The sequence below is a fragment of the Corynebacterium sp. c7Ub_26 genome (assembly GCF_053760365.1).
The window spans coordinates 403,701-519,043 of sequence record NZ_JBSNBL010000001.1 but is presented as its reverse complement, the minus strand read 5'-3'; the positions used below and the strand labels follow the sequence as shown (position 1 = coordinate 519,043).

The following is a 115,343-nucleotide window of genomic DNA, read 5'->3' as shown; positions in this document are numbered from 1 at the left end:
CCCTCAGGGCCACGCACAGTGCGGGCATTAACGCGACTCCCCCATGCTTCAAGCTGATCGGCCGCCGCGGCACGGAAGGTATCCGCAGCACCCAAGAGCACGCTGTGGCCCATGGCCGTCAACACTCGTGCCAGCTTTCCGGCCGTCGTCGTCTTGCCCGTGCCATTCACACCAACAACGAGAATCACAGCCGGCTTGCCCTCATACGGCATCGCACGGATAGAACGATCCATCTCCGGGTGGCACGACTCGATCAAAGCCTGGCGGAGCAAAGCTCGCGCCTCCTGCTCTGACGAAACACCCTGAGAAGCGATTTTCTCCCGCAGGGAATCGACCACTTTCATAGTGGCCGCAGTACCCAGGTCCGCCATGACAAGTGTGTCTTCGACGTCTTCCCATGCATCCTCGTCAAGATCGCCGCCGCCGAGAATTCCTAAAACGCCTTTACCGATGGCGTTCTGAGAACGCGACAGCCGCCCGCGCAAACGGTGAATACGCCCGTCGACGGGCTCGGGAGTTTCTGCGGGCTCCTTCGGCTCAGCCTCAGCGACAGCCGCGGTGCCTTCATCGGTGGGTTCCGTGGACGACGGGCGTTCCTCGGTCTCGGTGCTCTGACGCGCAAGGTCAGCAGCGGCTTCCGCACCGACAGCAACCGACTGCGCTGCAGCAGCAGCCTCTTCAGCTTCGGTCTTCTCTTTCTCAGTGAGGTCGCTCTCCGAGAGCTCACTGCTATCCGACGCCGGTTCCTGTTGTGCCGACGAGTCCTCAGCTTCGGCGGTTTGCGCGGACGATGCCGCAACGACTGGTTCCGCGGAAGACTCTGTCTCTACCGGCTGTGCTGACGGCTCCGTCTTGTCGTCTTCAACGGCGTTCTCGCTGTCCGCCGACGCCTTCGTTTCTTGCGTTTCCTTTTCGGATTCCTGATCGGCTGCCTCAGTCTTGCCGGCCGTATCAGCTTCATCGGCCTTGCCAGCCGAATCGTCGACTGCTTCGTCGGCAGGAGGAACAACCGGCTCATCCTGCTCGCGATCAACGGTTTCCGGAGATTCCGTCACGCCAGCAACGTGATCATCAGGACTCTTCGGCGCCTCGTCGGCACGACTATCGTCGGCAGGCTCAGTTGATTGGGGTGCAGGTTTTTCTGCGTGAGCACTAGTTTCTGGCTCAGCAGCCTGTTTGCTCGTCGAGGAGCTATTTTCGGCAGAAACTGGTTCCGGTTCTTTTTTAGCCTGTTTTGTTTGCCCAAATTCACCGGCGACGACGTCGGCCTGTGACGGTTTGTGCCCCGTCGCAGGCCCAGCGGCGAAATTAAATCCGCCTTTTGGCTGGTAATTGCCCGAATCGGGACGCTTCTTCTCCTCGGTGTCACTCGCCTTACTTTCGAATGACACCGTGTTCTTTTTACGCCTATGCAGCCCAAAAATAATGAGGAGCGCAAGGAGCACCAGGACAACAACAACGCCGATAATGGTCCACAACACAACAGGAGACATAGTGGCCATTATGTCAGCAACCGTCGCACTGTGAAGAAGGAGCCACAGGATGTCGTACTATTTGCTGCCTATTTACTTCCTTTTGTGGCCGACAACACCCAGCACCATGGCATCGGCAGAGACGATATCCCCGGCGACGAGGTCCGGCAGCATCTCAGCGACACGGGCCCACCCTGCTACTGCTTGTGGGGACAAGGCGCCCATTTTGCCTGCACCGTGAGCTTCCAAACGCGCGGCCAAGGCAAAAACGAGAGAGGCGATGGGAGCCAACGCCCACCGGTTGTCGACGGATTCCGTGTCCACGCCCTCTAGGCGATCGAACCGGACGCGCGCAGCCGCGTACAACTGGCGATTGCTGTGTCGAATCCTCTTCAGCAGTTTCGCAGCCGTGACCATGAGGTCTTCTTCGCCCAGAAGCTGAGTTAGCTCCTCGCGGTGAGAGAAGGTTTCCAACACGGCCAACAAGCGGGAGTTATCCTCGCTAATCGGGCCTGGCATGATCCCAGCACTGTCCAAGAACTGCTGCAGAATGACCTTCTGCTGAGCCTCGGGCATGCGCGCGATGTGAACAGTCGTGGGGTCCAAGCACGCGTTGTCCAAACTCTGGTCACGCCCCGTGGTAAACGCCTCGACAGCGCGGTCCCCGACCAGGGAACGGAGTTTCTCCAACGCATTATTTCGCCCTTGAGCAGGAGTAACGTCGGGATCCGGAGCCAGGTCGCTTGCCGAATCCTTGCCGTCGCCATTGTCGCCGGCGTCGCCATCGGGTGACTCAGGTGATTCGGACGATTGTTCGGCAGCTTCCTCCGCAGCAACCATGGCCGCATCCCAGCGCTCAACCTCAGCTAAGGCCCCCAAGGCACCAATCCACGGAGCCGCCGATCCTTGAGAAGTCAACGACTCTGAATCAATCGCGGTGGGATCGAACGCCGAGCGCACCAGTCCGCTCGAGATCAACACACTTGGACGCTTCGACGCGTCGACAAGCGATTGGGCCAAGCCGACCAACGCAACACTCGGCTTAGACAGGAAGGCGTCACGGACCACTTCAGCACCGCGAGGCAATGAGGTGAACGCCCGCGAATCCGACATCCAGCCCGCTTGGAGGTCCCACAGCAAACTGAAGGTTTCGGCGCCGCCTTCGATTTCTTTCGATTCACCGGCCAAGAACGCGCTCAACGAATCGAGCCCGTGGCCCGTCGCATATCCTGGCTGATCCACCATGACAGCTTGAGGGCCTGGGCGTGCTGGCGCGCGCAAGTTTTCACTAACATCCGCGCAATACACCTGAACAACCAGGGGCCCGACGTTGCGAAGCTCCTCGGGCAAAGTCGCTTCACCTTCGACAACACGGGCACTCAAGGCGCGGCGCCACGGAGCCGTCGTCGGCCACATCCACAAACCCAGCGGACGGCCATCGGGCGAGCCCTTGACCACTGCAACCGACGTCTCATCCCCCGGGGCTTTATCCGCTGACACCACCACGGTGTCGTCTTTCAGCTCGATCTGCCATTCCGGCGTGGGAGCCAACGTCACAAGGCGAACCGATGTGCTCTTCCGCGTCTCTTCATCGACCCAGCTCAGTTCGATGCTTCCGCCAGACTGCGATGCCAGCGCAGAAGCAAAGTCCTTCAAGGGGATGCGCCAGGTCATGCCGTCCCACGTGAACATCTTCTTCGTGCGCACCGGGGAGCCGTGGTGATTCCTCGCGGTAATCACCGGTTTGTGGAGCTCACTGCCCGTGCGGACACGCAAGAACATCTCGCCGTTCAACTCGGAACCCGCGCACACCAGCGGCGTTGACCGCCAGCGGGCTTCCTCCCCCTTGAGGGGAACTTGGAAGCGCAGCCGAGGAGGCGTCACCACAATAGGAAGCAGATCGCCATCATCGGTGCTCACCGTCGCCGATCCACGCGCCGAATCCGCGCCGACCTCAACCGGGTTCGGTTCAATCGACGCCGGCTTTTCCGTCGCCAATTCGACTGACATCGGTGAGAGCCCGCCGGCAACCGGGATACGGAAACCGTGGTTGTCCTCAAGGGAGGTCACCAGGCCTTGAACGATCGCGTACCGGTGGCGGAAGGACTCATTCCGCGGACCACGCAAGCGAACGATGTATTCGCCCGTCCACGGCGATTCATACAAATCGGGGTCGAACACGTAGACGGCGCCACCATCGGCGGGCACCTCGACAGGTTCCGCAGGGGTGACTTCAACACCGGCCTGACCAGGGCCAGCGTAGGACGAAATCGATAGATACCAGACCTCATCGGCACCGGACAGCGTCGCCGGGAATTCCGCCAACAGACTTTCAGAATGAACAGGTAGCCCAGAGACCGACCGAACGTGTGAGCACAACTCGCCCTCGGTGAAAATCACCCTCTGCCGAGGATCAACACTGCGCAAGGCCGTGCCGGCAGGCTCCCCCGGGCGACGCACCTGGAAGGACGCGGCATCATTAACGTCGACGGTCCGCGCGATCCAGCCATTCCAGCCCCGAAGCTCCACTCCATCGTCAGCGGGTAAGGGCGTCTCACGGACAGGGTCGACGATTTCCGCGTCATCGGGCGAAACCACAATGAGGTCCGTATGGTGCAGCGATACCTTGCTCGTCACGTTGTGGCCGCGCATCGTGAACGCCAGGAACGGTTCAGAGAGCACAGGGATTGTCCACGAGACCCGACGAACAATTTCCTTGACGACGATTTCCCGGGCGGCTTTGCGCACTGGGACGTCGAGGATTTCAGAGAATCCTTCCGTGTCATTGTCGTAGCCGGTGCGGTACTCGACGACCTCACCGTCAATCGAGACGCGCCACCGCAGCTCAACGACGGTTTCGTCCAAGGGCATTTGTGGCAAACGAAGCACCACGCGCTCCCGGCTGACGTCGTAGACCAAGCGCGGTGACGTCTCCCACGACGCCGTCCCCACCGTCGATAAGCGGTCGACTGTGCCCGCGGGGCGTTCGCGTAATTCGTCGACAAGATCTTCAAGAATCAGTAGCGGGACGCGATAGGAGCCATCTTTGCCCACTCCCCATTCGGCCCACTGGTCGACCTCGTACGGGTGCTGGGCGGCCCACCGATAGAACTCGATGATGTCGTCGAATAAGCGGGTGGCGCGCTCGGGTGCCACTGTGCAGAGGGGCCCCAGCTGCCGCGTCGGCGATGTCTCGACAAAATGCTCAGTCAGCGACGCACCGGTGACGTTATCGGGGTCCTCGTCGATGAGCGCGATGGGGCTCGGAATCCACCCCGCCGGAATTGTTGCGTGCACTAAAAGCCGGCCCAACTCGCCATCGGAGCCCGACGCAGCAATGTCCATCGGATCGAGGCCCGCACGAGAGAGAATCTCGGCCACGTGGCCGTCGAAACACCCGTAAAACTGCTCGGCCAGATCGCGGTGTACGCCCAGGCCAGCCCAATACTCAGAATCGAAATTGCTTAAATCGGCGATGCGTCCAGCGCGACCCACCAACGTCGTCGCCACAATGGCCGGGCAAGCCTCCAGAACAGCGGAAAGCTCTGCTCCGGCAGAAATTTGACGAGTGACAAAACGACCCCAGAAACGGTCCAGGCGCTCTAACTCGTCGCCACTGAGGTTGACCTCGACGGCGAAATCAAGGTCTGACAGCTGCCGAGACAGCTCAAGCTCCGTCGTCGATGCCCAACCCAACAAGGGGTCAGCGGAATCTGCAATAAAACTCGTGGGGGCGTCAACGCCTGACAACTGAGTAATCCTTCCCAAGACGCAATTGTGGCTACACGATTATTCGACGTACACCGATCATGTGAGCTCACGACACTTCCGGTGAACCAGCTGCCGATCCGGCGGCTGAGCCAGCAGATGTGCCGGGAGCTGAACCAGCCACAGCAGGGTCGCTCACTGGCTGGGAGTGAGGGCTCATTCGTTGAGAGATTACACGTGTCATCCCGTCGCCGCGCATTGTCACGCCATACAGCACATTCGCAATGTCCATCGTCGGTTTCTGGTGTGTAATCACAATCAACTGTGAGTCTTCCCAGAGCTCTTCAAAGAGCGCGATCAACCGTCGGAGATTGACATCATCCAGGGCTGCTTCTACCTCATCCATGACGTAGAACGGGGATGGCCGCGCGCGGAAGATCGCTACCAATAAGGCTAGTGCTGTCAGGGACTTTTCACCCCCAGAAAGCAGCGATAGCCTCGTCACTCTCTTCCCTGGCGGCCGCGCGTGGACCTCAATACCGGTGGTCAAGATGTCATCGGGATCGGTCAGGGACAACCGACCTTCGCCGCCGGGGAACAGTGTCTCGAACACCCGGGGGAATTCGGCTTGGACATCCTCCCAGGCATCGGTAAAGAGCTGCAAAATGGTGGCGTCGACATCTTTAATCACACCGCGGAGGTCCTCGCGCGCCTGCTCAACATCCATGAGCTGGGTGGAAAGGAATGAATAGCGCTCCTCCAGCGCCTTATATTCTTCCAGCGCCAAAGGGTTAACTTTGCCGAGCTGTTTCAAGGCACGCTCCGCGGACGCCAGCCGTTTCTTTTCCGACGCGGGATCAAAGTCGGTCAGATCCTGGCTTGCCACAACGTCCTCGGGATTGAGACCAAGCTGCTCGACGATGTGCTTCTCAGCCTGTTCCACCCGCACCAACGCTGCTTCACGTTTAACATCCGCATCGTGCGTCGTTTTGAGCGCATGTTCGCGTTGCGTCGTGATGGCACTCAACGCGTCCCGGGCGCGCCCCCGCTGTGCCGTGGCTTCCGACATGCGCGCGTGGAGTGTGTCGCGCTCCTCGGCCGCCTTGTGGACTGCGGTGTCCACCCGTTTCGCCAGGCTTTCACACCACTGCGCGATGTGGGCTGCTCGTTGCCGTGCACGCCGACGAGCCCGCTGTGCTTCTTCGTGCCGACGTCGGTGGGCCCGCTCGTGCTCAGCTTGGCGGCGAAGCCTCTCCGCCTGGCCTTTGATCGCCGATGCGCGTTCCTCGGCGCTACGCAGCGCCAACCGGGCCTCGGTTTCCATCGCCCGCACTTGGGTCAGTTCCTCGTGGGCCTGATCCCGAGCGATTGCCGACGACTCCTCTGAGGAATCATCGGCGTCACTGATTTCCGCGTCGATGCGGGAGCGTCGATCAGCCAAGTCGGCCAGTTCGGCGTGGATATTGTCAATGCGCCCTTCGGCGTGGGCGCGGTTCTCCTGGACCTCGTGGAGTTCCTTCTTCAGGCGTTCGACGGCTGCTTCCGCAGTACTCACGCGCTCTTTGAGGTTCGATGCCACGGCGGTGAACTCGGTGTGCGCAGCACGGGCGGCACCCAAGGCGTCTCGTCGTTCCTGCACTGTCGTCTCTGCGCCGGCAATAGTGCCCGCGAGTTCCCTCGCCTTGGCCGTGTAGTCCGCCAATTCTTCTTGTGCCTGGTCGACGGAGGACTTGATGTCAAGGGTCGTGGCTTCACCGGAACCCCCGCTCATCCAACCAGGGCCGATGACGATACCGCTCTTCGTCACAGCACGCAGCCTGGCGTCATCGCGAACCAGCGCAACCCCCGCGGCCACCGACGGGACCGCAACGACGTCGACAAGCAGACCAGTCACCGCGTGGGTGAATTCACTATCCACCGACACTTTGTCTAAGAACCACTCGCAACCGGCGGGAAGGTCCGCATCCAACCGCCAGGTGGATTCCTGCGATTGGCCCATAATCCACGCCCGGCCAGCGTCGGCAGCGACGAGCGATTCGAGGGCTTCACCCACGCTTTCCGACGTATCCCCCGGCGCGGTGATGGCTTCAGCCGCCTCCCCCAGGGTCGAGGACAAGGCCGCTTCCCATCCCCGTTCGACGGTGACGGAGTCGACGAATGATCCCCACTCCACCGATGAATTCGTGCGGAGCCAGGCGACCCCGTTGGTGGGGCGAACCGTGGCTTCTAAGGTGTCGATGCGCGATTGAAGTGCAGAAATGGACCGTTCGTAGTTTCGATCGGTATCGCGGAGTTCGCGGAGGCGATCATCCGCGCTCGCGACATCGCGCTCGGCTTCACTAACCCGATCCAGTATCGCCCCCGCCTGGGAATCGTGGTCCTGCAGGGCGGCTTGGTCTGAATCAACATCACTTTTCGCCTGGGCTAGGGCCGGAACAACCGCATCCACGGCCTTCGTTGCGCGTTGAAGGTCGTCATTCGCAGCCTCCAACCGCTGGCGTGCGGAATCTTCCGCGGCATCTAAACGGGCGACGCCTTCCCGACGATCCGCAATAGCCCGCAGAGCAGCGAGGTGTTCTTTCTCAACCTGCTGGGCTTTCTCTTCCTTTTCATCAACCTGCTCGCGGATTGTCTCTAACCGCTCAGCTGCTTCTTCCACCGCAGCAGTGGTCTCTTCTTCGCGCTCTGCGGCCTCGCGGGCCCGCGCTTCCAGATCCTCTGGGTCCGGGCCGTGGTAGTCCTCGGATTGATCATCCGCCGAGGCCCGATCGGCGGCAATACGCCCGGTCGCCGTAACCCGCTCTGACAACGATGACAACCGGAACCACAGCTGCTGGGCCTCTTCACTCCGCGGCCCGAGCTCGGCAACGCGATGTTCCAGTTCATCGACGTGTTCGCGCAATTCCTCGAGCTTCTCGACGAGGGCTTCTTCTTTCTCCCGCGCCTCATTGGCCCGGCGCGTCAATTCGTCGGCGTCGTCCCGCGCGGTAACCAGCGAGTGCGCGGCGAGGTTGAGGCGAGCTTCGCGAAGGTCCGACTGCACTGTCGCGGCTTTTTGTGCCGCTTCCGCTTGCCTGGCCAGCGGTTTGAGTTGTCGTTCGTGTTCTGTGGTGAGGTCGCGCAGCCGGTCCACATTGGCCTGCATCGACACGAGCTTGCGCTGGGCTTTGTCTTTGCGGCGGCGATGCTTGAGGACGCCGGCTGCTTCTTCGATATATGCTCGCCGGTCCTCTGGTTTGGATTCCAAGATGGTGGACAGCCGCCCCTGCCCCACGATGACGTGCATCTCTCGGCCGATTCCCGAGTCAGAGAGCAGCTCTTGGATATCCATCAAGCGGGCTCTAGCACCATTTATTTCGTATTCGCCGCCCCCGTCGCGAAACACCCGTCGGGTAATGGAAACTTCCGAATAGTCGATCGGCAGAGCGCCGTCGGAATTGTCGATCGTGAGGGTGACTTCGGCACGACCAAGGGGTTTGCGTGCGCCTGTTCCGGCGAAGATGACGTCGTCCATGCTTCCGCCGCGCAAAGACTTGGCACCTTGCTCCCCCATGACCCATGCGAGGGCGTCGACAACGTTGGATTTTCCTGACCCATTCGGCCCGACGACCGCGCAGATTCCGGGTTCGAGTTTTAAGGTCGTCGACGAAGCAAAGGACTTGAATCCTTTAAGGGTCAGCGACTTCAGGTACATGCCAGTAAATCTATTCCGTTGATCAAATTAGCGGTTACCGAGTAATGGTTACCGAGTTTCGAACGTTTGGTACCCGCCCCGTGGTTCTTCCCACGACTCCACCACATTATCGACGGAACCGGGGCGATTGGTCGACGTGGGCTCTTCGCGCAACCGCGCCAAGAGCTCGGTGACGGGCGCCCGCTCACCTTCAGCGCACACGAGGACTCGGCCGTCGGAGTAGTTCGTCGCAGAGCCCACTAATCCGAGTTCGAGGGCTTGGCTTCGTGTCCACCAGCGGAATCCGACGCCTTGAACGTATCCATGAACCCACGCGGTCAGGCGAACGGGGTCATGTGACTGATCGGATTCAGCTGTAGTCATAAGCTTTGGTCCCTTCCCTACGAGCGTCTACTGCGCAGTATCCTACTCGGCTGCACCGGTTAATGGGCGGCCTGCGAATTCTCACTCGGCGCGGACAGAACCGTTAGCACTGCGCCGAATGACTTGCGGGGCGGGCGTTCCCGGACGACGCCCATAAACTTCCTGACCATCGCCACGGATGGTGAGGGGATCACTCCCGTCCCAGCACTCGATTCGGTCATGCCCGGGCAGATTCGGCAGATCGTCACGGTGGAAGACCGGCGACAATCCTTGGTTACGTTGTTGTCGGTAATTCTTGAGAAGCGCGATCGCAGCCCCGCCCAACGGGAGAATGGCGGTGAGGTTGATGGCCACCATAATGCCGGCGAACAGGTCCGCGAGCGCCCAGACGATGCCGACCTTGCCCAGCGATCCACCCAGCACACAGAGGCACACGAGGAACCGGTATGCGGTCATCACCTTGTTATTCCTGGTGAAGAACTCGATGTTGGATTCACCGTAGTAGTAGTTTCCGATGACCGACGAAAACGCGAGGAAGAAGATAATCACCGTCACCAGGTGGACTCCCCAGTGACCGACGGCGGCCGCAACAGAGTTCTGGGTCAACGATGTCGACTCAACGCCTTCACCAAAGGACGGGTTGTTGAGCAAAATGATGAACGCCGTGATCGAGCACACGATGATCGTGTCAAAGTACACGCCGAGGGTCTGAATAAGTCCCTGCTTGACCGGGTGACTAACCGACGCCGTCGCAGCAGCGTTCGGGATCGACCCCTCACCGGCCTCATTCGAAAACAAGCCACGACGAATGCCGTACATGAACGCCTGCCCGAAGGTTGCCCCAGCGACCTCGCGAATACCCAGGGCCGACGTCACGATCTCCGCAAACATGTGAGGAACCTGCTCGATATTCACCGCAACGACGATGAGACCGGTGACGATGTACAGCACGGCCATGATGGGAACCAGCCAGTTGGTGACCGACGCGATACGCTGCACGCCACCGAACACGATGAGTGCCGTCAGGATGGCCAGCGCGACGCCCAACAGCGCCTTCCACCACATCGCGTCGGAGCCCGTCGACTCGGTAATGGCGTCGACAATGGAGTTGGACTGAACCGCGTTATAGACAAATCCGTAAGTCACGGTAATGGCGACCACGAACACAGCGGCCAACCACTTAAGATTCAACCCCTTGGTGATGTAGTAGGCCGGGCCGCCTCGATAGGAATCGGTGTCCTTCACCTTGTACAGCTGCGCCAGTGTGGACTCGACAAATGCGGTGGCGCCACCGACTATCGCGACCAACCACATCCAGAACACAGCGCCGGGCCCACCGATGGTGATGGCCACTGCGACACCGGCGATATTGCCTGTCCCCACCCGCGATGCCGCCGAAATAGTAAACGCCTTGAACGCGGAGATTCCTTTTTTATCTTTCGAAATGTCACTGGGTTTTTCTGTCAGCGACCGAAACATTTCCGGAACCATACGGATCTGAACAACGACCGTACGGAAACAGAACCACACACCTGCCGCTAACAGCACCCACGTGATGACGGTCCATAACCCGTCACTCGAGCCAGTCACCGCGTTCTCAATAGCTGTCATAGTGAACTACCCTACGACCAACGACAGAAGATCCAGAATTTCTGATGGCCCGCTCGGCGCTATCGGCAAACATTTAACATGTTTGAAATAAATGGGCAGAGAATCTCCAGAGAATCTCCGTCACAAAGCGTCGTGGGCTTCGCGGGCCGCGTGGTGCTCCGCTTCTTTCTTGGTGTGCCCCTCCCCGTGGCCCCACACTTTGCCCTGCAAGGACACTGTCGAGGTGAAATGCGGATCGTGAGCCGGCCCCGAAATCGTCGTGTTGTATTCCGGCTCGCCTAAACCACGGCCAGCAATCTTCTCTAGCAGCTCCGTCTTCCAGTCCATATGCAGTCCGACGGTCGGCGCAGATTCAATCCTGGACTTAAACAAACGCAGAATAACGTCTTTCGCAGTCTGGAAACCGTGCTCCAGATAAATCGCACCCAGCATGGCCTCTGTGGTGTCAGCCAGAATGGAATTCTTGTCTTTGCCATTGGTCAGCTGCTCACCGCGGCCCAGCAGCACGTGGTCACCCAAGCCAATCTCTCGTGCCACATCGGCCAATGCGTACATATTGACAACGCCGGCCCGCATCTTAGAAATCTCCGACTCGGTGCGGTCGGGGTACTCCCGGTACAGGCGCTCCGCAACGGAGAGCCCTAGCACCGCGTCGCCGAGGAACTCGAGGCGCTCGTTATTCGGCAGCATCCCGTTTTCGTTAGCGAACGAACGGTGGGTCAGCGCCAGACGTAAAGCGTCGGCAGGAAGAGAGACTCCGAACCCATCGAGCAAAGGCTGATGATCAACATCGCCAAAGGCGGCGGCCCAGGCTTCTTCGCCCGTCAGCCGCTCGTGCTTCGAATTCTTTTGTTTAGACATCACGTAGATCTTTCAGCTTGTCCTGCAATCCTGCCCACCGCGGATCGACCGTCTCTGTCTCCCCGGACACCCCGTCGGGCTCGGGAGTTTGGGAGTCACACTCCTCACCGAACTCTTCGCATGTGGGCGAGAAAGGCAAGGACACTCCGGCTTCGTCGATCACGGCCTGGGTGAGATCCAACCGATTGTCCTTCACCATCGGGGTCGGATCATCGTCATCATCATCGTCGGAGTCCTCCGAGGTGATAAAACCCTCTGTCAGCGCCCATACCCCGTTGATGTGGAAGGACAGATGCGGGGTTAATGGTTTCAGGCACCGCACACACTCGGCTTCACCGGAGCCCGAAATCTCAGCATCAACCACAAGCCCCTCGCCGACATTGGTGACCGTTGCGTGCACACCCAGAGGGGTACCGACGCCAAACGCGATCATTTCTGGGCCGATGCGTACTGGCGATGGACCTTCGGTATCGATGGTCTCTACAGCGCCCGATTGCTGCGATACCGTTGAGACATCCAGGGACAGCGGGTTATGTGCCGTCGGTGTCACTGATTCTTTGCGGTCAGAATGTGAAATTCCCATAACACCGCCCATGGTAATGCACCGCGGACACTACGTCCTCCTGTACCAACTCGACTATCGCGTCGGCGAGCTAAAAGCGCACGACAACGCTGTTTTCGCTGAGTCTCAACAGTGGATGGTTTTAGTTCCGACGTGCGTCTCGGCCGCGGTAGTCGTCGCGAGGTTCACGGGAAGCGGACCGGGAGCGTCCGCCGGAGATCCCTGCGCCGCCACGCAAGGCAGCGCGATCCTTACCCACCGTGCGCAGCACTGAGGTCAAGGACTCCTCAAACTCGGCCAACTTCTGGTCGACGTACCGGTCGCAGTCGCTACGGAGCTTGTCCGAATCAGCATGGGCGGAATCGCGAACGCGCGTCGCTTCCTCATTCGCCATCCGTACGACTTCTGATTCGCTAACCAGGCGGGCCTGCTCTTTCAGGCCTTCGTTCACGCTACGGTCGTAGGATTCATTACCCGACGCGACCAAGCGCTCGGCCTCAGCAGCCGCGCGGCCTGTGACGTCGTCGTATTCACGCTGGGCGTCTTGGACAATGGAGTCCGCCTCGTCCTCGGCGTGGGCGACCATGCCATGTGCGCGATCTTCCGCGTCATTCATCATCGCGTCGCACTTTTCTTGTGCTTCGGCTACTAAACGCTGGGCTTCAGCCTCTGCATCAGCCACCATGGAGTGCGAGCGTTCAGTGGCTTCGTTAATGATGCCGTCGCGCTTATCCAGAACATCCTGCGCATCGTCCATCTCAGTCGGTATGGCGTTGCGGATTTCGTCTAAAAGATCCAGGACTTCCCGGCGGGGAACCATACAGTTACTAGTCATGGGTACGCCGTAGGCCTGATCGACCATTTGGAGTAGTTCGTCGATGCCTTCGAAAGTTCTGTACATAACCACTAGCTTGGCAGAATTTTCGTAGTTTTGCAGGAAGCCACGCCAACTAGCCGACGAGACCCTTTAACATTCCTGCTCATCACGAGGGCTTAGACGCGAATTACTCTGAGAATTTCTCTTGCATCGCCGCGATAACGTGATCAGGCATGAGCCCCGACACGTCGCCTCCGTAGCGGGCGACCTCTTTACATAGGGTCGACGAAATATGCCCGAACTTCGGCGTCGTCAACAAGAAAAGGGTATCGATGCCAGAGAGCGACCTGTTCATCTGTGCCATCGGCAGCTCATAGGCGTAATCCAGTGAGCTGCGCAAGCCTTTCACGAGGGCACTGATCTGGTGTTCCGTGGTGTAATCCACCAGCAGTTTGTTCCACGAATCAACATCGACGTTCGGCAGGTGCTCCACTGCTTTCCGGATCAGGTCACAGCGCTCCTCGACGGAGAAAAGGCCGTGCTTATTCGGGTTAAACGTCACCAGTACCGTGACCTGGTCAAACTGAGCAGCTGCCCGCTCGATAATGTCCACGTGTCCGTTGGTGATGGGATCAAATGACCCCGGGCAGACAACATGCATCCTTCCGTTCCTCTCTCTGGCGCTCCGCGTCCGTGCGCATCATTCTGTGCACATAATATCGAGCGCAATGCGGGCTAACGCTGGTTCTACTTAGAAGCTGGTTCTACTCCGAACGAGTAAAGGACGCCATATCCATACGCGCGGCACCATATGTCCGCTTCTTTAACTTCTGTCCGGTCGGCTCATATCCTTCTGGCCACTGTGTCTCAGGGCTGGCGGACGAACGCTCCACCACCACAGCAGCCCCGTCCCTCAGATGTGGAGCCAGCGCTACCAACATGTCGTGGACGGCCTCGTCGATCAGCGCATAAGGCGGATCGATCAGCACGATGTCGAAATAATTCTCCGGTGCGCCCGACAAATAACTGGATACTTTGAGTTGGACGACGTCGGCATCCACATCGCCGACGCGACGAATGTTGTCCTTGATGGTCTCGATGGCAGCCGAATCCGTATCGACGAAAACGACGCTATCTGCCCCGCGCGATGCTGCTTCCAAACCCAACGCGCCGGACCCCGCGAAAAGGTCAAGAACGCGGGCCCCGTCAAAACCGAACCGGACACTGAGCGAGGAGAACACTCCCTCTTTGGCCCGGTCAGATGTGGGACGTGTGCCTTCGGCGGGGGCTTTAATAGTCCGCCCGCGCGCGTATCCTGAAATAATTCGCATCTCAATTCCCCTCTTTATGCCTGGACTGCGCTGCCGTATGCGCCAGCGTATGTGTGGCCGTGTGTATTGCCGCGTGCGCTACTGCGTTGTACCGCCACGCAAGAACTTCTAACTAATCCGTTATGGCTACGATCCTGTCGCCACCGTCGACATTGGAAAAATCGTCACGATCAAGTGAACCTACCGTACCGGCGACGGGCGATACCACGGGAGCTTCTAGTTTCACAGCTTCGACAACTGCGAGGGTTTCTCCAGGCTCTACCCGCTGGCCCGGGGTGACGTGGTAGTGAACAACTCCCGCGAAAGGCGCACAAATGTCCATGCGGTTCACTTTACCGTCCATGTTGGACTGCCCTTTGTTCACCTCACCTGGGGGAAACTTACCCCGGGTAACTCACCCTTTGCCCAAGAACTCACGTTCAGTACTGCTATAGCCTTCACTAAGCCGTCGGGCGAGACCAGGATCCGTCTGCACGATGTGCTCAGCTTCGGTTTTCGCCGCCTCGATCAGCGGCTCGTCGTGGACGACGTCGAGAAGTCGAATATGAGTGGACCTGCCGGACTGATCAGCCCCGACGAGGTCGCCCTCGCTGCGGGTGGCTAGGTCTAATTCTGCGAGGGCAAAACCGTCGGTGGTGGCAGCAACCCCCTGGAGACGTCGGTATGAGTCACTATCTTCCGGCTGGGCGGTGTGGAAGAGGCACCATGATGCATGACTCCCCCGGCCGATCCGCCCACGGAGCTGGTGAAGCTGCGAGATGCCGAAGTTCTCGGCTTCGCGGATCAACATGAGCGTTGCGTTAGGAACATCAACGCCCACCTCGATCACGGTCGTCGAAATCAACACGTCACAGTCGCCGCGCGAAAACTTCCCCATGATGCGTTCTTTGTCGGGATTGGGCAGCTGCCCGTGAAGCATCCCCACCCGCAACCCGTGGAGAGGACCAACCGTCAGCTTCTCGTACATATCGTTCACGCCACCGTCGCCTTGGATCCGCGGGCACACGATGTAGGCCTGCCGGCCCGACTCTACTTCCTCTCGAATCCGCTGGTAAGCGCGGTCACGCCACCCCTTTTTCCACTCCGGAACGACGGAACTCTGGATAGGTTTCCTACCACCGGGAAGCTCAGTGATCGTCGAGACGTCGAGATCCCCAAAAGTGGTCATAGCGACGGTACGCGGAATGGGGGTGGCGGTCATCACCAGCTGATGCGGAGTGAGCGGCCCGTCTTCCGTGTCACGCCCCCGACCGCGCAGCCGGTCACGCTGCTCAACACCGAACCGATGTTGCTCATCGACGACGACCAACCCGAGGTTGAAGAATTCGACATTGTCGCTGAGTAGCGCATGGGTACCAACGACGATGTCCGTCTCCCCGGTCATGAGGGATAGGAGGGTCTCTTGGCGGGAGGACGTCGACATCGACCCTGTCACCAGCCGAATCGTGGCGGCAACGCCGGCATTAGCCATCATCGTCATCAGCGAGTGTGCGTGCTGCGCGGCCAACACCTCAGTGGGGGCTAAGAGCGCCGCCTGACATCCCGCGTCCACCGCCTGAAGCATGGCGATCAGAGCAACAATGGTTTTGCCCGACCCCACGTCGCCTTGGAGTAGTCGGCACATCGGTCTGGTGGCGGCAATATCGTCGCCAATCTCCTCCGTGACCGCGCGTTGCTGATCGGTCAGGTCGAAGGGCAGGCCGGCTAACAATTCGGCGCGGTATCCGTCCTCACGAGGAGCGCACTGCGGGGCGCGACGGTCCGCTGCAGCGTGGCGTCGTAAAGCAAGAATCAACTGCAATCCCAAGGCCTCGTTAAAAGCGAGGCGCTTGCGGGCCATGGCTTGATCTGCCCACGAAGAAGGCATGTGCATCGCGCGGATGGCGTGATCCAGCGACGGCAGGGGTTTGCCCTGCACAGTAGGCACGCGCGGCAGAGGGTCCGGGATGGGATCGCTATGGGTGAGGACGGTGGTAATCGCGTCCAACGCGGTCCACGAATCCACACGAACCGGGCGCTTCGAACCTGGTTTTGAGCGCTTCGCTGGACGTTTCGTTGATTGTTTGCCCGTCTTTGAACTGCCCGTATCACCATCAGTAGCCGACGCAGACCGCGATGATTCACTCTTCAGCGGATAGATAGGCAACAGCGGCAGCTTGGTGACCAGCGCCGCGGTGTCGCGATCAATAATGTTTCGGGAAGAGCTTCGTTTCGGCTGCTCATCGGCGGGTTGAGTGTCTAACGTCCACTCCTGCGCAAAATCAATCACCTTGTAGGCGGGATGAGCCAGTTGCAGCGCCCCTCGATACTCCGAGACGGTCCCCACAAAAATAGCCCGGGTTCCGACCACCAGGTCCCGCGCCGGGGCGAACGCGTTAAAAAACGTGGCGTTGATAGTTTGGGTGCCGTCGGTAATGACCACCGTGTACAGGCGCTTTCGGGTGCGGGTCGTGATCTTGTTTCCGCGGAGGATCTCCCCCACGAAAGTCACGGTGGTGCCCACGTCAACAGAGCCCATGTCCGACGTCGACCCGGGTTCGACATACCGACGCGGGAACCATTCCACGAGCTCGGCAACCGTCGATACCCCGACGGCGGCTAAATGCGAGCGCGTCGAGTCAGGAAGAGAATCGGGCAGGGGAACGACGAGTGGCTCCCATCCCATCATTGGGCGCACGTATGCCCCCTTCCTACTGCCGACGCTGGTCCGGCGTGCTCCGTTGGACGTCACCATTACTCCACACCGATCATGACAGCTGCACCGCACTTCGGGATCGTGAAGAACGAATACTCCGAGGTGTCCGACTGTGGAAGGGACTGCATTACCTGCGACCAATGATCGTCGCCAGAAATGACGGTGACGAGTTCGCCACCTTTCTCGAGTAACTCGGATACGGTTTTCCAAGCGCGGATAACCTCGGGCGGCGGTGGGAGTTCGGCGCTGGTGGACTCTCCGTCACTACGGTGACCCAAGTCGTCGTAGCTCAGCGTCATCGTTGTTGTTCCCCGGGCCGCGTCAACCATAGCCGCAGCATCCGCGTCGAGCGATTGTGACGGATCGTGAACCGCCATGGCAGCCAAACCCGCGCACAATGACGACGCCGGAACAACGACAACATTCGCGAGGCGCCCATCCACTTCGTTGGGGTCAACGATGCCGTTCGTGACGAGCACTACTTCATCAACAACTTCTTTCTCGATGGCCTCACACACAACCTCGTATTGATCCTGGTCAGCGACGTTTTCATCTGCTTCTATGACGACGGTGTCCGCCCCGGCCCGACCAAAGAAGGCGGCGGCATCCTCACTCGGCACCACGGCTAAGACGGACCGTAGCCGTGGCCGAGCAGTCTGCAAGGAGGACGGACGATCTGCAGAGACCTGATGCAGCGTCTCAACCGTGAGTTTAGACACGTCGCCGCGCTCATAAGCCCCAGAGATAACGTCGCCAGCCCGATTGGTGTGAATGTGGATGCGCGCGGAATGGTCCGTCAGCGCGCCCACAATCAGGCTATCGCCCAGGGGAACTAAGAACGTCCGCAGATCCTCGAGGTCCGTGTTCTCGATAAAAAACATGACTTCGAGCTGTGAAGCCGACGCATTCGGTGCTGAATTTCCAACACTGGAACTTCCGCCACCGATTTCATCATTCCCCGTGCCCGGCGCGGGAGTTCGCGAGGCGTTCACCCGGTCACTGGCCGACGAATCCGGGTGCAATTGCCCACTCCCCGTCGACAATTCACCATCGCTAGTCCACGAGTTTTTTCCACCAATGTGCGCCGGCGTGAAAGCGTTAATGTCAACGTCGTTAATGCCAACGTCGCTAAAGCCTCCATCCCAACTATCGCCATCTCGCGTGGTAAGAACGCGCTCCAGCTCTTCTAGCAAAACGACGAGACCTCGCCCGCCGGCATCAACAACACCGGCACGTCGTAAAACAGGAAGCTGCGACGGGGTGCGTTCAAGAGCTCGGCTGGCGGCGAGCCTAGCAGCATGTGCCACCGCACCCGCACTGTCGGTCGACTGAGCAGCCGACGTCGCTGCAGCAGCCGCGGACCGCAACACGGTGATAACTGTTCCCTCGACCGGGTTCACGATGGCAGCCTGCACGAAACGCAAACTATTCGATAACGCGTCACATACCGAAGTACCGTTCAAAGGCCCGGCTTGTGCAGACTCGGCGAGCCCTCGAAGCAGTTGAGAAAGAACAACACCTGAATTTCCGCGCGACCCCTTCGTCGCTCCAATAGCTAGGGCTATGGCCGCTTCGGACGTCGTTAAGCTTGCATCGGTAGTTAAGTCCGTACCGCTCTGAGCACCATTTCCAGCACGCGACCTGCTCTTTTTCATCTCCCGCTCGCGAAGAGCATGATCCAATGCCGACACGGCCGACGCCATCGTAAAAGCCATATTCGACCCAGTATCGGAATCCGGCACCGGGAAAACATTCAGGCGATTAATCTCTTCCTTCTGCCGAGCCAGGGTGTGAGCGCAGGCACGAGCCCACCGCTGAAGCGTGGTGGAGTCAATGGCGTCAGGCAGCGAATTCGTCATGGAAGTGCCCATTCGACGGGTTCCGCACCTTGGTTGACCAATAGCTCATTGGCCCGGCTAAACGGGCGTGAACCGAAGAATCCCCGGCTCGCCGATAGTGGCGATGGATGCGGGGAGCAGACGGTCGGGGTGTTCCCCAACCATTTCGCGGTATTCTGTGCGTCTCGTCCCCACAATATGGCGACCAGCGGGCGATCCCTTTCAGCCAGCGCTTTGATGGCGCACTCGGTTACTTCTTCCCATCCCTTGCCACGGTGCGATCCCGAATGGCCGGGTCGCACAGTGAGAACCCGGTTAAATAACGCAACACCATGTTCCGACCACGACGTTAGATCCCCAGTGGAAGGGGCCGGGCATCCGATATCCTCCTGTAATTCTCGGAAAATGTTCGCCAAACTGCGGGGAATCGGTGTGACATCCGGGTGAACCGAAAAGCTCAACCCCATCGGATGGCCAGGTGTCGGATATGGATCTTGTCCCACAATCAAGACCTTGACCTGGTCGAATGGGTAGGTGAATGCCCGCAACACGTCGGTCCCTGCTGGCAAGTATCCACGGCCGGCTGCGTTTTCCTCTCGCAAAAAATCGCCGAGCTCGTGGATCCGGTCGGTGACGGGATCCAGTGGCTCTTTCCAGCTGTCGTGGATCGGTAACGGTGTTTGCAGGGTCATGGTTCACACTTTAGCGACGCTGGCCCGGCGGGCTCCACACTCTTCGGTATTACTCTCTATCGGACGAGTCGCTGCCAAAAGACTCTTCCCCGAAAGGATCCCACCCTAATGTGAACGTCGGCGACTGACCGTCGATAGTTAACGGCTCGGCACCCTGTTTGTGGACGCGGCCGAGGAAGCGGAAGCCCGACGGGATGTCTGCCCCGGTGGTGGCGAGAAGAGCGTGGTCCTCACCGCCCTGGCATATCCATTCCATGGGGTCGCGGCCCAGCAAGCGAGCCGCTTCACGCACAGCCGGATCCGGCGCGATCGCGTCCTTATCGAGGTCAATCGTGACGTGACTGGCCCGAGCCATCGTCGAGAGGTCAACAACAAGCCCATCCGAGTTATCCGTCATCGCTGTGGCTCCGGTGGACCGTGCCACCGTGCCCCGCGCCCGAGCCAAAGAGGGGACGCGAAAAGCGTCCACCAGCGTCTGAAGGTGCTCTGAATCGGGAATGGCGTCGGGCGAACCAAAATGCTCAAGCAGCGCCCAACCCGCTGCCGAGTACCCCAACCGTCCACTAGCTATGAGCGTTTGCCCCGGATGAGCACCTGATAGCGACAAGGCCGGGGCGGGCCCTGCCAGCTCACCGATCGCGGTGATGCTAAGCGTCAACCGCTCGCTGGTCACCACATCTCCCCCAACCAGTTCCGCGGGCCACCGGCCGGCCTCGTCGGCAATGCCCTTGGCAATCCCGGTGAGAACGTCACTATCCAGCTCTGGTGGCGCAGCAACTCCTAAAAGCAGAGCGACCGGGCGCGCACCCATCGCTTCGATATCCGCGAAATTTTGCACCACAGCACGGCGGCCCACGTCGTAAGGCGTCGACCAATCACCCCGAAAATGCTGGCCCTCCACCAAAAGATCCGTGCTACACACCGTTTTCGACGCAAACGATGACGGAGAGAGGACGGCAGCGTCATCACCGTTCATGTCGGAAGGAGCGGCTGAGCGGATGGCGTCGATCACGCCCCGCTCACCAAGGCTATGTATAGGTTGTCCCATTACTCTCTCATCTCGGCGCGACTATCGACATGATGATAATTGATTCCGTAACAATCGGCCGTTGACGCTCCGAGACACACCGGGACACACCGAGCGCGCTCCGGGGCAGCTACAGAACCGCCACTGGCACCCGAGCAGCAATCTACCACCAGTACACTGAGAAATTATGTCTGATGACCAGCCGACTACAGACGAAATCCAACGACTCACCGGCCCGGGGACGATCATTTCCCTCGTCTTGGCCGTCGGGTTAGTCGTCGGTGTCATCATTGCTGCGCGAATTGCGTACGACCACGCCGAGCACCAGCCCGTCACTCTCAACACCATCGACGCACCGGGTGCGTCGTCGGCGGAATGCAGCAGTCTTATCGATAACCTCCCCGACCACCTCGGCTCGTATGATCGGGTATCGCTGGCAGACCCAGCCCCTGATGGTGCCGCTGTCTGGATCGATGGCGACAATCGCATAACGCTGCGCTGCGGGGTTCAGCCGCCCGATTCCTACACAGCATTATCGACGACGGAAGAACACGGCGAGGACGAATCCGGCGGCAAGTCGGAGGGTATTCGCTGGTTAGGCCTTGCCGACGCCCGCGGCGGCAATAAACCCGTCACGGATTCCGTGACCTGGTACACGCTCGGGCGCGCGCAAGAAGTTGCAGTCACTGGGCCCGAGGATGTGGCAGATGATTTAAGCGATCTTTCTGGGGCGCTTCACCACAACCCGGTGTCGGACGCGTCGGCAACCGCGCGTCCAGCTCAGACGCCGTTATCCACACTCCCCGTCACGGATGAGGCGGCTCGTGGCAAGCAATGTCGTAGTGTCCTCGACGCGCTCCCCGATCACTTCGGCACGTTACAACGTACGACAAAGGACGCGCTGGGGAACGATCTTCCCGACGGAATGGCAGCGTGGACGGCACCCCGGCGCGACCCGGTCGTCGTGAGGTGCGGAGTACAGCAGCCCGAGAGCTACCATGCTGGGGCTCAGCTCCAACAGATTAATGATGTTCCGTGGTTTAGCGACGGAACGCCCGGTAACCAGCCCGAGGCGGAGGATTCCTCGGAGGATTCGACGGACAGCTCAGCGCAGAACGCGCCCGAGAATGCTTCCACGTCGGCGACGGATAACACCTGGTACGCCCTGGGATGCAGCGATATCGTTGCTCTTTCGATGCCGGCGTCGTCGGGAAACAGCGTCATTACAACGCTATCCAACACAATCAGCAAGAATATGGAAAAATCCGGGGACTAAGCCAGGGGGCTAAGCCAGGGGGCTAACCTCCACCGGTTACGCACCGGGGTGGGCCACCATCGCGCGCTGGATAAGGAGATCCAAGAGGTCGGGGTAGTCAATCCCCATCGCACCGAACATTTGGGGGTACATCGAGATCGGCGTGAACCCAGGCATGGTGTTGATCTCGTTCAGCACCGGGCCACGGTCCGTCACGAAGAAATCAACGCGTGCCAGGCCTTCACAATCCAAGGCGTGGAAGGTTTCCACAGCGAGTTCGCGGATGTGGCGGATGGTGTCGTCGTCAAAGTGTGGTGGAATCTGGGCGGTGATGACGTTATCCAGGTACTTTGTGTCGAAACCGTAGAACCCTTCGTCGCCCGATTCGGTGTCCTCAAGTTGCGCGGGAAGGGAGGCCTCGACGGTGCCATCAGGCCGCTGGAGAACGCCGCACTCCACTTCCGTGCCCACAATCATGGACTCCACGATGACCTTGGAATCATGCTGACGCGCCAGATCGAGAGCGTCATCAAGTTCATCCCACTGATCAACCTTGGAAATACCGATGGAGGATCCGCCTCGAGCAGGCTTCACGAATACCGGCAGGCCCAGAAGATTCTTCTCTTCCTCAGTCAGTGACCGCGTCTCGCGGAGGACGACGTCACGGCCGATGGGGAGCCCTTCCGCGGCGGCCAGTTTCTTGGTGAACTCTTTGTCCATCGACGCGGCTGACGCCAAGACACCTGCACCGACGTACGGGACAGACGCCATGTCAAAGAGCCCCTGGACGGTACCGTCTTCACCGAAACGCCCGTGAAGAACAGGGAAGATGACGTCGACGTCCGCAAAGACCTGACCAACGTCGGGGCCATCCGCATAGACAAAACGTCCAGCGTGCTGCGGATCGAGTGATAACGACAAGCTGGTGCCGGCCTTCACTTCCGGCAGCTGCCGCTCACGAATGTATAGCTCTTTCGGATCCGAGGACCCCACTACCCAGCACCCATCTCTCGTGATACCAATCGGAACGACCTGGTAGCGGTCGGGGTCGAGGTGAGAAATCACGGCGCCCGCAGACACACACGAAATGGAATGCTCAGAACTACGCCCACCATAAACGACGGCGACGCGGATGCGACTGTGCTCGTTATGGCCGCTGTTCTCGTCGCGCTCCCCGCCAGCACCCGGACCTGATTGAGTAGAGGAAACCAGGGGCGATGCCGACTGCGATGTGATGTCCGCCGACGAGTCAGATGAAGGTTCAGATGTAGTCACGGGGACTAAGTGTAGCGGCACTACGTGATGTCGCGGTACTACTCCGCTTTGGTATCGCGCTCCATCAGGTTCATGATGCTCTCTTTCACGGTGGCGCCGTCGAAGCACACCGAGACCACAGCATCCGCGATGGGAACGTCGACACTATGGGCACGGGCCAGCGACTGAATTGCCCGGCACGCGTTGACGCCCTCTGCGACTTGACCGTGGCACGCTTCTTGCGCTTCCTCGAGGCTCATTCCCTGACTGAGGTGCTCGCCGAATGTTCTGTTCCGGGACAACGGCGAATTACAGGTTGCTACTAAATCGCCGAGCCCGGCCAACCCGGAGAATGTTGCAGGGTTCGCACCGAGAGCCGTCCCGAGACGCACTGTTTCAGCAAGTCCGCGCGTGATGATCGTCGCTGCGGTGTTGAAACCCAGGTTTTGGCCAGCGGCCATCCCCGCAGCTAGAGCAATCACATTCTTCGCTACTCCCCCGATCTCACAGCCAATGACATCCGTGTTGGTGTACGGCCGGAAATACGCCGTCGTACACGCTTCCTGAACCCGTTTGGCGCTGTCATGATCGGTGCAGGCCACCACCGTCGCCGCCGGCTGCTCGTCCGCTACCTCTTTAGCCAAATTAGGTCCAGACAGGACGGCGATCTTCTCCGACGGCCGCCCAGAAGCCTCCGCAATGACCTCACTCATCCGGCGCGCCGTGTCACGTTCAAGCCCCTTCGGCAGCGACACAATCAGCGCATCGTCGGGAAGGAAATCCCTCCAGCGGGTCAGGCTGTCCCGAACAGCATGGGACGGAGCCCCCAGCACAACAATGTCCGCATCCGTCAAGGCCACGCGGGGGTCACTCGTCGCAGTCACAGCATCCGGGATAACGACGCCCGGGAGGTAGCGCTGGTTGCGCCGCGCCGATTGGATCTCATCGGCCACCTCGTCGCGCCGAGCCCACAGTCTGACCGTGTTTCCAGCGTCGGCAAACACTTTCGCCATCGTGGTTCCCCACGATCCTGCCCCCATCACCGCTACTGCAACCATCGCGGACCATCCTTCCCTTCGTCGTGCGCACTCTATGTCATGCGCACTATCGTGTGGGTGCCGTGCCCTTCCCCACCGTGTGCGTCGGCTCGTCTTTTGGATCCAGCCTAACCGCCCCTATTCGGGCTCGCGCGGATTAACCTCTCACCATTGTTTGAGTTCCTCGCTTATCGTTGACATAGATTCACTCCACAGAATCCCCGGGAGGATACACATCACTATGTCGAAGAAACGTTCATCCCAGTCACACGACGCCGCTCTTGCCGACGCTCCTCTGCCCGGATCACAGGGAAGTGGCACAAACACGAAGCACCGGCCCGACGCAGAGGGACGCGTGCAGGGTATCGCCCGCCATCCCGCCAGGGAGCTGGGCAAAATCACGCTGGCCGCCGGTGCCGTCGTGTGGCGACGTCGGCAGGGAGCGGATTCTTCTACACCGACCGCTGATGAGTCGTCGGCAAGTACTGTGACCGTGGATGACATCGAGGTCCTCCTGATTCGCCGGCCGCGGTATGACGATTGGTCGCTAGCGAAGGGGAAGCTGGATCCCGGCGAGACACTCCCCATGACGGCTATTCGGGAGATCAAGGAGGAGACGGGTTACGACGTCACGCTGGGGAAGCTTCTGGGCCGGGTGACGTATCCGGTGAAGAGCAGGACCAAGGTGGTGTATTACTGGACGGCCGAGTGCGTTGGTGGTTCGTTTGAGGACAATGACGAAGTTGACCAGCTGGCATGGCTGCCGTTAGAGGAAGCGAAGAAGCGCACAACGTACAAGGTGGACTCGGAGATCCTTGAGAAGACGGCGCGCGAGATTGCTCTCTCCCCCACATCCCGGATCATTCTTATCCGCCATGCTCATGCTCATCCGCGCGAGGGGTGGGGCGGTAACGATAATCTCCGGCCCCTTGACCGGAAAGGCCGCCGTCAGGCCGACATGTTGCCCCGCGAATTGGCGGGGTTTGGAATCACCCGGTTGTATTCGGCAGATCCGATCCGCTGTCAGACCACGGCCGAGCCACTATCTCAGAGCTCGGGGCTGCACATTACTATCGACGAGCTGTTCGGCGACAACGGCTGGGACTCGCACACGGTCGACGCGAAACGACGGATTTCGGACATCATTACGCATGGCGGAGTGTCCGCGATCGTCAGCCAAGGCAAAGCGATCCCGGAGATCATTGCCTGGTTGTCGTCGGAAGGGGCCGTGTCCATCGACGACATACCGTGTAAGAAATCCAGCGCATGGGTGCTGACCTTTGTCGACGGGAAGCTATCCGGCGCGGACTATTTCGCCAGCCCGCTGCCGATTAAATAGGGCCGCTGGATGCCCTGGTAAATGGCGGCCCGCTGAGTGCCGGCCCCGGACGCTGGGCGCTAAATCGTCCTCGGCATGAACGGCGACCGCGACTTTTCGTATTGCGTAATGGCGTCTTCATTGCGCAGCGTAAGCGCAATGTCGTCGAGGCCCTCCATCAACCGCCACCGCGTGTGGTCATCGATATCAAAACCGAACACCGCATCGCCGACCGTGACTGTGCGTTCTTCGAGGTCGACGGTCATGGTACGGCCCGGTTGTTCATCCAGAAGCTTCCAGATCAACTCGATATCTTCTTCGGTCATTTGCGCGGCAACAAGCCCGTTCTTGCCTGCGTTGCCGCGGAAAATATCGGCAAACCGCGCCGATATAACAACGCGGAACCCATAATCCATCAGGGCCCAGGCCGCGTGTTCGCGGGAGGATCCGGTCCCAAAATCTGGCCCGGCAACAAGAATCGACCCGTTCTTATACGTGTCCTGGTTGAGGACAAAATCGGGGTCTTCCCGCCATCGCGCGAATAGTCCATCCTCAAATCCAGTCCGCGTGACCCGTTTCAGGTACACGGCGGGAATTATCTGATCTGTATCGACGTTGGAGCGCCGGAGTGGAACTCCCACCCCAGTGTGGCTAATGAATTGCTCCATAACCGACCCTTTCTGTGTGGCGTTGTTCGTGGTGTGTGCGTTTTCCTATGCGCGGTTTTCTGAAGCGCGCGTGCGCAGCGTTCTTCCCGCTACCCCGCTCTATGCACTCGTCGCGGTGCTCTGCGGTGACGCCGTCTCACTGTGTGCGCTACCTACTGGACTGAGATCTGCTGGCGACGCAAAACGACCTTGAACAGCAGTAGCTGCGGCCACATAGGGGCTCACGAGGTGCGTCCGTCCACCCCGCCCTTGGCGGCCTTCAAAGTTACGGTTCGACGTCGACGCACAACGTTGACCTGGCGAAAGCTGGTCAGGGTTCATCCCCAGGCACATCGAGCACCCGGGCAGACGCCACTCGGCACCAGCCTCGGTGAAAATGGCGTCCAGGCCTTCTTCTTCGGCTTGCTGCTTCACGCGCGCGGATCCTGGCACCACCAGCATGCGGACCCCGTCGGCAACTCTCCGTCCCTTCACGACGGAGGCTGCCGCGCGCATGTCTTCAATGCGGCCGTTCGTACACGATCCAACGAAAACAACGTCGATGGGAACGTCGCGCATCGACACCCCAGGGGTGAGATCCATATACTTCAGGGCTTTTTCACAAGCCGACGCTTCTTCTGCGTCGGTAAAGTCTTCCGGCCCCGGAACGGGTTCCCCGAGTGCAATGCCCTGGCCGGGGTTTGTTCCCCACGTGACGAAGGGCGTGATGTCGCTGGCATCGAGGGTAACGACGGTGTCGAATTCCGCGTCATCGTCGGTCCTCAACGATTTCCAATATTCGACGGCACCGTCCCAATCCTTCGGAGCGTGCGGACGGCCCTTGATGTAATTGAACGTCGTCTCGTCGGGAACGATCATTCCGGCCCTCGCGCCCGCTTCAATCGACATGTTGCACACCGTCATCCGGGCTTCCATCGACAGCTGGTGGATCGCTTCGCCGCGGTACTCAATGATGTGTCCTTGACCGCCGCCGGTTCCGATCTTCGCAATGACAGCCAAGATGATGTCCTTGCCCGTCGTTCCTTCAGGGAGGGTCCCGTCGACATTAACCGCCATTGTTTTGAATGGCTTGAGGGGCAAGGTCTGCGTGGCCATCACATGTTCTACTTCGGAAGTTCCGATGCCGAATGCGATCGCTCCGAAAGCTCCGTGGGTTGCGGTGTGCGAGTCCCCGCACACCACCGTCATCCCTGGCTGGGTCAGCCCCAATTGTGGCCCGACCACGTGAACAATGCCTTGTTCGCGGTTCCCCATTGGGAAGAGCTTGACGCCGAATTCTTCGGCGTTTTTCCGTAGCGTCGAGACCTGTGTGCGCGACGTGATGTCTTTGATTTCGGCAACGTCGCCGGTCTTGACCCCAATGGTGGGGACATTGTGATCCTCGGTGGCGATGGTGAGGTCAGGCCGGCGAACCGGGCGGCCCGCCATACGGAGACCGTCGAACGCCTGAGGCGAGGTCACTTCATGAACCAGGTGCAGGTCAATGTAGATGAGGTCAGGGTCCCCATTTTCCCCGCGTGAGACAATATGGTTTTCCCATACTTTCTCCGCCATCGTGCGCGGGCGGTCCTTGTGGTCGTCCTCAGCAGAGTCCGAGAGCGTCGTCGATGGGGTGCGAGTGGTAGAAGCTCCGGTGGTTGCGGAGGTTTTGTCTGCGGTGGAGTTCGTCATTCTCCAATCCTTCCGTCGTGTCGGCTGCCGTTCCGACGTCCGAGCGTCTCACTATGCAGAATGATAGTATCAAAATATGGGAAAATTAAGCGACTTTGACAACGAACTCGACGACAATCACGCGACCTTCAACCCCGATAGTGGGATCAAAGTTCTTGATCGATCCTTACTCATCCTGCGCACGGCGACAGCCCAACCCATGAATCTGAGCGAAATATGCTCCTCAACAGGGTTACCTCGCGCAACGGCACACCGATTACTGACAGCACTCCACGTTCACCGATTACTCGAACGAGACAAAGACGGCCGGTGGAGCGCCGGACCAGGGCTGTCTGAATTATCCCCGGCCAGCTCGGACCGAATTATCCAGGCCGGAATGACGGTCATGCGCAGTCTGATGGAAAAAACCAACGAATCCGTCCAGATTTATCGGCTCACGGGCAATGTTCGCACCTGCATCGCCTCGATCGAACCAGCCAGCGGGCTACAGAACACGGTTCCCGTCGGTGCGCGCATGTCGCTACTTCGCGGTTCAGCTGCGCGAGTGTTAATGGCCTGGGCACCGGAGGAATTGGTTCAGTCCATCATTCCCGACGCCGCCTTTACGGAAGACGATCTCGCGGAGATACGGACGACGGGCGTCGCTGAATCAATCGGCGAACGCGACCCCAGTTTAGCCAGTGTATCGACGCCGATCCGCGCGAATCAGGGCGTCGTCGCGGCCTTGTCTATTTCAGGTCCTGTGGAACGCTTACGACCGTCACCACAACAACTGTATGGAAACCTCATCCGCGAGGCAGCTAAAAGGATTAACCAGTCATTGCAGTGAAATTTCTCAGGCTTATCAGGCTTGTCAGGCTTGGCCGCGAAGAGTCATCACAATAAGGACGATATTAAGACCGATAATGAGCGCTGAGATAATAACGCCAATCCATTTCAGCGCTTTATCTCGATACTGCCCCATGACTTTCCCACCCGTCACCATTTGCAACGGGATGAGGGCAAACGGAATACCAAAGCTTAAGACGACTTGTGAAATAACAAGTGCATAGGTGGCATCAATACTCAGCCCAATAATGAGGAGCGCCGGAATGAGCGTAATTGCGCGCCGTATCCACAGCTTCACTTGGAAATGAAGCATCCCCTTCATCACTTCGGAGCCCGCATATGCGCCGACCGACGTCGAAGCGAGGCCGGAAAACAAAAGCCCGATGGCAAAAATGACGCCTATCGCAGGCCCTAATGCGCTGCTCAAAGCTGCATGGGCGCCTTCGATGGTGTCGGTCCCGTGCCGGCCACTTAAGGCGGATGCAGCCAGCAAGAGGAGCCCGATATTCACAAGCCCTGCGATTCCGAGCGCGATAATAATGTCGATACGGGTCGCTTTTAATAAACGACGAATGACGTGGGGTTCTTCATGGCCGGCACCATGCCGATGAATAACTAATGACGAATGTAAGTAAATAACGTGAGGCATCACCGTCGCCCCCAACATGGAGGCAGCGAGTATCACGCTATTGCTTCCTTCAAACCGGGGAACTAATCCGCCAGCGATCCCCCGGAGATTAGGTGGCGCAAGAAACAAACCTGCAAGGAAACCAAAGGTGATAATGACCAGCATTACTATGATGAGCCGCTCGAATACCTTTTGAGCGGTTCCCTGCGTTAACAGCAGAGCCATCGACACGGCCCCGACAATGATCCCGCCCGTCAGCGGGGATACCCCAAACAATAAATGCAGGGCGACGGCACCACCGATGATCTCTGCGAGGTCAGTAGCCGCCGCCACAATTTCCGCTTGTAGCCAATATGCGATTCGCCACGGTCGGGAAAGCCGCTGGCCTAGCAGTTGGGGAAGGCTCTTCCCGGTGACGATTCCGAGCTTTGCGGCCTGATACTGGATGATCATGGCCATCAGGTTCGCGGTCGCGAGCACCCACACCAACAGATACCCGTAGGTTGCGCCAGAGGAGATGTTCGCCGCAACGTTTCCAGGGTCCACGTAGGCAATAGCTGCAATGAAGGCCGGGCCCAGCAGACCGATAAGCCGCTTCGATGACGGAGATGCCGATGGCTGTGAAACGGGGTCGGACGAACCTGAGGCTAATTTGCCAGATGGTCGACGTCCGCTGTGAGAATCTAGTGAATTCGTCGGCACAGCCTGCTCTGAATCTGACGTAACCTACTCCTTTCGTGAGAGTTTCAGCTTATCGGTTCGGCATGCGTCGTCGTAATGTCACACTCTCTCGCGTGGCCTCACGTGCGTGATCTCACGCGGCACATGCCAATGTGTGGGGAACAACAGAGATGGTGATTTCGTCGTACTTAGACAAGCGCATGACCTCCCCATCCAGTTGGACGTGGGAGTCTTTTTCCAAGATGAAATGCCACCGTTTTTCTCGGTCGGTGTTGTGAAGGCCCAATGTGCTTGCGCGAAACAGGTAGCCGACAAGCATGGCGAGTGTCAGACTTTTGTGCTTAACGACGTCGAATTTCCCGTTGGTTAGCGAAGTGTGGTCACTAATTTTGATTACTTTGCTCATCCTGGGGACATTGGCAAACACCAAGTTATCGAATTTTTCTTGGTGACCTTCGTGAATAATTTTCACGGGCTTCACCGAGAAGAGGTTCTTTAGGACGATCCAGCCCTGATTCCACTTGGTCAAATGTACCTCAGTAAGTTTTTCTCCAATGTGAGGGGTTAGGCCGAACCCGATATATGAATGCGCATAACGCTCAAGATTATCTTTTCCAGTACTCACCAATTTAAGGACATCGATGTCCGTGTAATCACTGGTAATAATGCGGTGCGCCAGCGTCTTACCGTTACTCAATGCGTGATAATGATCATTTGCATTACCGCTCGGCAAGATAGCAGTGCGAATGTGATCATGCGGATGACGCATAACGCCATTGACTACTTCGTTATATGTCCCGTCCCCGCTGGAACAGACGATGACATGAATGCTCTCAGATTCTTTGGTGATCTGGGCGGCTAACTTCTCGGCATGACCCTGAAACTTCGTAGCTACGACAGTGACCTCAAAAAGTCCCTCCAGCTGATCAGCCAAGCGTCGTGCACGTATTTCACTGTCACCTGTCGAATGAGGATTAAAGAGGATTGTTACTGGTGTCATATCTCTTCTGTCGTCGTTGTTTCAGGACTTTTTCGGTCATAGATTGTACCGGCTCCAGCCTGCACCAATCGTAGATCTTCCAAAGAATGGGCGAGAACAACAACCCATAGGTAGGCTTAACAGTACTACTGTTGCCCCATGATCGAATAGGACTATTCATGAGACAGAGCATGGCTGTCGCCATGGCGTTTGTTGGCCTCCTGGTTGGTGCCGGGTTCGCCACTGGTAAAGAAATGCTCCAGTACTTCATCGCCTTCGGGTCAATCGGCCTCGTGGGAGTGGTGATCACTGGAACACTCATGGCTATTTTCGGGTGGGTTGTTCTGCAGGTCGGAAGTTATTTCCTTGCCGACGAACACGGGCATGTTTTCAAAAACATCGCCCACCCACGAGTATCACGAATTTTGGACCTCTGCGTCTCCGCAACCATGGTGACCATGGGCATGATGATGCTGGCTGGAGCAGGATCCAGCGTGAAGCAAACCTTCGGTTTACCCGCATGGCTGGGTTCTGCTGGGTTAGCGATCATCGTGTATTTCGTCTGTTTCCTTGATGCCGAAAAGGTATCCAACATCATCGGTATTGTGACCCCGCTGATGATCGTTGCCGTCATCATTCTTTTCATATGGTCACTCGTTCACGTTCCTGACGACTTTTCCTTTAGCGCAGCGAGCGAACTCGGTAAAAAAGAAGCCGCACCTGTATCACCGTGGTGGTGGTCAGCCATCAACTGTGCCGGCATGACCTTGATGTGTGCGATCGGAATGTCACTGGTCATCGGCGGTACCCACACTAAGCTTCGCGACGTTGGTATCGGTGGCCTTATTGGTGGCTCGATTATCGGAATCATGATGCTGATGGAGACGGTCACGCTCTTCATCAACGTTAAAGATGCCGGCGGGAAAGATATTCCGATGGCGTCGGTTACCCATGCTATTAACCCTGCCGCCGGTATTATTCTTCAGATCATTATTCTGATCATGATTTTTAATACCGCGTTAGGCGATTTTTACGCGTTTTCACGGCGTATCGACGTTGCCCTCCCCACACATCCGAAGATTAACCTCGCCGTTATTCTGACTGTGTGCTGGGCAATTAGTTTGTTCGGTTTCGGCCCCTTGATTCAGGTTGTTTTCCCCATTCTGGGATACTTGGGAACATTCGTCGGAATCGTGTTTATCGCATGGCGTATTCGCTGGAGCCGACTGATCCGCGGTGAAAAGGAACGTCGTAACCGAATTCGCCAGCTCACCCACCTGTACATCCATCCCAATATCGCTGTGGATAGCACGATGGAGCTGAATCACGAGCTCGAGGGTTCCGACGCTAATAGCGAGAAGCTCTTCGCGACGGTTGCCCAAGAGGAGCGTCGGAAATTAGATCCCGATGCAACACTGCACAAAGAGGATCGCTAAAGCCACAGCTCTTCGACCATCGCGATGGCATCTTTGTCATGGCGGTGGCGTAGCCGAGCAACAATCCTGCGGCGGGGTGCATCAGGCGAAAGCCCGAGGTACTCCGCAACCAAACTTTCACACGCTTGATCAATCGTGTTTCCGGTCTCACCGCCGAGGTCATCGATCCGTTGAGCAATTTCGTCGTGGGAAATACCCATGTAATTGGCCAGATTGACCATGGTGATGGAGCGACTCTCTGGGCCCAGCCCTACCCCACCAGCATGAAGTGGATTGGGCGTGTCTCCCGGTTCTTCGCGTTCGGCAGAGACTTCATCCTCAAGGAGGAACGATGCGCGCGGTGCCGCCTGTTCAATGCGGAAATACGTGCCGTTCCCGAAGTCCATCCAAATACGTTCTCCCTCTGTGATTCCTTGCGCCAGGAGAAGCCGTCGGATCGATCCTGTTGTGGTGCCCGTTGCGTTCCAGGTGACGGATTGATCGCCGTCGTCGCTGGGGATATGCCGAGGTTGGCCCAAGCGCAATTTGAGTAGCAGAGCGATACCGGCGGGTACTCCGGTTCCGCTACCTCGTATGTGGTCATGGTTCACCGTGACTAGGTATTGCCACCGGCCTTTGCGCCAATAGAGCCCCCGAGAATCCTCTGGCTGCCGGTGGGGTTCTATATCGTCATTTCGTCGGCTAACAATTCCATCATCCAGACGGAATTCACCAGAACTGGCATACGAGCGAATCGACGACGCTGATACACCGAACTTTGTTGTTCCTTCAGAGATGAGATCATCAAGATCAGCCGACTCATCACCAACACGGGACCCAATAAAATCACGGATGAAAGTAAACTCCTCCAGCCCCCACTCCCGTAAAGCGATCTTGGTTTTACTAATCCGGATAATTGAGTCTTCAGAATAAGCAGCATTTGCCAAACTACGGGCCTGGCCAATGCCCCACATATGCGCGATCTCATTAAGGGAAAGAGGATGGCCGGCAATATCGAGGGCAGCTTGAATGCGGTTTACCGCGATTGTCGGATTCGCCACCACGTGGTCGCCAATAACAGCGGCACCACACCCCTCGAGCCACTTGATCAGGTCGTCCTCCGGAACATGGCTGATGCGCTGAATTTCTTTAAAAGAGACGACACCGTATTTGTCAGTCATATCGTCGAGTAACTCTGTCGTCTTCTTTTGGCATTCGCCGAAGCTAGGAAGACATACCCATCCTTGTTCGACAGAAAAACGATCGTCCAAAACATCGAGTATTTTCCACAAGAGTGCTTCCCAACCGTGCAAAGTTCGTTCGAGTTCCGGGTATTTCTGGGAAAGCGCCTTCACTGTGCCGACGGGATACGCGTGATACCGCATTGCGGCGAGGAGGTTAGCGACGGGACCTCGCGATATGGATTCACTGATCGTCGAATCCAGTCCCGCCAAAATTTGACGAATACGCTCCCGGGTCACGCCGACCGCGTGGCCAATGCTCTCTAGTGTTTCCTCGTGGCCGTCCCCGTAGCGTCGGTACAGTATTTCCTGCTCCCGATCAGAAAGCTGCACGAATATGGTTTCCAACAGCCGGGCCGCGCGTTCCGCAGGTGGGATGCCGATGGCCCACGAATCAGAAGTCGTAACGGACGAGGCCAGAGCGTTGTCAACCGCTTCGTTGATGTACGCAGGCGCATCACCATAGCGGTCAACTACGCCGCGAAGGGATCCTTCCATGGCAGAGAGATAAGAAAGAATATCTAGCGCAGTGCGTGATTCATCAGGCGTTTGGTCATCCTGTCCCTGCCTGGCGAATGTTTCATGGTCGGGGGGAAACAGTAAAGGCGAGGCGTCACTGGAATCATCATCGGCATAAAAAGTTTCGCCCAGACGACTAGATGCAGGACCGAGCTGGTCGACGTGAGTTTCGTCGGAAAGGTTATCGTTTTCGCTCATAGGGACCTTTCTCGCGCGTGGATGCATGTCAGTGCGCACTCACTGCCGGTCGATGCATGCCCACTACCTGCCAATACCATCAGAAACACCGGTTTCCTTACAGCCTAATCCCCCGACGTCGCTCGGGCAGGATAAGAACGGGCGATTATTTCGGAAAATCGCGCTCGACACACGTCGACTCAGAGTCCCGGACGTCAGCTATCGATATAACCATCGAGATCACTACCAGCAGTACTACCACTAGAAATCTTCTGCTCAGAAGAATCTTCACGGGTTTCCCTTTAGCATTCATAACACTTCATGATAGCCGGGAATATGAAATTCGGTGTCTCTATTGCGCCAATTGAACTGGTCAAAAACACTTCTTTGGTGACTCCGGTCGCCCAACCTCCGTCACTTCTTTCAGGGAGCCACACCACCGCAACCCACTAATCCCCGGTAGCATCGGGGCATCGCGGGATGGCTAGCGCCTAGTGTCGCAGCCCCAGCAATGACCAACGACTGGAAAGAAGGAGCCACGGATATGATCGTGACCACCACAAACACCATCGAGGGGAAGCAGATCGGTCAGTATCTGCGCGTCGTGGCGGGTGAGACCGTCGCGGGCATTAACGCGTTCAAGGACATCAGCGCAGGGTTCCGCAACCTGGTCGGTGGCCGTTCCAACAGCTACGAGGGTGAGATCCGCAAGGCACGCGAGGATGCGCTCGCAGAGATGGTCGACCGCGCGCACGAGCTCGGCGCGGAGGGGGTCGTCGGCGTTGACATCGACTATGAGTCCGTGGGGCAGAACATGATCATGGTCACTGCTTCCGGCACCGCCGTGACATTTCAGTAGACGGCCCAGCTCAACAACCTGGGTAGCGCACGGCGCGCCACGGAACTAGGTGTAGGCCTGCAAGAACGCACAGTGGAGTTTTCGCGGAATCATGGAACACCCCTGCAGCCCCGATCATTTCGACATACAGAAAACTTTTGACAGACCCCACCAGCCACACTAACCTCGCTCTCGGACGCACTTAGGTGCTCCAGTTCCGAGGCTCGTGCGTACACCGCACGAGCTTTCGTGTATCCAAGGATCCCACGCATATCGGTTACTTCGACGAGTTCGGCCACAGCGGGCCTACTAATCTCGCCAGAACCAACGCCTCAAAGGCCACCCAGTCTTCGGCATTGGCGGATTTATCATCCCGGTAGACAACGTACGCTTATTCCCCGGGCAATTCCGACACCTCAAAGAGACCGGGTCGAATGCGCACAATCATCAATCGTCTGCTAACCCCCTGGACCGACTGAACTGCCCCCGTTAGTTGGACTGAGAAACCAGACACCGACTAGTGGGGAGCAGTTCACGCTCGAGGGCTAAGTAAGTTTTTAAAAGACTTTCGGGTTGAGGAAAACTTCGGAGGCCTCCTCAAGCTCGTCGATGTTCATGAGTTGAGTAGGCTCTCGATCCTTACGAGTTCGTCGTAAAGGCGTCGTTCGTGGTCGGATAGTATCCCCATGACGACGAGCTCTCGGAGATCTTGTTGTGTCAGCGGGGCACCTTCCCGCAGGATGCCGGCATCTTTAAAGCTGTTGTATATCGCTTTGCGCCGCTTGTGGAGTTCCTCAGTGGTTCTCCGGTTGATTGTGATGCTCATGGCTGTCTCCGTTTAGCTGTAGGGTGCCATATACAGTATCGGGGAATAGAGACATTTCTTGGCGGGGCATCGTTTTGTTCGAGCATCAGGAAACACCGCCGGTTTATGGTACAGGCATAATCGCTCCTCCCCCGTGCGTGTCCACCCACGGCGGGTTTCTTCAGCGTGCCGGGCCAATTCGAGGTCGCTTAACGCCTCAATGACTTCGGGCTCGTTGCGGCCGGGGCGAGGCAGATGCTCGGGTCTCCAGACGCACGTGAACTGGCCTACGTGAAGCACACCGGGGGTAAAAAGTTGAATTCTTCGTGCGATTGCATATACTCAGATGCAATAGTCCCCCTGCCAAAGCCTCTCCAAGGATGCGCAACCAGGGGTCCTTTTATATCTCATGTATAGGTGACCTTGTGCCTGTTCCTCCACATCTACCGAATGACACTCAAAGACGCGAGTACCTACGTAACAAAGGCTACTTCGATGAAACGCTGTTGAGCGATGAGTTAGTAGCTCAATTGTCACACCTTAATTTCCATTATTTCTTGGGATATGCAAGAAATTATGCGATGCTTCATAACCTTGGCATTTTCAAGGGCAATCGAGACCCGCAACATGTCTTTGACCTAATTAGTCTCGACCAAAAAGTTGCAACGCTTCTTTTCGCTTGGATACGCCGTGCAGAGTTGGGCTTACGCAATCGAACTGTGGATTTCTTTTGCGAAAACAGCTCTCCTACCAGATATTTAGACGAGAAATGTCTGAGGCGACTATCCAAAGAGGAGGATGAACGACAGTTTGTGGGAGGAATGCTTAGGGAAATCTTTCGGTATGGGGAAGATTACGTAAAAGATGCAATTACCAAAAGAGCGGATGAACTTGGGTGCAAAAACCTGGTCGATACTGGGAAGATTCCCACGACTTATGTTTGTCGCTCGCCCAAGACTTGCCACTTTGGTCGGTCATTGATTGTTTTTCGTTGGGGCAGCTTGGCAAGTTCATCATGATGTGTGACGCCGATGTTAGCGAACACCAACGTACATGGCGGCGTGTCGCAGATGACCTAGGAATGAAGGCGGCGGTGTTCCCTAGCAACATCAGATCTTTGTCGACCACGCGAAATTTAGTCTGTCACCATGCGAGGCTATGGATGCGGCCCGCAACCCACTCACCAAAGAAGCCAAGACTCTTTAACAAGCAACTGCGAGGCATAGATCCCAAATCGCAGCTCATGGCATTCGCAAATATTGCCCATTTCCAGCGGAGCTACCTCCATAAAGAAGCGTTGAAAAGCATTTTCGCACTCGTGCAGAGTAATGAAATGTACTTCTATGGAATCTCCCAAACGTCACACAATAAGCGATAGTGCGGATTACCGGACCGGGGACGGGGGCCACTATCGGTACACCAAAACGAGTTAGTTATTTTCGCTCCTCACGGGTAATACGACATAAGGTGGTGCTGACAGAATCCTGCTGTTTACCCGGAGTCTGGTCACCCCCTCCTCCGCCAGTGGAATACCCACGCACTTAGCGAGCGATGAGCAACCTGATTGGAACGCGCTGGACACGCTGTACACATATCCTTCAGGACAGGTGGACTCAAAACTAAGAGCTTGACATTAAAACGCTCGCCCATTCGGAACTGTGGCCAGAGGCTCCATCGAAGGTCAAGGGACACAAGTTCGCGGGACCTGGACGATATGTCGCAGCACGTCACACGGCGTAATCGTCGGAAATGTGGCTTTAACACATTCGTAGTTCAGTCGTAGTGTGCATCTCTTAGTGTCAACGGGACAAGGGTCTGATCTGCAAATACAGCCGTGAAACCTACCTCTCCCCCGTCAACTCCAGGAGCGATCCGTGACCACTAGCCTCCAACGACCAACCCAACTTCCAAGCGCGGCGCAATCCGACCTACGCCCACCAGCACTTGATAACACCGCGGCGGCATCGCGGCTTAAAAAGCTAGAGAACCAGGCGCGCAAGGAAATGGAGTTACTGGGTCACAATCACGATTGGGTGCCAAACCCAGGCGACGGAGTCCACAATGTCCTGATCATTGGCGGTGGCCAAGCTGGACTGGGCGCCGCATTTGCTTTGAAACGTCACCGCGTCGATAAGGTCAAAGTAGTAGACGCAAGTCCAGCCGATTCGATCGGGTGCTGGGCACAATATGCACGGATGCACACCCTCCGAAGCCCAAAGAATATGAAGGGCATAGAGCTCGATATCCCCTCTTTGCACACCGAGTCATGGTTCCGGGCGAAGTACGGTGATGAAGCCTGGGAACACACCAACCTTGTTCCCCGGTTGGACTGGCACGAGTACCTCGAGTGGTACCGGAAAGTCACTGACGCTGATGTGGATGCCAACACTCGAGTGACGGAAGTGCTACCGCCGGAAGAAACCGGTGGTGCTTTTAGAATTAAAGCCCTGACCGGCCCAGATTCTGACAAACCCGTTGAACACCGGGCTCGACGGGTAATTTTCGCCTTAGGTCTCGACGGCGGAGGCGGCACCTTCGTACCACCAGAAATCCGGGACCTTCCCACCAAGTTTTGGGCACATTCTGCAGACGATATTGATTTTTCTCAGCTCGAAGGCAAGCGCGTGTTGGTGATCGGCGGTGGCGCTTCCGATTTCGATAATGCCGGCACCGCTTTGGAGCACGATGCGCAATCAGTAACGCTCTTCCAACGATCCGCCCAAGTAGCGACGAAAAATTCTTTGCGTTGGATGGAATTCCCGGGGATGCAAGAACACTTCTTTGACCTCCCTGATGAAAAAAAATGGGCTTTTAGCCTGTACAACGGAGGCCTCCCGCAGCCTCCTACACAAGCCAGTGTGTGGCGAGCTTTTGCATTCGATAATTTTTCTCTTCGTGAAGGTACCCGCGTCCGGTCCATTGAGGTGAAGCCCGGGGACAACGGAGAAGCTGAGGCACTACTGGTCACAACTACCGACGGAGAGACCGCCACATTCGACTTCATCATTTCCGCAACTGGTTACAGAGTCGATCTATCTCTACGCCCTGAGATGCGGAATTTTCTACCCCACATTCAGCTGTGGAGTGACCAACACTCCTTCGCTACGGAGAATCCCATGGGGCAATGCCCTTACCTCGGCGATGGGTTCCAATTTCTCCCTAAGAAACAACAACACGAGAGCGAGGATGCCGGGGCTGAGGTGAATCCAGATCCGGAAGAGTATATTCCTCGGCTTTTCCACTTCTCGACGGGAGCGCGAGCTTCCCATGGAGTGGCTGGCAATCAACTATCCGGGATCTATGCCGGCTTAACTCGCATGTCCGGTCGCATTGCGACAGATATCACGACGGAGAACTGGGATACGTTTTTCGAGGACTTCAAAGGTTTTGAGAACGTGGAAGTCACGAATGTAGGCCGCCACCGGGATGACGAACCCTGGTATCCCCAGCAGCCCCGTTACTGATTGCTTATGAGCCCCTGTAGGTCGAGTATCCGAAGGGGGCCAATAAGAGAGGGATATGCAAGTGGGACGGCTTAATTCTGAGCTCCCCATCCTCAAGCACCGCGTCGCTTACTCGGAAACTTACATCTACCCACGGGTATAAGCCACGAGTTCCTTGCACCGAAAAGTAGCCGTCAGTATCAAAACGCAAAGTATATGTCCCGGGCTGGAGTCGCTTTTTAAACGCGAACCGGCCGTCCCCGTCGGTCTGTCCTTCCTCCACAGTTTCGTTCAACCCCGACTCATCGGAGAGATGCAACTGTAGGCGCACAGAAGGTGCCGGAAGTCCAGATGAGGTATCCAAAATATGCGTGGATAAACTAGCGCCCTTGATCTCCAGATGCTCAAGAGTCTTGCGCATTCGTAGCTCGTTGATTGCCGACAGATTACGGAAGGCTTCTTTCCACTCTGTGCTCGGATCGTTGCCCAGGCGTCGCTCCAATTCCTTAAGGATCTCCGCGGCAGATAATCCCGTCGCGCGAATGAGGAAGGTATATCCAAACCGTTGCTCATAGGAATCATTCAATTCACGAATCCTGTCCATCGGTTCAGAGTCCTGGCCTAGACCATGAGCTGCAGACTGCTCCTCCTCCGATAAGGACCCTTGTTCCACCTGAGCTCCGATGCGTGGGTGTGCGTTAATACTTTTCTTAACTGCACTTCCGGGGAGTGTCCCCAATTGCAGATTCATCACGTCTACTGCAGATTGGACGTTAGTAAACGGGCGGGCTTCCACCACCTTCGAAGCCAATTCTTCACTGAAGAAAAGTGGCTCCAATAACTCCACTGCCGAATCATGCGCTATTTCATTGAAGGCTTCTACCCCACTCATACCAGCTCTCTTTCCGTAATTGCCTTTCTTCCGTCAGACTCCGGCCATGGTTTGGACTTCAACTTCCAGTTGTTTGTCCGTTTCTACTTTCTGAAAGGGATCCAGCACCGCAGTGTTTTTATCGTCCAATGATTCATCAATGTGACCATTATTCTCACGGTTAAGCAGAAGATTAAGGACGATAATGCTCAGCGCACCCATAGTGATGCCAGATTCCATAATCATAGCTAGATCGTTCGGGAGAGAGTCATAAAAGTTCGGGGAAATGGCAGGAAGGAGCGTTATGGATATTGAAACACCAACCATAAGAGCTTTTGTCTCGTTCCACTTCACTGCGGTCAAGGTCCGAATGCCGGAAACTGTAATCATCCCGAAGAGAGCGATTCCGGCTCCGCCTAGAACAGGCGTGGGAATAGCTGCCACAGCACCTCCGAGTTTCGGAACAATTCCTAAGACAATGAGGATCACGCCTGATGCTGTAACCACAAAGCGAGAGAACACCTTCGACAGGCTGACTAAGCCAACATTCTGTGCAAATGCGGCATATGGGAAAGTATTGAAAATTCCACCTAGCAGGGTTGATAAACCATCCGCACGCAACCCATCACCGAGGATCCGTTTTGTCGCTGGGCGGCCGGTGATCTTACCAACCGCAATGATATCGCCAGCCGTCTCAGTCATGATGACTAATCCAACAATGGCCATGGTAAGGATTGCGCTCGGCTGGAAGACCGGCAAGCCAAACTGAAACGGCGTCGGAACCCCCACCCATTCCGCCTTGCCTACCTCAGACCAATCGGTCACACCAAACAACTGGGCAACAATGGTTCCTACTATGACGCCACCGAGGACCGACACGGGTCTCCAGCGCGGCGAAGAGAAACGGTGAATGACGATGATAGTGGCCAAAGTAATGAATGCCAGTAGGTAGTTCAGTCCACCTTGGAGATTATGGGGCAAAGTATCCGCGACTATCCACCCGGCCGGGACTTTCATAAGAGACAGGCCAATGACCGTCATAATCGTCCCCGTAACAATGGCCGGAAAGAACTTCGCTATTTTTGAGAACACCGGTGCAAGTAGAATCATTATCAAGCCAGTAGTAATGACCGAACCATATATCGCCGGCGCCCCATACTGGCTACCGATAGCAATCATTGGACCTACTGAAACAAAAGAAACCCCTTGGATGAGAGGTAAGCGGGTTCCGAACTTCCATATGCCAACGGACTGGATTATCGACGCGATACCTGCAACGAAGAGATCCGCCATGATCAGATGATGGATATCAGATTGCTCCATTTTCCCCGAACTTACTAAGGCTCCACACACAATGAGTGGTACTGCCACAGCACCTGCGTATATCGCAAGAACGTGTTGGAATCCCAGAAGGAACAATCGGGGCAATGGTGGTTGCTGGTCGACCGGGTGGGTGTGTTTTGCAATGGTATCCGTCATGTTTAGCTCTCTTTGCATCACGAGCGCCTGGTCACGCTAGTGATGTTTAGTCTGCTGGACGGAAGTTTCTAAGCTATTAAACGTTTATTACGTTCAGACATCAATATCTGCTAATGGCCCATCTACGGTCTCGGCTGGAGGTTTACCAGCCACGATAATCACTCGGGGCAAATCCCCGTCTACACCGGTTTCCCTTCCCAACGTCGTTCCAGTTCCCCATACCCAGCTGCAGTTAATGATCCGAACACCCGCAAGCGCGCTAGCCCACCATCGGGATAGACATCCAAGCGGATGTGCGTGATGGGACGGCCTTGGGCAGCTCCCTCGACGGCAAAACGATGCCGCGTATCCGGCAGTACGCGGCACTTCGGCACCAATTCAATAATCTCTGCAGGTGTCTTTTCCTCCCCAGAGTCGTCGTCGGAATGTGCATTCCACCCCGTGAGGCGAATATCCCCTGGTGCGTTGAAGACAAAATAGCTCGTGTCTATTTCTACGAACTCCGGCGTCCCTTCCCCTGCTAGCCGGACCACAACGTAGTCGTTTCCCCCGTCACGTCGCCTGGCGTTTTCCCATCCTCCGCCCATATTGATCGCGCGTCCCAGACTCAGGATCTGGTTAGGCGAGGAATAAAACATGTTGGAGCATTCCGTGACCCACCCTCCATGTTCAATAGCTGCAAGGTCCACTGTGCTCCCCAAGAATTGAGGATTAGGGGCGGGAATACCGTGGACACGGAGGCGTGCAATGCCCCCATCGGGAATCATGATTAGTTTTACGTGGGTAACACGGGTCTGACCGGCTGTACTACCCGGATTAATACTGATGGCATGCTTGGTATCGCCCTGCGCATCAGTGGGCTCGACGAGATCGAACCATTCATTGTCCGGCAACGCAGCGATTTCTTCTGCAGGACGATAATCGTCGATACAAATACCTTTGACCGCAAATTGAGGTGGATAATTCCCAGTAAACCACGACGTATCCACAATGACGCCTCGAATATAACCGGGGACTCCTAAACGGATAATTGCGGCATCATTGTGTCCGATTTCATCATGTCGCCGCCTTCGTGTTTCCCACCCGTCATATACCTTGCCCTTGTTGCCAAAGAGTGCTGGGTCAAATTCAGGGTCGTGAGCCATGATGAGGTTTTCCCGTTCAGCGAAAGATTCGTCGCTGGCCCAAATCACAGATCCTGCCAATTGTCTGTTGGCCAGATCTGGACAGTGTTCAAAATCAGGGGATGTACCACTCATGTGCTTACTCTCCTTCTGCGTCCTGGTCATCTCCCGTAGCAACTCCGCTACGGTCGTCAGCTCCATCCGGCCTATCGAGCAGTGGCACTATTGGTCCAGGGAAGAAATCCTCCTCTGACAAGTCTTTCGCTTTCGTCTCTGCCGTTCTCGATGCATCTGCCCTGAACACTACTTGCCCGCCGATCCAGGTGTTCTGTACGACGCCGGCCAGCGCTCGTTGCGCATAGGCAGATACCTTGTTTTTGTGGTGTAGCTTTTCCGGCAGGACGACGAAAGCATCATCCGCGCTGATGGCCACAAAGTCAGCTCGCGCACCGGGGGTAATGGCTCCTCGATCCTGGAGCCCACACCAACGAGCTGGATTGGTGCACATCCAGCGAACAACATCAGTGAGAGCGAGTCCACGGAGTCGAGCCTGCGACCAGACGACTGGCAGGCCAAGTTGCACCGAGGCCACGCCGCCCCATGCTTCCCCAAAGCTTCCTTCAGAACCCCGACCATCAGCTCCGGCACCTCCAAGATTATTACCTTGTGCATCCAGAGCCGACCATCCCGTATCTGTTGCCCCACCACTCCTAATGAGATCCCCGGCTTCACTGGCTCCGCCTGAATCCGTAGCTAAATGTGCCTTTGCAAATTTCTTTAACTCTTCAGTGCACGGTGAATGATCTGACACCACGGTAGAAATAACCCCGTCCACGAGTCCTGCCCACAGTCGCTCACGGTTAGCTGCGGAGCGGATAGGCGGACAGCATTTATATTGGGTTGCTCCGTTCTGAATCTCCTCACTCAACAAGGAAAGATAATGGGGGCACGTTTCGGCGGTAATCCGCACCCCGCGCCTCTGGGCATCCCGTAGCAGTTCCAGGGACCCTGAATCAGAAAGGTGGAGAATATGAGCGCGACATCCAGTGCGCTCGGCGGCGTCGATGACAGTCTTCACTGCTTTATGTTCCGCCTCCGGTAGCCTGGAGGCCTCGAATGAGGCATAAACTTCAGTAATCCCACCCCGGGCCTGCTGCGCCTCCTCGCTTTGGCGAATCACCTCGGCATCCTCAGCGTGAACAATGATTAATCCATCGAACTCTGCAATCTCCTGCATGGCTTGGACTAGTTGTTCCTGCGTTAAAGACTGAAACTCATCAACACCAGAGTGAAGCAGGAAGCACTTAAAGCCGAAGACGCGGCCGTCATCCCACAGCTCACGAAGGTCCCCAGTGCCGAGATTTTCCGGCACCACTCCGCCCCAGAACCCCACTGATATCTTGGCTTTATCCTCGGCTATCTTCCTCTTGGGGGCTAAGGCGTCCATCGTCACAGTCGAAGGAATCGAGTTCAATGGCATATCCACAAGCGTCGTTACCCCACCGGCAGCCGCCGCGCGAGTGGCACTGGCGAAACCCTCCCAGTCCGTACGCCCTGGTTCATTGACGTGGACATGTGTATCCACCAGTCCCGGTAACAACACCTGATCCTCGGGGATAATGACGTTTTCAGCATCAGGATAGTTAGTAGCGACGGTATCGTCGTCGTAGATTTCCTCGATGACCCCGTCACGTACCACGACCGTCACGGGGGATTCGTGGATGTACGGGTATCCAATGATCGCGCGACGAGCACGGAAGATCTGTATCGTCATGATTGAAAACCTCCTCCTGGGGTGTATGGAAGGTGCCCGTTGCTCTCGAGCTGAGCTAACTGCTCCACGGTGGCATCTGCCATGTGGACCTCATCGTCAGTGATCGCACCACAGGCATGGGCTCGGCGTAGAAAACTCGCCAACATTTTCGCGGTCGCTGGTTCATCCATCCACTCGGTCGTATCCCCACCGAGATAGGCCTTCAGGCGACGCGCCGACAGCTCCCAGTCACGTCGAAAATAGGCAATTGTGGCAAGGTGTCGGGTGATGAGCTGGTTCGGATGAAGGTCCCATCCTTGACGAATTCCCCTGTTCAAGTGGCGGGTAACTAAGCGATAGTGCAATGCCCATGCCTCTCGCATAGCGGTTACCGGGCCGACGGGAATACGGTTCGTCGAACCATCGGACAATTCCACCCCGCGGCCTCTGGCTACGACCTGCAATAAACCTTTAGCCAAATCTGCCACAGGATGTTCCATGGATTGCTGAGCAGGATCGACTCCCAAGAAAGCGGAATAGTCGTACGTTCCATAGTGCAAGGACAAACACCGCCCTTGAGCAGCAGTAATCAAACGAGCTGCTTCAACAGCCCCATTATCGCCGACGACGGCCTGAGGAGTTTCTACCTGGATCTCAAAATTAATTCGGGCGCCAGCTTTATCTAGGCCCCATTCGGCCTCGAGTATCTCCAGGATTTCTACGAGGGCGCTAACTTGCGACGCTTCCTGCACCTTCGGGAAGGTTAGGCGTAAGGCACGGGGGTTATAACGGTGGGAGTCGGGAGCGTACAACGCATGTAACGCCCCGAGCTCCTGCAACCGTGAAAGAAATAGCGTAAGGGTTTCTATCCCCCGTTTCCGCACCGTCGGATCAAATGATTTAAAGCGAATCCCGCAAAATGCGGGCGCTACGCGGACCTCTCCCAACAACCATTGGGACACAAGGTCCGCCGCACGTACAGCAAAATCTGACTCCTGACTGTCACGTGACGTCACGGGGACGCCACGTTGAGTAAAACCATCTTCAAAATCTATGCGCACATCTTCTATCGGTTCTTGCTGCAATTTCTGTACGGCGAGTTCGGCTACGCGACTGGGGTGTTCTATGTTCAAGAACTCCGCAAGCTTTCGTGCGCCTTCGTAAGGATCACTATCTGCCCCCGGCTGAGACTGCAATACCGAGAGAACCTCTTGTCCCCATTTACGTGGAAGATCAGGCGCAGTATTGAGGTCGGTCCCGCTAAAAAACGAATTTGCTGGAATGTAGACAGTGTGAATGGGCTGACACCACACTGCGGGGCGTGACCAGTCACCGGTAACTTTTGAGTCGGTAAGAGCGAGGCGCTGATCGGCTAAGGCCATGGCTCGCTGGGAAAGCTGCGACTTCATGCGCTGACGGAATCTTTCTGTTGCGGGAGGGAGGGGCTTAATCGCTCGAGGGCGACTAGAACACCAGCCGCTACCCCGGCACCGATAAAACAAGTGTATGTTGCTGCTGGGTGAAGCGGAGGCACCAAAATGGTCAGCAGGCTCATTAATGCACCAATTACTGTAGCGATAACTGCGTTGACATTGAATCCGTTGCGATAGTGGTAAGTTCCCTCTGGTGAGGAATTAAACAGCGCCGATACGTCAACCGGTTTTTTATTGACGATATAGAAATAGCTGATGAGGACACCAAAAAGAGGACCAATAAAAGAAGCGAGAGTATCCAGGGTGTAGTGAATCACTTCAGGTGAATTATAGAGATTCCACGGGGTGAGGAAGATCGAACCAACCGCGGCAATCATTCCGCCTGTACGCCACGATATTTTTGAGGGAGCCACATTAGAAAAATCAAATGCCGGGGCGATAAAATTAGCCACGATATTAATTCCGATGGTGGCAATCATCAGCGTCAACGCTCCGAGTGCAATAGCGACTGTACTGTCGAGCTGTGCGATTGTCTCAATGGGATCCGTGATAAGGCGCCCATATACCGGCACTGTGGCCGATGCGGTGATAACGACCAGCAAAGAGAACACCAAGAAGTTAATCGGCAACCCTAGGAAGTTGCCTCGCTTCACCGCATTTTGAGATCGACTGTAACGGGAGATATCACCAAAGTTAAGCATTGGTCCAGAAAAATAACTGACCACGGTTGCTATACCAGCACAGAATACAGAAAACGCGGCCCAGCCCGAAAGCTTAAAATCCGCTAAAGAGAAGCTAATGTTTGACCAACCGGCTTTATAAACAAGATAGACGGCGAGAGCAAACATGACGACATATACAGCAGGACCGGCGAAATCAATGAACTTACGAATCGATTCCATACCACGCCAAAACACTAAAGCCTGAAGAACCCAGAGAATTGCGAAGGCAATGTACCCCAGGACAGACAGCCCAAGGAAACCGTAAGAACCGGTGTCCGCATATGGTGCCCAACTAGGCACCAACTTGACCATGAGCACAACCAGGGCGTGACTAGCCAAATAGGTCTGTATCCCGTACCAAGCCACTGCAATAACACCACGGATAATCGCGGGGATCTTTGCACCTTGAATTCCGAAAACCGCACGGCACACAACCGGGAAAGGGGTTGCGGTGCGTTGGGAGGGTAAGGACACCAAGTTGCACAAGAAATAAACAATGGTGATTCCCAGGAGTAAAGCTAGCAACACCTGCCAAGCGGTTAAGCCCAGGGCAAACAAGGCTCGGGCTGTGACATAGCCTCCAACGGAGTGAACGTCCGACATCCAAAATGCAAAGACGTTGTAAGCGCCCCAATGCTGGTCTTTGAGTGGAGCAAGATCAGTGTTAATAAGGTCTGGGTCTGCATCTTCAGGGATAATGACTTCATTGCCACTAATATCGCCAGTCTTCATGTTATGACTTTCATTTTTGCCCGCGTCGCGGGGCACGGATTGGTAATAACTGCTTCTGATCCACTGCCCAACCTGGAGGTATTTGCTATTCGCCCTGCTCCAAGATTGGGCATACGGACATTCTCATCACTGGCTTTTCTGCACCTCTAGATGTTCAAAACCGTGCAAAGGCTTGTGCTCCCTCGGAGCAAACGTGCCAACCCGAGATGTGCGCAAACCTTGACGGATAAGAGATTCAGCTTGTCCCACCGCAGCAGCGACGCCATCGATAACCGGTACCCCCAGCACCTCTGATAGTCGCCGGGCTTGTCCGGCCATTCCGCCACAGCCTAGGCAGATCGCTTCTGCCCGCTGCCCGCTTAAGTTCGGCTGCAGAGCCTGCCTCGCCGTTTCAATGATGCGCCGGTTGGTACGCTCTGAGTCTTCTTCTAATTCCAAAACCCCCAGGCCTGTGCCTGTGATGGAAACACAGCGATCGAGAAGCCCAGACTGCCTCAACCTCGAACGAATCATCGGAGTGGTTCTGTCCAGGGTTGTCACTACGCCAAACGTATCCCCAACAGCCATAGCCGCAACTGCAGCTGCCTCGGTGATATCAACCACGGGGACATCAGTCAGCTCCTGCAGAGCTTCTTTCCCTAAGTCACCATAACCGGCAATAATCCACGCATCGACTCTCTTACGCTGATCCTCATGAGGCTCATCACACGAACTCTGATATCGGTGGAAAGCATCAATAACCCCAGTAGCGGATAGATACGCCTCAACGTGGGTTTCCACCGAGGCTGGTCCGATGCTGGGAGTCACGCCAATAATTGTTGTATCCGGGGCGGCTACCTCCTCGGCAGCTTGAACAATAATATCCGTCATGGCCTGCGACGTATTGACGTTAACTATCCCAATTGCATGCATCTCCAGCTCACTTTCTTTAAAGTTCCACAGGGTGAAATTTGTCGAGAATGAGTAATCAACTACTAGAGACCATGCAACAAGAACGTGGAGATTACCGTGTCATCCGGGGAGGGGGTAAATAATAAAGAATTCCGGTAACACGGTTGCAATAAAAGATGGTAGAGCACTCTGAACAGCTAAAACAGTGCAATTAGTTTAATGTTCGTGGCTGAACTATAAATAATTGAAGCGTTAACTCACCCGAAAATACAGAAATTCTACGTGTTGAGCAGGGGTAAACATTTAACGCTTCAGAAACATCGCAACATGACAGACACAATCATGGCCGCTGAAAAAGCGGTACGACCTTGCCTGGCGAAAGTAGCGCCAAACTAGCGCTCATGAGTGAGAGAATAGGCTCCGTAGCCGCGCCGGAAGGCAGTGCACCGTCGTAGTGAACCAGCCTCACAGACCGGTTTTCGGATGAGTCCGCTCCCCCCACCTGTTCTTCGCCCGCGTTATCCTTCGGACCCAGCACATAGACCACGATCGCTGCGGCGAACCCCCGCTATTTTTCGGAGGTGGAGTTAGTTGTTACTCATACGTAAGCGCGAGCATGGATTCGAACCTCTCAACCCTTACGTGGCAACTTTGGCGGTGTATTCGATGAGAAACCCGGCATTAATTTACCTCTCTGATCGTCTGGTGAGGGCACTGACAATTCCTGGCTGCTTCGGGCTCCTCGTCAGGTGCTGAGTATATCGCCGATTCTGCTATTTAGTTGCCCGGCTACCTTTATTTACGGCGCTCGTCAGCCTGTGGGAATCGGATTTCTCGGCCTAAGAAGTCAGCTGCAGATTCACAGAAGTTTGTCCATATGACCTAAAGGGACAAGCGGAGTTAAACAGAAACACGACCTCGACACCGTGGGGCAGGCTATGGCCGGTCTATTTTCAGATGTAGTCAAAATGTAGTCACGCCAGCTGGAAGTTCTGATTTGACATATGGAAAATCTCCCTGACCTGCAGTAACAGGTGAGCGGGTGTTGTACCCTGTACGGGATTTGAACCCGTGCCGCCGCCGTGAGAGGGCGGTGTCCTAGGCCGCTAGACGAACAGGGCATAAGAAGCCAAAGAGCTTCTTGCTGGCCTACCAGGACTCGAACCTAGAATGGCGGTACCAGAAACCGCTGTGTTGCCAATTACACCATAGGCCAATGAGCACAAAGCACCGCCAGGCCCGGCTGCGCTGTGCAACGGGGAATAATATAACCATAGGGCCTTATGTGGGGCAAATCCTCAGGTCAACGCTATTCCCACCGCAGCGCAACACCCGCTCAGGGCCGACGAATGCCAGCTGCTGCAATACTCACTACAGCAGCAATCACTGTTGGGCTGGCCACGGAGTAACGGCCCGCGCATCCTTGAGGCGCTTCATCGTCGTCTGCTTCCCCAGCAGCTCCAGGGACTCGAACAACGGCGGCGATACCGCAGCGCCCGACGTCGCTACCCGAATCGCACCAAACGCCTTCCGAGGCTTCAGACCAAGCCGGTCAATCAACGCGCCATGCAGGGCAGCTTCAATGCGTTCCGTCGTAAAGGAGGATTCATCGATCGCATCCAGCTCCTCCATCGCAACATCAAGGGCCTGCACGGCGTCCTCTTTGAGGTTCTTCCTGCCGGACTTCTCGTCGATCTCGAAGTCGTCATCCGACAGCACAAGGAACTTCAGGAGATCCCACGCATCCCCCAAAGTCTTGATGCGCGTTTGGACAAGCTCAGCAGCGACAGCGAACTTATCGTCCGGATAGTCCGCGGGGAAGCCCTTGTACTCTTCCAAGTACGCCCGCAAACGCTGAGCAAAATCATCTTTGTCGAGCATACGAATATGCTCAGCGTTGATAGCGATCAGCTTCTTCTCATCAAATCGCGCGGGATTACCCAACACATCGGCAACGTCGAAATTCTTGACCAATTCATCGCGGCCGAAAATATCCTGATCGGCGGACAAAGACCATCCCAAGAGAGACAGGTAGCTCACCATTCCTTCCGGAATGATGCCCGCATCCCGGTGATTAAAGAGATTCGACTCCGGGTCCCGCTTCGACAGCTTCTTATTGCCCTGCCCCATGACGAACGGCAAGTGCGCAAACTGCGGAGTCTGCTTCGCAATCCCCAACTTCTTCAGGGCCTCGTACAAGGCCAACTGGCGAGGTGTCGACGCCAAAATGTCCTCACCGCGCAGCACGTGAGTAACACCCATCATGGCGTCGTCAACCGGGTTGACCAGGGGATACAGAGGAGATCCGTCAGACCGGGCAACAACATAATCCGGCTGAGTTTCAGGCTGGAAGGTCACATGGCCACGGACCAAGTCATCCCATTCCCACACCTGCTCCGGCATGCGGAAACGCCATACCGGTTTGCGGCCCTCTTTTTCATATTCCGCAATTTGTTCATCAGTTAAATTGCGGTCGTAATTGTCATAACCCAATTGAGGATCACGGCCCGCAGCCTTGTGGCGCGCTCTCACTTCATCCGCCGTCGAATAAGCGGGATAAACAAAGCCGGCTTCAATGAGTTTATTTAAAACATCAGCATAAATGTCTAACCGCTGAGACTGTCGGTAAGGACCATTCGGCCCGCCGACCTCACCAATTCCTTCATCCCAGTCGATGCCCAACCATTGAAGTGAATCAATAATCGCAGCATAGGATTCCTCAGAATCGCGTTTAGCATCGGTATCTTCAATACGAAAGATCATCTTTCCGCCGGTATGACGCGCATACGCCCAGTTAAACAAAGCAGTACGCACCATTCCCACATGGGGAGTACCCGTCGGCGATGGACTAAATCGGACAACAACGTCACTCATGCCCATCAAGCGTAGTGGACACGGTATTTCTCACCACCCCCGCCCTTGTCGCACACAATCAACACAGTGACACCGCCCGAGCATCACGCGAGCACCGCGCGATCACGACCGACCTTCATTATCGACGACGAATCCGCCGGAAAAGCTTGCCACCTCGAGCGAACGAACGTACTGTTTCAGCGTGGCTTCAGCATCCGACAATAGCTCCGCACCCAGACCCCGAAACGCCCCTGACTTCCTTCTTTCACGTGTTGACGGCTCATTGCGCACGCAAGGCTCGGATGCCACTTTTACCACGATTAGCGACGCTCAAAGCGCCTTAGACAACGGAAAAGCCTCCTACATCGTCGGCGCGCTGCCCTTCGATCCGTCACGCCCGGCTGCGCTCACGAGCCCCCGATCGGTGTGGCGATACACGGGCCCGCTGGAGCCGCCCGCCTTCTACAGGGGCAAAGGCGCCCACGCGCACATCGTCGCTGAAAACCCTAGCCTCGACGAGCACGCGGAGATTATCGACGCCGTCACGCGAACGATCGCGCGGACCAGCGTCGATAAGGTTGTTATTGCTCGCAATGTTGATCTGTTCTTCGATGACCCGATCGACCCGCGGCTGCTGGCCACGCGGCTTATCGACCACGCTCCGAATCTGGACGGTTTTCTCGCGGACCTCTCCCCTGCCGAGGACGAATACACAGGTCACTGGTTTGTTGGTTCCTCGCCCGAAATGCTGATTCGGCGTCAAGGCCCTGTTGTGTCGGCGTATCCCCTGGCTGGCTCGCTCCCGCGGAGCAACGATCCCCAGGAAGACGAACAGCGCGGCCAGCAACTGCTTCACAGCACGAAGAATCTGGATGAGCACCACTATGTCGTCGATCATTACCGACGGGTGCTCGGCCAGCTCTGTCACACGGTGGACATTCCGAGTTCGCCGGAGCTGATGCAGACTGCCGAAATGTGGCACTTAGCGACGCCGATCCGCGCGACTATTAACGACGACGGGCCCAGCGCTCTTCAACTTGCCGAGGCCCTCTACCCCACCCCCGCTCTTGCTGGTGTTCCCACCGACACCGCCATGGAAATTATCCGCACCGCCGAAGGAGACCGCCGGTTTTACGGTGGGGCTGTCGGATGGTGCCACGCCAATGGCGACGGAGAGTTTATGGTCAGCATTAGGTGCGCTGAGCTGGAGAAAGATCTCCAGCACGCCAGAGCCTGGGCCGGTGGCGGGATCGTCGAACAATCCAATCCCACTGAGGAAGTTGAGGAAACATGCGGGAAGATGAAAACAATGCTTCTCGCGATGGGGGCCTCGGAAATTCGCCACAATTAGGGCCGAAAATTAAGGCCGCGACCGAACAAAGGCCGTGTAGCCTATCTACGCCTTGACAACCGGGTTCTTCAGCGAACCCAGCCCAGGGATCTCAATCTCAATCTCGTCACCGGGGACCATCTGCGCTGTTCCCGCGGGTGAACCGGTAGAGATCACGTCGCCGGGAAGCAGAGTGAACGCCTGGGAGACCCACTCAATAATCTCCGGAACCGACTTAATCATCTGATTCGAATTAGAGTCCTGCTTCACCTTGGTGGTTCCGTCGTGAGTCAGGTGAGCGCGGATAGGCAGGCCCTCCAAGTCCAGGGCATCGAGATTGGTTTCAATCCAGGGGCCCATCGGGCAGAACGTATCAAGTCCCTTAGCGCGCGCCCACTGACCATCCGAAAACTGCAGGTCCCGGGACGAAACGTCGTTCACGATGGTGTAGCCGAGCACAGCGTCGCGCCAGTTTTCCGCGGCAACATTCTTCACGGGCCGGCCAATGACGATGGCGAGTTCACCCTCGAATTCAACATTCGTCGCGAAGTCCGGAATCCTAATCGGCGAGCCCGGCCCGGTAATCGCTGTCGGAGGCTTCAAGAAAATCGTGGGCGGCAGATGCTCGGCACCCTTTTTGAAGACTTCCGCCACGTGGTCGGCGTAGTTACGGCCTACCGCAACGACTTTCGGCGCCAAGATCGGGGCCAAAAGTCGGACGTCCGCGAGGGGCCATTCTTTACCCGTTAATGTCGGTTCCCCGAACGGGTGGCCATCAATTTGGCGGCAGACGATGTCGTCACCCTCACCCTCCACGGAACAAAATGTCATACCTTCAACAGTGGCGATTCGAGCTATTCGCATGCGAACCAGCCTACATAACCCCTCACAGCTGATAAGGAAAACATCCTAAAAACAGCGAAGGTGCTGCAGGTGCAGTGTGGGTGCACGGCAGACGAACTGCCACGTCACCACCGCGTCGTCCCCTTCTTCCGAATGACACTCTCCAGCTCCGAGCCGAAGTGATCTGCCGACGTTTGCGCCAAATACAGTTCTGCGCACGCCAGGGCGTCTACCAGCGCGTTGTGGTTGTGATAGCTTGGCAACCCACGGGAATAGCGTGCGTTCATCAACCGGACCTCGCCACGGCCAGGTCGGCGTCCGAATGACACCGCCGACCGTCGCTCCAAATCCATCGTGTCGACGACGCGAAGAGGGCTCCACGGTACACCGACCGCACGCTCACACGCAGTGGAAATAAAGTCATGCTCAATGAGCGCTAAATGTGCCAACAGAGCACGCCCGGCAGCCGCGTTGACAACGTCCGTCAGAATGTCCAGCAAGGATCGGCCATTTTCCAACTGCGAATCGGTGATCCCGTGGATCGTCGCCGACTGCCCCACTGAAACGTCACCCTCGTGATAGCGCACGAGCCAGTGGTCCGCCGTCGCCAAAGGAATGGCACGGCCGTTAATCGCGACCATCCCGACCGACAGCAGACGGTCGCGGTCGGCATCCAGACCAGTGGTTTCTACATCTACAGCCAGCAGCGGCAATTCCGTCAGCGGGGTGTCCAACTCAGGCGCAGGCGTCGTATAGAAATGGTGGAGCGCCTCGGCTAGAGCACAGCGGGAGCGGTCGCGCGGGTCGTCGCTCTCGCGTAACTGTTCGCACACCTCGCGGGAGCGGTCGGCGTAGTCTTCCCACGACACGCGTGGTCGTCGTCGAAAAAACCTCATAACCCCGTGCTCGATTCAGCCGACTTGAGCTCGGAACGGACCAACCGGAATGCATCGCGGAGGGATTCCCGCTCCAAGTGGGCCAAGGAGTCGGGATCGATACGGGCGTTCGTTTCCTTTCCATCCCGCCACTGAGAAGCCTGGTTAGCCAACAAAATGAGCTGGAAAATATCGAATGCATCGACGAGGTCCTCGACACGACGGTGGCTAATGACCCCAGCCCGCGCCGCAGCCCGCAACCGATCACGCGTGCCGACCTCATCCACCCACTCTTGAATCGCATACAACCGCGCGAGCTGAACGACAGCCGTCAGCCCGCCCCTCTTGATATCAAGAGTGTTGGCGTAATTCCCGGACCGATCCAGGACGAATCCACGGAAGAAACCCAGCGGTGGTTCGCGATGACGCGCGATCTTCACCAGCGCGTTAAGGAAGCGTCGGTCCCGGCGCGCAGTCATGAGAGCGGCAGAGCGGACATCGTCGCAAAGTTCACTATCTCCGACCACGGGGCGCATGTCGAAGAAGGTTTGTGCCTTCATTAATGCCTTCGGGCCGAGGTCATCAGTCCATGTACTAAATTCCTTTTCCCAGGCACTCGCGGTGAGACGCCACTTGCTATTGGACGCCATCATGTCGCCGGGGCACACGGGCAGCCCGGCTTGGTGCACCAGGCTGCTGAACTTTTCACCCAACTGTTTGAAGTAGAAACCGTGCTTATCGGGGTCGTACTCGTCGGACAGGATGATGGCATGGTCCTGGTCGCTCGAGAGCACCATTTCGGAGCGGCCCAGCGATCCCATCACAACAAGGCAGAAGCGCACCGGAGCGGGCCCGATTTCCTCCTGTACTAATTCGATGACGCGCTTCATCATTTCGTCGGTGCCCAGGGTCAAGAGCCTCGTAGCCTCGTGCGGAGTGGCGCCACGGTCGATGAAACGCACGGCCACGTCGATCACCGCGTCAAAGCACTCAGAGAGCTGGTCCGTTCGTGCTTCGCGGAATTGCGCGGCGGCAAAAATCGGGTCGCCCTGGAGCTGCCGCATGACGGCGCCCGTCGTCAAGACTCCGACGACATTGTCATCGTCGATCACAGGGAGATGGTTCACACGGGCTTCCGTTAACTGCAGCATGCCCTCGAACAGCGGCATGCTGGCGTAGGTCACCATGGGTTTGGGCGACATGATGGGCTCCACGGGGCCCGACGGGTCCGCGCCCTTCGCGAGCACTTCCGACCGCAGCGTTGCATCTGTCACAATGCCGACGATCCTGCTCGGGCGATGGTCGTCGTCGGCTGCCTTCACGACGATGGCGCTGGATAAATTCCGCTCGCTCATTTTGGTGGCGGTGTCGCGGATCGTGGTGTTGGGCGAGACGATGACCGGTTTCACGGCAACCTCTCCGACGGTTCCGCGGAGGGCGTCGATGTCAGCGACTCCCCCTGTGCCGGACGTCTCCCGCAATTCGTTGGCTGAGCTGCGACGCCTCGTCGTCACTGTGCCGAAGAATGTGGTGACTTCGGGATAGTTCTGGAGGCTTTCGATAACCTCGACGGGAATTTCGATCAGCAGGCTATCTTCATGCGCCCAGTAGGAATAGTGCTGCGTCGTTTTATCGGATACCCGGCGCGGGTAAATTTCGCCGGGGCCGAAGCGGTCGACCAGTTGATCCCGTTCACCGAAGCAGTTGATGGCCCCGGACCGAACAATGCGGATTCCGGTCATCGCGTCGTCAGCTGACGTGCCACCCGAGTGGCTGTGTGACGTATCAGACGTGGCGTCGGCTTTTTCGCCCGCTTTGACGTAGAGCATGGTTGCGTTCCGGGCGACCCGCGCGCGGTGGTCGTCGGTAATGCTGTCAAAGGGCGGGGTGTGCGCTAAGAAATCGGTGATCTCTGAGACTTCAACCGTCATGCCCCCTACCGTATCGAATTTGCGCGCCGTTTTTTACATGTGTTCCGCGACTATTTCGCGTCCGCTACTTCTACTTGCTCTATTTCCACTTCCAGACTAAGCGGTCTATGTTAGGGGACTATGTCTCGCTCCCGACCTTTATCTTCTGGTTCTCCAGCCTCAGAAGAGTCCCCTTCCGTTGCTGCGCGGATGGATCGGCTCCCCGTCCTTCGGTCACACAAATTGATCACCATTGTGATCGGATTGGGAGTCTTCTTCGATCAATACGAGAATTTCCTGGCCCCCATCATGTCGACGGTGCTGAAGAAGCACTTTGAACTGGGCGGGACTCAGCTGTCGCTTGTTCTGGCGTCGGCGTTCTTGGGCCAATTTGTGGGCGCGCTGTGGATGGGCCGGTTGGCGGACCGCATCGGGCGGCAACATACCTTCATCATCAACTTATTGGTCTACTCGCTCGCCTCGATTGTGTGTGGCCTCGCGCCGCATGCCTCCGTTCTGATCCTCGCGCGGTTCGTCGCGGGAATCGGCATCGGCGGGGAATACGCGCTGGCGGACTCGTACCTTGCCGATATCCTCCCGTCTAAGGTCCGCGGCCGCTACATTGTCTGGGCCTACACGGTGTGCTTCTTCGGTGTTCCTGTATCAGGGTTCCTCGCCCGGTGGCTCGTTCCCCTCGAGCCTTTGGGTTTCGACGGTTGGCGCTGGATGTTCATCATCGGCGGTGTCGGTGGATTAATTGTGTGGGCTATCCGCAGCTTCCTCCCCGAATCGCCGGTCTGGCTTGAGGCTCATGGCCGCACAGATGAAGCGGAAAAGATCGCGCGTCGTTTTGAGGATGAAGCACGAAAAGAGGGCCACACCCTCGCAGAGCCGGACACCCGCGTGCGACCTGCCCACCAGAAGAACGTGCAGTTCTCGGAAGTGTTCGCCCCCGCGGTGAGGAAACGCACGCTCGTTGTCTCCATCATGAGTGTTCTTCAGGTGTTCGGGTACTACGGTTTTGGCACGATCGCGACCCTCGCTCTGGCGGCGAAAGGGTTTGATGTCGTCGATTCCATCGCATATACCGCGGTGACCTACATCGGTTATCCGGTCGGCTCGTTACTCATGGTTCCCCTGGTTGACCGGTTCGAGCGCAAACACCTCATTGTTGCCACCGCCATCATGATGGGCGTCTTCGGTCTCGTCTTCGGATTCTCCCCCACGCCCGCCATTGTCATGATCGCCGGCGGATTGTTTACAGCGTCAAGCAACATGTTCTCCGGTGTCTACCACACCTATCTGGCGGAAAACTTCCCGACGCGTATTCGGGGCACGGCTGCTGGTTTCGCCTACTCGCTATCGAAAATCTCGGCGGGCGTCATGCCTTTCATCTTGCTGCCCATTCTTCATAGTGCTGGCCCCGGAAGAGTGTTCACTGTCGTCGCCGTCGCCATGGTGATCATGATGATCGACATCGGAGTCTTCGGGGTGCGCACAACGGGACGCAACGCTGACATCGAAGACCATCTGTGATCGAGGCCGTCTCTTCCTAGCTTCGTTGCGTCTGCACCCCTAGCATCGTGGCCAATTCCGGTGTCCACCCATCGACCTGCACCGAAGTAGACCCACAGTTGAACATGTCTGGGGTGCAATACATTCGCACCTTTTCATTTTCATTGCCGACGTCATTATTGCCGACGTCATTATTGCCGACGTCGTTACCGCCGGCATCATTCTCTTCGGCGGCGGCGGAGGCGCCATTGATGGCGTCGGGACGAGTGCCAAGGAATGTGTAACCGCACGAGAGCGATACCGCTTGAGATGCAGCATTCGTCAGCCAGCTTTCGGATACAGCGATGCCAAGGCCGCAATACGTGAATGCCAGGGTGAGTGCGGCTCGTCGGGCCTGAGTTCCATAGCCGTGCCCTTGAAAAGGCCTCAAGATATACGACCCGGTCTCGACGTAGCTATCGCCAGCCTTGAGGCCGAGGTCACGAAGGAGTCCGCGCAGCTCCTCCCCGCCTGAGGAGGCAGAGCCAGGAATTCGACGCCGACGGAGATCGATCACACCAATAAACTCGCCGCGATGCCGAATAACCAAGGACAAAGTCCACTCGGACGAGGAGGGGTCCCCAGTCCCAAGGCTTGCCATCGTGCTCAGGTGAAACGCAGCGTTGGAATACTTCGGCGCACCGATCCATGGAAAAACCTCGGGACCAGTGGGATCAGCGAACACATCATCCACTCGTGACACCGCGCGAACAGCGTCGGAAATGGCATGCTCATCCATAGGCCGGAGCTCCAGCGCACCCGCTCTTATGCGGAGGCCGGACGGTGGCCAAATCTCAGGTGGTAACACGGCAGTCCCCTACCCCACAGCTAACTGTCGAGACTGTTCGCAATCCGAGTTCCCACTTCCTCGGTGCGAATGCTGCCATCCCTCGAGGCAACATCATTGCGGACCGCGGCCTCAATGGCATCGGCTTCGTCGGTCTTACCCAAGTGACGGAATAGCAGCGCACCCGACAAAATCGCAGCCGTCGGGTCCGCGATCCCCTTCCCGGCAATATCAGGAGCAGAGCCGTGAACAGGCTCAAACATGGACGGATTCGTGCCGGTCGCGTCGATATTGCCCGACGCAGCCAATCCGATACCACCGGTGACCGCTCCCGCCAGGTCCGTGATGATGTCGCCAAAAAGGTTGTCCGTCACGATGACGTCGAAGCGCGAAGGGTCAGTGACCATATAAATTGTCGCCGCGTCGATGTGGCAATAATCCACGGTAACGTCGAGATACTCCTGGGCGACCTGGTCGACGGTGCGTTGCCACAGCCCACCTGCATACACGAGGACATTGGTTTTGTGCACCAGCGTTAACTTCTTGCGTCGCTCTTGCGCGCGGTCAAAGGCGTAGCGGACAACGCGCTCAACTCCGTACCGCGTGTTCACACTTGTTTCGTTCGCAACCTCGTGAGGCGTATCCACACGGATCGAACCGCCATTCCCGGCGTACAACCCCTCGGTGCCCTCGCGGACGACGATAAAGTCAACCTTCCCCGGATCGGACAGAGGCGAGGTTACCCCTGGATACAGCACCGACGGACGCAGATTGACATGGTGGTCAAGGGCGAATCGCATCTTCAGCAGAAGCCCGCGCTCCAGCACTCCTGATGGGACGGTTCGCGGATCACCGACGGCCCCGAGCAGAATCGCATCGTGCTCACGCAAGGAAGCGAGATCGTCGTCCGTGAGAAGCTCCCCATTGCGGAGGTACCGGCGGGCGCCGAGGTCGTAGTCCGTGGTCTCAATGGACTCGCCGCTCCCCGCCAACGCAGCTCGCATCACTTTGAGCGCTTCCGCCGTTACTTCTGTGCCGATCCCGTCGCCAGGGATAACCGCCAGTTTCATATCCTGAGATACCTTTCTCACATCACGGGTTTCTTGTGAGTCTAACCGATCGCCGACGCTCCAGCCATACGTTTAAGCAGCGCGCGGGATTCGTCGTCATTTAGTGTTGCCGCCTGGAGCCGAGCCAGGGCGTCGGCACCATTAAAATTCACACCAATAAGGACAATTTCCGACGACGGAGCCTCCGATGCCTGCGACCACAATGCTGCAGGTGAGATCGTTAAGTTCGGGCCGGCCTGGGACCACATCTGGATGAGCTCTGGGCGGTCGGCAATCCAACAATGCCCTTTTGACCGAACCAAACCGCGCATGGATTTCACGGCTGCAATAAGTCGGCGCTGGTCAAAGGGCCGTTGGGATCGAAACACCACTGAGGAAATACCGTACTCTTCGGTTTCCGGAGTATGCGGATTCGCGAGCTCATCAAGGTACCCGGGAGCTGCAGCGGACTCCTCAACGTCATAAAGGTGCGCATCGAGCACGGCTTCCATGGGAATCTCGCCATTGACGACACGACGTATGCGTGCGCGCGGGTTCATGGCATGAACTGCGTCTTCAGTTGCCTGGGCGAGTTCATCACGAACTAGGTCGCATTTTGTCACGAAGATCATGTCAGCAAACTCGACTTGGTCGACGAGCAGCTCAGCAACCGTGCGGTCGTCGTCGGGAGCGGCCTCTAAACCCCGGTCAGAGAGCCGTCCCCGTTTGTGCATTTGCGGCAGGAACGTCGTCGCATCGACCAAGGTGACCATCGTGTCGATCGGAGCGATGCCACCAAGATGGACTCCGTCGGAAAATTCCCACTCGAAAGTTGCGGCGACAGGCATCGGCTCTGAGATGCCCGTTGATTCGATAACGATGTGGTCGAACTTTTGGCTCGCCGCGAGCGACGCCACCGATTCAATGAGGTCCTCCCGCAGCGTGCAACAAATGCAGCCATTGGAGAGCTCGACCATACGGTCACTTCCGCGCTCAAGGTGCCCCTCACCCGCGATGAGCGCAGCGTCAATATTCACTTCCGAAAAGTCGTTGACGATCACCGCGATTTTGCGGCCAGCGCGGTTGGCCAACAAGTGGTTGAGGAGCGTGGTTTTCCCCGAACCGAGGAACCCCGACAAAACCGTCACCGGCGTCGGCCGAAAGTCGGCCATGTCGGCGTTTCGGACGTTTTCTTTCACCACATCGTCCATATGGCGCTCTTCAAACACTGTGCATCCCCTTAACGTCTCTCCGCGTCAGTCGCAGCACGAAGCTGGACATAACGCACCAGTTGAGATGGAGGACGGTAGTCAGCCAAAGCTAGTCAGCCAGTTCCCGGCGCGGTTGGCTGACTACACATCCTCCAAAGCGTTAATGATACATAATGTCAATAGTGGCGGTTTTTCGCCCGACTCAGGCAGACGCGCCCTACCTAGTCGAAGTCGAGAGCAATGGCATACTGCGCATCCAAGGACGCCTTCATCGACTCCATCACATCGTCAGGAACCGCCTTATCCACCCTAAGGACTAGCGTGGCGCCAGTCCCGGCCTTATCCTGCGACAATGCCGCGGCCTCGACGTTAATTCCACGCTCGCCCAACTGGGATCCGACGGCACCCAAGGCGCCCGGGCGGTCCTTGTAGTGCAGGAACACGTTCCGACCTTCCGCGCGCAGATCCAACCCTCGGTCGTTGATGCGGACAATCTTTTCCACACCGTCCAAGCCGGTCAGGGCACCCACCACCGACACGGTGTCGCCCGTATTCGTCACCAGCCGAACCTCAACAACCGAGCGGTGCAACACCGATTCGGCAGCCGTCGTCACGGAAAGTTGAACACCGCGATCCTCAGCAATGGCCGGGGCATTGACAAATGTCACCTTTTCATCCACCGTGCCCGCGAACACACCACGCAGAGCCGCAAGACCCAGTGCGTCGACATTTTCCGAGGACAGCTCACCACGCGCGATCACTTCCACCGACGTCGTCGCACCATGCTGAATTGCCGACGCCAACACTGCCAGCTTGCGCGTGAGGTTCAGCCACAGGGAAACCTCTTCGCCGATGGCGCCGCCGGAGACGTTCACCGCGTCGGGGACAAATTCTCCCGCGAGGGCGAGCAAGACGGACTTCGCTACATCGGTCCCGGCGCGATCCTGCGCCTCCACCGTCGACGCGCCTAGGTGAGGTGTCACCACGACTTCGGGCCGCTCAAACAGCGGAGAATCCGTGCACGGTTCCGTGGCGTACACATCCACGCCCGCGCCACGAATGTGGCCGGAATCGATCGCACGAGCCAGTGCTTCTTCGTCGATAAGACCACCGCGAGCAGCATTAACGATAATCTGCCCCTTCTTCGCCTTCTCAAGGAGAGCGTCATTGAACATGCCCGCCGTCTCCTTGGTCTTGGGGAGGTGGATGGTGACGAAGTCAGACACCGCCATCAGCTCCTCGAGGTCAATGAGCTCGACCCCCAACTGTGCGGCGCGGGCCGGGTTGGCGTAGGGGTCATAAGCAACAATGCGCTCGACATCGAAAGCGGCGAGACGCTGAGCAAAGAGCTGCCCAATATGTCCAAAGCCGACGATACCCACGGTCTTGCCGTAGACCTCGACACCTTTGAAAGACGACCGTTTCCACTCGCCTTGCCGCAGCGATTGATCAGCCTGGGGGATCTGGCGAGCGGCCGCGAGCAGCAAGGTGATCGCATGTTCGCAGGCTGAGTGGATATTCGACGTGGGCGCGTTGACCACCATCACACCACGCTGTGTCGCGCCTTCAATGTCAACATTGTCCAGTCCGACGCCCGCGCGGCCGATGATTTTCAGCTCTTTGGCGGCGTCGAGAACTACTTCATCCACCGTGGTGGCGGAACGTACTAGGAGCGCATCTGCTTCAGGGACAGCGGCCAGGAGCTCGGCGCGGTTAGGCCCGTCTACCCACCGGACCTCAACGCCATCTCCTAGCGCCTCGATTGTTGATTGAGCAAGCTTGTCAGCGATAAGAACCACAGGTAAGCAGTTGTGATTCACGATTTGGTCCTCCTAGTGAAACAGCGCACGGTCAGGTGCACTCCATCGTATGGGTTGGGGGTGAACACGTATATGGCCCGGATGATCGGGCGCAGATATACAAAAAGCATAGCCCTCCTACCAGCACATTATGGCGGAATAAGAAGACTATGCTGAATAATATCCCTTTTTGGGGATATTTTAAGCGGTTTCGTCTAGCGGGTTAGCGATCCAGCTCATCATGGAGCGCATATCTTTACCTGCCTTCTCCAGCGGGTGGTTCGCGTATTCCTCGCGCAGACCCTTCAGACCAGGCTGGCCAGCGTCGACATCCTTGAACATGGCGTCGACAAAGGTGCTGTCCTGAATCTCAGAGAGAACCTTCTTCATCGACTCCTTGACGTGGTCATCAATGATCTTTGGTCCCGAAACATAGCCACCGAACTCAGCGGTTTCCGAGATCGAGTAGTTCATGTTCGACAGGCCACCCTCGAAAATGAGGTCCACAATCAGCTTCATTTCGTGGCAGACCTCGAAGAACGCCATCTCCGGTGCGTAACCAGCTTCGACGAGAACCTCGAAGCCCGTCATCATCAGCTTTTCCAAGCCACCACAGAGAACTGCCTGCTCACCGAAGAGGTCAGTTTCGGTCTCTTCGCGGAAGGTGGTCTCGATAACCCCTGCACGTCCAGCGCCGATAGCAGCTGCATAGGACAGTGCCAGCGCCGTGCCCTCGCCAGTAGGGTCATTTTCCACGGCAATCAACGACGGAACGCCCTTGCCCTCCGTAAACTGGCGACGAACCAGGTGGCCGGGGCCCTTCGGTGCAACCATGCCCACCGTGACTCCCTTAGGAGCGACGATCTTCTTGAAGTGAATGTTCAAGCCGTGGGCGAAGAAAATAGCATCGCCATCCTTCAGATGAGGCTCGATCTCCTTCTCGAAGATCGCGATTTGCGACGTATCGGGGGCCAGGATCATGATCAGATCAGCCCACTCAGCGGCCTCAGCGTTAGAGAGCACTTCGAAGCCAGCTTCTTTGGCCTTTTCCGCAGATTTGGAGCCCTCGCGGAGGCCGATACGAACCTCGACGCCAGAGTCGCGCAAGCACTTAGCGTGCGCGTGGCCCTGTGAACCGTAGCCAATCACCGCTACTTTGCGACCTTGGATAATGCTCAGGTCTGCGTCATCGTCGTAATAAGTTTTGATTGCCACTGTAACTCCTTTCAAGAGTTCCATTTGTCGAGAAGATCATATCATAGGGTGAGATTATCGTTTGGGCATCATGGGATTCGCACCACGACTTAAAGCAACCACCCCCGAATACACTTGTTCGCGGATACCGAACGGGCGGAGGACATCCAACAGAGCAACCAACTTCCCCGGCTGCCCCGTCGCCTCAATGACCACCGATTCAGGCGCCACATCGACCACACGAGCGCGGAACAGGTTGGCAGCGTCTACGACCTGTGCCCGGTTCTCATTATTCGCCGCAACCTTGACCATGAGCAGTGCACGAGACACCATTTGATCGTCCTTCTGCCGAATAACCTTCAGCACCGGGACCAATTTATTGAGCTGCTTCGTGATCTGTTCGATGGACACTTCATCTGTTTCGACGACGATGGTGATCCGATTGACCCCCTCCAGATCAGTCGTACCTGTCGTCATCGAAATGATGTTGAATGATCGCCGGGCGAACATCCCGGACAGCCGAGCAACAATGCCTGGCTGATCTTCTACTAAGAGACTCAACGTATGTTGCATGCCCCTACTCCTCTCCCCCGCCGCGCTGGTCATCGGTTGCTGCGGTGGTTCCTTCCGCCGCCAACCGAGCCTGATCCTCTTCAATAACGTCGCTCACATCAGTGACAGAATCTTCATCAATCATCTGATCTGAGTCGAACAGTGGCCGCAGGTTGAGGGCGTACTGGATCTCATCATTCGAGTGTCCCGACGCAACCATCGGCCACACTTGCGCATCCTCACCAACGATGAAGTCAATCACCACCGGCCGGTCATTGATCTCACGCGCTTTCTTGATCGTCGGCACGATCTCATCTTCCCGAGTAACCCGGAAGCTCGCGCACCCCATCGACTCTGCCAACGACACAAAATCAGGCAGATACTCGCCCTTCGGGTGAAGCCCTGTGTGCGAATAGTGGCTCTGGTAGAACAAATTCTGCCACTGACGAACCATGCCCAAGTTGCCGTTATTGATCACCGCGACTTTGATCGGAAGATCGTTGACCGCGCAGGTCACCAACTCCTGGTTGGTCATCTGGAAGCAACCATCACCATCGATAGCCCAGACTTCCTTCCCCGGCGAACCGGCCTGAGCACCCATCGCCGCGGGGACGGCATAACCCATCGTCCCCAGGCCACCCGAGTTCAACCAGGTCCGCGGCTGCTCATAATCGACGAACTGCGCCGCCCACATCTGGTGCTGCCCCACACCAGCGCAGTAAATCGCGTCGGGGCCAACTTCGTCGGAAATAGCCTTAATGACGGCTTGGGGAGCTAACTTGCCATCGTCGGGATTCTCCCACCCCAATGCATAGGTCTTCTGCAAAGAATGGAGATAATCAACCCAGCGGCTACATTCAGGCTGCTTCAGGTTCTTCTTCTTGTACATATCGGTCAGAGACTGAAGAACTTCACGCGCATCCCCGACGATGGGGACCTCAACCTCGCGAATCTTCCCGATCTCCGCAGGGTCAAGATCCGCATGGATAAACTTCGCCTCCGGAGCGAAGGACTCAACATCACCGGTGACACGATCGTCGAAACGCGTTCCGATCGCTATAACAACGTCGGCTTTCTGCAATGAAGCGACGGCCGAGACACTGCCATGCATCCCCGGCATGCCCATATGAAGCGGGTGGGAATCGGGGAACGACCCCAGCGCCATCAACGTCGTCACCACGGGAATACCCGTCTTTTCGACGAACTCCGCAAGCTCCGCGCTGGCATTAGCCTTGATCACCCCACCACCGACATACAGCACCGGGCGACGGGATTGCGCAATGAGGTCCACCGCCTGCTTGATCTTCCGAGAGTGCGGCGACGTCGTCGGCCGATAACCAGGAAGCTCCAGCTCAACAGGCCACTCAAACTCAGCGACTTGATTCTGAATATCCTTCGGCACATCGACAAGCACCGGACCAGGACGCCCAGTGGATGCCAAGTGGAATGCCTCCGCAATCAGACGCGGGATGTCCTCAACTTTGGTCACCATGAAGTTGTGCTTCGTGACGGGGAGGGTCACCCCGCAAATATCAGCTTCCTGGAACGCGTCGGTTCCCAATAAGCGCAGCCCCACCTGCCCAGTAATCGCGACGACCGGAACAGAGTCAATGTTGGCATCGGCCAGCGGCGTCACAAGGTTTGTCGCGCCGGGTCCTGAAGTCGCAATGCACACGCCAACTTCGCCGGTTGCTTGGGCATAACCGGTTGCGGCGTGGCCAGCACCCTGCTCGTGGCGCACCAGAATGTGATTGAGAGTGGTCGATTCGTAAAGGGCCTCGTAGAGGGGAAGAACAGCGCCACCCGGAAGACCGAAAACAGTCCGGGTACCCAATACCTCGAGGGTACGGACAATAAGCTCTGCGCCGGTGAGCTTCTCTTTTCGGGGTTTCTGAGTGGGTTTGTTGGGTGCTCCCGACTGCGTTGCCACAGTTGAAGCCGCAACCGTCGCCGGAGTGGGCGGTTGAGAGGGGGCGTTCACGGTTTTGTGCTCTCCTCACTGTGTGATCAGGGGTATCACAGCCTCAGCGGAACGTTATTCCCGACGGATGGGCGTGGTAGCGCCATCGTCGCGAGTTCCGATAAAGCATCGGATATGAAAAAAGCCCTTCTCGCGTGGTGCGAAAGGGCGGTGACGAGTAACCAGGAAAGCTAACGCCCTCTCGGTACTACAAGAATGATGGTGGTCATCGTTGCGCTCGTCATACTTAGAACTATAAGGGCACAGACACGTCAGACCAACTAGGACCGCGAGAAATCACCGGAATTGCCCGATAATGGTGCACTATCACCCCCGAATGGTAAGGAACGCGCCCGAAAACGGGAGGACGGCGAGCCACACGAGACCGAACGTCCACTCCTCTACCATCCCCGTGCTGATAGTTCACTGAGAATATTCACGGAGATCTGTGAAAAGATCATTCACATCGTGGCCAACCGCACAATCTCGTGACTAAGTTTAAGCCTATGCCGTTCAAGTTCTATTTGACTTCCATGTGGGAGTGGGTGGCCAACACCGGTCTATCCCTTGCCATCTTGATCTGTATCGCCATACTCATACCGCGCATCGGCCGACTCGTGGTCCGATGGGCGACGATCAAGATGAACGAGCACGAAGAACGGCGCGGAGAGATCGCCGACACCGAAGGCTACAAAGGCCGGCTAGCTATCCTCGGCGCACTGGTCTACATCGCTGAGGCCATCGCCTTCTTCTTCGTCGCCATCCGGATCCTTAAAGATTTCGGATTCTCGACGACAGGCGCGGCCGTTCCCGCAACCGTTGTTTCTGCCGCGGTTGCGTTTGGTGCGCAGAAAATCATCGCCGACTTCCTCGCCGGATTCTTCATCATTACCGAGCGACAGTATGGCGTCGGCGACTGGGTCATCCTTCAAAATAAGGACGCCCCGGTCGAGGGAACAGTGACGGCTATTACCTTGCGGTCGACCACGGTGCGGACGATCAATGGCCAAGAGGCCGTGGTACCTAACTCGGTACCGCTGGTGGCTGTTAACGCTTCTTCCGGGTGGGCGAAGGCTCAGATCGATATCCCTGTTCCACTTACCGCAGGTGACAATACTGAGGACTTGAACACGCTCTTCGACGGCTGCGTGAACCGCACTCTGGCTAAACCTGAGATCGCGCGCCTCGTGAGCGACGACGCCGATGCCGTGAGCATCCTGCCTGCGCTGGATCTGATTCCGCCGACATCGGCGGGCGTTCCGTGGAGCATCCAGTACCGCGTCCTTATCCGCGTCGAGCCGGGACAGCAGTGGACTGTTGAACGTGCTCTTCGGTCAGCTGTCATGGATGAGATGTGGGCATCGTATTCCCGGTCGACCATTGAGAGCTTGCCGGGACTCACTCGGTCTTCGGGAGAGTCGCACGATGCGCATGGTGATGGGCGTGACGACGGGCACCACGGTGGACGCAGTGGCGACGGTGCACACGCGTCGACAACTTCCGGCACAGACAAGGCGACCAGCGGCAACGACACTCAGGCGTTGGATACAACACGACGGTGGGCTGCGACACTGCAACACGAAGAAGACGAATTCGAAGGCCGGCCAACGTCGTCGGATGCGCAAGGGACTACTTCGTCAGAGACCATGTCTGGTGTCGGACCTAATGCCGGTGGCAATGGCAGTGGCACCGCCAGCGATTCGGAAACCGTCGTCTTCCCCTCGGCATCAGGCTCCGGATCAGGCTCAACGGCGGAAACGCGAGTCTTTTCAGCTGAGGACGACACGGCAGCTGCCGAAAGTGCTGCCCAGGCCTCCGATCATGGGGTTAACCCGACCGACCGGGGTACCAGCAGCGCCGATGCTTCAGACGCAACAACGTCGAAGACGGCAGAAGACACGCGTACGTCGCTAGAAAAAGAAGCGGAAGATGCCCAGCAAAATGGTCTGTTCAGGAAGATTTCGTATGATCGAAGGATCCAACGCCTCTTCTCGATCGGCGGACGCTGCCGCGCGTCAACGACGGCCATCGTGCTGGTTCTCATCACCTTGGTGATCCTTCAAGGGCTCACCTATGACGGTGGTGACCGTGGTTCTGGAGTCCTGGCCCCCTCGTCATTCCAATCGCATTCCGACAAAAAGGAGTCGGACGACAAGTCGGAGAGCTCGGCTCCCACGACGCCGGAGTCAAATACTCATTCTGAGAATCCGACCACGGAGCGGGATAGCAATAGCGAGAACGGCAGCAACACTCCAACGACAACGCCGAATCGCACACAGCCCACGACGACCGCCACGAATACGGAGAACAACCGGAACCAGCAGAATTCCACGAATGGAAACCAAAATTCCGGCAATAACGGGAATGCGGGATCCAATTCCAATGGGGACAACTCCGATAACGGAGGGGCCAACCAACAGGACACTGACTCCAGCAACCGGGGCTCAGGGTCCGGCAACTCCAACAGTGGGAATGACAACTCTGGCCAGATGAATCTGAGCCACGGTCAAGGTGACAACAACACAGCATCTACAATGGCCCCATGAGTTCGACTCCGTCCGGCGAGCACACCCCAGGCTCTCACCCACGCCCACACCACGCACGACCAAGTCAGGGTGCGGGCCGACAGGCATCTCGCCCTGCGGCATCCTCACCCCGCACACAGAAAGAAAAGATCAGGACAACGACGACAATCCGTCCCGACAGAATGAACCTCATCGGGGCGATCGTCATGTTCCTGATCTTCCTCATTTTCGTAGGCTATAAACCCGCCTACCTTTTCTGGGTGCTAATCTTCCCTATCCTCTTCGCCGTGTGGGTTCTCCGTGCTCGTACTGAGATCTCACCGACGGGTATTACCGCACGGTATCTTTTCCGTTCCAGCCGAACACTATCCTGGGATGACTTCTCCGGTATCCAGTTCAGCCGTGGTGGGCGAGCCTATGCCGTGCCGAATAGGCCGGATCAGGGGACGAGTGATCAGGCTGCGGAGCACGGACGCACCAGCCGACCCAGGCAAAAGCGCGATACCATCGCATTACCTGGAGTGACGTTTAATAACCTTCCGAAACTTGCCAAGGCCTCCGGCGAACTCATCCCTGACCCTGTTACGCCGGGGCGAAACCGCGATGATGACGAGTTGACCACCGTCAATCGCGACGGGTACGCCGTCGTTAAAACCCGCGAGGAGGCGACGAGGGAGCACAATGCCAAACTCATCGCCGCCGAGATGGAACGACGACGCGCAGCCCAGCACTCCACATCCGACGAAACCTCGGAGACAAGCCACCGCGACCAGTCAGACACACCGGAAAAACCTGACCAGGATTAGCAGCGGCGCCCGACCATTCCAGACATCACACTGTTGAGGAGCCAACCCCATGATCCTCCTACGATCGTCGGTCACTACCCAAGGCCGCAACGCCGCTGGAGCTCGCGCGCTATGGCGAGCCGCCGGCTTAAAAGATGGTGACTTTAACAAGCCCATCATCGCCATCGCGAACTCCTACACGCAGTTCGTTCCCGGCCACGTGCATCTCAAGGACGTCGGGGACATTGTCGCTGGTGCCATCCGTGAAGCCGGCGGCGTTCCGCGAGAGTTCAACACTATTGCCGTCGATGATGGAATCGCCATGGGCCATGGTGGAATGCTCTACTCACTCCCGTCCCGCGAAATCATCTCCGATTCCGTCGAATATATGGTCAATGCGCACGCCGCGGACGCGATTGTCTGCATTTCCAACTGTGACAAGATCACGCCGGGAATGCTCAATGCGGCCATGCGGCTCAATATTCCGGCCATCTTCGTGTCCGGTGGCCCCATGGAGGCGGGAAAAGCCGTCGTCGTCGATGGGGTTGCGCATACTCCGACCGACCTCATTACAGCGATTTCTGCGTCGGCAAACGATAGTGTCGACGACCGAGGGCTCTCGATCGTCGAGAATTCGGCGTGCCCGACTTGTGGCTCGTGTTCGGGAATGTTTACCGCGAACTCTATGAATAGTTTGACGGAGGCGCTCGGGCTGTCACTCCCTGGTAACGGTTCCACGCTGGCCACCCACGCAGCCCGACGTGCGCTCTTTGAGAACGCTGGCCGGACGATCGTTGACATGTGCCAGCGTTATTACAACCACGATGACGATAGTGTCCTCCCGCGTAACGTTGCGAATAAGCATGCTTTTGATAACGCCATGACCCTTGATATGGCCATGGGTGGATCGACGAACACTGTTCTGCACATTCTTGCTGCAGCGCAGGAGGGCGACATCGATTTTGACCTTGCCGATATCGACCGTCTGTCCAGGGAAGTTCCTTGTCTCTCCAAGGTTGCGCCGAACTCGAACTACCACATGGAAGATGTCCATCGTGCGGGTGGGATCCCCGCGATCCTCGGTGAGCTCAACCGCGCGGGTCTACTTCACGACGATGTGCATGCGGTTCATGCGCAGTCTCTGTCGGACTGGCTCGCGACCTGGGATATCCGTACAGATAACCCGACACAGATTGCGTTGGATTTGTTCCACGCTGCCCCTGGTGGCGTGCGAACAACGGTCCCCTTCTCGACGGATAATAAGTGGGACGAGCTCGATACGGACTCCGAAAACGGGTGCATCCGCGACGTTGACCACGCGTACACCGCTGATGGCGGGCTAGTTATTCTGCGCGGGAATCTCGCTGAAGACGGAGCCGTCATTAAAGCTGCCGGAATTGATGAGTCGCTATGGCATTTCTCTGGGCCTGCCCACGTGTTGGAATCCCAAGAGGATGCCGTTAACGCTATTTTGAACAAGCAGATTAAGCCGGGCGAGGTCGTCGTCATTCGGTATGAGGGTCCCGCCGGTGGCCCGGGGATGCAAGAAATGCTGCACCCCACTGCGTTCTTGAAGGGCGCTGGCCTGGGAACTCAGTGCGCGCTGATCACGGATGGGCGCTTCTCTGGCGGCTCGTCGGGAATTTCCGTTGGGCACATTTCACCCGAGGCGGCACATGGTGGGCTGATTGGTCTTATTCACGACGGTGACACCGTTACTATCGACGTCCACAAGCGCCAGCTCACTCTTGACGTACCTGAGGATGTGTTGGCGGAGCGTCGGGAGAAGATGAATGTCTCTGAGCACCCGTGGCGCCCGCTGAACCGTCAGCGTCGGGTGAGCAAGGCGCTCCAGGCGTACGCATCGATGGCTACCAGCGCTGATACTGGTGCGGTTCGGAAAGTCAACGACCGTCGGTAGTTACCGGTTTCGGTTCGCTCTTGCGCAGGACCTCCACGGTCCCTCCGGGCTCAACCGCCAGGGTTGAACGCGTGAGGAGCCGACTTATTTGGGTTAGTTGAATGGGTTTGACTGGGCGGCGACGACCCACACCGCTGCTCCCGCGAGCAACCCAATGATCGTGCTGAGCCAACCGCTCCCTAGCGGGCGTCGGGCCCAACCGCGAGTGGCGTCCACTCCCCACTTTCCGGGACCGCTAAACGCTACGCCTATGGATAGCGCGGTGAGCAACAACCACACCTGTACGTGCGGAGCCAAATTGAACGGTGAGAATGCGCCCGGCTGAAGGTCAATCGAGTACATCGCCATAAAGCCCGATACCGCAACCGCCATGCAGGCACCGAGCGGGGCAAGCACGCCCAACACGAGGAACGCCCCGGCGGCAGTTTCGATGATGGGCACAGCCCAGGCGAGTAGCTCATTTCCCTTCATAAAGTAGAAGTCATTGTGCAGACCATCGACGCCAGAGCTGCCTCCTAGCTCGAAGAGAGTTCGGACACCGTAGAACAGCAGCATCGCGCCCAGAGCCAGGCGAATGAGGAAGAGCCCGAAATCGGTGGTTCCGCGACGTGGGTCCTCATCCTCATAGATCTCATCATCGACGTCGACGTCACCAGTGCTATCAATGGGGCGGTCGTCCTCCCCCCGTGGGACAGCGTCATCCCCGTATTCACCAGCGGCACCGTCACTCGCCATCACGCCGGCAGCCGCCCTGTCATTCTGGCAATCGTCGGCATAGTGGACCCTATCGACGTGGTCGCGGTCATAAGCACCTGACGTCGGCATATCGACGCGTGTCTCGTTGATCTGCTCATCAGATCGATCGACGTATGTGTCGTGAGTCCCGTAGCGTGGCGTGGGTTCCGACGATGCACGCCTATCGGCCGAAACCGAGGTCCGGCTTGCCGAGGCAGGTTCTTCCTCATCCATGGTGGCCATGTCTAAATCTGACACAGGAGCGTTAGCGAAGACGGCATCCTCGTCCGACGTTGACTGCGCACCTGGAATGTCCTCAGGCTGATCAAATAATGGGTCGTGGTTTTCCGGTTCCTGAGGCTGCTCACGAGGCGTAATCACCTGTGGTGCAGCCCGCCCCGTCAAGGAATAAATGTCACGCCGACCCTGCGGGCGCTGCTCAACCACCGTGAGTTCGTCAGCTGCAAAATCTTCATCAGGTCGCGCTTCAGGTTGTGCATCACCACTAGAGACGTGGTGAGGCACGTCATGGGTCGCGTCGCGCTCAGATTCACTGGCCCCGCGATCACCTACGTGATCGGCCCTGGGATCATCATGGCCCGAACGATCCTCTGACGCTGCAGAGCTAGCAGAGCTAGCCGAACTAGCGGGCTTGACAGGCCGTGATCCGGCAACCGTCGGAATGTCGTCTAAATCATCCATTGCGTGAAGATCGTCTAAATCGCGCGAGCCACTTGCGTCGGAGGCCCCGCGTGACTTCTTATCCCAGGGATCCAGCCCACGATGGTCTATCGCACCATAAGACAATGACGGTCCGGACTTTTCCTTCACCTCGTGGGACTGCCCTTCTGCCGATGCGTTCCCTCGCACGGCATCGGCGTTATTCCCCGTCGATGTGGACGTATCCGACGTAGGCGCATCGATCTCGTCGCGGAATTCGCGGGCGGGAATAGAGGTATCAGCTGTGGGGTCATTAGGTTTATTGCGGGACTTTCTTCCGAACATAACCCCACTTTAAAGGTGAACAGTGACACAACGCAGATAATTTACGTGGTGTGTCGACTAATATCCTCGCGACCAGGGATAATGGGACTCACAAGAGTCCCCGTTGTCACCTAATCCGACGTCGACGCTGGCACATTTCCCGAACGCCCACCGGAGTTATCACTCGATTCACTGCCGGAGACCGCACCATGCGTTTCAGCCTCAGAGACGGATGAATCGCCCTGTGCAGATGATCCCCCATCACCCGACGGTTTTTCATCCGAAGAGGCGTCGTGTGAGTCATCATCTGACTCCTCATCGAGCTCTTTCCTGACCGCTTCCCGCAGCTCGGCATTTTCAATATTTGACGCCCTGACAAGGTGGCGTAGTTGCCCACGCTGCTTTGACGTAAAGCGCTTCTTCGGATTGTCACGTCGCTCGACTAATTCGCTAATTCGATCACGACGTTCGGCCTCGTCCTCGATGCGGGAATGTCCGCGGAACCAGGCAATCAACAACACGATAATCAGGAAAACACCCAAATAGCCTAAGGCCGGATATACCGTCGCAATTAGGGACTTGAACCCCAGGAAGCTCAAAACAAAGCCCGCCAATGTCGCAGTGATGAAAATAATGCGGAATTTATCGGGACGCTTGGCCGATAGCCGTCGACCTAATGAGTAAAACATTCCGATGGCGGTATTAAAGATCATGCCGTAAATAACCACAGCCATGACCCAACCAAGGCCGCCGTTGATGTTATTCACCAGGGAAAGCATGGGTAATGCGTCATCTTTAACAGTTGCCGTGGAGCACAATAAAGCAACTGCGGAAATGGTGAGCAAAATACCGAAGGTAAGGCCACCGAAGAAGCCTCCCCAGCCCGCCTCACGCGGGTACAGGTGTGAACCGCCAATAACAATGGCCATGGAGACCGAAAGAATTAATGACAGGCCCACATAGTTCAGACTCGACAATGCGAAGTTCGGGAAGCTATTGGGGATTGATGAGGCTACCTCACTGAGATGCCCCCATGAATCGCTGCGATCAACGAAGGAATAGATCGATGCAGCCACAACGAAAACGATGATAAATGGTGTAATGCCACCAATGACGGCTGAAACTTTATCAACGTCCAACATGCCGGCCGCTAAAACGAGCACCAGCATGATGACCGAACCGACCCACACTGGCCACCCCAGCTGCTGTTTAAGGTTCTCCCCCGCACCTGCGAACATCACGAAACCAATACAAAATAGGGTGGCAATAATAGCGAGATCGAGAAATTTCGATACCCAGGTAGGCAATGAGCCGGACAATACTTCATTGTGCTCATCAGCCATGTAATAGCTGCCCAGTTGGAGCACTGTGTACCCCGTTGCCGCCATAATGACCGCGGCAAGAATCGCACCCAGAATTCCCCACGTTCCGTAGGACACGAAATATTGTTGGATCTCCTGGCCCGACGCGAAACCTGCACCAACAATTAATCCAACAAAGGACAACGCAATACTTATTGTGCGTTTAACCACTGATCTAACTTTCTATCTATTCCGAATTTAACGATCGATTGCTATTCCCGGGGTCATTACTTCACCGGGGTGCTTGACACCGTGGAACTTGAGCCAATGTCTCCCCCGGCGCTGTCTTTAGCATCTGCATCCGGCTCATCGATCTCTTCGGGTTCAGGAGCCTCATCAGTCTTGGTATCACTCGTCACGTCGTCGCGGATAAGTTTCCGGAATTCGTCATCATCCAGGTTCGAGTCCCCGATCAGGTGTCGGAGCCGACGAGTCTGCTTCGACGTAAACCGCAACATTCGGATCGAGCTTGCGCTCGGCAAGTTCACGCGCTTCCTGGCGACGGCCACCTTCGTCGTGCATCGCAGTCCGTCCCCGGAACCAGGCAATGAACAGCAACGCGATCAATACGAACCCGACGTACCCCATGATCGGGTACACGCTGGACAGCAACGTTTTGAATCCGAAGAAGCTGACGGCAAAGCCAATCACGGTGACGACCGTAAACACAATCCGGAATTTCTCCGGGTGATGTGCAGTCAGGCGACGACCCAAGGAATAGAACAGGCCCAGGCAGGTGTTAAAGATCATCCCGTAAATGATCAAGGACATGACCACGCCTAAGGCTGGGTGAACGTCGTCGACCAGCGTCAGCATGGGCAGATCGGACCCCTGAACGGTTTTGATCTTCAGGAAGAGCGACAGGGTGCTGATGATGAGCAGCACACCGAACGTGATGCCTCCCACGAGCCCACCGAGGCCGGCTTCGCGTGGGTAGAGATGAGAGCCACCAATAACGATGGCCATCGCCACGTTAACCATGAGGACAAGTCCCGCGTAGTTCAGGGCGCTGATCCACCAGTTCGGAAGGTTGGTATCGACGTTCTGGGTGAGCGGTTCGAGGCTCGACAAGCTTCCGTCGGTGTGGGTATATGCCCATATTGCCGCACCAACAAGGGCAACCACGATGAACGGCGTGATGGCTCCGATCACTGTGCTAACGCGATCGGCATCAAGCATCCCCGCAGCCAACACGAGAACCAGCAGAATCGCCGACCCCACCCACGATGGAATTCCGAACTGCTGGTTGAGGTTGGATCCGCCCCCGGCCAGCATGACGAAGCCCACGGAAAACAGTGTGAAGACAATGCCGATATCCAGGATCCACGAGACCGTTGTCGTGCCTATGGTCCGTAATACTCCGGCGTGTTCATCAGCTTGGAAATAGCTTCCCAGCTGCAACACGATCATTCCCGCAGCGGACATCAAGACCGCTACGATAACGGCCCCCCCAAATCCCCATTTTCCCGAAGGCCACGAAATACTGGAGTACTTCCTGACCAGATGAAAAGCCGGCGCCGACGATAAGGCCGACAACCGACATAGCAACAGCAATTGTTCTTTTGAACATCGAATCCTCAAGAAAGGGTTGATTAGCTTTCTATTGAGGAATCATACCGGCCGAGGCACCGCAACTAATAGTTAGCGCAACGCCTTAACTGCATTTCTCCACGATAAGCTGCTGAACACGAGCCGGATCAGCCTTGCCACGCGTAGCCTTCATCACTGCACCGACGATAGCGCCCGCTGCTTTCGTCTTGCCACTCTTAATCTTCTCGACAATGTCCGGGTTAGCCGCCAACGCGTCGTCGACAGCCTTCTCAAGGGCACCGTCATCGCGGACCACTTCAAGCCCACGATCCTTCACAACATTGTCGACGACGTCCGCGCTCTCGGGATCGTCAACGTTCTCCTTACCTTCGCCGACAAGGACGCCATCGATGGCGGAACGGGCCAGCTTATTGGTCAGCTTCCCATCGGCGACGAGTTTCGCCACGCGAGCAACCTGACGAGGGCTAATGGGCAGCGCATCCAGCTCGACTTCCTGCTCATTCGCCTTTTGCGCAAGATAGGACACCCACCACGAGCGAGCCTCAGCTGGCGTAGCGCCGGCTTCGACCGTGTCAGCCACGAGATCCAAGGCGCCAGCGTTCACGAGGTCGCGAAGCTCCTCGCCGGAAAGCTTCCATTCCTTCTGAATCCGGGCACGACGTACCCACGGAAGCTCGGGCAGCGTCGCACGGATTTCCTCCACCCACTCAGATGGAGCGACGACGGGCGGTAGATCAGGATCGTTGAAGTAGCGGTAATCCGCCATCGTTTCCTTCGGACGGCCCTTCGACGTCGTGCCGTCGATCTCCTGGTAGTGCCGTGTCTCCTGGACGATCTCGACGCCGTGCTTCAGGCACTGAGCCTGACGCTGCATCTCAAACCGCACAGCCTGTTCCACTGAACGCAGCGAATTGATGTTCTTTGTCTCCGTGCGGGTGCCGAACTCTTCCGTACCGATCGGCCGCAAGGACAGGTTCGAGTCAACACGCATCGAGCCCTGGTCCATGCGGGCGTCCGAAACCTTGAGGGCTTTCATCAGATCGCGCACGGCTGTGACATAAGCACGAGCCACTTCCGGCGCACGGTCGCCTGCACCCACGATGGGCTTAGTCACGATCTCGATCAGCGGCACACCAGCGCGGTTAGCGTCGACAAGAGATTTTGTTGCGCCAGCAATGCGACCACCCTGCCCACCGATGTGGGTCAATTTACAGGTGTCTTCCTCCATGTGGGCGCGCTCAATCTCCACGCGGAATATCGAGCCATCGTCGAGCTGAACATCCAAATAGCCGTCGTATGCGATGGGCTCGTCGTACTGGCTAATCTGGTAATTCTTCGGCTGATCCGGGTAGAAGTAATTCTTTCGCGCAAACCGCGACCGCTCGGCGATAGAGCAATTGAGGGCTAAACCAATTTTGATTGCCCATTCGACGCCCTTCTTGTTCACCACGGGCAGAGCACCCGGCAAACCTAAACAGCACGGGTCGGCGTGGGAATTAGGGGCGTCACCGAACTCAACCGAGGACGACGAAAACATCTTCGATTTCGTCGTGAGCTCAACGTGAATTTCCATTCCCATAACGGGATCAAACTGCGCGACGACGTCGTCATAGTCCATAACATCGTCGGAATAATCCTGAATCGACTGAGCGGGAGAAGTCATAACCAACAGTGTAGCGCCAGAGTGTTCAACAACTTGTAAAGGGACAACAGAGCCGAACGCCTACACGTCGTTGCGGTCGAGGATGTCGCGCAACACATCGTCATCAATATTCGACTCGCCGATGAGGTGCCGGAGCTGGCGCTTCTGTTTAGAGGTGAACCGCTTGGTGGGGTCCAACTTTCGCTCAGCCAACTCATGGAGCTTCCGACGTCGGTCCCCCTCTTCCTGAATCTGGATCCGCGATTTCCTCCACGAATAGACCAACACGATCATGAGGACGACACCGACATATCCCAAGATTGGATAGACATTCGACACCAGCGTTTTGAACCCAAAGAAACTGATCACGAAAGCGACCAGAGCTGTCACAACGAACGTCGGGCGGAAGCGTTCCTCATGGTTTGCAGTCAACCGACGGGCCAGAGCGTAGAAAACGCCCAGTGCTGTATTGAAGATCATGCCGTAAATGACAATCGACATGATCCACCCGAACGGGCCGTTGAAATTCGATGCGAGAGCAAGCATCGGAAGATCCGCATCTTTAACATCATCGACCTTCACATACAGCGAAAATGCGATGACGATCAGCAAGAACCCGAAAATCAGGCCTCCGAGGCCGCCACCAATTCCGGCCTGGCGCGGATAAAAATAGGAACCGCCGATCACGATGGCCATGGACACACCACAAATAAGGTTGAAGCCCACGTAGTTGAGCGCCGAAATCCACCAATTCGGCAGATTCGTATTAATGGTGGCTGCGGACGCATCTAAGTGGCTGTAGTCGGGGTGAATTCCGATCAATGTCACCAGCCCGACAATCGTGATACAGACAATGATGAACGGCGTAATCGCACCGATAATGGCCGAGACTTTAGAGATATCCAACATGCCTGACGACAGGACGAGGGCCAGGAGAATTGTCGCGCCGACCCACGTCGGCAGGCCATATTGCTGATTGAGGTTGGAGCCTGCACCCGCGAACATCACGAACCCGAGCGAAAACAGGGTGACCAGAATGCCGATGTCCAAGAAGATGGCCAGGAACTTGGTCGCGGAACTATCGATGACTCGTTTGTGCTCTTGAGCTCGGTAATAGCTACCGAGGATAAAGACGGAGGTGCCGGCAATGCTCATCAAGATCGCGGCGAGGACAACGCCCCACAAGCCCCAGCGCCCAAAGGCGACGAAAAACTGCAGCCCCTCCTGCCCAGAGGCTGTTCCCGCGCCAACGATCAGCCCCACAAAAGCTAAAGCGATCGAAAGCGTATTTCTGAACATGAGGGGTTCTCCTTGGAACAAAATCACCAGAGAGCCGGGAAGGCTCGACTACCACCGGCAAAGGTTACTCGACCGTTGGGACAAAGACCGCTATTTAACACGAACGCTCGCATTTGTAACACACAATTAATGAAAAACAATGATGGATGTCACAGCGACTCCATAGTATAAAAGAATGAATCCGCTCCCCCATCGACAAACGTCGAAAACCCAACACAACTCGTCGCCGGTATTGGTTGCGATGCAATCAGAACAAGTACCTCGTCACAGACGGCTATGGGCGTCGTTAATGAGTACGTTCGTTTTGCTTATTGCCAGCGGGTACACACCGGTCACACGAACAGCGCACGCTGAACCCCCGGTGCCGAACCGGGATATTTCCGTCGCTCCCGAATCAAATACCGAATACCGCCCCGACATGGTGGCGGTGCAGACGGACTCATACTCAGTGTCCACGGCCAATCCCGTATCGACGGCTGCCGCCCGCGATGTATTGGCCGCTGGAGGAACTGCCGCTGATGCGCTGGTCACAGCCCAACTTGTGTTAGGGCTGGTGGAGCCTCAATCGTCAGGTATCGGCGGTGGTGGGTACATCCTCTATCACGACGCGGCGAGCGACTCCATCACCGCCATCGATGGCCGTGAAACCGCACCCAGTGACGCACCTGACACCTACCTGTCACAGATATCTGCCACCGACACCCGCACACCGCAACCCGACGCGCGACGTTCCGGCAGGTCAATCGGCGTACCGGGAATCATGGCCGCCTTGGGCACACTCCACGCACAACACGGGAAAACGCAGTGGGGCAACCTTGTTCAACCCGCAATCACCCTGTCTGAGAATGGGTTCGACATCAGCCCGCGGCTCGCGACAACAATTGAGGACAATGCCACCGAACTCGCCCGCGATCCAGAAGCCGCGGCCTATTACCTCAACCCGGATGGAACCGGGAAGAAAACTGGCACGCGCCTCGCTAACCCTGCCTATGCCACAACACTCACATCACTCAAACAGGATGGGCCGCAAGGGCTGTATTCCGGGAAAATCGCCGACGACATCGTCACCCGAGCACGCAGTGAGCACGGCGGGACAACGCCATCGTCCTTAACGACGGCTGACCTCGCGAAATATAACCCCATAGTTAAACAAGCACTGTGCCGCCCCTACCGCACCCATATCGTCTGTGGAGCACCGCCGTCGACCTCGGGCGGCGTCACGGTAGCAGCTACGTTGGGGATTCTTTCTCACACGAATCTCTCCGCCATGAAACCGCTCAAGGTCGACAACAATGGTGGCGTTCCCTCCCCTGAGGCGGTCCATCTCATTTCCGAAGCGGAACGCCTCGCCTACGCGGACCGCGACGCCTACCTGGCAGATACTGCTTTCGAGAACCAGCCCGACGGCGATTACACGAAATTACTCAACCCGGACTACCTCGCACAGCGGTATTCGCAGATCGACCCAGAAAAATCCATGGGAACAGCGAAACCCGGAACCTTCGAAACCGACCACGCCCGCGGTGATGATCAACCCGAACACGGAACCAGCCACATTTCCGTCGTCGATTCTTATGGGAACGCTGCCAGCATGACAACGAGTGTGGAATCGGCATTCGGCTCATTCCACATGGTCGACGGGTTCATGCTCAACAACCAGCTCACCGACTTTGAGGCAACACCTCGCGACGACGACGGCCAGCTCAAAGCGAACCGAGTTGAGAGCGGGAAACGGCCGAGGTCATCCATGTCCCCGACGATCGTGTACACCATGACGAAGACCGGCGAGCGGGGAGATCTCTATGCCGTCGTCGGGTCTCCCGGTGGAGCAGTCATCCCGCAATTTGTGATCAAAACCCTAGTAGGCATTCTCGACTGGGGGCTTGACCCGCAGCAAGCCATCGCTCTTCCCAACTTCGGCGCGCGAAATAAACCGGAGACCGGCATTGGTGGTGAGCATCCAGACATCGGCAATGACGGAAAAGCCACGCCAGAGGCTCAGGAACTGGTCGACGATCTCACACGTCGAGGGCACACCGTCAACCTCGACGAACAATCAAGTGGACTATCCGCCATCATCCGAACTCGCGACGGGCACCTCCTCGGCGGAGCGGATCCGCGCCGAGAAGGAGCCGTCATGGGCGGATGATTAACCGAACAGGGCAGCCGCGGCCTCGTACCGCTCGATCGGAACAACCTTCAGCGTGCCCACGGCATCCTGGAGGCTGACCAGCCCAATATTCTCTCCCTGGAGGGAAGCGACGGTTCCGTACTTACCTTCGTGAGCAGCGCGGCAAGCGTGAACACCGTAGCGCGTGGCAAGAACGCGATCATAAGCCGTCGGCGTACCACCGCGCTGGATGTGTCCCAACACCGTGGTACGGACATCGTGACCCAGGCGCTCATGGATAGCGTCGGCAACTTGCTGGCCAACGCCGGTGAATACCTCGTGGCCGAACTGGTCGATCCCGCCCGTCTTCAGTTCCATGGTGCCTTCTTTCGGGCGGGCACCCTCGGCGACGACGACGATTCCGTATTTCTCCCCCATCTGGAAACGACGTTCCATGGATTTACAGATCTCGTCGATATCGAACGGAACTTCGGGGATCACGGTGTAGTGGGCACCACCAGCCATACCGGCGTGGAGGGCAATCCAGCCGACGTGCCGGCCCATGACCTCCACGACCATCACACGATTGTGCGACTCTGCGGTGGTGTGCAAACGGTCAATCGCATCCGTGGCGACGGAGACGGCGGTATCGAAACCGAAGGTGTAGTCCGTCGCATTAACGTCGTTATCGATGGTTTTAGGGACACCGACCACCGGAATTCCGTTTTCATGGAGCCAGAGAGCACCCTTAAGCGTTCCCTCGCCGCCGATGGGGATCAATGCATCGACCCCCGCGTTCTCTAGGTTTTCCTTAATCTGTTCAATTCCTTCGCGGAATTTGTCAGGGTGTAAACGGCCCGTGCCCAAGATAGTTCCACCCCGGAGGAGAACCCGGTCAATCTCCTCATCGTCGTAGAGCTGAATTCGGCGATCCTCGAGGAGCCCCACCCAGCCATCTTCATAGCCCACCACGGTGGAGCCATATTCAGAACTCGCGGTGCGGACAATTCCACGAATCACCGCGTTCAGTCCCGGGCAATCACCACCGGAGGTAAGAGTCGCAATACGCATAGTGACTACCCTAGCCGGATCGCCGGCGCGTTGCCTATCCGGGACCACCTACTACTTTCCGCGCGTTGCAGCTGTTGTTCCTTGGAATTGCGTAACGACGACCAAACCGACCAACAACACCACTGCCGGGAAAATCATAGTCCAGCCCAAAGAGGACACTGGGTCGGTATGCTGCATGAACACGTCGAGCGTCGCTGCCACCGTAGCGGAACCGATCACCGAACCAACTTGACGCGTGGTGTTGTACACACCCGAACCCGCGCCTGTTTTCTCCATCGGGAGGTCCCGCATCGTGGTCGTCGAATTGGGCGCCCACACGAACGCGTTGCCCAACCCCTGCAGAGCGATGGGCACAAACATCCACCACACCGACGTGTCCGGCTTCATCACAAGGAAGTAGCAGAGCATGGACAGCGTCATGAACGTAAATCCGGTCAGCGATAGCCGACGGGGTGGCACCGTATCTGACAAACGGCCGACAAATGGGGATAGCAAACCTGAAATCAGAGCCATCGGCACCATCATCAGGCCGGCTTTCAGAGCCGACATGTGGTGGAACTGCTGGAAGTAAATCATGATCGGGACCATCGGGCCTGCCACAGCGAAGCCCATCGTCGTGATCGAAATATTCCCCACCGAGAAATTCTTGTCCTTAAAGAGCGACAGCGGGACGAGCACCTCGACACCGCGCTGAGCGCCCCACTTCTCGATCATGATGAAAATACCGAAGACGACGACGGACGCTGCGATCATGATCCAGATCCACGGAGCCCAGTTCACGTTACCGCCCTCCTGGAGCGCGAAGACCAGCAAGAACACTGCGATGACAGAGGTCACGATGCCGCCCCAGTCGTAGCCGTGGTTTCTCGTCGGCAATTGTGGCACCCACTTGAGCACCATGATGACTGAGACCACGCCGATCGGGACGTTAACGAAGAAAATCCATTCCCAACCGATCCATGTGGTCAGTAACCCACCGAGAACGGGGCCGGCCAAGCCTGCCATTCCGGCGGTAGCACCCCATAACCCCATGGCCGCGCCGCGACGCTCACGGGCGAAGATTCGGTTAATCACGCTCATGGTTTGAGGTGTCAACAGCGCAGCACCCAGGCCCTGAACAGCACGAGCAGCGATCAGCCAATGAATATCCGGGGCTAAACCACAGCCCAGGGACGAGAGAGTGAAGACGACCATGCCGGCGACATAGACGTTCTTCGGCCCGATCTGGTCTCCTAATCGGCCTATGACCAGCAGTGGGACTGCGTAGGTCAGGAGGTACACCGACGTGACCCACAGCACTTGGCTGTAGTCGGCGTTCAGCGCACTCTGAAAATCAGGGGTTGCCACTGCCACAATGGTCTGGTCCAAAAGGATCATAAAAAAGCCGATGCAGAGCGCCACTAATGCGCGCCACGCGTCTTTCTCTGGGATCATCCCCTGGGGTTGTCCCGCCTGAGCCGAGCTGGCTGAAGGGTTATTCGCTGCTGTGTTGGCCGTCGTCTCTTGGTGCGACGATCCGTTGAGGTGACCAGTCAAAAACGCTTCCTTACCTCTTAATTATCCACCACTATTTATCTACTCATCGCTACAAAAGAAAAGAGTGAACGCTGACGGAATTCGGGGTTGATGTTCCGTGAAAGTCAGCGCACATGTCCGCTGAGCCTTCACAGAACTACCCGAAACTACTCGAAAAGCGAACTATTTAAGGTGAAAGCCGTGCCCTCAGCACAGACTTCACCTTGTCCATCCAGACAGGTTACGCGCACACAAAGATCATCGCGAAACCTTAATTCGAGCCCACAATCAGATGGTGGCCACGAACCTCGGGGTCGTACATCGAGCCCCCTAGCCGTATCTTGCCGAACCCCGCCTCATACAGCGCACCTATTCACCGAGGCTACCTAGAGGCTACCGAGGCACCACCCACAGCGCACCCTCGCCGGACTCATTAGCGCGCATCGTCGGCTGAGAAACATCGCCACGCTGAACGACACTCGACGTCATCGGCAACGAGCTCCGGAACGGAGCCATTAAATCCAAACTTTCAATCTCGGATTCCGGCACCCACACCAGTTCAATGGATTCATTATTCTTGTGCACCTCAAGCGGATGAGAAGCAAAAGCCGACACTGTCGTATATGTCCACTCGCGCACACTGGGGTCCATGAGCCCCACCCAACGCTTCCCCGTCATCGAGGTGTACCAGGGTAAACGCGGCCAATCTTCGGCCGGTGCTCTCCGCACCGCATAATCCACGGGGACCCGCGTCGTCACTTGTTTTTGAACGACGGTGACATCGTCGGGATTGAGGCCGGCTTCTTCAATGGCTTCACGTAACGCGGCTTCTTCGACTGTTTCATCCGCATCACGTGCCCCGCCTGGTACACCCCAGGTGAGAGGCATTGCTGTCCACTCGGCACGATATTGCATGAGGACCATAGGAAGACCATCAGGCCCCGGCGCTCGAAGCAGCAAACCCGCTGCTCCTTCGACTCCCCAGAACCGCGCACCGTTTGCTTGAATTGCCCAACCGTCTCCACTGTGGTCCATAGGCCCTAACCTACTCTTGTGACTCTCCCGAGCGAGCAGCCTCATATGCGGCACCGACGCGATACAGTCGATCATCCTGGTGTGCTGGGGCCATAATCTGCAGGCCAACGGGAAGATTCGTATCAGAGGCAAGCCCCGACGGAACCGACATACCGCACAAGCCTGCAAGGTTCAGCGGCAGCGTGCACAGGTCGAACCGGTACATCGAAATGGGGTCATCGCCCTTGGTGCCCAACTTGAACGCCGTGGTCGGCGTCGTCGGAGAGACCAGCACATCGGCCTTCTCGTACGCCTTGGCAAAATCGCGGGCAATCAACGCACGAACACGCTGAGCCTGCAGGTAGTAGGCGTCATAGTATCCGACAGAGAGCGCATACGTTCCCAGGATGATGCGTCGCTTGACCTCAGAACCAAAGCCCTCTTCACGGGACAGCTCCATCACGTCGTTGGCCGAGTGGTGGCCATCATCACCGACACGCAGACCGTAGCGCATGCCGTCGAACCGGGCGAGGTTCGAGCTCACCTCACACGGAAGAATGAGGTAGTACGCGCTCAACGCATCGTCGAAGTGAGGACAATCCACATCCACGACCTCCGCACCCAGGCGAGAGAGCGTGGCCACGGCTTCGTTATAGGACTCGAGGACGCCGTCCTGGTAGCCATCGCCCGCCAATTGTTTGACGACGCCGACCTTCAGGCCGGAGAGATCCCCCTTCGCACCCTCGCGGGCGGCCTGAACCACCGGCGCAACGGGGCGGTTGACCGACGTGGAATCATGCGGGTCGTATCCAGCGATGACCTCGTGCAACAGTGCGGTATCCAGGACTGTGCGCCCGGTCGGGCCACCCTGATCAAGCGACGACGCACACGCAACGAGGCCATACCGCGACACCGTGCCATAGGTCGGCTTCACCCCGACCGTATTGGTCAGGGCCGCCGGCTGGCGGATAGATCCACCGGTGTCGGTACCGATCGCGAGGGGCGCCATTCCCGACGCCAACGCTGCGGCCGAGCCACCGCCGGAGCCACCTGGGGTCCGGGCAAGATCCCACGGATTGTGGGTCGGCCCATACGCGGAGTTTTCCGTGGACGACCCCATGGCGAACTCGTCCATGTTGGTCTTTCCGACGATAGGGATACCGGCCTCACGCAAACGCTTCGTCACCGTCGCGTCATACGGGCTCATGTACCCTTCAAGGATTTTTGACGCACACGTCGTCGGCGCGTCCGTCGTCGTAAAGACGTCTTTCAAGGCTAAAGGAACACCGGCAAGAGGTGATGACGGCTTCTCACCACGGGCGATGCTGTCATCAACTTTCTTGGCCGCTGCGAGAGCTTCGTCGGCAGAAACATGCAGGAAAGCGTGGATATCGCCGTCGATCTGTGAAATTCGGTCCAGGTGCGCCTGAGTCGCTTCCACCGAGGACACGTCGCCGGAGTGGATTTTTTCAGCCAGATCCGCCGCGGTGTACGTCGTTAGATCGTCAGCATTGAAGTTCGCAACGCGATATGTGGTCTCCATGGTTTACTCCCCCAGAATCCGCGGTACTTCGAAACGGTCACGCTGGCTAGCCGGGGCCTGATCCAAGGCCTGCTCAGCCGTCAACGTCGGATGAACTTCATCCTCGCGCATAACACCGGCAAGATCAGAGGGATGGCTCATCGGCTCAACGCCCTCGGTATCAACATTCGATACTTTTTGGACGTGCTCGATAATGCCGTCGATCTGGTCAGCGAATTCATTCAGCTCGTCGTCGGTGAGAGAGAGCCGAGACAAGCGCGCAAGGTGCGCGACCTCGTCGCGGGAAATAGAAGACACAGTGGTTCCTTCACCTGGTGTGACAATGATGACTCCCCTAGCTTAGCCGGTTCCGGGATTCATGTGGCCTTAGGGGGACGGCCGCCGACGGTCGCCACGCGCATCGGGGTGCAACAACCCGAAATGCACCAATCTGTCTATTTCTGTCACCCGGTTCCCACGCTTGTCACGAGGAACGCCTACACTGTCTAGTTGATCACAGCGCAATGATCACACCGCACCGTCGAATAAAGGGTTTTCTATGTCGTTCCTCCTCCGCGTCTTCCTGCCTGATGCTCCCGGCAGCTTAGGCCGTCTTGCCGCATCGATCGGCGAAGTCGGCGGGGATATCCGCAGCGTCGATATCGTCAGCCACAATTTTTCCGACGGTGCCGTTGTGGACGATATTGTCATCGATCTTCCGCCCACATCCCTCCCCGACACCCTTATTACCGCAGCTCAACAGGTCGATGGCGTCGAGGTCGATTCCATCCGCCCGTTCTCTGGCTCGGTGAACCGATCCGGTCAGGTCGCCATGTTGGCATCGATTGCCCAGGCACCATCCCGAAGCAAAGCTCTCCAACTTCTTGTCGACGGACTTCCGACGACGATGTCGGCGGGGTGGGCCATCGTACTGAGCGGACAGACCGACGTGCATCGCCTTGCCGCGTCCATGGCCGCCCCTGAGGATGATGGGCGCATTCTTCAGTCCACCCCGGTGACGACGGCCCGATGCCTTGACCGTGAGGACGACGATTGGCTGCCCGAGAGCTGGACGGTCATGGATTCAGCGCTAGCGGCCGCACCGATTAGCGACGAGGACGAGGTTCTCGTCATCGGCCGCCCAGGCGGCCCGGATTTCCTTGCCGGGGAGGTTGAACACCTCGGCAAGCTCGGCACCATCCTGAGCGCCATGATGGACTAGCGCGGGAACCGGGAGCCTACGATAAACGCCCTATGACTTGAGGAAGTACGTGTAGGCCACAGAGTCCGTGACCTCCTTGAACTGGTACCCCAGTTCTTGCATGTGATGGTCGAAATCATCATCCGACCCATCGCCCGCCGGGTTCTCCGTGTCATCGAATCCGCAGAGCACGCGACCGTAATCCATACCGTGGCTCCGGTAGTGGAAAAGGCTAATATTCCAGTGCGTGCCCAGGACCTTCAGGAAGTGGAGCAAGGCACCAGGGTGCTCAGGGAAATGGATGGAGAACACGCGCTCGTTGAAATGCCTAGGTGCTCGCCCGCCAATCATGTAGCGGACATGTTCCTTCGCAGCGTCGTCGCTGGATAAATCGACGACATCATAGGAACGCTCCTGCAAGTCCACGATGATGTCGTCGCGCTCTTGATCCCCCTCGTGGAGCTGAACACCCACGAAGATGCGCGCACGATCATGGTCATCCACGCGATAGTTAAATTCCGTCACAGACCGGCCGCCGAGAACCTGGCAGAACTCGAGGAACGCGCCTTTACGCTCCGGAATAGTCACACCCAAGAGCGCTTCGCCGTGTTCACCCAGCTCAGCGCGTTCGGAAATGTACCGGAGGCCATGGAAATTCAGGTTCGCACCAGAGAGCACGTGGGCCAGTGTCTCACCATGCACTCCGTGGGTCGTCACGTATTTCTTCAACCCCGCGAGAGCAACGGCCCCCGACGGCTCGGCCACCGCGCGGGTGTCGTCGAAAATATCTTTGACGGCAGCACTGATTTCGTCGGAATTAACCGTGATGACCTCGTCGAGATTATCCCGACATACACGGAAGGTCTCGTCACCGATGCGGGCGACTGCCACACCTTCCGCATATAGCGAAACACGGTCCAATGTGACGGGCTCGCCGGCCTTCAAGGCTGCGGTCAAGCAGGCCGAGCCCTCGGGCTCCACACCGATAACGCTGATGCGTGGGTTCAGTTGCTTCAACACGACGGCGACGCCAGCGGCTAGACCACCACCGCCGACGGGAACGAAAACCCGGTCAACTGTCGACGCTTGCTGGAAGATCTCCAGCCCGATGGTCCCCTGACCAGCGATGACATGTGGATCGTCGAAGGGAGGGACGAAAACTCGGCCCTCCAATTGGGCAATTTCAGAGGCGCGTTCCTTGGCCTCGTCGAAGTTGTCGCCGAAAAGAAGGACCTCGCCACCGAAGTTCCCGACGGCATCGACCTTAATCTGCGGGGTCATCGTCGGCATAACGATGAGTGCCGACACATCCATAATGCTGCCGGATAGAGCAATACCCTGCGCATGGTTACCCGCCGAGGCCGTGACCACGCCACGGCGTTTCTCGTCATCGGTGAGGGCCGCCATGCGAGCGTAGGCGCCGCGGACCTTGAAACTATGGACCGGCTGGGTGTCTTCGCGCTTGACATAGACGTCATTGCCCAATCGCTGCGACATCCGTGGCATCGGCTCGAGCAGCGTTCTCTCCGCGGCGTCATACACGGGGGCGCGAACTACTAAGCTCAAATAATCAGAATTGGAGGGGTGGGGGTTTTGGGCGGGAGGCATGTGTTACTCCTGAATGTCGTCTATCTCATGTCGTCTATGTCATCGTTAGCATCATGACCGAATAGTCGGCCAAAGGGAAAGCTGCTGCTTAAGCAGGGTCACTCACACGGCCTGTTTCTAAAAGCTCTTTAAAACCGTCCTCGTCGAGAATACGCAACCCGAGGTCCCGCGCTTTCGTCTCTTTCGATCCAGCATTCGCCCCGACGACAACATAATTTGTTTTCTTGGAGACCGACCCCGCTGCGCGACCTCCCCGCGAAATAATCGCTTCCTTCGCCGAGTCACGCGTGAAATCTTCCAACGTACCCGTGACGACGACGGTCGTGCCCTCCAAGGTCTGCGGTTGCGCTTGCTGCTTGTCATCCTCCATGCGGACACCGGCCGCGGCCCAGGCGTCGACAATTTTTATATGCCAATCGACGGCAAACCATGAGCACAACGACGCCGCAATGATGCTGCCGACTCCATCGATTCGAGCTAGCTCCTCCTCGGACGCGCTGCGAATGGCCTCGAGAGAACCATATTTCGTGGCCAGCGCACGAGCAGCTGTGGGGCCCACGTGACGAATAGAAAGCGCCACGATAACCCGCCATAACTCGGTGGACTTCGCTTCCTCGAGGTTTTTCAGCAACGCCTTCCCCGTCGCGTTGATCTTCCCCGCTTTCGTGGTAAACACCGACTTCAAACGAAGATGTGATTCATCGAGATCAAAGAGCTCGGATTCATTGGTTAGTGCTCCCGACCTGATGAGGTCCTGGATACCCGACACACCCAGGGCATCGATATCGAAGGCGGATCGGCCAGCCAAATAGGTCATCCGAGCCAGCAACTGACCAGGGCACCCTTGTGTATTGGGGCATCTCCAATCCGCGTCATCCGCCTTGGCCTGGACCAACGGCGTGCCGCATTCGGGGCAGACAGTGGAGAACACAAACGGCTTTTCGGCCCCGTCACGGGCGTCGGCCACCGGTCCCAGTACTTCGGGGATGACCTCACCGGCCTTGCGGATGGTGACTCTATCACCGATCAACACACCTTTGTCGTGGACCTCCGACGGGTTGTGTAGCGTCGCCCGAGCGACCGTTGAGCCAGCCACCAGGACGGGATCTAGCACGGCGTACGTCGTCGCGCGACCAGTCCGGCCGATGCCGATGCGAATATCGCGCAGCGTCGTCACGACCTCTTCGGGCGGATATTTGTAGGCAATAGCCCACCGGGGAGCGCGCGAGGTCTCGCCCAAATCCTCCTGCTCAGCTAGGTCATCAACTTTTACGACTAGACCGTCCATTTCGTGGGTCGCGTCGTGACGGTGCTCGCCCCAATATTCCATTTGAGCAATGACCTCATCTGCCGAGGTCACACGCTTGGTGTACGGGGATACCCGAAAACCCCACGCGGCCAAAACAGTGTACGCATCATGTTGGGTCGAAGGCTCCCAGCCCTCGCGTGCTCCGATCCCGTGGCAGATCATCGACAGATTCCGCTTAGCGGTTTCCGCGGGGTTCTTTTGACGCAGGGATCCCGCTGCGGCATTGCGTGGGTTGGCAAAGGGCTTCCGGCCTTGCTCCACGCGGTCGGCGTTAATCACAGCGAATTCTTCGACACCAATGAACACTTCGCCGCGCACTTCCACCAACTCGGGCACGGGGTACTCGTCCGTCGGAGAAATCGTTTGGGGGATATCCGAGATCGTCCGGGCGTTCGGGGTGATGTCTTCGCCGGTGAGGCCGTCGCCACGAGTCGCGGCGGACACGAGTTCGCCGTCGCGATACACCAGGTCGATGGATAAACCGTCGATCTTTAACTCCGTCAAGTACGTCGGCGCGGGGGTTCTATGCAGCCACTCCAGCAACTCGGACTTCGAAAAAACATTGTCCAGGCTGTACAACCGCTCGATGTGACGTACCGGGGCGAAAGTTACTTCGGCGCTGCTGGTCTCGGTAGGGGTCGGGACGGGCGCGCCCACTTCCGCCGTCGGTGAACCATTCTTGGCCAGCTCCGGATGGTCTGCTTCCAGGTCATGGAGGGTCTTGAAAAGGTGATCGAATTCGGCATCCGAGATCACGGGCTCACTGTTGTAGTACAGGTCACGGTGGTGCCGAACATCAGCAGCAAGCGAGTTCCATTGTGCTTGAAGATCGGTGCTCACGTCAGTGGAATTCCCGGAATTATTCACACGCCCAGCATAGAGGGATTTCACCGCCGGCCCACATCACAGCTGCCACTACCAGCGCACGCCGTGGACAACGTCGCAGGTGCTACCACAGGCGCTACCACGGCCAATGTCGGTGCAGACCGAACACCTATCCCCGTGTCCGACCCGTCGTCTAATCTATGCCTATGCCGCTTCCATCGTCCGCGCCGAGTCACTTTGATCCCTCCTCTATGCTCAGCTTCGATCTGGAGACCACGGGCACTAATCCTCTACAGGCGAGAATTGTGACGTCGGCACTCGTGTCCATCCATGGTGGATCGGCCAATTCCACCGAGCTACTCGCCGACCCGGGCATTGAGATTCCTGAATCAGCGTCACAAATTCATGGGATTTCGACGGAGTACGCGAGGGAACATGGTGAACCTCATGACGATGTCTTGCACAAGACGATTCGTGCGATTTACGACGGATGGGAGCGTGGGCAGACGCTCATCGTGTTCAATGCGGCCTATGACCTCACGATTTTGCGGCACCTGGAGCCATCATTCGTCTGCAGTGGATTAGTGTTCGACCCCCTGGTGATGGACCGGGCGTTGGAGCCACAGCGGACAGGCCCGCGTAAGTTGGGGACCTTGGTGAAGCGTTATGGAATTCAGTTGGACAATGCCCACAATGCCAGCGCAGATGCTCTCGCGGCGGCTCGGGTGGCGTGGAAAATGGCACGGATGTGGCCTGATTTGGTGAAGAAAACATCCGATGAGTTGATGGAGTTTCAGGCCGTTTCTTATTTCGACTACCAAATACATCTGCGTGACTATTTCGCGTCACAAGGCCGAGAGATGACGGATTTCTCCACCGCGTGGCCAATGCGGGATGGTTCACGCACGTGACCCACATGCAACAGTAGGGCTGCTACACAATGATGGGGTTTTTCTTCCCCGCTACTTTCACTCACCACAATTAAAGGTTAGGATAGCCTCATGCCAAGGATTTCAGCGAAGTCAGTGATTGAACACCGGCGTCAAACGTCCGAGAAAATCCTCGATGCCGTCGAAGAAATCCTCGAAGAATCCCAAACCGACCAGAACGCAGCCCCACTCACCGTCGGGACTGTGGCCAAGCGCCTCGGTATGGGCAGGTCAAGCCTCTACCGGTATCACAACAATGTCGACGACATGATCGAGGCCGTCGTCGTTCGGGATTTCCCCCGGCGCGCCCAGGTCATCACCGACCAAATGGACGATGCGCCAGGGCCGCTCAACACTATCGAGGCCTACGCCCGCGCCAGTTTCCGCGAGGCCCGCGAGTCCCGGCACTCGTGGAGATCCGCTCTGTCCCGAGTTCATCTTGACGACGACGCACGAGCACGAATTGGACGTCTGCATGCCAAATTGACCCAGGCTCTGGCGCGTGAGGTGGATAAACTGCCCGACATTCCGGCGGAATTGAAGCCGGAGCTGATCTCGAGTATCCAGTCGCTGATTAATGCTGGTGTCACCGCGATGGGTGGTCCCATGAATGGCCATGGTGCGGCCAAAGGGCCGCACGGTCGCGAAGTCACCCCAGGTTCCTCTGGTGAGGATAATGCCGATTCCGGACACGATTCTGTCCCCGTGATGCAGCACCACACCGCGGTGGAAACCGAGAACACTCGTGCTGTTGAACCGCTGGATAACACCGAAGTGGAAGATTGGTACGTGACAGCTATTCAAGCTGTGATTACTGCCGCACAGAGTTCTGTGCAGCGGCCAACTCAATCTAAGTAAAACGCGGGATCGGCGGGGCTGCCAGGGCGGTCACGGCTACAGCCGCCGCCAGGGCTATAGGTCTCCGCTATCGCGGCGGAGCATATCCCTCACATCGTCAGCTAAACGCAGCGATTCCGCGGTGGACTGCTCCCACCCACGTCGGCCATGTCCTTCAACAATGCTCACCCGCTCCCCCATAAGGATCGGGTTAATCCCCATCGCTTTCCACACGCGGGCAATGCGTACCGCGCGATCACGGGCGGGATCCTCACTAGCGTACGCGGTTGTCACGATGGCCTGGTCGCGATCGTGGTCACCAGTGTCACCACCGGCACGAGCACCAGCACCGTCGGCAGTAGCCCCGCGAACGATCCCAGCAGCATCACCGGCAGCACCGTTGTCGCCCGCCACGCCGATCACCATCGACCGACCATCAGCGTCGATAAGCTCACCCACTCGGTCGAGCATGTGGTGCGTCGACGACCCATCCGCGGCAGCGCGTTCCAGTTCATCCAACCCGATCAGCGGCATTGCCCACGCTGGCATCTCGAGATCATCCGGTAGCGATGCCCCACAGGACATCACAACACCAGTAACAACACCATGAGAGGCGTCGTCGGTAGTAACCCCTCCTAGCTCGTCGAACACGCCCCCGATGGTCCTGTCCCACTCAGTACTCAGAATATCGTTGTGGACGGGAGGAATAATGTCCCAATCAGTAGTCCCAGCGATACGTCCCCGGACGAGCGTGCCCACGTAGTGCTCCTCAATATGCAGGACAATACGCTTGCCAAACCGGCGGTGGATCTCCGAAAGATACTCGGCAACACCGCCGCTCCACTCGTCGTGAAAACCGCGAACCGCCGACCTATCCGACACGATACGGTGGCCATCCGATAATTCCGTCGCTACCGCCAGTGACCACGGGCCCATAACCTGAACCTTTATCTCCTGGCTAGAGAGCGCGGAACCCCCTTCCCACGCTTCCTCGTACACATCGATGTCGCGATGGATCTCATCGTTGCGGCGGCGTGATGCCACCGTCGGGCCCGACATTTGCCACGATCGTGGCCCCTGAACATAGGAAGAGGACAACAAGGACAATGTCGATCCCGACAATGACGACCCCACACCCCGGTTAATCAACTGCGGGATGAACGGCAACGCAGCCTCCCCCGCGATAATGCGAGCCGCCTCGCGAGGATCGCCAGTCTCCAGCGCTCCCCACCCCGACGCCCACGTCGCGCCGGCCGATTTCTGGTTCATGGCCAGCATATTAGCTGTTCGAGGACGCGCCCGCGGTGGTTGGTTGCAGCTTAGAGACCGGCACCGTGTCACAAATCGTCCCCGAACCCAACACAATGTCGCCATCAGAGTCGGGACGGTAAACCACCGCGGCTTGACCACGCGCAACACCAGTCAGCGGGGAATGGAGATCAATCGTTGCCACACCGTCGTCAATAGTTACCGTGGCATCGACAACACCGCCATGGGCACGAACCTGGACCTGGCACTCCTGCGTCGATCCTTCATGCTCATCGAGGCGAATGAGACGATCGGCATACAACCGCCCCACACGAAGATCGTCGCGCGTGCCGACGGTAACAGTCCCGGTGTCAGCATCAATATCGGTGACATACCTGGGTTTACCGTCGGGCGCTGGACCAGGTAGACCGAGCCCCTTACGCTGCCCAATGGTGAAACCGTAGATGCCATCGTGATGGCCGATCACGTTGCCATCCCGGTCTTTCAGATCACCCGACCGGACGCCAATGTGGTTGCCCAAGAACGCCTTCGTATTCCCATCCGGGATGAAGCAAATGTCATGGCTATCGGGCTTCGAGGCCGTCACGAGTCCAGCAGCCTCCGCCTCTTTGCGGATATCCGGCTTGCGGGTGTCTCCCAGCGGGAATAAACAATGGGCCAGCTGCTCATCATTCAACACCCCCAGGACATACGATTGGTCTTTCTTATCGTCGATGGCCCGGCGGAGTTCACCGTCCTTCAACCGCGCATAATGGCCCGTCGCCACGGCATCAAACCCCAGCGCGATACCACGGTCGAGCAGCGCCTGGAATTTGATCTTCTCATTACACCGCAAACAAGGGTTGGGGGTCTCCCCCATCTCGTACGAATTAATAAAAGGATCGACGACGTCCTCGCGGAATCGATCGGAAAAGTCCCAGACGTAGAAAGGGATTCCCAGTGCATCGGCAACACGGCGAGCATCGCCGGAGTCTTCCAGCGAACAGCACCCGCGCGAACCGACGCGCAACGTCGTCGGCGTCGAGGCTAGTGCTAAATGAACGCCGATGACCTCATGCCCCTCGGCGACCAATCGCGCAGCGGCAACGGATGAATCAACACCGCCACTCATTGCTGCCATTACACGCATGACAATCCCATCTGTTGAATACGAAACTAAGCCACACACTTTAGGTAGTTGTGCTCACCGGGACAACCCTGCTTATGCCATCCCGGCAGCACGCGCCTGTTCGACAATCTTCGGGAGGACCGCTTCTAGAGCGGCGACGTCATCCTCCGAGGTCGGCCGACCCAAGGTAAACCGCAGCGTTCCGCGGGCGGCGACGGGCTCCACGCCGATCGCCATGACCACATGGCTCACCCGATTCACGCCAGCCGCACATGCCGACCCGGTCGACGCGTCGAAGCCGGCTTGGTCCAACAACATAATGAGGCTGTCGCCTTCCGCGCCCGGAAAACTCACGTGAACGTGTCCCGGCAGCGCTGGGTCCGCCGTATGAATTAACGAATCCGGAATCTCTCGCTTTATGAAGGACAGTAAGCGGTCCCGAAGGCCGGAAAGCCGAGCGCGTTCGGCCTCCATCTCGCGACAAGCCTCGGTCAAGGCAGCAGCGGTCCCCGCCGCACCGGCAACATTCAGCGTTCCTGGGCGAATGGACCTTTCCTGCCCGCCGCCGCGCAGAATCTTGTGAAGATTCGTCGCACGTCCGCACAACAACAGGCCGGTTGATCGCGGGCCACCAAATTTGTGTGCCGACGCCGCAATCGTCGTTGCACCCGACGAATGGAAGTCCACGGGAACGTGGCCAACGGCCTGCACGGCATCAGCGTGCCACGGGACGTTGTGCTCTGCGGCCAGCGATGCGATCGCATCAACCGGTTGTAACGCGCCGGTTTCATTGTTCGCCCACTGGAGAGCCATGAGTGTGGCTGGTCCGTCGGTAAGAACGTCGGCAAGAAAATCGGTGCGGTAATGGCCGCTGGAATCAACGGGCACCTCAATAACATCTGCTTCTGGCCCCGGAGATGACGGATCTGTGCCCAGCGCTTTGGCCGGTTCAAGCACGGCGGGATGTTCCACCGATCCGACGATGACACGGTGTGGCGATGAATTTTCATGGGCACGTTCGGCATAAAGTCCCTGCACAGCAAGGTTATCGGCCTCTGTTCCGGATGCCGTGAAAATGACCTCGATCGGCTCGGCGCCGAGAAGACGCGCGATGGTCTCGCGGGCTTCTTCCACAGCTTTGCGTGCATCACGCCCTGACGCGTACTGGCCCCCGGGGTTCAACAGATCCCACGAGTCCATGATGGCGTCTTTGGCAACCTGTCGGAGAGGACTTGTTGCGGCATGATCCATAAAAAAACGAGCTGTAGTCACCCTTCGAAGGGTAATACAGCTCGTTCAAGCCTTCATCTAGTACTCACGCACCGAGCGGTGCAGAGTCATCTAGCGGCTTTTAATGGCCTCCGTAGCCTGAGGAGCCACGTCGAACAGGTCACCGACGATACCGAAGTCGGCGATCTCGAAGATGGCTGCTTCCTCATCCTTGTTGACCGCAACGATGGTCTTGGATGTCTGCATACCTGCCTTGTGCTGGATAGCACCTGAAATACCGAGCGCAACATAGAGGTCCGGCGACACCGTCTTACCCGTTTGTCCCACCTGGAACTTGCCCGGGTAGTAGTCAGAGTCGACGGCGGCACGGGAAGCACCCACTGCAGCGCCGAGAGCATCGGCCAAAGGCTCGATAACGTCGGCGAACCCGTCGGCGGATCCGACGCCGCGGCCACCAGAGACCACGATCTTCGCTTCGGTGAGCTCGGGGCGATCGCCAGCCTCTGCCGGGGAGAAGGACGTGATCTTCACGGCAACTGGGCCGGGCTCAGGCATCTCGACGGGCTCAATATTTCCTGCGGCCGCCTGGGGCTCGGGATCCACCGAACCGGGGCGGAGGAGGAAGATCGGGGATGATCCTCCGACGGAGAGCTCGACGGTGTAATCGCCACCGAAGATAGAGCTGGCGGCGGTATGGTCGGCATTAATCTCTGTCACATCGCAGAGAACACCGGATGCTACGCGGGCACCGACGCGCCCACCGATCTCTTTGCCCGTCGCGGAGGACGAAATGATGACAGGCACCTCGAGGCCAGCTGCCAGGGCAGACAAGGCATCGACAGAAGGCGTGACCAAGTAGTTAGCAGCATAATCGTTTTCTGCTGCGTAAATGGTTTCCGCACCCGCAGCGGCTAAGTCGTCCTTCAAGGCTTCTGCTGTGCCTGTAGCGCCGACAACAACCGCCCCCACGGAACCGAACACGCGACCAGCGGTAATCAGTTCGTTGGTGTTGTTGGACAAGGCTCCATCAGCATGTTCGACGAGAACTAGTACATCAGTCATGGGAAAGTCCTTTCGTTACCGGCCATTACTGACCGAATATTCCTGTTAGTAAACAAACAACGATGGTGAGTTATGGTCTCGATGCCACGTTTAGATGAGCTTTTCGTTGGCCAAGAATTCCACGAACTTCGTTCCGCCATCGCCTTCGTCGGTAATGATTTCACCAGCGGACGTTTCCGGCTTGGGTGCGTATCCGGTCACGGACGTCGCAGCATTTTCCAATCCGACGTTGGCAGCGTCGACTCCAATATCTTCAAGATCGACCTGCTGGATCTTCTTCTTCTTTGCGGCCATGATTCCCTTGAATGCAGCGAAGCGGGGCTCGTTGGCCTTCTCAGTTACGGAGATAATGGCCGGTGTTGGAGCCTCCAGGCTGTAGACGCCCTCTTCACGAGCGCTTTCGCCGGTGACCGTGCCATTTTCGACGGAGAATGAACGCAGACCAGTCACCGCAGGGATCTGGCGGTATTCCGAGATCAACCCAGGCACGGTCCCCATATTGCCGTCGGTGGACTCGTTGCCACAGATAATGAGTTCGATGTCATCAACCAAGTTGAGGGCCTGCGACAGTGTCCATGCAGTTCCCAGCACATCGGAGCCAGCGAGGGCATCATCACATACGTGGATAGCTTCGTCGCAGCCGAGCGACAATGCCTTCCGCAGTGCTTCCTTGGCACTTTCGGGGCCGACGGTCAACGCGGTGACTGTGTAATCCCCTCCTGCTTCCTTGAGCTGAAGGGCTGCTTCCACGGCGTTTTCATTGATCTCGTCGAGAACCTGATCGGTGCTCTCGCGGTCGACGGTGTAATCGTCCTCGGTGAGCTGCCGCTCGGAGTAGGTGTCCGGTACTTGCTTAACTAACACGACAATGTTCGACATTCATTCACCTTTCTCATGGTGTCGGGGGCGAAAAACCGGAGGCTGCAGCCGTCGCCGGCGTACCTCACATCAATATCTCGCTCGTTTTGAAGACCACTTTAACGCACTTTTGTGGCCTAGCACACAAAAGTGTGTTCAAACTCTCTAGACCCGTGACCAATGCCCCCGTTTGTGCGGGCCACAGCGCCGACATCATTCCCGCGATCCGATCTGCTTCCCGCGGTCTCACCGGGATTACTGGCGTTGTTGTCAATGGACCTTATTAATGGACTTCTCGCGGACCGCAAATGAACGCGACCGAGGAATTCTTGCCTTGTCTATCCCCCACCTGCGTGATCACGATCGTGTAACTGCCACCTGACACCCCAGACGACGGTGAGTCCGCAGTCGCCTCCGCTTGAGACAGTCGGTGAGCAGAGGCTTCGTTCTTGCGCTGATTCCGCGTCTTCTTCCCCGAATGCTTCCGCACAGCAGACATGATTTTTGCCCGAACATGATCGGGGTTCGCTGCCACACCACGCACGAGAATTTCGATCTGCTCAGGAGCACGCTTCGCCATCGTCGACGTCAGTTTGGACAGTGGCACAGCATCCAGCACCTCACACGCTAAAACACCTGCTGGCGGAGTATCACCAGTTAAGAAGGCAATATGGGGATCGATCTGACGCATCCCCCACCGGTACGCGGCTTGGCGCACCAATCCCGCCCGAACAATCGCTCCATCCGGATCGACGATGTACCGATCGGCCAGGCTTTTCTTTCCGCTTTCCGTGGCCTCATCTATATCCGACGAAGGTGCCGAAGAATCTGCCGTTTGCGGGACTTCTGGATCCGTATCAGTAAACATATCGACGGATCCATCCGCATGGATCAGAGTTGCCCGGCGCGTAATCCGTCGCTGGTGATCCGGGCTGTCATCATCCGTATGACCGTCACCCGTGAGTAGCGCACGAATTCCCGACGTTGACGCCGCGATTTCGGGCGTCCACAAACATGCCTCTTTCACCGCACCGGCGACGGAGATAATCTCTACTTCCCCATCCCAACTGGAGTAATCGATCCCTGGGGCGCACTTCACGACGAGCTCCGGCGAACTATCAGGCGTCAGACCACGCCATATGTCAATCAAGCCAGGTAGCGGCGGGATTAAATCCTGGGGCTGAGAGATTCGTCGACCTTGAGCACGCCGTGCAGGATCAGCGATAACAACAGCCGGAAACGACACTGGACACAAGGCATCGGCTCGGGCAATCAACGGGCGAATGAACCGCTCCGGGTCTACGCCATCTATTCCCGAGCCTACTTCCTCTCGCGCAGCCTTCTCAAGAACCGACATATTGTGCCGGGCCATGGCTACCCTGCCGGGATCGATATCAGAACCGATCGCAGTCAACCCCTCACCAGCAAGAGCAGCAAGCTCACTACCAATGGAGCATGTCACATCGTGCACCAGCCCGCCTGCCTGCAGCGACGGCGCCAACGCCAGCCGTCGCGCCCTGTACTGAGCAATCACCAGGGCAGTTGCCTGTTGAACCGACTCCGCGTCGACAAGCCACTCGTCAACAACACTCTCGGATACTTTGGCGTCCACCGGTCGAGGACCCCGCGCCGACCGTCGAGCAACCATTAATTCAGTCAACGCGCGACCATATTGGCCATATTTCGAGCGCAACCGAGCCCCGTCGGCAAATTCAGTGGCCTTCGAAAACTCCAGCGGTTCTGCCTCGGCGCACGCGTCCGGATGGCTCGTTATCCACGCAACGTCGTCTCGCGATAACACCGTTAGGCCCACCCACGGGCATAGTAGGTGTCGAAGGAGCGTTCCACAGTGAAATATTCATCCATAAAGGGACGATCCCGAACCGCGCCGGTCACAGGTTCAACAGTCAGATCCGAGGCGTACCCCAGCACTTCATCAACAGTTCGGAATGTGTCCAACATACGCAACTGCACCCACGTCGGCGGAAGGAGACGGATTTTGCGGTAACGCCAGCCATCGAGCAATGTTGACGGCCTAAACCACCCGCTCGACGCGGCCTCTATCGCATCATCATGGGTATTCTGGCCTTCCGGCTGCGCGGCCACAAAGAAGTGGGTGTCATAGCGCGCCGTGTCCCCGGGTGGGCTCACCCAGTTTGCCCAGGGTCGCAGCAGGTCAGCACGCAGATACAGACCAGTGTCGTCCAGGAAATTAGAGAACGCCAACTCGTGGCTTTCTAGGCGCGAGCGGAAAGGAATGTAGGGGTCGGTATCGCCCACAACATTGCCATCGTGCAGGCCGGCCAGCAGAGTTCCCGATTCTTCAAATGTTTCTCGCACAGCGGCACAAACCAGTGCACGGGCATCGTCTCGCGGAACTTTCAAATGACGCGCCCACCACGATGTATCGTGACCAACCCACCGAAGCTCCGGCGAATCCACGCCATCACCGTCAGCATCCCCAGGAAGATCACGCTGGTCAACTCCGCCACCAGGGAAAACGGTCATTTCCGGGTAGTGGACCATGGTGGAAGCGCGTTCTTGAACGTAAACCTCCATCCCCCACACCGTGTCCCGCAGCAACAGAACGGTAGAGGCACGTCTCTCACCTGTCGGTGTCAGAAACATGACCCTCCCTTTCTGCCAAGCAGACAACTTGTACACCACACTGCTATCTCACAGTTTCGTCCGTGAGCATCTTCTGCGAGCATCGTTCTCAGTGAGCATCGTAGATTAGCTCAAACACTACCGGAATTATCAACGATGACGCCGCGACGATTTCACTCGGTGAGCGAAGAAACGACCGTCGACGGTATCCAACGTAATCGGCTGATGGAACGTCTTCGTTAAATTCTCTCCGGTGAGGACCTCGTCGATAGGTCCGGCGACAACCTGTTTGCCCTCGTCAAGGAGCATTGCGTGGGTGAATCCCTGAGGGATTTCTTCCACGTGGTGAGTAACCATAACGATCACGGGAGCATCAGGGTTATCCGCCAGTGTGGATAGTCGCTCGACGAGATCCTCACGCCCGCCCAGATCAAGACCAGCGCCTGGCTCGTCGAGAAGAAGTAGTTCCGGATCGGTCATTAACGAGCGCGCGATTAATACCCGTTTGCGCTCCCCTTCTGACAGGGTCGACCACGTGCGGTCGGCTAAATGCATCGCGCCGAGATCCTCGAGGATGAGCGTGGCTTGTTCCTTATCGACGGCGTCGTACTGCTCACGCCACCGACCGAGAATGTTGTATCCGGCGGAGATCACTAAGTCGAGAACACGCTCGCGGCCCGGAATACGCTGGGCCAATGCGGACGACGACATACCGATCATCGTGCGCACATCCCGCACATCGGTCTTGCCTAAGACCTCGCCCATGATCACGCTGCGGCCCGTCGTCGGATACGTTTCCGCACCCGCAACCTTCATCAGCGTCGTCTTACCAGCACCATTCGGGCCGATAATGACCCAACGCTGCCCGGGCTTCACCACCCAGTTCATGGGCTGCAACAGCGTCGAACCATTCCGAACGACGCTCACGTCGTCAAGGGAAATAAGAGCGTCGGGGTCAATCGGAAGTGCATCAAGCTCCTCACGAGAGCGAACCGTCGCGTGAGGCTGAGAATCATCGGAACCGTGCGTGTGGGAAGAAGTGTCGTGTCGAGTCACATCACCATCTTAGGGCTAACCCACGACACGTTCCGTCACTTTGCACAAAGCGTCGTCACTTTCGACGAACTGCCGCCGGAAATGATCAGCCCAAAAAGGGGTTCTGTGCTGCGCGATATCTGGGTTGTCCTCTACTCTGTTGGAGAGAACGAGTGCGGAGCACGACAAAAAGGAGATACCTGTGACCGGACGGCTCGGAACCGTTGGACGACTCGGCATTGACGACGTCCGCCCCCGCGTATCCAGTGGCGAAGTACCCGCCAAGGCAGTGGTCGGAGAGGTCATCCCCCTCAGCGCTGTCGTGTGGCGCGAGGGGCACGACGCGGTCTCTGCCACAGCCATCGTGAAGGGGCCTACCTCCGCGTCGGGGCCCTCCGCCGTTCAGCGCATCCCCATGGTGCCGGCACATGGTGATCCCGACCTGGTCAACGCCATATTCGTGCCCGATTGCCCGGGGACATGGACGTTCCGTATCGACGCGTGGTCGGACCCCTACCGCACGTGGCGGCACGCCATCGAGGCCAAGGTTGAAGCTGGTCAAAGCGCTGAGGAGGTCGCGAATGACCTCGAAATCGGTGCGCGGATTATGGAGGACACCGCCAACAACGTTGCCTCCGTCACCGACCGCCCCCACCTGTTGTCTGTGGCCGCGTCATTGCGGTCCGATCGCGATATTCGCGCGCGCATTGCCCCGGCACTGTCGGCAGAAACGACGAGCATTTTCCGACGGACACCTCTCCGCGAACTGTTGACGCGCGGCCGCACCTACGAGGTGTACGTGGAGCTTCGGCGCGCGCTCGTCGGATCCTGGTACGAGTTCTTCCCGCGCTCCACTGGGGGCGTGGAAAATGGCGAACCGGTGCACGGAACGTTTGCGACCGCCGCCGAGTCTCTCGACCGGATTGCGCGAATGAACTTTGACGTTGTGTATCTCCCGCCGATCCACCCCATCGGCCATATCAACCGCAAGGGGAAGAACAACACGCTTGACCCCACGCCGGATGATGTCGGATCTCCGTGGGCCATCGGGTCATCTGAGGGTGGCCATGACGCGGTCCACCCCGACCTCGGCACGCTCGACGATTTTGATGGGTTTGTTGCCCGGGCTCGTGATCTCAACCTCGAGGTAGCGCTCGACTTCGCGTTGCAATGTGCCCCCGACCACCCGTGGGCTGCAGCTCACCCCGAATGGTTCACCGTTCTCCCCGACGGCACTATTGCCTATGCGGAAAACCCGCCGAAGAAATATCAAGACATCTACCCCTTGGATTTCGATAATGATCCCGAAGGATTATTCGCCGAAATTCATCGCGTCCTGGTGTTCTGGATCAAACGCGGAGTCCATATCTTCCGTGTGGATAACCCCCACACCAAGCCCACCGCGTTTTGGGCGCGCCTGATTTCCACGATCCACCAGACCTACCCCGACATCGTGTTCCTGGCGGAAGCGTTTACACGTCGGCCAATCCTCTATGGCCTGGCAAAAGCTGGTTTCTCACAGTCGTACACCTACTTCACGTGGCAGACGTCGAAAAAAGAACTAGAAGCATTTGCTGAGGAAATTCGCGATGCGGCCGATGCCTGCCGACCCAATCTGTTCGTAAATACACCCGACATTCTCCATGCAAGCCTTCAGCACGGCGGAAAGGCGATGTTCGCGATCCGTGCAGCTCTCGCCACCACCCTGAGCCCTTCGTGGGGAATGTACTCCGGTTTCGAGATCTACGAACACGTCGCAGTCAAAGAGGGCAGCGAAGAATACCTCGATAGCGAAAAGTACCAGCTCAGGCCACGTGATTTTGAGGGCGCTCGCCTCCGCGGTGAATCACTGGAACCGTTCGTGACGGTGCTTAATACCATCCGCAAGGAGCAGCCTGCTCTTCAACAGCTCCGGACACTCAGGCTAGTGCCGTCGGATAACGACAAGATCATGGCGTACACCAAGGTTGATCCGCTCACTGGAAATGCGCTGGCCATCGTTGTCAATCTAGATTCTGAGAACGTTCAAGAGACGACAATTCACCTTGGCCTGGAGTCGCTGGGGCTGCCCTCGACTGTTGAGGTTCACGACCTTATTACTGACCAACAATGGACGTGGGGTGAAGACAATTATGTGCGCCTCGATCCGACCTTCAACGTGTGTCACATCGTCAAATTGCCCGAAATCCCCACTGGCTATCGCGATCGCAGCGGCTTTGCTCCTCACCACGAGTATCGCTACACCTGCTAAGACCTGCTAAAACGACGGTACCCGTACACGCCGCCCACCCCCTGAGGAGAGACCATGCCAACTATCGACCCGAATGACCGCGCACGAATACTTGCAGGTACCCATTACAACCCGCACTCCGTTCTTGGGGCTCACCCGCACGACGACGGTACGACGACGATCACGGCGTTTCGCCCCGGCGCGGAGTCAGTCACCGTGGAGACCCCGTCCGAGACTGTCGACGCGGTTAACGACGGTGATGGTTTCTTTACCGCATCCATCCACGGCGGAGTGACTGACCACCGGCTGCACATCACCTATCCCGATGGTGAGACCTTAACGATTGCTAACGGGTACACGTGGCTACCCACACTCGGGGAAATGGATATCCACCTCATCGGCGAGGGACGACACGAACGCCTGTGGGAAGTGCTGGGTGCTCATGTCCGCCATTACGACACCGAGATGGGGAGCGTCGACGGTACATCATTCGCTGTGTGGGCGCCGAATGCACAGGGCGTGACCGTGACCGGATCTTTCTGCGCGTGGAATAAGAACCAGTTCCCCATGCGCTCGCTGGGGTCGTCGGGAATTTGGGAAGTTTTCATCCCCAACGTCGCTGCCGGGGCGTACTACAAATTCTGCGTGACCACGCCTGATGGGAATCGGATCGATAAAGCCGATCCCATGGCGCGGCGGGCTGAGGTGCCGCCGGCTACGGCGTCGATCGTGGCCGATAGTGATTATTCATGGTCCGATGACGAGTGGATGGCCGAGAAAACGCGGAAGAATCTCCACGACTCGCCCATCTCGATTTACGAAGTGCACCTGGAGTCCTGGCATAAGGGCCTGTCCTACACAGAACTCGCGGATGAATTGGTGTCCTATGTCTCGGATATGGGATACACGCATGTGGAATTCATGCCGGTCACCGAATATCCGTTCTCGGGGTCGTGGGGGTACCAAGTCACCTCGTATTACGCCCCCACATCGCGCTTCGGCACTCCCGACGAGTTCCGCGCTCTTGTCAATGCCTTCCACGAAGCTGGAATCGGCGTCATCATGGACTGGGTCCCCGGGCACTTCCCCAAGGACGAGTGGGCACTAGCCCGCTTCGACGGCCGGGCCTGCTATGAGCACCCCGATTGGCGACGAGGGGAACAAAAGGACTGGGGTACCTACGTCTTCGACTTCGGACGAGCGGAAGTGCGCAACTTCCTCGTGGCGAACGCATTGTACTGGGTGGACCAGTTCCACATCGACGGACTGCGTGTCGACGCCGTCGCCTCGATTTTGTACCTGGATTACAGCCGTAAAGAGGGCGAATGGCTCCCTAACCAGTACGGTGGGCGCGAGAACCTCGATGCCGTTCAATTCCTGCAGGAGATGAACGCTACCGTCGAGAGGGCCTATCCCGGAACAATGACCGTGGCGGAGGAATCCACCTCGTGGCCAGGGGTGACGGCCCCCACGTACGACGGCGGCCTGGGATTTACGTTCAAGTGGAACATGGGGTGGATGCACGACACCCTCGAATACATCTCCAACGACCCCATTTACCGCCCCTGGCACCATGGAGATATCACGTTTTCGCTGGTCTACGCCTGGTCTGAAAAGTTCATTCTCCCCATTAGCCATGATGAAGTGGTTTATGGGAAGGGGACGCTATGGTCGCGGATGCCGGGCGATACGTGGAATAAAGCAGCAGGGCTGCGCACCTATCTGGCGTTTATGTGGGCGCACCCCGGTAAGCAACTCTTGTTCCAAGGGCAAGACTTTGGGCAAACCACCGAGTGGAACCACGACGAGTCTCTGCCGTGGGGGCAGCAAGAAGGCTGGGAGGGCGAATACCACGCAGCGGTGTCGCGCCTGGTCAAGGACCTCAATGGCCTCTACTCTGCTACCCCTGCGCTCTATACACAAGACAACGAACCCAGCGGTTTTTCGTGGATTAACGCTAGCGACGCCCAACGCGGCGTGCTGAGCTTCATGCGGTATGGGTCGAACGGGCAGCGCGTCGCCTGTGTGTTCAATTTCTCCGGAACCACATATCCCCAGTACCAACTGGGCCTCACCAATGCTGGACGGTGGACAGAGATCCTCAACACCGACTCGTCCGATTATGAAGGCGCTGGCGGCGGAAACCTGGGTCAGATCACGGCGAATAGCGGTGAATACGACGGCTACCCTGCCTCAGCGACTATCTTCGTGCCCGCCATGAGTGCCCTGTTCTTCCGCTTCGACGGGTAGCGCGGGGATGACGTAGCCGGCCGGGCTAGTAAAAGGAACCGCCACCCGTCTGCTGGCCAACCAGGCGGGCGCTTTAGAACAGGGCGCTCGCCATTTCCCGCCTGGCTGTGGCTACGCGCGGGTCAGCGGGATCACACAGCGTGAACAGTTCGATCAACCGATCTCTAACCTGGGTCTTTTGATCTCCTGCTGATACCCGCAGGAGGTCTAGAAGCACACGAAAAGCGTCTTCCTCCTTCGACGAGATCATGTACTGGTCGGCCTGGGCGAAGGTCTTCTCTAGTTCAGACGTCGGGTCGTCGGATGCCTGCACCTCCGACACTCGTTTGAGGAGCGACACGTTCGCACGCGCAGCCTTGGCTTCAGCGTTGTGTGGCTCAGCGTCGATAATCTTGTCGTAGGCGGCGAGGGCAGCATCGAAGTCGCCGTTATTAAGGGCCTCTTCAGCGGCGTCCAACCGTGGGTCTGATGGGGGTTCTTCATTCTCAGTAAACGACGCTTTATCGGCGTCGGGAATACCAGGCAATTTGTCGCCGATTACCTGCAGGATTTGGTCGATCCACCCCTGTAATTGTTCTTTCGGCTGTTGCCCTTCGCGAGCATCAAGCGGGCGGCCATTCGCCAATGCTATGACTGTCGGAATAGCGCGGACCCCAAAGGCCTGGACAATCTGGGGAACTGTATCTGCACTGACATTGGCAAAGATCCACTTGTAATTCGCCTGACGCGCCATGGACTCAAGATTCTGGACAATGTCTTGAGAATCTGGCGAGCGCGTCGAACTAATAGCGACAATGACCGGGACCTGCATAGACCGCTTGAGGACGTCATTTTCAAAATTAGCCTCGGTAACATCGACGGTCATCTGCGCTGCACCACTCGTAGAGCCGTCACCAGGAACGCCGGCACCGCCCGGTGCATTATTCCCAGCAGATGAACCCGCCGTACTGCCGATCCCGCGCGCTTGGCGCTGACGTTGCTTTTCCACCTCGGCCCGAGCTTCAGCCCGTGCTTTAACTTCGCCTAAATCAACTGCACCAGCTATAAACCGCTCAGGGCCTTTTCCCGGAGATGTCATTACTGTCTTGTACCCCTCTCAGTAAGAATGTCTAATTGTTCTGTATCGTCACTATATTCTTGGCGATGCTGTCGGGCGGTGCTACGTGGTACGACGCTCCGCCCGTCCGTCATTCACTTCTCAGATGACGACGCGAGACGACGGTTCACCGCGTCCACCTTCTCGGTGAGCTGATGGTCGTAACCCGGGCGAATATCGGCTTTCACCACTAAGGACGTCCGCGGGCTCACCGAACTGACAGCTTCCGTTGCCCGCTTCACGACGTCGAAAACCTCGTCCCATTCACCTTCGATCAGAGTGAACATGGCATTTGTCTCGTTCGGAAGACCAGACTCCCGAACAACTCGGATTGCCTCAGCAACCGCATCCGCGACACCACCATCGTCGTCAGTAGAAGTAGTCGGAGCAACAGAAAACGCAACAATCATGGCCCCGATGCTAGTCCAGCCTGACTGACAATGTCGTACAAAATCACACCCCTGAATACGCCTGCGAAGAAGCAATATTGGCCGCGGGGGGCTTAGCATAGAAGCATGAGTAACAACGAGTACAGCACCGAAGTACCGCACGAACTAGTCAACTGCCTGGATCACGTAGGTATCGCCACAGCTGACTTGGATGCCACGCTGGAGTGGTACCGCACGAACATGGGGTGGATTTGCCACCACGTCGAAACAAATGAAGAGCAGGGTGTTCAGGAGGCCATGGTTGGCCCGAAGACCCTCACGGAGCTGCAGGGCATGATTCAGGTTCTGGCCCCGCTGAACGAAAAGTCAACTATCGCTAAGTTCCTTGACAAGAAGGGCCCGGGTTTGCAGCAGATGTGTCTGCGCACGACCGATATCGACGCCCTTTGTGACCACCTGCGTAAGCAAGGTACCCGGCTTCTTTATGACGAGCCGAAGAACGGAACCGCCGGTGCTCGCATTAACTTCGTCCACCCGAAGGATGCAGGCGGAGTTCTTCTCGAACTGACTCAGCCAGGAAAGTAAGTTTTCCTGTCGCTGTGGGGTCCACGTTGGTGGGCCCCATTTTTGTTGCGGCCCGACGGAAACGGCGGGCCCTTTATTGGGGCCTCATTTTCACTAGACGAGCGGGCACCCGGACCCTAGCACGCTAAAAAAGACGAAGCTCTTGCGACGGGGTGCCACGCAACTCGTCGTAGTCGACGGTCACGCACGTAAACCCACGATCCTCCGCAAGCGTCCGCGCCTGCGGTTTGATCTCCTGCGCCGCGAAAAGCCCTTTCACAGGGGCTAAGATTTCATCCCTGTTGAGCAATTCGACGTACCGCGTGAGCTGCTCAACGCCATCAATACCGCCGCGGCGTTTTACCTCAACGGCCACGGTCTTCCCGCTAGCGTCCCTGGTCAAGATATCGACGGGCCCAATAGGGGTCGGATATTCGCGCCGAACGAGCGTAAAGCCCTCCCCCAACGCTTCCGGATGCTGCGCTAACAGCTCCTGAAGATGTGCTTCCACACCATCCTTCGTGAGGCCTGGATCCTCGCCCAGGTCATACGTGGTGTCGGAAATCTTGTCATGCACCGTAATGCGGAGCTGTTCCCCTTTTTTATTCTCGACGACCCAAAGCTCTTCCTCATGTCCGGTTCGAGCCGAGCCGTCGGTCCCCTGTTCTTCAGAATTGTCGACGGAGCTACCGTCAGTCAGGCCGGCGTCGGAATCGTCGATAGTAATCGGGTGAACCGTGAGCGTACACGGCGGGGTCATCCAATTGAGCGGTTTATAGGCCCGGTCATCGGCGTGGACTGACACTGATCCGTCAGCTTTGACCATGAGTAAACGAGTTGCTTTGGGCAAGTGGGCGGTTAAACGACCCACGTAATCGACGGAACACGTAGCGATGACAAGGCGCATGAGCGAGAGAATACCAAATCGCGTTCTCTCAGAACCTAATACGTCACGGCCTCGAACAAAGCGCTGCGGCCTTTAGCCACGTACTACGCCAACACACCTTCGCTCAATAGCCGACGTCGTAAACTGTGGCGATGGAAACTGTATCCCCGTTCTTTAACCCGTCGGGGGTGTTTACTGAGCCGCTGAATCCTGGTGCTCGGAGCGGATTCCAACCACGCCACCAATGCCATATCCATAGCGTGTCCCCCGGCTACATCCACTCGTACATCCCCCGCTTGAAGTTCGACTATCCGCGGATCGGCTAATAGCCGTAATACCCCCGTTTTGACGTCTCGTCGGCCAACAATTTCTATGTTGTGCCTTTCACACGATAAGTCTGCCCCCGGTTTAAGAGACCGTAGCAAGTAAAGCTTTGCGGCGTCTTCCCCCAAAATGATGACCCCGTGTTGCCAGCGATGTCGTCGGCAGTCACGATAAACGGCGGTACAGACTGGTATGCCACGGGGCCGGATCCACGAAAATCGCCATATGGCAACTCCCATTCCCCATACGAGGATGGCCATACACGCCATTGTCACGGTGAAGAGAACCATGGGCCACCTCTCCCATTACGTCCGGCGACGGCTCGTCATGCACGTCGTTCCTTGAGCTGAGTATAGACGACGAAACCCCCGTGTTCCTAAGAAATGGCCTTAGAAACTACGGGGGCGTAGGTGAGAGCTATACAGTCGACCTACTTTTCTTTCGCACGCTGGACTGCTCGCAGCTCGGATTGAGCTTGAGCACGGTCACGCGAGTCCGTGTCGGAGCCTTTGTAACTCTGCTCTGCGCTGGAAACATCCACTTCTGAAGACCACGTGGCGTGGTCCGCCAGAATAGATACCTTGTGCTTGCCGACGGACAAGAAACCGCCCTGTACTGCAGCGACTTTCTTTTCGCCGTCGGTGGTACGGATGATGACCACACCGTTTTCTACAAGCTGCCCAAGGATGGGTTCGTGTCCGGGAAGTATGCCGATTTCACCTTCTGTGGTCTGTGCGGTGACAGACGTCGCAGCACCGGACCATAGCGCTCGCTCAACGGAGACTAACTCAGTGGCAATTTCAGCCATGGTGTCCCTACCTTACTTCTCTTGCAGCTTCTTGTATTCGGCTTCGACGTCGTCGAGACCACCGAGGCCGTTGAAGCAGCGCTCGGGGTATGCGTCATATTCGCCATCGCAAATACGGCGGAAGGCGTCGATGGTGTCCTTCAGTGGAACGTAGGAGCCTGGCAGGCCGGTGAACTTTTCAGCAACGAAGAAGTTCTGGCCGAGGAAGCGCTCGATACGACGTGCACGCTGGACGGTGATCTTGTCTTCTTCAGACAACTCGTCCATACCAAGAATGGCGATAATATCCTGCAATTCCTTGTTCTTTTGAAGGATATTGATGACTCGCTGCGCAACTTGGTAGTGCTCCTCGCCGACGATTCCAGGCTCGAGGATACGAGACGTGGAGGTCAGCGGGTTCACAGCGGGGTAAATACCCTTCGATGCGATGGAACGGTCGAGCTCTGTGGTCGCATCCAAGTGGGCGAACACGGTCGCAGGAGCCGGGTCGGTGTAGTCGTCGGCGGGGACGTAGACAGCCTGCAGAGAGGTAATCGAACGGCCCTTGGTCGACGTAATGCGCTCCTGGAGCTCACCCATCTCGTCAGCCAATGTTGGCTGGTAACCCACAGCAGAAGGCATGCGGCCCAGCAGCGTGGAAACCTCGGAACCTGCCTGGCTGAAACGGAAGATGTTGTCGATGAAGAGTAGCACGTCCTGGTGCTGAACGTCACGGAAGTACTCCGCCATCGTCAGCCCCGAGAGAGCCACACGCATACGAACTCCCGGCGGCTCGTCCATCTGGCCGAACACGAGGGCCGTATCTTGGAGCACGCCCATCTCCTCCATTTCGAGGAAGAGGTCCGTGCCCTCACGGGTACGCTCGCCGACGCCGGCGAATACTGACGTACCGGAGAACTCGCGGGCAATACGGGTGATCATTTCCTGGATGAGCACGGTCTTGCCCACACCAGCACCACCGAATAGACCAATCTTTCCACCCTTCACATACGGGGTGAGAAGGTCGATGACCTTAATACCGGTCTCGAGGATTTCGGTCTTACCTTCGAGTTGGTCGAAAGCCGGTGGCTTACGGTGGATGGACCATTGCTCGCCGTCACGGCCGAGCCCTGGCTCGTCAAGGCAGTCGCCGAGGGCGTTGAACACGTGTCCCTTGACGGTGTCCCCGACGGGAACGGAAATCGGTTTACCGGTGTCTTTCACTTCGGCACCGCGGATCAAACCATCGGTCGGTGCCATCGATACGGCGCGGACGATGTTGTCACCGAGGTGCTGGGCAACCTCGAGGGTAATTGTCTTGGCGACGGCCTCTAGATCAACGTCGACGGTCAGCGCGTTGAATAGCGCCGGTAGTTCTCCGCGAGGGAATTCCACGTCGACAACCGGGCCGATGACGCGTGCGACACGGCCGCTGAGGCCCGTCTGCTGCTCACTAAGAGCTGTAGTCATTGGTTAGTCACTTTCTCCGCTGTCGTCGAGCGCTCCCGCGCCACCGACGATCTCTGTAATTTCCTGGGTAATTCGTGCCTGACGAGCTTGGTTAGCTGTACGAGACAACGTCGTGGCAAGCTCAGTTGCGTTATCCGTCGCCGAACTCATAGCTGTACGGCGTGCTGCGGATTCTGACGCAGCTGACTCCAGCAGCAAGGCATACAAAGCGCGAGACACGTAGTGCGGGAGGAGCTCCGACAGCAACGTGGTCGCGTCGGGCTCAAATTCGTAGTTGGCGCTAATTTCGGAATCGTCTGGGTCAGACAGCATGTCTTCGCCAGTCTCTACTTCCTCATAGTCGATGACGGCTTCCATCGGAAGCATCTGCCGTGCGACGGCCTTCTGAGACAGCATCGACTCGAACTTCGTGTAAACGACGTGGAGCTGATCGAAGCCTTGCACACTCTCGCCCTCGGGCGCGGTGAGCCCGGGGCGCCACTCTGCTTTGCCCGATGAGCTAGCAACGAATGCGTCGATAAGGTGCCGACGCATCTGGTGCGTGCCTTCGTACTCGGGGTCCTGGGAGTATCCGGTCCAAGCACCTTCAAGGGCCTCACCGCGGAAGCGGTAGTAGGTCAGCCCCTTGTTGCCGAAGACATAGAGGACAACCTCATAGCCCTGCTTTTCCAACAAAGCGCGTAGTTCAGCAACTTTCTTGAAAACGTTGTGGTTGTACCCGCCACACATTCCTCGGTCGCTGGACACCACCAAAATAGCGGCACGGTTTCCGCCTTCGCGTTCGCGGAGCATCGGGTGGTCCAGTGAACTTGCCGATGACAAGCGATGGACGACCTTGGTAATTTCCTCCGCGTACGGTTGCGAGGCAGCTACCCTGGCCTGCGCTTTCGTGATCTTCGAAGTGGCGATCAGCTCCTGGGCCTTCGTGATCTTCTTAGTCGAGTTGACGGACTTAATCCGGTCTCGCAGTTCACGTAACGTAGCCATTTACACTCATCGCCTCCCTTCGTTCTTATCCATTGCGCGCACCGCCCTTACTTGCCCGAGGGCTTACGCGACACAGTGATTTGTTCTTTACCCAATTCGGATTGCTCCATTGGGTCTACATCGGGCTCGTTGATAACAGGTTTGCCGTCGGAGGCCTGGAAGTTCTGCTTGAACTCATCCACAGCGGAGGAAAGCTCTGCCTTGGATTCGTCATTGAGTGGGGATCCACCCTCGACCTGCTCGAAGACACCAGCATGCTTCGAATGGAGGTGCTCGAGGAGTTCAGATTCGAACCGACGAATATCTTCGACGGGAACGGAGTCAAAGTCGCCGTTGCCAGCAAGGTAGATCGACACCATTTGGTCTTCCACAGCCTGCGGGTGGTTCTCCGGCTGCTTCAGCAGCTCAACGAGGCGAGATCCGCGCTCCAGCTGTGCCTTGGAGGAATCGTCGAGGTCCGACGCGAAAGCAGCGAATGCTTCCAAGTCGCGGTATGCGGCGAGGTCAATACGCAGCGAACCCGAAACCTTCTTCATGCCCTTCTTCTGGGCGGCACCACCGACACGGGAGACCGACACACCGACGTTAATAGCGGGGCGAACACCCTGGTTGAAGAGGTCTGACTCCAAGAAGACCTGACCGTCGGTAATAGAAATGACGTTGGTCGGAATGAAGGCGGACACGTCGTTCGCTTTGGTCTCGATGATCGGCAGGGCCGTCATAGAGCCGCCACCCAAGTCGTCGGAGAGCTTAGCTGCACGCTCCAACAAGCGGGAGTGGAGGTAGAAAACGTCGCCTGGGTACGCTTCGCGTCCCGGCGGACGACGCAGCAGCAAGGAGATTGCACGGTAGGCCTCAGCCTGCTTGGTGAGGTCATCGTAGATGACCAGTACGTGCTTGCCCTTGTACATCCAGTGCTGTCCCAGTGCGGCACCAGCGAAGGGTGCGAGCCACTTAAAACCAGCTGAATCTGATGCGGGAGCAGCGACAATGGTGGTGTAATCCAGGGCGCCGTTGTCCTCTAGGGTCTTACGGACACCAGCGATTGTGGAGCCCTTCTGACCGATGGCGACATAAATGCAGCGAACCTGCTTTTCCGGGTCCCCGGATTCCCAGTTGGCTTTCTGGTTAATGATGGTATCGAGGCAAACAGCCGTCTTACCGGTTTTACGGTCACCAATGATGAGCTGTCGCTGGCCTCGCCCGATCGGGGTCATCGCGTCAATAGCTTTAATACCGGTCTGGAGTGGCTCCTCGACTGGTTGGCGCATCAACACTGAGGGCGCCTGCAGTTCCAGGACGCGATCTTCTTCTGCCTCGATGGATCCCAGGCCATCGATTGGCTGGCCCAGGGGGTTAATAACGCGGCCGAGGAATTTGTCCCCAACCGGAATGGATAGGACCTCTCCGGTCCTTTTTACTTCGTCGCCTTCCCGCAAGGTCTCGTAGCTTCCCAAGACCACGACACCGACTTTATCGGTGTCAAGGTTTTGGGCGACGCCGATGACGCCACCTGGGAACTCGAGCAACTCATTAGCCATGACTGATGGCATACCCGAAACCTGGGCGATACCGTCAGCCGCACTAATGACCACGCCGACCTCCTCACGGGAGGCCTCCGCGGAGTAGCTCGAGGTGTAGTTCGCAATCGCGCTACGGATCTCGTCGGAGGAGATCGTCAGCTCCGCCATGTTCTTCCTGCTCTCGGTAGTCTCTTCCAGCATTACTTGTTTATTACGTCGTATTTCTGGTCGCGGTCACGACCGGCATTCCGTCCGCCGTGGGCGTCAGGCAAAAGCTCGCCGTAATTTCTCGAGTTTGCCCGATGTGCTGCCATCGATACGCTCATCTCCGACCCGGATGACCATTCCACCGAGGATGCTGGGATCGACCTCTCCGTGGATGGACATCTTGTGACCATAAATTCGACCGAGCTTATCAGCCAGGGTCGATCGTTGGGTATCGCTCAATTCGCCGGCAGTCACAACATGAGCAACTTCGTACCCACGCAGCTGCGCTGCCTCCCGCGATAGCGTTTCACATGCTTCGACAGGACGTTGTTTAGCACGAGAAATCGCCTGCAAGGCAAGAGTTTCT

Annotated in this window: 91 protein-coding genes and 2 tRNA genes (2 of these 93 cut by a window edge); 20 read left to right on the top strand and 73 right to left on the bottom strand. The window is 57.4% G+C overall.

The window, feature by feature from the left end; genetic code table 11:
* The 15 genes from ftsY to ACWORE_RS02135 form a co-directional block, all read right to left on the bottom strand.
* Nucleotides 1-1,493, bottom strand: partial view of a signal recognition particle-docking protein FtsY gene (gene ftsY / locus ACWORE_RS02205; RefSeq protein WP_455302336.1) — the 5' portion only. Its footprint begins 409 nt before the window's first position; 1,493 of the gene's 1,902 nt are visible here — the first part of the coding sequence; its start codon is at nt 1,491-1,493; its stop codon lies off the left edge, out of view.
* Nucleotides 1,494-1,565: 72 nt separating this feature from the next.
* Nucleotides 1,566-5,222: a hypothetical protein gene (locus tag ACWORE_RS02200; RefSeq protein WP_455302335.1), complete on the bottom strand. Its 3,657-nt coding sequence runs from the start codon at nt 5,220-5,222 to the stop codon at nt 1,566-1,568.
* A gap of 67 nt (nt 5,223-5,289) precedes the next feature.
* Nucleotides 5,290-8,874, bottom strand: a complete 3,585-nt coding sequence (gene smc / locus ACWORE_RS02195; protein ID WP_455302333.1) for a chromosome segregation protein SMC — start codon at nt 8,872-8,874, stop codon at nt 5,290-5,292.
* A gap of 48 nt (nt 8,875-8,922) precedes the next feature.
* Complete coding sequence (locus ACWORE_RS02190; RefSeq protein WP_296135895.1) at nt 8,923-9,237, bottom strand: acylphosphatase; 315 nt, start codon at nt 9,235-9,237, stop codon at nt 8,923-8,925.
* 81 nt (nt 9,238-9,318) lie between these two features.
* A complete protein-coding gene (locus ACWORE_RS02185) occupies nt 9,319-10,848 on the bottom strand; it encodes an alanine/glycine:cation symporter family protein (RefSeq protein ID WP_012731827.1) in 1,530 nt (509 codons plus the stop codon).
* 120 nt (nt 10,849-10,968) lie between these two features.
* Nucleotides 10,969-11,709 (bottom strand): ribonuclease III, encoded by a 741-nt coding sequence (rnc, locus tag ACWORE_RS02180; protein ID WP_455302592.1) that lies wholly within the window; start codon nt 11,707-11,709, stop codon nt 10,969-10,971.
* Nucleotides 11,702-12,292 (bottom strand): YceD family protein, encoded by a 591-nt coding sequence (locus tag ACWORE_RS02175; protein WP_052292484.1) that lies wholly within the window; start codon nt 12,290-12,292, stop codon nt 11,702-11,704. The genes rnc and ACWORE_RS02175 overlap by 8 nt, the downstream gene beginning before the upstream one ends.
* A gap of 121 nt (nt 12,293-12,413) precedes the next feature.
* The gene (locus ACWORE_RS02170) at nt 12,414-13,172 is read right to left on the bottom strand and encodes a FliH/SctL family protein (protein ID WP_012731830.1); all 759 of its coding nucleotides are present in this window, start codon (nt 13,170-13,172) and stop codon (nt 12,414-12,416) included.
* 103 nt (nt 13,173-13,275) lie between these two features.
* Entirely contained in the window at nt 13,276-13,749 is a 474-nt protein-coding gene (coaD, locus tag ACWORE_RS02165) for a pantetheine-phosphate adenylyltransferase (RefSeq protein WP_012731831.1), read from the bottom strand.
* Nucleotides 13,750-13,852: 103 nt separating this feature from the next.
* Nucleotides 13,853-14,419, bottom strand: a complete 567-nt coding sequence (locus ACWORE_RS02160) for an RsmD family RNA methyltransferase (RefSeq protein WP_012731832.1) — start codon at nt 14,417-14,419, stop codon at nt 13,853-13,855.
* Nucleotides 14,420-14,531: 112 nt separating this feature from the next.
* The gene (locus ACWORE_RS02155) at nt 14,532-14,741 is read right to left on the bottom strand and encodes an acetyl-CoA carboxylase biotin carboxyl carrier protein subunit (RefSeq protein ID WP_041629395.1); all 210 of its coding nucleotides are present in this window, start codon (nt 14,739-14,741) and stop codon (nt 14,532-14,534) included.
* Nucleotides 14,742-14,813: 72 nt separating this feature from the next.
* Nucleotides 14,814-17,153, bottom strand: a complete 2,340-nt coding sequence (locus tag ACWORE_RS02150; RefSeq protein WP_455302332.1) for an ATP-dependent DNA helicase RecG — start codon at nt 17,151-17,153, stop codon at nt 14,814-14,816.
* The gene (locus tag ACWORE_RS02145; protein WP_455302331.1) at nt 17,153-18,985 is read right to left on the bottom strand and encodes a DAK2 domain-containing protein; all 1,833 of its coding nucleotides are present in this window, start codon (nt 18,983-18,985) and stop codon (nt 17,153-17,155) included. The genes ACWORE_RS02150 and ACWORE_RS02145 overlap by 1 nt, the downstream gene beginning before the upstream one ends.
* Nucleotides 18,970-19,644 (bottom strand): uracil-DNA glycosylase, encoded by a 675-nt coding sequence (locus ACWORE_RS02140; protein WP_012731836.1) that lies wholly within the window; start codon nt 19,642-19,644, stop codon nt 18,970-18,972. Before ACWORE_RS02140 ends, ACWORE_RS02145 begins: the two co-directional genes overlap by 16 nt.
* A gap of 49 nt (nt 19,645-19,693) precedes the next feature.
* Nucleotides 19,694-20,692: a thiamine-phosphate kinase gene (locus tag ACWORE_RS02135; RefSeq protein ID WP_041628842.1), complete on the bottom strand. Its 999-nt coding sequence runs from the start codon at nt 20,690-20,692 to the stop codon at nt 19,694-19,696.
* Between the two features lie 166 nt (nt 20,693-20,858).
* On the opposite strand from ACWORE_RS02135, the gene ACWORE_RS02130 reads away from it, so the two are divergent.
* Nucleotides 20,859-21,947, top strand: a complete 1,089-nt coding sequence (locus ACWORE_RS02130; protein ID WP_455302329.1) for a DUF3515 domain-containing protein — start codon at nt 20,859-20,861, stop codon at nt 21,945-21,947.
* A gap of 36 nt (nt 21,948-21,983) precedes the next feature.
* On the opposite strand, the gene ACWORE_RS02125 is transcribed toward ACWORE_RS02130, so the two are convergent.
* Both ACWORE_RS02125 and ACWORE_RS02120 read right to left on the bottom strand, forming a co-directional pair.
* A complete protein-coding gene (locus ACWORE_RS02125; protein WP_455302590.1) occupies nt 21,984-23,060 on the bottom strand; it encodes a D-alanine--D-alanine ligase family protein in 1,077 nt (358 codons plus the stop codon).
* A 179-nt stretch (nt 23,061-23,239) separates the two neighbouring features.
* Nucleotides 23,240-24,238 (bottom strand): NAD(P)H-dependent glycerol-3-phosphate dehydrogenase, encoded by a 999-nt coding sequence (locus ACWORE_RS02120; protein ID WP_455302328.1) that lies wholly within the window; start codon nt 24,236-24,238, stop codon nt 23,240-23,242.
* Between the two features lie 220 nt (nt 24,239-24,458).
* On the opposite strand from ACWORE_RS02120, the gene ACWORE_RS02115 reads away from it, so the two are divergent.
* Entirely contained in the window at nt 24,459-25,556 is a 1,098-nt protein-coding gene (locus ACWORE_RS02115; RefSeq protein WP_455302327.1) for an NUDIX hydrolase, read from the top strand.
* 59 nt (nt 25,557-25,615) lie between these two features.
* Here ACWORE_RS02115 and leuD read toward each other — a convergent pair whose 3' ends face one another.
* Nucleotides 25,616-26,203 carry a 3-isopropylmalate dehydratase small subunit gene (gene leuD / locus ACWORE_RS02110; RefSeq protein WP_012731842.1) on the bottom strand — a complete coding sequence of 196 codons (588 nt, stop codon included), beginning with the start codon at nt 26,201-26,203 and terminating at the stop codon, nt 25,616-25,618.
* A gap of 99 nt (nt 26,204-26,302) precedes the next feature.
* Nucleotides 26,303-27,874 carry a 3-isopropylmalate dehydratase large subunit gene (gene leuC, locus ACWORE_RS02105; RefSeq protein WP_455302325.1) on the bottom strand — a complete coding sequence of 524 codons (1,572 nt, stop codon included), beginning with the start codon at nt 27,872-27,874 and terminating at the stop codon, nt 26,303-26,305.
* A gap of 76 nt (nt 27,875-27,950) precedes the next feature.
* On the opposite strand from leuC, the gene ACWORE_RS02100 reads away from it, so the two are divergent.
* Nucleotides 27,951-28,703, top strand: coding sequence for an IclR family transcriptional regulator (locus ACWORE_RS02100; protein WP_455302324.1), 753 nt, complete (start codon nt 27,951-27,953; stop codon nt 28,701-28,703).
* A 24-nt stretch (nt 28,704-28,727) separates the two neighbouring features.
* On the opposite strand, the gene ACWORE_RS02095 is transcribed toward ACWORE_RS02100, so the two are convergent.
* Together ACWORE_RS02095 and ACWORE_RS02090 are read right to left on the bottom strand one after the other, a co-directional pair.
* Complete coding sequence (locus tag ACWORE_RS02095; protein WP_455302323.1) at nt 28,728-30,032, bottom strand: Nramp family divalent metal transporter; 1,305 nt, start codon at nt 30,030-30,032, stop codon at nt 28,728-28,730.
* 112 nt (nt 30,033-30,144) lie between these two features.
* Complete coding sequence (locus ACWORE_RS02090; RefSeq protein ID WP_455302322.1) at nt 30,145-31,011, bottom strand: diacylglycerol/lipid kinase family protein; 867 nt, start codon at nt 31,009-31,011, stop codon at nt 30,145-30,147.
* 158 nt (nt 31,012-31,169) lie between these two features.
* Here ACWORE_RS02090 and ACWORE_RS02085 point away from each other — a divergent pair, with 158 nt between their 5' ends.
* Nucleotides 31,170-32,426: a YkvI family membrane protein gene (locus tag ACWORE_RS02085; protein ID WP_303124356.1), complete on the top strand. Its 1,257-nt coding sequence runs from the start codon at nt 31,170-31,172 to the stop codon at nt 32,424-32,426.
* Here the strand turns inward: ACWORE_RS02085 and ACWORE_RS02080 are convergent.
* Entirely contained in the window at nt 32,423-34,363 is a 1,941-nt protein-coding gene (locus ACWORE_RS02080) for a sigma factor-like helix-turn-helix DNA-binding protein (protein WP_455302319.1), read from the bottom strand. The genes ACWORE_RS02085 and ACWORE_RS02080 overlap by 4 nt on opposite strands.
* A 523-nt stretch (nt 34,364-34,886) precedes the next feature.
* Between ACWORE_RS02080 and ACWORE_RS02075 the strand changes: the two genes are divergently transcribed.
* Nucleotides 34,887-35,201: a YbjQ family protein gene (locus ACWORE_RS02075; protein ID WP_406606093.1), complete on the top strand. Its 315-nt coding sequence runs from the start codon at nt 34,887-34,889 to the stop codon at nt 35,199-35,201.
* A gap of 592 nt (nt 35,202-35,793) precedes the next feature.
* Here ACWORE_RS02075 and ACWORE_RS02070 read toward each other — a convergent pair.
* Nucleotides 35,794-36,006 carry a hypothetical protein gene (locus ACWORE_RS02070; protein WP_406604729.1) on the bottom strand — a complete coding sequence of 71 codons (213 nt, stop codon included), beginning with the start codon at nt 36,004-36,006 and terminating at the stop codon, nt 35,794-35,796.
* Nucleotides 36,007-36,365: 359 nt separating this feature from the next.
* Between ACWORE_RS02070 and ACWORE_RS02065 the strand changes: the two genes are divergently transcribed.
* The 3 genes from ACWORE_RS02065 (at nt 36,366) to ACWORE_RS02055 (ending at nt 39,449) form a co-directional block, all read left to right on the top strand.
* Nucleotides 36,366-37,004: an Abi family protein gene (locus tag ACWORE_RS02065; RefSeq protein WP_455302317.1), complete on the top strand. Its 639-nt coding sequence runs from the start codon at nt 36,366-36,368 to the stop codon at nt 37,002-37,004.
* Nucleotides 36,926-37,363: an Abi family protein gene (locus ACWORE_RS02060; RefSeq protein WP_455302315.1), complete on the top strand. Its 438-nt coding sequence runs from the start codon at nt 36,926-36,928 to the stop codon at nt 37,361-37,363. The genes ACWORE_RS02065 and ACWORE_RS02060 overlap by 79 nt, the downstream gene beginning before the upstream one ends.
* Before the next feature lie 496 nt (nt 37,364-37,859).
* Nucleotides 37,860-39,449, top strand: coding sequence for an NAD(P)-binding domain-containing protein (locus tag ACWORE_RS02055; RefSeq protein ID WP_455302314.1), 1,590 nt, complete (start codon nt 37,860-37,862; stop codon nt 39,447-39,449).
* Between the two features lie 4 nt (nt 39,450-39,453).
* Here the strand turns inward: ACWORE_RS02055 and uraH are convergent, their stop codons facing one another.
* The 10 genes from uraH to gltX form a co-directional block, all read right to left on the bottom strand.
* The gene (gene uraH, locus ACWORE_RS02050; protein WP_406604732.1) at nt 39,454-40,320 is read right to left on the bottom strand and encodes a hydroxyisourate hydrolase; all 867 of its coding nucleotides are present in this window, start codon (nt 40,318-40,320) and stop codon (nt 39,454-39,456) included.
* Nucleotides 40,321-40,353: 33 nt separating this feature from the next.
* Nucleotides 40,354-41,778 carry a nucleobase:cation symporter-2 family protein gene (locus tag ACWORE_RS02045; RefSeq protein ID WP_455302311.1) on the bottom strand — a complete coding sequence of 475 codons (1,425 nt, stop codon included), beginning with the start codon at nt 41,776-41,778 and terminating at the stop codon, nt 40,354-40,356.
* Nucleotides 41,779-41,957: 179 nt separating this feature from the next.
* Nucleotides 41,958-43,037: an allantoicase gene (gene alc / locus ACWORE_RS02040; protein ID WP_455302309.1), complete on the bottom strand. Its 1,080-nt coding sequence runs from the start codon at nt 43,035-43,037 to the stop codon at nt 41,958-41,960.
* Nucleotides 43,038-43,041: 4 nt separating this feature from the next.
* Entirely contained in the window at nt 43,042-44,676 is a 1,635-nt protein-coding gene (gene allB, locus ACWORE_RS02035) for an allantoinase AllB (protein WP_455302307.1), read from the bottom strand.
* Nucleotides 44,673-46,064, bottom strand: a complete 1,392-nt coding sequence (locus ACWORE_RS02030; protein ID WP_455302306.1) for a DUF6986 family protein — start codon at nt 46,062-46,064, stop codon at nt 44,673-44,675. The genes allB and ACWORE_RS02030 overlap by 4 nt, the downstream gene beginning before the upstream one ends.
* Nucleotides 46,061-47,542 (bottom strand): NCS1 family nucleobase:cation symporter-1, encoded by a 1,482-nt coding sequence (locus ACWORE_RS02025; RefSeq protein ID WP_455302304.1) that lies wholly within the window; start codon nt 47,540-47,542, stop codon nt 46,061-46,063. The genes ACWORE_RS02030 and ACWORE_RS02025 overlap by 4 nt, the downstream gene beginning before the upstream one ends.
* A 126-nt stretch (nt 47,543-47,668) precedes the next feature.
* Nucleotides 47,669-48,454, bottom strand: coding sequence for an aspartate/glutamate racemase family protein (locus ACWORE_RS02020; protein ID WP_455302302.1), 786 nt, complete (start codon nt 48,452-48,454; stop codon nt 47,669-47,671).
* 1,027 nt (nt 48,455-49,481) lie between these two features.
* Nucleotides 49,482-49,554, bottom strand: a tRNA-Glu gene (locus ACWORE_RS02015).
* Nucleotides 49,555-49,577: 23 nt separating this feature from the next.
* Nucleotides 49,578-49,649, bottom strand: a tRNA-Gln gene (locus ACWORE_RS02010).
* 167 nt (nt 49,650-49,816) lie between these two features.
* Nucleotides 49,817-51,307 (bottom strand): glutamate--tRNA ligase, encoded by a 1,491-nt coding sequence (gene gltX / locus ACWORE_RS02005; RefSeq protein WP_455302300.1) that lies wholly within the window; start codon nt 51,305-51,307, stop codon nt 49,817-49,819.
* 181 nt (nt 51,308-51,488) lie between these two features.
* Between gltX and ACWORE_RS02000 the strand changes: the two genes are divergently transcribed.
* Nucleotides 51,489-52,637, top strand: coding sequence for an isochorismate synthase (locus ACWORE_RS02000; protein WP_455302298.1), 1,149 nt, complete (start codon nt 51,489-51,491; stop codon nt 52,635-52,637).
* A gap of 45 nt (nt 52,638-52,682) precedes the next feature.
* Here the strand turns inward: ACWORE_RS02000 and ACWORE_RS01995 are convergent, their stop codons facing one another.
* The 3 genes from ACWORE_RS01995 to ACWORE_RS01985 all read right to left on the bottom strand — a co-directional run bounded on the left by ACWORE_RS01995 (nt 52,683) and on the right by ACWORE_RS01985 (nt 56,265).
* The gene (locus tag ACWORE_RS01995) at nt 52,683-53,480 is read right to left on the bottom strand and encodes a fumarylacetoacetate hydrolase family protein (protein ID WP_406604741.1); all 798 of its coding nucleotides are present in this window, start codon (nt 53,478-53,480) and stop codon (nt 52,683-52,685) included.
* Nucleotides 53,481-53,584: 104 nt separating this feature from the next.
* The gene (locus ACWORE_RS01990) at nt 53,585-54,355 is read right to left on the bottom strand and encodes an exonuclease domain-containing protein (RefSeq protein WP_455302296.1); all 771 of its coding nucleotides are present in this window, start codon (nt 54,353-54,355) and stop codon (nt 53,585-53,587) included.
* Nucleotides 54,352-56,265 carry a DUF294 nucleotidyltransferase-like domain-containing protein gene (locus tag ACWORE_RS01985; protein ID WP_455302294.1) on the bottom strand — a complete coding sequence of 638 codons (1,914 nt, stop codon included), beginning with the start codon at nt 56,263-56,265 and terminating at the stop codon, nt 54,352-54,354. Before ACWORE_RS01985 ends, ACWORE_RS01990 begins: the two co-directional genes overlap by 4 nt.
* Nucleotides 56,266-56,385: 120 nt before the next feature.
* Here ACWORE_RS01985 and ACWORE_RS01980 point away from each other — a divergent pair, with 120 nt between their 5' ends.
* The gene (locus ACWORE_RS01980) at nt 56,386-57,780 is read left to right on the top strand and encodes an MFS transporter (RefSeq protein ID WP_455302293.1); all 1,395 of its coding nucleotides are present in this window, start codon (nt 56,386-56,388) and stop codon (nt 57,778-57,780) included.
* 16 nt (nt 57,781-57,796) lie between these two features.
* Here ACWORE_RS01980 and ACWORE_RS01975 read toward each other — a convergent pair whose 3' ends face one another.
* The 7 genes from ACWORE_RS01975 to ACWORE_RS01945 all read right to left on the bottom strand — a co-directional run bounded on the left by ACWORE_RS01975 (nt 57,797) and on the right by ACWORE_RS01945 (nt 66,371).
* Entirely contained in the window at nt 57,797-58,537 is a 741-nt protein-coding gene (locus ACWORE_RS01975) for a GNAT family N-acetyltransferase (RefSeq protein WP_455302291.1), read from the bottom strand.
* Nucleotides 58,538-58,626: 89 nt separating this feature from the next.
* A complete protein-coding gene (locus ACWORE_RS01970; RefSeq protein ID WP_296135937.1) occupies nt 58,627-59,655 on the bottom strand; it encodes a 3-isopropylmalate dehydrogenase in 1,029 nt (342 codons plus the stop codon).
* Nucleotides 59,656-59,696: 41 nt separating this feature from the next.
* Nucleotides 59,697-60,845 carry a GTP-binding protein gene (locus ACWORE_RS01965; protein WP_455302289.1) on the bottom strand — a complete coding sequence of 383 codons (1,149 nt, stop codon included), beginning with the start codon at nt 60,843-60,845 and terminating at the stop codon, nt 59,697-59,699.
* 221 nt (nt 60,846-61,066) lie between these two features.
* A complete protein-coding gene (gene serA / locus ACWORE_RS01960; RefSeq protein WP_455302288.1) occupies nt 61,067-62,665 on the bottom strand; it encodes a phosphoglycerate dehydrogenase in 1,599 nt (532 codons plus the stop codon).
* Nucleotides 62,666-62,845: 180 nt separating this feature from the next.
* The gene (gene ilvC, locus ACWORE_RS01955) at nt 62,846-63,859 is read right to left on the bottom strand and encodes a ketol-acid reductoisomerase (protein ID WP_296135944.1); all 1,014 of its coding nucleotides are present in this window, start codon (nt 63,857-63,859) and stop codon (nt 62,846-62,848) included.
* 54 nt (nt 63,860-63,913) lie between these two features.
* The gene (gene ilvN / locus ACWORE_RS01950) at nt 63,914-64,411 is read right to left on the bottom strand and encodes an acetolactate synthase small subunit (RefSeq protein WP_204581517.1); all 498 of its coding nucleotides are present in this window, start codon (nt 64,409-64,411) and stop codon (nt 63,914-63,916) included.
* A 4-nt stretch (nt 64,412-64,415) separates the two neighbouring features.
* Complete coding sequence (locus ACWORE_RS01945) at nt 64,416-66,371, bottom strand: acetolactate synthase large subunit (RefSeq protein ID WP_455302287.1); 1,956 nt, start codon at nt 66,369-66,371, stop codon at nt 64,416-64,418.
* Nucleotides 66,372-66,856: 485 nt separating this feature from the next.
* On the opposite strand from ACWORE_RS01945, the gene ACWORE_RS01940 reads away from it, so the two are divergent.
* From ACWORE_RS01940 to ilvD, 3 genes are read left to right on the top strand one after another with little or no spacing between them, the layout of a single operon-like run.
* Complete coding sequence (locus ACWORE_RS01940) at nt 66,857-68,896, top strand: mechanosensitive ion channel family protein (protein WP_406604751.1); 2,040 nt, start codon at nt 66,857-66,859, stop codon at nt 68,894-68,896.
* Entirely contained in the window at nt 68,893-69,681 is a 789-nt protein-coding gene (locus ACWORE_RS01935; protein WP_455302286.1) for a PH domain-containing protein, read from the top strand. Before ACWORE_RS01940 ends, ACWORE_RS01935 begins: the two co-directional genes overlap by 4 nt.
* A gap of 49 nt (nt 69,682-69,730) precedes the next feature.
* The gene (ilvD, locus tag ACWORE_RS01930; protein WP_406604753.1) at nt 69,731-71,581 is read left to right on the top strand and encodes a dihydroxy-acid dehydratase; all 1,851 of its coding nucleotides are present in this window, start codon (nt 69,731-69,733) and stop codon (nt 71,579-71,581) included.
* 93 nt (nt 71,582-71,674) lie between these two features.
* Here ilvD and ACWORE_RS01925 read toward each other — a convergent pair whose 3' ends face one another.
* The 6 genes from ACWORE_RS01925 to ACWORE_RS01900 all read right to left on the bottom strand — a co-directional run bounded on the left by ACWORE_RS01925 (nt 71,675) and on the right by ACWORE_RS01900 (nt 79,153).
* Complete coding sequence (locus ACWORE_RS01925) at nt 71,675-73,321, bottom strand: DoxX family membrane protein (RefSeq protein ID WP_455302285.1); 1,647 nt, start codon at nt 73,319-73,321, stop codon at nt 71,675-71,677.
* Nucleotides 73,322-73,431: 110 nt separating this feature from the next.
* On the bottom strand, nt 73,432-74,832 hold the full coding sequence (locus ACWORE_RS01920; protein WP_455302284.1) for a YkvI family membrane protein: 1,401 nt from the start codon (nt 74,830-74,832) through the stop codon (nt 73,432-73,434).
* Between the two features lie 56 nt (nt 74,833-74,888).
* Nucleotides 74,889-75,020, bottom strand: coding sequence for a hypothetical protein (locus ACWORE_RS01915; RefSeq protein WP_455302282.1), 132 nt, complete (start codon nt 75,018-75,020; stop codon nt 74,889-74,891).
* Nucleotides 75,021-75,051: 31 nt separating this feature from the next.
* Nucleotides 75,052-76,089, bottom strand: a complete 1,038-nt coding sequence (locus ACWORE_RS01910) for a YkvI family membrane protein (RefSeq protein ID WP_455302281.1) — start codon at nt 76,087-76,089, stop codon at nt 75,052-75,054.
* 226 nt (nt 76,090-76,315) lie between these two features.
* Nucleotides 76,316-77,875, bottom strand: a complete 1,560-nt coding sequence (gatB, locus tag ACWORE_RS01905) for an Asp-tRNA(Asn)/Glu-tRNA(Gln) amidotransferase subunit GatB (RefSeq protein ID WP_455302279.1) — start codon at nt 77,873-77,875, stop codon at nt 76,316-76,318.
* Between the two features lie 60 nt (nt 77,876-77,935).
* Nucleotides 77,936-79,153 carry a YkvI family membrane protein gene (locus ACWORE_RS01900; RefSeq protein ID WP_406604758.1) on the bottom strand — a complete coding sequence of 406 codons (1,218 nt, stop codon included), beginning with the start codon at nt 79,151-79,153 and terminating at the stop codon, nt 77,936-77,938.
* A gap of 175 nt (nt 79,154-79,328) precedes the next feature.
* Between ACWORE_RS01900 and ACWORE_RS01895 the strand changes: the two genes are divergently transcribed.
* A complete protein-coding gene (locus tag ACWORE_RS01895; protein WP_455302278.1) occupies nt 79,329-81,302 on the top strand; it encodes a gamma-glutamyltransferase family protein in 1,974 nt (657 codons plus the stop codon).
* Here ACWORE_RS01895 and ACWORE_RS01890 read toward each other — a convergent pair whose 3' ends face one another.
* The 5 genes from ACWORE_RS01890 to gatC all read right to left on the bottom strand — a co-directional run bounded on the left by ACWORE_RS01890 (nt 81,303) and on the right by gatC (nt 86,703).
* The gene (locus tag ACWORE_RS01890; RefSeq protein WP_455302277.1) at nt 81,303-82,334 is read right to left on the bottom strand and encodes a 6-phosphofructokinase; all 1,032 of its coding nucleotides are present in this window, start codon (nt 82,332-82,334) and stop codon (nt 81,303-81,305) included.
* Nucleotides 82,335-82,385: 51 nt separating this feature from the next.
* Nucleotides 82,386-83,768, bottom strand: a complete 1,383-nt coding sequence (locus ACWORE_RS01885) for an MFS transporter (protein WP_455302588.1) — start codon at nt 83,766-83,768, stop codon at nt 82,386-82,388.
* Nucleotides 83,769-84,242: 474 nt separating this feature from the next.
* On the bottom strand, nt 84,243-84,884 hold the full coding sequence (locus tag ACWORE_RS01880; RefSeq protein ID WP_406604760.1) for an NUDIX hydrolase: 642 nt from the start codon (nt 84,882-84,884) through the stop codon (nt 84,243-84,245).
* Between the two features lie 10 nt (nt 84,885-84,894).
* Nucleotides 84,895-86,406 carry an Asp-tRNA(Asn)/Glu-tRNA(Gln) amidotransferase subunit GatA gene (gene gatA, locus ACWORE_RS01875; RefSeq protein WP_455302275.1) on the bottom strand — a complete coding sequence of 504 codons (1,512 nt, stop codon included), beginning with the start codon at nt 86,404-86,406 and terminating at the stop codon, nt 84,895-84,897.
* A gap of 3 nt (nt 86,407-86,409) precedes the next feature.
* Nucleotides 86,410-86,703 carry an Asp-tRNA(Asn)/Glu-tRNA(Gln) amidotransferase subunit GatC gene (gatC, locus tag ACWORE_RS01870; protein WP_046202506.1) on the bottom strand — a complete coding sequence of 98 codons (294 nt, stop codon included), beginning with the start codon at nt 86,701-86,703 and terminating at the stop codon, nt 86,410-86,412.
* 241 nt (nt 86,704-86,944) lie between these two features.
* Between gatC and ACWORE_RS01865 the strand changes: the two genes are divergently transcribed.
* The gene (locus ACWORE_RS01865) at nt 86,945-87,607 is read left to right on the top strand and encodes an ACT domain-containing protein (RefSeq protein WP_012731885.1); all 663 of its coding nucleotides are present in this window, start codon (nt 86,945-86,947) and stop codon (nt 87,605-87,607) included.
* A gap of 30 nt (nt 87,608-87,637) precedes the next feature.
* On the opposite strand, the gene ilvA is transcribed toward ACWORE_RS01865, so the two are convergent.
* Nucleotides 87,638-89,194: a threonine ammonia-lyase, biosynthetic gene (ilvA, locus tag ACWORE_RS01860; protein ID WP_455302273.1), complete on the bottom strand. Its 1,557-nt coding sequence runs from the start codon at nt 89,192-89,194 to the stop codon at nt 87,638-87,640.
* An 88-nt stretch (nt 89,195-89,282) separates the two neighbouring features.
* Nucleotides 89,283-91,370 carry an NAD-dependent DNA ligase LigA gene (gene ligA, locus ACWORE_RS01855; protein ID WP_455302272.1) on the bottom strand — a complete coding sequence of 696 codons (2,088 nt, stop codon included), beginning with the start codon at nt 91,368-91,370 and terminating at the stop codon, nt 89,283-89,285.
* 158 nt (nt 91,371-91,528) lie between these two features.
* Here ligA and ACWORE_RS01850 point away from each other — a divergent pair, with 158 nt between their 5' ends.
* A complete protein-coding gene (locus ACWORE_RS01850) occupies nt 91,529-92,239 on the top strand; it encodes a 3'-5' exonuclease (RefSeq protein ID WP_406604762.1) in 711 nt (236 codons plus the stop codon).
* Nucleotides 92,240-92,329: 90 nt separating this feature from the next.
* Entirely contained in the window at nt 92,330-93,115 is a 786-nt protein-coding gene (locus tag ACWORE_RS01845; RefSeq protein WP_455302271.1) for a TetR/AcrR family transcriptional regulator, read from the top strand.
* Between the two features lie 54 nt (nt 93,116-93,169).
* Here ACWORE_RS01845 and ACWORE_RS01840 read toward each other — a convergent pair whose 3' ends face one another.
* The 8 genes from ACWORE_RS01840 to ACWORE_RS01805 form a co-directional block, all read right to left on the bottom strand.
* Nucleotides 93,170-94,363 carry a hypothetical protein gene (locus ACWORE_RS01840; RefSeq protein WP_455302270.1) on the bottom strand — a complete coding sequence of 398 codons (1,194 nt, stop codon included), beginning with the start codon at nt 94,361-94,363 and terminating at the stop codon, nt 93,170-93,172.
* 10 nt (nt 94,364-94,373) lie between these two features.
* Complete coding sequence (mnmA, locus tag ACWORE_RS01835; RefSeq protein WP_406604765.1) at nt 94,374-95,492, bottom strand: tRNA 2-thiouridine(34) synthase MnmA; 1,119 nt, start codon at nt 95,490-95,492, stop codon at nt 94,374-94,376.
* A 72-nt stretch (nt 95,493-95,564) separates the two neighbouring features.
* Complete coding sequence (locus ACWORE_RS01830) at nt 95,565-96,722, bottom strand: cysteine desulfurase family protein (RefSeq protein ID WP_406606096.1); 1,158 nt, start codon at nt 96,720-96,722, stop codon at nt 95,565-95,567.
* A gap of 90 nt (nt 96,723-96,812) precedes the next feature.
* Nucleotides 96,813-97,763, bottom strand: a complete 951-nt coding sequence (locus ACWORE_RS01825) for an electron transfer flavoprotein subunit alpha/FixB family protein (RefSeq protein ID WP_296135992.1) — start codon at nt 97,761-97,763, stop codon at nt 96,813-96,815.
* A gap of 90 nt (nt 97,764-97,853) precedes the next feature.
* Nucleotides 97,854-98,642 carry an electron transfer flavoprotein subunit beta/FixA family protein gene (locus tag ACWORE_RS01820; RefSeq protein WP_455302269.1) on the bottom strand — a complete coding sequence of 263 codons (789 nt, stop codon included), beginning with the start codon at nt 98,640-98,642 and terminating at the stop codon, nt 97,854-97,856.
* A 262-nt stretch (nt 98,643-98,904) separates the two neighbouring features.
* Nucleotides 98,905-100,434, bottom strand: a complete 1,530-nt coding sequence (locus ACWORE_RS01815; protein ID WP_455302267.1) for a hypothetical protein — start codon at nt 100,432-100,434, stop codon at nt 98,905-98,907.
* A complete protein-coding gene (locus ACWORE_RS01810) occupies nt 100,425-101,249 on the bottom strand; it encodes an NUDIX hydrolase (protein ID WP_406604767.1) in 825 nt (274 codons plus the stop codon). The genes ACWORE_RS01815 and ACWORE_RS01810 overlap by 10 nt, the downstream gene beginning before the upstream one ends.
* A gap of 129 nt (nt 101,250-101,378) precedes the next feature.
* Complete coding sequence (locus ACWORE_RS01805; RefSeq protein ID WP_296136661.1) at nt 101,379-102,188, bottom strand: ABC transporter ATP-binding protein; 810 nt, start codon at nt 102,186-102,188, stop codon at nt 101,379-101,381.
* 277 nt (nt 102,189-102,465) lie between these two features.
* On the opposite strand from ACWORE_RS01805, the gene ACWORE_RS01800 reads away from it, so the two are divergent.
* Nucleotides 102,466-104,514, top strand: coding sequence for an alpha-1,4-glucan--maltose-1-phosphate maltosyltransferase (locus ACWORE_RS01800; protein ID WP_455302266.1), 2,049 nt, complete (start codon nt 102,466-102,468; stop codon nt 104,512-104,514).
* A gap of 54 nt (nt 104,515-104,568) precedes the next feature.
* Nucleotides 104,569-106,743, top strand: a complete 2,175-nt coding sequence (gene glgB / locus ACWORE_RS01795; RefSeq protein ID WP_455302265.1) for a 1,4-alpha-glucan branching protein GlgB — start codon at nt 104,569-104,571, stop codon at nt 106,741-106,743.
* Nucleotides 106,744-106,816: 73 nt separating this feature from the next.
* Here the strand turns inward: glgB and ACWORE_RS01790 are convergent, their stop codons facing one another.
* Both ACWORE_RS01790 and ACWORE_RS01785 read right to left on the bottom strand, forming a co-directional pair.
* A complete protein-coding gene (locus ACWORE_RS01790) occupies nt 106,817-107,821 on the bottom strand; it encodes a tetratricopeptide repeat protein (protein ID WP_455302263.1) in 1,005 nt (334 codons plus the stop codon).
* Nucleotides 107,822-107,934: 113 nt separating this feature from the next.
* Nucleotides 107,935-108,249: a thiamine-binding protein gene (locus ACWORE_RS01785; protein ID WP_221923665.1), complete on the bottom strand. Its 315-nt coding sequence runs from the start codon at nt 108,247-108,249 to the stop codon at nt 107,935-107,937.
* 105 nt (nt 108,250-108,354) lie between these two features.
* Between ACWORE_RS01785 and mce the strand changes: the two genes are divergently transcribed.
* Complete coding sequence (gene mce / locus ACWORE_RS01780) at nt 108,355-108,813, top strand: methylmalonyl-CoA epimerase (RefSeq protein WP_204087185.1); 459 nt, start codon at nt 108,355-108,357, stop codon at nt 108,811-108,813.
* A gap of 124 nt (nt 108,814-108,937) precedes the next feature.
* Here mce and nucS read toward each other — a convergent pair whose 3' ends face one another.
* The 7 genes from nucS to ACWORE_RS01745 all read right to left on the bottom strand — a co-directional run.
* The gene (gene nucS, locus ACWORE_RS01775) at nt 108,938-109,699 is read right to left on the bottom strand and encodes an endonuclease NucS (RefSeq protein WP_296136008.1); all 762 of its coding nucleotides are present in this window, start codon (nt 109,697-109,699) and stop codon (nt 108,938-108,940) included.
* Nucleotides 109,700-109,782: 83 nt separating this feature from the next.
* The gene (locus ACWORE_RS01770; RefSeq protein WP_455302585.1) at nt 109,783-110,241 is read right to left on the bottom strand and encodes a DUF2550 family protein; all 459 of its coding nucleotides are present in this window, start codon (nt 110,239-110,241) and stop codon (nt 109,783-109,785) included.
* A gap of 191 nt (nt 110,242-110,432) precedes the next feature.
* Complete coding sequence (locus ACWORE_RS01765) at nt 110,433-110,810, bottom strand: F0F1 ATP synthase subunit epsilon (RefSeq protein WP_296136010.1); 378 nt, start codon at nt 110,808-110,810, stop codon at nt 110,433-110,435.
* Nucleotides 110,811-110,822: 12 nt separating this feature from the next.
* Complete coding sequence (gene atpD, locus ACWORE_RS01760) at nt 110,823-112,259, bottom strand: F0F1 ATP synthase subunit beta (RefSeq protein ID WP_012731906.1); 1,437 nt, start codon at nt 112,257-112,259, stop codon at nt 110,823-110,825.
* A gap of 3 nt (nt 112,260-112,262) precedes the next feature.
* Nucleotides 112,263-113,246, bottom strand: a complete 984-nt coding sequence (locus tag ACWORE_RS01755; protein WP_455302260.1) for a F0F1 ATP synthase subunit gamma — start codon at nt 113,244-113,246, stop codon at nt 112,263-112,265.
* A gap of 47 nt (nt 113,247-113,293) precedes the next feature.
* A complete protein-coding gene (gene atpA, locus ACWORE_RS01750; RefSeq protein ID WP_448234461.1) occupies nt 113,294-114,937 on the bottom strand; it encodes a F0F1 ATP synthase subunit alpha in 1,644 nt (547 codons plus the stop codon).
* Nucleotides 114,938-115,033: 96 nt separating this feature from the next.
* Nucleotides 115,034-115,343: the end of a F0F1 ATP synthase subunit delta gene (locus ACWORE_RS01745; protein ID WP_455302259.1), read on the bottom strand. 506 nt of this gene lie beyond the right edge of the window; only the last 310 of its 816 coding nucleotides appear in the window; its start codon lies beyond the right edge, outside the window; its stop codon occupies nt 115,034-115,036.

Excerpts from the sequence above, each read along its gene's own strand:
- smc (WP_455302333.1), bottom strand. The coding sequence starts at position 8,874 with ATGTACCTGAAGTCGCTGACCCTTAAAGGATTCAAGTCCTTTGCTTCG.
- ACWORE_RS02190 (WP_296135895.1), bottom strand. The coding sequence starts at position 9,237 with ATGACTACAGCTGAATCCGATCAGTCACATGACCCCGTTCGCCTGACC.
- ACWORE_RS02185 (WP_012731827.1), bottom strand. The coding sequence starts at position 10,848 with ATGACAGCTATTGAGAACGCGGTGACTGGCTCGAGTGACGGGTTATGG.
- rnc (WP_455302592.1), bottom strand. The coding sequence starts at position 11,709 with ATGTCTAAACAAAAGAATTCGAAGCACGAGCGGCTGACGGGCGAAGAA.
- ACWORE_RS02175 (WP_052292484.1), bottom strand. The coding sequence starts at position 12,292 with ATGGGAATTTCACATTCTGACCGCAAAGAATCAGTGACACCGACGGCA.
- ACWORE_RS02170 (WP_012731830.1), bottom strand. The coding sequence starts at position 13,172 with ATGTACAGAACTTTCGAAGGCATCGACGAACTACTCCAAATGGTCGAT.
- coaD (WP_012731831.1), bottom strand. The coding sequence starts at position 13,749 with ATGCATGTTGTCTGCCCGGGGTCATTTGATCCCATCACCAACGGACAC.
- ACWORE_RS02160 (WP_012731832.1), bottom strand. The coding sequence starts at position 14,419 with ATGCGAATTATTTCAGGATACGCGCGCGGGCGGACTATTAAAGCCCCC.
- ACWORE_RS02155 (WP_041629395.1), bottom strand. The coding sequence starts at position 14,741 with ATGGACATTTGTGCGCCTTTCGCGGGAGTTGTTCACTACCACGTCACC.
- ACWORE_RS02150 (WP_455302332.1), bottom strand. The coding sequence starts at position 17,153 with ATGGTGACGTCCAACGGAGCACGCCGGACCAGCGTCGGCAGTAGGAAG.
- ACWORE_RS02145 (WP_455302331.1), bottom strand. The coding sequence starts at position 18,985 with ATGGGCACTTCCATGACGAATTCGCTGCCTGACGCCATTGACTCCACC.
- ACWORE_RS02140 (WP_012731836.1), bottom strand. The coding sequence starts at position 19,644 with ATGACCCTGCAAACACCGTTACCGATCCACGACAGCTGGAAAGAGCCA.
- ACWORE_RS02135 (WP_041628842.1), bottom strand. The coding sequence starts at position 20,692 with ATGGGACAACCTATACATAGCCTTGGTGAGCGGGGCGTGATCGACGCC.
- ACWORE_RS02130 (WP_455302329.1), top strand. The coding sequence starts at position 20,859 with ATGTCTGATGACCAGCCGACTACAGACGAAATCCAACGACTCACCGGC.
- ACWORE_RS02120 (WP_455302328.1), bottom strand. The coding sequence starts at position 24,238 with ATGGTTGCAGTAGCGGTGATGGGGGCAGGATCGTGGGGAACCACGATG.
- ACWORE_RS02115 (WP_455302327.1), top strand. The coding sequence starts at position 24,459 with ATGTCGAAGAAACGTTCATCCCAGTCACACGACGCCGCTCTTGCCGAC.
- leuD (WP_012731842.1), bottom strand. The coding sequence starts at position 26,203 with ATGGAGCAATTCATTAGCCACACTGGGGTGGGAGTTCCACTCCGGCGC.
- leuC (WP_455302325.1), bottom strand. The coding sequence starts at position 27,874 with ATGACGAACTCCACCGCAGACAAAACCTCCGCAACCACCGGAGCTTCT.
- ACWORE_RS02100 (WP_455302324.1), top strand. The coding sequence starts at position 27,951 with ATGGGAAAATTAAGCGACTTTGACAACGAACTCGACGACAATCACGCG.
- ACWORE_RS02090 (WP_455302322.1), bottom strand. The coding sequence starts at position 31,011 with ATGACACCAGTAACAATCCTCTTTAATCCTCATTCGACAGGTGACAGT.
- ACWORE_RS02085 (WP_303124356.1), top strand. The coding sequence starts at position 31,170 with ATGAGACAGAGCATGGCTGTCGCCATGGCGTTTGTTGGCCTCCTGGTT.
- ACWORE_RS02080 (WP_455302319.1), bottom strand. The coding sequence starts at position 34,363 with ATGAGCGAAAACGATAACCTTTCCGACGAAACTCACGTCGACCAGCTC.
- ACWORE_RS02075 (WP_406606093.1), top strand. The coding sequence starts at position 34,887 with ATGATCGTGACCACCACAAACACCATCGAGGGGAAGCAGATCGGTCAG.
- ACWORE_RS02070 (WP_406604729.1), bottom strand. The coding sequence starts at position 36,006 with ATGAGCATCACAATCAACCGGAGAACCACTGAGGAACTCCACAAGCGG.
- ACWORE_RS02065 (WP_455302317.1), top strand. The coding sequence starts at position 36,366 with ATGCGCAACCAGGGGTCCTTTTATATCTCATGTATAGGTGACCTTGTG.
- uraH (WP_406604732.1), bottom strand. The coding sequence starts at position 40,320 with ATGAGTGGGGTAGAAGCCTTCAATGAAATAGCGCATGATTCGGCAGTG.
- ACWORE_RS02045 (WP_455302311.1), bottom strand. The coding sequence starts at position 41,778 with ATGACGGATACCATTGCAAAACACACCCACCCGGTCGACCAGCAACCA.
- alc (WP_455302309.1), bottom strand. The coding sequence starts at position 43,037 with ATGAGTGGTACATCCCCTGATTTTGAACACTGTCCAGATCTGGCCAAC.
- allB (WP_455302307.1), bottom strand. The coding sequence starts at position 44,676 with ATGACGATACAGATCTTCCGTGCTCGTCGCGCGATCATTGGATACCCG.
- ACWORE_RS02030 (WP_455302306.1), bottom strand. The coding sequence starts at position 46,064 with ATGAAGTCGCAGCTTTCCCAGCGAGCCATGGCCTTAGCCGATCAGCGC.
- ACWORE_RS02025 (WP_455302304.1), bottom strand. The coding sequence starts at position 47,542 with ATGAAGACTGGCGATATTAGTGGCAATGAAGTCATTATCCCTGAAGAT.
- ACWORE_RS02020 (WP_455302302.1), bottom strand. The coding sequence starts at position 48,454 with ATGCATGCAATTGGGATAGTTAACGTCAATACGTCGCAGGCCATGACG.
- gltX (WP_455302300.1), bottom strand. The coding sequence starts at position 51,307 with ATGAGTGACGTTGTTGTCCGATTTAGTCCATCGCCGACGGGTACTCCC.
- ACWORE_RS01995 (WP_406604741.1), bottom strand. The coding sequence starts at position 53,480 with ATGCGAATAGCTCGAATCGCCACTGTTGAAGGTATGACATTTTGTTCC.
- ACWORE_RS01990 (WP_455302296.1), bottom strand. The coding sequence starts at position 54,355 with ATGAGGTTTTTTCGACGACGACCACGCGTGTCGTGGGAAGACTACGCC.
- ACWORE_RS01985 (WP_455302294.1), bottom strand. The coding sequence starts at position 56,265 with ATGACGGTTGAAGTCTCAGAGATCACCGATTTCTTAGCGCACACCCCG.
- ACWORE_RS01980 (WP_455302293.1), top strand. The coding sequence starts at position 56,386 with ATGTCTCGCTCCCGACCTTTATCTTCTGGTTCTCCAGCCTCAGAAGAG.
- ACWORE_RS01975 (WP_455302291.1), bottom strand. The coding sequence starts at position 58,537 with ATGGATGAGCATGCCATTTCCGACGCTGTTCGCGCGGTGTCACGAGTG.
- ACWORE_RS01970 (WP_296135937.1), bottom strand. The coding sequence starts at position 59,655 with ATGAAACTGGCGGTTATCCCTGGCGACGGGATCGGCACAGAAGTAACG.
- ACWORE_RS01965 (WP_455302289.1), bottom strand. The coding sequence starts at position 60,845 with ATGGACGATGTGGTGAAAGAAAACGTCCGAAACGCCGACATGGCCGAC.
- ilvN (WP_204581517.1), bottom strand. The coding sequence starts at position 64,411 with ATGCAACATACGTTGAGTCTCTTAGTAGAAGATCAGCCAGGCATTGTT.
- ACWORE_RS01940 (WP_406604751.1), top strand. The coding sequence starts at position 66,857 with ATGCCGTTCAAGTTCTATTTGACTTCCATGTGGGAGTGGGTGGCCAAC.
- ACWORE_RS01935 (WP_455302286.1), top strand. The coding sequence starts at position 68,893 with ATGAGTTCGACTCCGTCCGGCGAGCACACCCCAGGCTCTCACCCACGC.
- ilvD (WP_406604753.1), top strand. The coding sequence starts at position 69,731 with ATGATCCTCCTACGATCGTCGGTCACTACCCAAGGCCGCAACGCCGCT.
- ACWORE_RS01925 (WP_455302285.1), bottom strand. The coding sequence starts at position 73,321 with ATGTTCGGAAGAAAGTCCCGCAATAAACCTAATGACCCCACAGCTGAT.
- gatB (WP_455302279.1), bottom strand. The coding sequence starts at position 77,875 with ATGACTTCTCCCGCTCAGTCGATTCAGGATTATTCCGACGATGTTATG.
- ACWORE_RS01900 (WP_406604758.1), bottom strand. The coding sequence starts at position 79,153 with ATGTTCAGAAATACGCTTTCGATCGCTTTAGCTTTTGTGGGGCTGATC.
- ACWORE_RS01895 (WP_455302278.1), top strand. The coding sequence starts at position 79,329 with ATGAATCCGCTCCCCCATCGACAAACGTCGAAAACCCAACACAACTCG.
- ACWORE_RS01890 (WP_455302277.1), bottom strand. The coding sequence starts at position 82,334 with ATGCGTATTGCGACTCTTACCTCCGGTGGTGATTGCCCGGGACTGAAC.
- ACWORE_RS01885 (WP_455302588.1), bottom strand. The coding sequence starts at position 83,768 with ATGATCCCAGAGAAAGACGCGTGGCGCGCATTAGTGGCGCTCTGCATC.
- ACWORE_RS01880 (WP_406604760.1), bottom strand. The coding sequence starts at position 84,884 with ATGGACCACAGTGGAGACGGTTGGGCAATTCAAGCAAACGGTGCGCGG.
- gatA (WP_455302275.1), bottom strand. The coding sequence starts at position 86,406 with ATGGAGACCACATATCGCGTTGCGAACTTCAATGCTGACGATCTAACG.
- ACWORE_RS01865 (WP_012731885.1), top strand. The coding sequence starts at position 86,945 with ATGTCGTTCCTCCTCCGCGTCTTCCTGCCTGATGCTCCCGGCAGCTTA.
- ilvA (WP_455302273.1), bottom strand. The coding sequence starts at position 89,194 with ATGCCTCCCGCCCAAAACCCCCACCCCTCCAATTCTGATTATTTGAGC.
- ACWORE_RS01850 (WP_406604762.1), top strand. The coding sequence starts at position 91,529 with ATGCCTATGCCGCTTCCATCGTCCGCGCCGAGTCACTTTGATCCCTCC.
- ACWORE_RS01845 (WP_455302271.1), top strand. The coding sequence starts at position 92,330 with ATGCCAAGGATTTCAGCGAAGTCAGTGATTGAACACCGGCGTCAAACG.
- ACWORE_RS01840 (WP_455302270.1), bottom strand. The coding sequence starts at position 94,363 with ATGAACCAGAAATCGGCCGGCGCGACGTGGGCGTCGGGGTGGGGAGCG.
- mnmA (WP_406604765.1), bottom strand. The coding sequence starts at position 95,492 with ATGCGTGTAATGGCAGCAATGAGTGGCGGTGTTGATTCATCCGTTGCC.
- ACWORE_RS01830 (WP_406606096.1), bottom strand. The coding sequence starts at position 96,722 with ATGGATCATGCCGCAACAAGTCCTCTCCGACAGGTTGCCAAAGACGCC.
- ACWORE_RS01825 (WP_296135992.1), bottom strand. The coding sequence starts at position 97,763 with ATGACTGATGTACTAGTTCTCGTCGAACATGCTGATGGAGCCTTGTCC.
- ACWORE_RS01820 (WP_455302269.1), bottom strand. The coding sequence starts at position 98,642 with ATGTCGAACATTGTCGTGTTAGTTAAGCAAGTACCGGACACCTACTCC.
- ACWORE_RS01810 (WP_406604767.1), bottom strand. The coding sequence starts at position 101,249 with ATGTTTCTGACACCGACAGGTGAGAGACGTGCCTCTACCGTTCTGTTG.
- glgB (WP_455302265.1), top strand. The coding sequence starts at position 104,569 with ATGCCAACTATCGACCCGAATGACCGCGCACGAATACTTGCAGGTACC.
- ACWORE_RS01790 (WP_455302263.1), bottom strand. The coding sequence starts at position 107,821 with ATGACATCTCCGGGAAAAGGCCCTGAGCGGTTTATAGCTGGTGCAGTT.
- ACWORE_RS01785 (WP_221923665.1), bottom strand. The coding sequence starts at position 108,249 with ATGATTGTTGCGTTTTCTGTTGCTCCGACTACTTCTACTGACGACGAT.
- mce (WP_204087185.1), top strand. The coding sequence starts at position 108,355 with ATGAGTAACAACGAGTACAGCACCGAAGTACCGCACGAACTAGTCAAC.
- nucS (WP_296136008.1), bottom strand. The coding sequence starts at position 109,699 with ATGCGCCTTGTCATCGCTACGTGTTCCGTCGATTACGTGGGTCGTTTA.
- ACWORE_RS01770 (WP_455302585.1), bottom strand. The coding sequence starts at position 110,241 with ATGGGAGTTGCCATATGGCGATTTTCGTGGATCCGGCCCCGTGGCATA.
- ACWORE_RS01765 (WP_296136010.1), bottom strand. The coding sequence starts at position 110,810 with ATGGCTGAAATTGCCACTGAGTTAGTCTCCGTTGAGCGAGCGCTATGG.
- atpD (WP_012731906.1), bottom strand. The coding sequence starts at position 112,259 with ATGACTACAGCTCTTAGTGAGCAGCAGACGGGCCTCAGCGGCCGTGTC.
- ACWORE_RS01755 (WP_455302260.1), bottom strand. The coding sequence starts at position 113,246 with ATGGCTACGTTACGTGAACTGCGAGACCGGATTAAGTCCGTCAACTCG.
- atpA (WP_448234461.1), bottom strand. The coding sequence starts at position 114,937 with ATGGCGGAGCTGACGATCTCCTCCGACGAGATCCGTAGCGCGATTGCG.